Origin of the sequence: Prosthecobacter sp. (assembly GCF_044222565.1) — a bacterium.
Classification (GTDB): domain Bacteria; phylum Verrucomicrobiota; class Verrucomicrobiia; order Verrucomicrobiales; family Verrucomicrobiaceae; genus Prosthecobacter.
On record NZ_JBGANA010000011.1, the window covers coordinates 1 to 115,343 of the forward strand.

Consider the following 115,343-nt stretch of genomic DNA (forward strand, 5'->3'; position numbering starts at 1 on the left):
GGCTGGATCGCCAAGAGCGCTCAAGAACTTCAGGAACGCCTGATCGCATCTGTGCAATCTCTCTTTGAGCAACCTGCCATCCTCCAGTCCCAGTGCCGCCCAAAGACCAGTTTATGACAATCTTTTCGAGAACCGGTCTAAGCTCGAGCGTGAGCCTGACAACGTGTCTGGAGCCTTTTACGTTGTTAAGGACCGGTGCATTCTTTGCTCTCTCCCTCCTGAGACCGCGCCACAGAACATCACTTGGGATGCAGCATTTCAGAATGCCGGTTGCACTGGTTGTGCGAACCATTGCCGAGTGGAGCGCCAGCCGCAGACGCCGCACGAGGTGGCACTTATGATCACAGCTGCATGTTCCTCTTGTGTCGAGGCTATCCGTTACTGCGGCTCAGACCCTGCGATTCTAGGGCAATTTCGCGAGAAGGGAATGGAGAGGTTGTGTGATGCGCTCTGACGTGTTGACCCACCGATTCGATAGAGAACGGCTCTGCAGGTCGCATCAGGACTCTTTACTCCCCAGCCACCTCATCCCCCAGCCGCTTGTCCGGCACGAGGTAGCCCTGCACATAATCCCGCACCGCTTCGGCCAGTGGCGTGATCTCAGTCATAAACCCTGAGCCTCGCAGTTTGGTGATGTCGGCGCAGGTGTAGTATTGGTACTTGGACTGGAGGTGCTCGGGCATGTCGATGAACTCGATGTTGGGGGCTTTTCCGAGGGCGGTAAAAATGGCGGTGGCGAGTTCGATCCAGGTGTGGGCTTTGCCGGAGCCGAGGTTGAAGAGGCCGCCGGCGGACGGAGTCTCGGCGAGGTGGAGGGTCATGCGGATGGCGTCTTTGACGTAGAGGAAGTCGCGCATCTGCTCGCCGTCCTTGTAGTCGGGGCGGTGGGATTTGAAGAGCTGGACTTTGCCGGTGGCGAGGATCTGGCCGCAGGCTTTGTGCACGAGGCTGCGCATGTCGGCCTTGTGGTCTTCATTGGGGCCATAGACGTTGAAGTACTTGAGGCCGACGATGTTGGGCAGCCAGCCTTCGCGCCGGGCGTGGAGGTCGAAGAGGTGCTTGGAGTAGCCGTACATGTTCAGCGGGCGCAGGGCGTGGAGGTCGGGCATCTGGTCGTCCATGCCGTGGGCGCCGTCTCCGTAGGTGGCGGCGGAGGAGGCATAGACAAAGCGGGTCTGATTGGCGAGCGACCACTGGCAGAGCTGCTTGGTGAACTCGTAGTTGTTCCGCATGAGGTAGTCGGCGTCCCGCTCGGTGGTGGCGGAGCAGGCGCCGAGGTGGAGGATGTGGTCAAAGCGGCCGAGTTTGCTAGGGCTGTGGATTACGGCCTGGAGGAGGTCGTTGCCGTCGATGTAGTCGGCGAACTTGAGGGGGACGAGGTTTTTCCACTTCTCGTCGGTGCTGAGGCGGTCGCAGACGACGATGTTTTCGCAGCCGCGGCGGTTGAGCTCCCAGACGAGGGCGCTGCCGATGAATCCGGCCCCGCCGGTGATGAGGATGCGACTTTCCGTGTTTTTCATGAGCCCGTCTGGTAACGGGGGAAATGAAGGGATTCAAGCCGGAGCTTGGGTCAGCTCCCGAACAGGGCGCTTTCAGAGTTTGGGGTGGCTCCTCCCTGTGGGAGGGATGGGCAGGCGGATCCGCGGGAAAGGCTTAGGCTGCCATGACTTCCGTTTCCGGAGAGGTGGAGAGCGTGGGGAGTTGCTCGCGCCAGAGGGCTGGATGCAGGAATGTGCCGCGGGGATCGCGGTCCCACTCGCCCTCCCAGCCGATGACGGTCTCCATGACGATGGGATTGGGGCACTGGATGGCGGGGTAGAGCCACTGCTGATCTCCAACGACCAGCTTGGGGATCAATGCTTCACCGTGGTATTCGATCTCCCAGCCGAGGAGGAGAGGTTCTTCATCGGTAAAGCCGGCCAATCCTTTAGGATGCTCGACCCAGCCAACGAGGCCGCTTCGGTTCAGGGCGTCCCAAACTTCACGCATTTCCAAGTCCACGCGCACAGCGAAGCCGCTGGTTTTGGCGTGGCCACCATTGACTGGATCGCGACTGACGAGGCCGAACAGAATGCTGGTGGGGCAATTTTCTGGAACGATATCCACCTGAAACCCAAAGCGAATGGGGTGATCCGGCAGCAGGAGGCTGCCGTAGCTTTGGAGCTGGAAACCTTCGAAGGCTGGATCAGCAGCAGCGGTAGCAATGAGCGATTCCATAGAGTTCTAAAAATTTCGGTAAAGTTTATTATATTTACTCTATTTTATTGAAATTTCAAACAGATTATTGAATAAGATGGGAATTGTCATCGGAAATCTTTAAAACTCGCTAGGGGGTAAGCGGGAGGGATGCCACGTGCATCGGGAATTATGACTCATTTTATGGCCTTGTAGCGGATTCCTGACCGCGATGCTATTGACGACGCTGCCGACCTTGTTACCAAGTAGAGCTTGTGGCACCTGCTTCATCGATCAACTGCGTGGAAACCGATCTGACGGCCGATTTTCGCGCTCAATTTCTCCTCAGCTTCCAGCACATGCTGCTGGCCCGGGTGCTGGAGGAGAAGCTTGGAGCCCTTTACCGTGCGGGTGGGAGGATCGTCGGCGGGGTGTATCTGGGCAAAGGCCAGGAGGCATTCAGTGCGGCTCTGGGCGTGCAACTGCAGAAGGGGAAGGACATCTACGGCCCCCTGATCCGCGACCAGGCGGGACGCATCGCTTATGGAGAGCCGATCATGGACTGCGTGCGCACTTATCTAGGAACCGTCACTGGCCCCATGCGTGGGCGTGATGGGAACATCCACCGTGGACGGCCGAAGGAAGGGCTGCTGGCGATGATCAGCCACTTGGGCAGTCTGCTTTCGGTGGTGGCGGGAGGATTGTTTGCCCGGCGTCTTGCCGGAAACCTGGGAGACAGCGTGGGGGCGACCAGCATCGGCGATGGGGGGACCTCCACGGGAGCCTTTCATGAGGGGCTGAACATGGCGGCGGTGGAAAAGCTGCCGATCATCATCAGTGTGGCGAACAACCAGTACGCCTACTCCACGCCAAACACCCGCCAGTATGCCTGTGAAAACCTGGTGGACCGCGCGGCGGGCTACGGCATTGAAGGCATGACGGTGGATGCCACAGACCTGGCCTCATGCCTGAAGGCCTTCCGAACTGCAGTGGCCAATGCAAGGGCCGGGGGCGGGCCGCAGATGATCGTGGGCACCCTGCTGCGCCTCGCGGGGCATGGGGAGCACGATGACGCCTCCTACATCCCGGAAACGAAGCGCCAGGGAGGCGCTGCGCGCGACTGCCTCCAGGTGGCGGAAGATTTTGCCCGAGATCATGGCTGGCTGTCCTCCTCCGACCTGCGCGAACTCAATGATGAGGTGCGCCGCAACGTGGATCAAACCGTTTCCAAAGTGTCCAAAGAATCCGCTCCAGATCCCTTCAAAGAAAACTGGCAGGCCCTTTCCTGCGCCGAGCTCGTGGAGGGACAGCACGAGGCATGAGCATCACCTATCTCGAAGCCATTCGTGAGGCTCAGTATGAGGCTCTGCGCAACGATCCCTCCGTCTTTCTGTATGGACAGGACATCGCCACATTCGGCGGTGCGTTCAAGGCCACCAAGAATCTGAGCAAGGAGTTTCCAAACCGTGTGTTTGACGCCCCCATCAGCGAGGACGCCATGGTGGGCATGGCAGTGGGGGCGGCGGTGGAAGGCGCGCGGCCCATCGTGGAGATGCAGTTTGCCGACTTTTCCTCCGTGGGGTTCAACCAGATCGTCAATCAGGCTGCCACACTCTTCTGGCGCACCAATGTGCCGTGCCCGATCACCATTCGCATGCCTTCCGGCGGCACCGCTGGCAGCGGGCCGTTTCACAGCCAGTCGATGGAGGCCATCTACGCGCACTATCCCGGCCTGGTGATCGTGACGCCCGCGACTGTGGAGGATGCGTACTGGATGCTGCTGGACAGTGTGACGCTGGATGATCCGGTGGTCTTCTGCGAGCATAAATTCCTCTACTACCATCTGAAGGCGGAAAGCATCGGCGACCGCGAACTGCCGATTGGCAAGGCACGCATCGCGCGGCCTGGACGGCATGCGACGATCGTGACGTACAGCGCCATGGTGCATGAGGCGCTGCGTGCCGCCGAGGAGCTGCAGATGGACGGATATCAAATCGAAGTCGTCGATCTGCGATCAGTGAAACCGATGGATACGGACACGATCCTCGCGTCCGTGGCGCGCACCGGGCGTCTGCTGGCGCTCGGAGAGGCCTTCCCCTGGGGAGGCGTCACCGCGGAGATCATCGCCCGCGTCACCACGGATGGATTTCACCTGCTGGATGCACCGCCGATGCGGCTGAATTCCAAAGACACGCCGATCCCGTACCATCCGAATCTGTGGAAGGCCCACCGCCCGACCACCTCCGCCATCGCTGCCGCGCTACGCCGTTTGCTGCGTAATTAATTGAGCACCCTTCTTTTCTTCCTCTAGCTTTCGTCATGCGTACCATTCCCATCTTGATGCCCCAGCTTGGCGAGTCCATCGCCGAAGCCACCATCATTCGCATTTTGGTGGAGCCTGGCCGTGCGGTGGAGGGAGGCTGCGATCTCTTCGAAGTGGAGACAAACAAGGCCACCATGGCCGTTACTGCGCCCTGCGCGGGAGTGGTGGGGCAGATCGTGGCCACCACGCAGACGAGCTACGCCGTGGGCTCGACTCTGGCGGCGTTTGAGATCACTCCGGAGAATGCCCAGCTGCTGGGTCTCTCGGATGAAAACGAGCCTGCTGCCGCGGAGCCGTGCGCGAACCGCGACCGCCCGGCGGAGGTGGAGAATCTGCATTTTAAGATCAGCGACAATGACGTCATCTCCACGCGTCAGCCCACGGTGGAGCCCGTCGTCGGCGGACTGCCGGTGCCGGCGGGAGCCACGGGTGCCAGCTACATCTCCCCGCGCATGCGTGCGCGCATGCTGGAGCTGGGACTGAATGCTTCAGACCTGGCAGGCGTGCCCGGAACTGGTGCGGGCGGCCGTGTGACGGTGGAGGACTTCGAGTCCTTCCTGCGCGGACTGGAGCAGCACCGCATGACGCCGGCCTCGCCCATGCGCATTGCGGTGGCAGATTCCATGCGCCGCAGCTGGACGCGCCCGCTGGCCACGGTGGGCAGCCCCATCATGCTGGACGCCATGCTGGCGCATCGCAAAAAGGCTGATCCCAAGCCCGGACCTGCGCTCTATGTCATTCGCGCCCTGGCGCTGGCACTGGCTGAAAACACCGCCTTTGCCGGACGTCTGGTGGGGAACCGCATCGTGCATCCGCTGGCCATCGACATCGGTTTCGCGGTGGAAGTGGATGACGGCGTCATGGTGCCGACGCTGCGCGAGGTGGAGAAGACTCCGCTGGTGAAGCTGGTGCCCACGTACAACAAGCTGGTGGAGCAGGCCCGTGCGCGCAGGCTGCCGAATGATGTGAAGCGTCCGGGCATCGCCACGGTGACAAATTTTGGAACCTTTGGCATCGTGTGGGCCACGCCCATTCCGCTGCCGGAGCAGAACCTCGTGCTGGGCCTCGGAGCCGGCAGCAAGGTGCCGCGCTGGAGCGAGGAGGTGAAGCAGTTCATCCCCGTGACGGAGGCGGAACTGACGCTGAGTTTTGACCATCGCGTGCTGGATGGCGGCGGTGCTGGCCGCCTGCTGAAACGCGTGGCCGAACTGCTGCAGAAACCGGAGCTGCTTTGACGAAGACTGGAGCGCGGGTGCTCCAGCCTGCCTCTAATCTTGATTGATCGAAGCGCCATGCACGACAAACCCACGCTGCGCCAAAACATGCGCGAACGCCTGCGCGGCATGGACGAAGGAACGCGGCATGAAGCGAGTGCACGCATTGCGGCCCATCTTGAGCATCTGGCCGCCACGTGGGCAGCGGGAACGACCGTGGCGCTGTTTGGGGGGCTGAAAAATGAGCCAGAGCTGGTGACGGGGCTGCTGCCCGCCCTGCATGCGCTGGGCATTCGCACCTGCTTCTTCCAGATTGAACATCAGGCGCTGCAGCCACGGCTGGTGAGCAGCATGGAGGATCTGCACCGCGGCCAGATGAACGTGTGGGAGCCGAAGCCGCACTGCCCGGTGGTGGATGTGGCTGCGCTGGATTTCATTCTTGTGCCCGGTCTTGCCTTCACGCGCGATGGGAAGAGGCTGGGGCGTGGTGGTGGCTACTATGACCGGCTGCTCGCTCATCCAAACTGCCGTGCGGAGCGCATTGCGATTGCCTTTGAAGTGCAGCTCGTGGAGCACATCACCACTGAGTTTCATGATCAGCACATTCATCAGATCATCACGGAATCCGGCTTGATCCAGGCTGCCGCTGCTGATTAGTGCGCGTTCGCTCTTTCCTCCTCCATGAAGCTCATCCTCGAAATCGTCAGCTCCGGCACCGCCTACCTGGAGAAGCGCAAGATCGAGGAAGCGCGGCTGAACATGGAGCATCTGCTGGCGCATGTGCTGGGCTGCCGGCGGCTGGACCTGTATCTGCGCTTTGGTGAGAGCGTGCCGGAGCCGGAACTGGTGAAGCTGCGCGAGCTCCTGAAGCGGCGCGGGGAAGGGGAGCCGCTGCAGCACCTGCTGGGCAGCGTGGAGTTTTGCGGGCATGAATTTGTGAGCGATCATCGCGCTCTTGTTCCGCGTCCGGAGACAGAGACGCTGGTGGAGATGGTGCAGAAGAAATTTGGCACCGCGCCCGCGCGTGTGCTGGACATGGCCACGGGCTCAGGGTGCATCGGTATCAGCCTCGCGAAAGAGTGGCCGCTGAGCGAGGTGGTGCTGGCAGACATCAGCGAAGACGCGCTGGACCTCGCACGGCTCAACGCCTCGCGACTGAGTGCGAATGTGAAGCTCCTGCGCAGCGATCTGTTTGAAAAGATCACGGGCAGCTTTGACGTCATCGTCGCAAACTTGCCATACATCCCCAGCGCTGAGATCCCGACGCTGAGCGCTGAGGTGAAGCGGGATCCCATTCTCGCGCTGGATGGCGGGCCGGACGGGCTGCGTATCGTGGAACGGTTTCTGAAGGACGCGCTGCCGCATCTGAACACAGGCGGGCTGATTGCGCTGGAAGTGGGGCATGATCAAGGCGCACCGGTGGCTGCGAGATGCACGGAGCTGGGGTATCTGCATGCGAGCACCGCGGCGGATCTGGCGGGGATTCACCGGTTTGTGTTTGCTGTGGCGCCGGAAAGGGTGGTGGTTCAGGAGACTGAAGCTGTGGACGTGACGGAGTGAATGGCTGAAGCGCCTTTTACTTGCGCTGAAATCCGAGCTTCATGAGCAGCGTGGAAACCACTTCGAGCGCATAGGCATAGCCCTCCGGCCTCTTGCTGCCGCGTGGACCAGCCACATTGAGGCTGCGGAGATCCCTGGTGGTGACAAAACGCAGGGCCATCTCGGCGGCCCGCTCTGCGCTGATTTCTGCACCGTCGATCAGATGGTAAGGACGGTGCAGCTTGATGCAGCGGGCCACGGTCAGTTCGGTGCCACCTTCGAGTTCTTCAAAATAAAGAATCAGAGTGCCATCGGCATCGCAGAGGTTTTGAATGGTGCGCTCTTTGTAGCCGCCTTCCTTCAATGCCTTCACGGGATAGTGCGCTGGAATGGGGCCGTCCTCATCGTGCCGTCCTGCAGGCACCCAGCCGCCGCAGGGCACACCAAAAGCCAGTGCTGCATCCAGCGCTGCGCGGTCCACGCCTGTTTGGGCGCCTGAGATGATTTTGAACCGTGGCTTCTTCATTTGCTTCTCACGCTCTCATTGCGTTTCATCAATCTGCAGCATAGAAAACTCACAGTTCTCCCATCCCACCCCGCTTGATCCAAGCATTCAGCGGCTCGAACTGATTTACTTCGATCGTAATGCCGCAGCCGAAGGGGGCGGTGTTGACGGTGCTGAGGTCGAGGGTGCCGTTTTGGATGTGCAGGCTGGCGAAGCCCTGAGGGTGGCGGTGGTAGAGGCTGGTATGATTTTGAAGGATGGCTTCCTGAGTGCCTGCCGAGTGCATGCTGAGGCCGCGGAAGTAGTGGTGGCCGTTGCGCTCGACGTGGGTGACGCCGAGGAGGGCCATGACGCTGAGGTCTTGGAGCAGGGCGACGGGGCCTACGTTGGCGAGGTCTTCGCCGCTGAGGATGGGGCCGCCGGGAATGGTGGCGGCGCGCTTTTTGAGCAGGGCGGCATTGGCGAGGCCTTTGACGATGCCTTTGCAGTTTTTGTGACTGGTGCCTCGATAGCCAAGATCGAGGGCACGAGGGAGATCGGCGAGGGAGCCGTCGCTTTCATCGATGATCATGCCGGGGCCTTCATTCCATGAGCGGAGGGTGGTGCCGACGTCATTGTGCAGGGCCTGGGAGCGGTGCAGGGGCTGCTCGATGAGGAGCAGGCTTTGGAAGAGAGGAGCGAGCGCGGGATCGGCGCGGAGGGTGGCGTAGAATTCGCGGAAGGAGGCGAGGTCGTAGAACTGCTCGTTGCCATCGAGCGTGGCGTGGAAGCCCGAGGGACAGTTCGTGTCGATGATGTGGGTGATCTCGCGCAGGCGTGGGATGTCGATCTCGGGCTTGCCGCAGACTTTGATCTTGAAATAACGCAGGCCGTAAGCGCGGATGGTCTCCTCCAGCGTGTAGGGCAGGCCGTCTTCGGGGCTGCCTTCGGCAGAACTGAGGGCATCGCCAAGGCCGACGGTGTGGCGTGCGTGGACGTGGGAGAGCGGCGCAGGTGCGATGACATCGGCGACGCGCATGTCGCGCAGTTCTTCGCGCACGGCACCGAGATCGATGCCGAGAATGTCTGAGCGAAGGACGGAGTGCAGAGGCTGGCCTAGAGCTTTGCAGAGGCCATCGAGCACGGCACGCTCGATGAGGCTGACGCCGAGATTGGCGAGGAGAGACGGGCACTCTTTGACCTTCGCCCAGCTGCTTTGCTCGGCGTAGAGATTCTGCCACCAGGTGAAAAATCCAGTGGGCTTTTCGGCAGCGAGGCGCGCGATGCGTGAGGCGTTTTGAATGACGGCGATCATCTCGGCGAGATCGATCTCGAAGAGCGTGTCGGGGTTCTTGGTGAACCACTTGGGCGGCAGGCCTTCACTGGCGAGTCCGCTGAAGGCTTTGCCATCGACGACCAGATTCGCCGTGACGAAGAGGTGCGGCAGGGCGTTCATGCTGGCGATGCCGTACTTGAACGGAAAGCGCGTGTGCATGGGCAGCACGTGGAAAGAAAAGGACTCGAGAGTGAAGGTCATGGCGGGCGGGAAGAACCGAAGGTCAAGATGCGCTTCGCGCAGTCAAGGACTCAAGGCTTAGAACTGGGTGGCTTGACTCCGTGATCTATTCAGTTACTCGTCGGCATGAACTGGACGAAAGCACGCTGGATCCTGGCAGGGATCGTACTCCTGGTGAGTGTGTGGCTTATGTCTGCGGGGTTGAAAGCGGGTGGCATTGGGGCGGCGTTTCCGGTGATCGGGAGTGCGCTGCTGTTTGTGACCTTTATCATTATGATCGCACCGGATACCGCGGTGAAGATTTCAGAGTGGATCGCGCGGCCGTTTGCGGCGCTGTTTTTTCCTGATGATGAGTTTGAGAAGCCGCCGCTGTCGTATGTGCTGGCTCGGAAGTACAGCCAGGAGCGGAAGGTGGATGCGGCCTTGCAGGAGTATGAGAGGATCCTGTATTTTTATCCGCAGGAACGGGATGCTTATCTGGAAGTGATCGAACTCGCGCAGCGGGTGGGGGATGTGGAGCTGCGGGAGAAGTATGAGACGCTATTGAGGGAGCGGTTTGGGGAAGGGGGCAGTCAAGAGGTCGAGGAGTCAAGTGGTGGTCAAGAGACAGCATCTATGTAGGCCTAGCTCTCAATTCGGTTTGAGTGTGGACTTGTTTCCACGATGGGATCGAAAGTTTGACACTCGCGCAACGACATCGTTCACCAACTGCCTAGTTCCTTTGTCAGACTACACGGACGCGATGGATCTTTAAAGGAAGCCCTCGACCATCGTGAAATTGATTGGATTGAGATTACGGAGGCTGCGAGCCGGGCCCCGAGGAATGGGACGCAGCTGATTCTGACAATAAACAGTGGTTCGAGTGGTGCGCAGAAGCCAGGGAGGAGGTAACGATTATTTTCGGTCCATGGCACGATTCTGATCGATAATGAGCTAATGGGCAAAGTTCGAAGGTGCTTCAAACGCGGAGCGGGAGGATCGAGGACGAATTCGAGTAGGAGCCAAGCACAGGACGACTCCGCCTGGGCGGAGCGTCTTGATCGCTTGACCGCTTCTTGACGTTTTGACACGCTGAGAGGCGAGCTGAAGCTCTGGACTACTTTCCGATCTACACCAACGCCGCAGGCGTCTGCTCTTCCATTTCCTCGATGGCAGTCAGGCGTGCCTGTTCTTCGTCGAGGTCTTCGTTCACGGGAATGGAGTCGTCGGAGGCATCTGCATCGTATTCGGACTTTTTGTTGCGCTTGTTTGGCGCTTCGAGGGCGAGTTCCTGGGCGGATTTTTCCAGGGTGCGGGTGTCTTCCGTGGTCATGCGGACGCCGACTGGCTTGCTGACGCCGAACTCCTGCATGGTCACGCCGTAGATCACGTCGGCGCGGCTCATGGTGCGCTTGTTGTGAGTGACGATGATGAACTGGGAGTTGTCGATGAAGCTGTCCAACATCTTGAGGAATCGGCCGATGTTGGTTTCATCGAGAGGAGCATCAAGCTCATCGAGCACGCAGAAGGGGCTGGGCTTGACCTGGTAGATGGAGAAGAGCAGGGCGACGGCGGTCATGCTGCGCTCGCCACCAGAAAGGAGGCTGATGGTCTGCAGCTTTTTGCCGGGGGGCTTGGCGATGATTTCGATGCCGGACTCGAGCGGGTCGTTTTCATCGACAAGCATGAGGTCGGCTTTGGCGGCGGGGCCGAAGAGTTCGCGGAAGTTGTTGTTAAAGAAGCCGCGCACCTGCTCAAACGTTTCCACAAACATGGTCTTCGTGGTGTCGTTGATCTTGGCGATGACCTGCAGCAGTTCGTCCTTGGATTTGACGAGGTCGTTGTGCTGGGTGTCGAGGAAGTTGTGGCGCTCTTCGAGTTCTTCGAACTCCTGGATGGCGTCGAGGTTCACGGGGCCGATGCCTTCGAGCTTCTGGCGCAGTTCATACACGACCTCCATGACAAAGGCCCAGTCTGGCTGTGCTTCTTCGCCGGGAATGACGACTTCGTCGATGTCCACGGCGTCGTCATCGCGATTGGAGACGGCGCGAATCTGCGGAGCTTCCTCTGCCTCCTCGGCGGGTTCTTCGGGGTCTTCGCTGGAGGCTTCCACGCCTTCGCCGGAGGTTTGAGTCTCCGTTGCGCTGGCTGCGCCTTTCTTGCCACGGTTGCGGTTCTTCTTCTGCTCTTCGATGGTGACCATCAGCACGTGGTAGTCCGGCTCGAAGGCTTCGATGTGGAAGCTGTAGCGCTCCTGCACCTGGTTGATGAGATTTTCGAGGCGGAGATCCACGCGGGTGAGCGTGACTTCGGCGCGGTTGCGTGATTCGTTGAGGCCGTTGAAGCTCTGGCGGAGCTGCGTGAGCTGGGCTTCGAGCTGGCTGACCTGCTCAAACAATCCGGCGCGTTCTTCGGTCTTGGACTGCAGGTGCTCTTCGATGGCGCCGATGGTGTCCTTCTGGGATTCGATCTGCTCCTGGAAGCGGGCGTTTTCAGCCTCGCTCTGCTGGATGCGCATGCGCCAGGTGTTCATCTCCTCGGCGAAGCGGTTGATGCCGGCCTGAAGCTCCTGCAAACGCATGGCGAGCGGGGCCTTCTGGCGCTCGATGGAGGTCAAAGCGCTTTGCTCAAGGGCAAGGGCGGTGCGCAGTTCATTGAGGCGCTCGCTGGACTCCAGCTCGCGGCGGAGGAAGGACTCCATTTCGAGTTCGAGCTCGGCTTCGCGGATGCGGGAGGTTTCGAGCTGCTCCTGCGCGATGGCCACGGCCTCGCGGAGCTGAGTGATCTGGCTTTCGGAGCCGCTGATGCGCTCCTGGATCTGGTTCTGGTCCCACTCGACGCTTTCGAGCTTGGCGGTGGCCTGCTGCAGGGCGCGCTGGACGACGCTGATCTTGCCCTGGAACTGGGAGAAGCCTTCACGTGCCCGCTGGGACTGCTCGCGCAGGGAGACTTCCTCGCGCTGCATTTCCTCGAGCTGCGCGGTGATGTTGTTCACCGCGTCTTCCTTTTCCATGTACTGGTATTCGAGGGCTTCCACTTCGGTGCGAAGCTGGCGGACCTCGGCCTCGCGACGCAGCGTGGACGAGCCTTCCTCCTTGGAGGCACCGCCGGTGATGATGCCGTCATGCGTGATGAATTCGCCGCGCATGGTGGCGATGGCGAGATGGGGCATCTCGCGCTTCATGCGGAGAGCCGTGTGGAGATCGTCCACGACGACGACGTTATGCAGAAGGTGGTCGAGCAGGCCCTGCACGCCGGTCTTCACGCGCACTTTGTCCGTGGCCCAGGCGATGGCGCCCGCGGGCAGGAGTTCGCGATCGGCGGCACTGCGGAGATTGCAGAAATCATGCGGCACCAAAGCGGCGCGGCCCATCTTGTGGTCGGTGAGGCGGTCGATGATCTGCGCGGCGAGTTCGCTCTCGGTGAGAAGCACGGCCTGCAGATGGTCTTTGAGCGCGGCTTCGATGGGGGTGATGAATTCGGGCTCGACTTCGATGCTGGAGGCGAGGAGGCCGCGAACGCCGACGGAATAGACTTCGGGGTTGTCGAGGCCGCTGATGACCTTCTGCGTGCCGGCGGAGAGGCCTTCGCCTTTTTGAAGAAGCTGCTCGATGATTTCGAGGCGCGACTTCCGCTGGGTGAGATTGCGCTGGAGGTCGTTCAGCTCGTTGTTCATCGCGTCGCGCTGACGGCGGCGCTCGATCATCTCGCGGGCGCAGTCCTTGGCTTTTTCGTCGAGCTGATTGCGCGTCTCTTCCAGCTCCTGAATGTTGCGCTGCAGTTCGTCGAATTCGATCTGGCTGGTCTCGCGTGCCTGCTGCGCGGTCATGCGATCATGCGCGAGGGACTCATGGCGCTGGCGATCGCCGGAGATCTGGCTGCTCAGGGATTGCGCACGGGCTTCGCTGGAAGCGATCTGGCCTTCAAACTGGCGGATGGATTCGCGGATGGCGCGGCGGTCGCTTTCGAGACGGTTGCGCTCCGGCAGGATGCTCTGGTGCTGGCTGGCGTGCTCGTTCATGGCGAGCTGGCGCGTCTGGATGTTGTCGGTGATGGCGAGCAGCTGCTCGTCGGCATTGGCGAGATCGCGGCGGGCCTGATCGAGCAGTTCCTCGTTGTTGGCGATCTGCTCTTCGTTCTGGCGGATGCGGCCTTCGAGTTCCTCGCTGCGCTCGCGGTTGAAGCCGAGGCGGCTCTGCGCGCTCTGCATCTGGGAGCGGAGCTCCTGCGCCTGCTGGCGTGCCTGGCTGATCTGAGACTCGAGAGCGTGATAGGCCTCGCGGGTCTGCGCGGCTTCGGTCTCGGCGACCTGGAGCTTGCCCTGAAGCTGCTCGATCTGCTGCGCCATCATGCGCACGGTGTTTTCGGCCTCGGATTTTTCTCCGGCAAATTCGGTGTACTGTTTGTGCGCGAGGTGGGTGTCCAGCAGGCGTGTGTCTTCGAGCAGGGTCTGGTAGCGGCGTGCCTTGGCGGCCTGGCGCTGGAGAGTGCCCATCTGGCGTTTCACTTCGGCGATGATGTCGGCGACGCGGAGGAGGTTGGCCTCGGTGTATTCCAGCTTGCGCAGGGCTTCGCGCTTCTGTGATTTGAACTTGGTGATGCCGGCGGCTTCTTCGAAAACGGTACGACGGTCTTCGGGCTTGGAGCTGAGAAGCATGTCGATCTGGCCCTGCGCCATGATGGAGTAAGCGGCGCGGCCAATTCCGGTGCCGGCGATGAGATCGTGGATGTCTTTGAGGCGGCAGATGGTGTTGTTCAGGCGGTATTCGCTGCGGCCATCGCGGAACACACGGCGGGTGAGCGCGACTTCGTTGAAGTCCACGTTCAGGGACTGTTCGCAATCGGCCATCGTCAGCGTCACTTCAGCGAGGCCAACGGGCTTGCGTTTGTCGGTGCCATTGAAGATGACGTCGGCCATTTCATCGCCACGCAGCGCTTTGGCGGAGGTTTCACCCAGTACCCAGCGGATAGCATCGACGACGTTCGACTTGCCGCAGCCGTTCGGGCCCACGATGCCGGTGACGCCTTTGTGGAACTCGAAGTGAGTCTTGTCAGCGAAGGATTTGAAGCCGTGAAGGGTGAGGCTTTTGAGGTACATGGCGGTGGAAAGGCGGAGATGGAAAGGCGGGTGAAGAAATCCGAAGGACGAATGACTTCGCGGTGAGTACTGAGGTGGACTGAACCATTCCGCGTCGGAAGGCAGCAAGAGTGAAGGTGTTTTTCCACCTTATCTTGGGGTTTGTTAAGACATCTTAAACAAGATGTGGGATTTTTCAGAGCGCTTTTGCTGTGAATAATCGTAGCGGCTGTGAACAAGTTTTCAAGGGGCTTGAAAAGTAGCCTTGTTGCTGTGCAACAAGAGTGGGGTGGCGAGGCCGCGGTTTTTCTTGGTGCTAGCGGACGCTGGTGCTTGCCGGGAGGTTGCTTGTTCCGCAGGGACAAGTCTACTCTCTAATACACCGCCTTGCGGTGAAACAGAAAGCTCTCCGCCAGCAGCAGCGCGAGCGCGAGCCAGATCAAACGCTTGGGCCAGGTGCTGAAGGCGGAGGCGGTGATGATGGGGGCGGCGCGTTGAATGGAATGGGCGCTGGTGGTCGCCAGGGCGGGAAGATTCGTCTCGGCATCGGAGATCAGGGCGCAGGTGCCAGTGCGGTCCCCGGTTTCCCAGCTGCCGATGCGGTTGAGGGCGAGGAGGCCGTGGGCGGGGTCGTCAGATACCTCGGAGAAGAATTCGCCGTTCCAGGCGTGCCATTGCACGAGGCTGTCGGTGTGGAGCATTTCGCCGGTGTGCAGGGTGCGCAGGTCGGCGAGGGCGTCGCTGTTTTCGGCGCACCAGTAGAGGGCATTGCCGAGGATGAGAGGAAAGGAGGGAAGGAGGGCGAGCTGCTCGGACTGCGATGGGGAGAAAGCGGTGACAACGAGGCGCTGGCCGTTCGATTCTCCTGCGGCGAGCACGGGCTCGCTTCCGGTGATCCACAGCGGCTCGATGGAAGTGGGGAGATCGAGCACGGTGGTCTGCGTGACGGCGATGCGTGCGCTGCTGGCGCGGAAGAGCACGGGGTGGTCTGGCTGCACGGAGCGCACGGCATCATGCGGAATGCTGCTGATGGAGCGGGTGCGCAGCGGGCCGGAGCTGCCCTGCGGTGTGAGGGCGATGACAGGGCGGTCTGCAGGCCAGTCCTTGGGCAGCCAGTGCTCGAAGACATAGACGTCCGGCTTCTCTTTGGGCGGCCATGCGGAGGGATCTCCTTTGCGCATTTCGATGCGCCCAGTTTCGATGAGGGATGAAAGGGCAAGCGCGGTGAAGGGGTCGGGCTTGTCGGCGAAATAGGCAACGCTGAGGGGTTTGGTTTTCGGCAGCGGGGCGGCGAGGGCATCGTCCCAGCCGAAGCAGTCGCCGGCGGCTTTCACGCGGACTTCCAACTGCTGGCCGCGCACGCCTTCCAGCGGAAGGATGACAGCGGTGGATTCACCAGCAGCGAGGTCCATCTCGCGCAACTGGGCAATGCGACCGGCGATGGAGATTTCGAGTGTGGCGGTGGTTTTGCCGGGGTTGCTGGCAGCGGCGCTGACTTTGACAAAGGCTTCGTAGCGATCGCGTGCGAGCGGGCTGTGGCGGATCTGGAATCCAGTGATGCCGACATTCACCGGCGCGGGCAGGGCCACGGGGATCCAGTCGATGGCGGTGCCGGTAGGGGCCGGAGCATCGGTGGCGAGCCAGATGCGGGAGTGCGATTCGAGATCGGCCAGACGCTGCGCGACGATCATGACGGCCTCCGGTTTGCCCTCGATGGGCAGGGGCGTGAGTTCTTCGAGAAGGCGCAGGCATTCGCGGTGATTGCGGCTGCGGGAGAGCAGCACGCGGGAGCGTGAATCAAAGGCGATGAGAGATACCACGGCCTGGTCTGGCAGTGCGCGGATGCGTTCTTTCACGCGCTGCTTGGCCACGTCGAGACGTGTCTGGCCCTGGAGATCCTTGGCAGACATGGAGGCGGAGCAGTCCACCACCATGACCACGGCGCTGACGGAGTCGGCGGAGATGTTACCGCTGGGCCGCGCGAGTGCGAAGATGGCGAAGAAGAGGACGAGCAGCGTGAGAAGCAGCGAAAGCCATTTTTTGATGCGCCTCAGCCAGGCGGACTCCTGATGCTCCCGTGCGAGCGATTTGAAGAAGAGCAGCGTGGACACCGGCACCCGCTTCGCCTGCCGGCGGAACAACCACAGCACCAGCGGGATCAGCGCGAGCCAGAGGAGGTGCAGGTAGCTGGGGGAGAGGAAGCGCATTGGCGGGGATCAGAATGACGAATGAGTAAATCCGAATCACGAAACAATGTCCAAGCCTGAATGTCGAAAGTGGCGTGGCTGGCAGGTCGTCCTCGTCCTCTTACTCGAACTCGTCCTCGATCATGGCGTATTCGCTGGGTGCTGCGGTATGGAAGAACTGAAAACTGAAAACTGAGAACTGAAAATGGTAAAATGCACTGAGCTTGCGCGTGGTGAAGGAGCGGGTTGGAAATTCATCCCCTACTTCCTCAGCTCATCCAGCGCCTGCTTCAGGTGTCCTTCGTGCACATCCTTGCTGACGTAGGCTTCGCCAATCTTCCGCAGCAGCACGAAGCGGATCTTGCCGTTTTCGTATTTCTTGTCGGTGCGGGTGATGCGCATGATCTCCTCGGTGTCGAGATCGTCGGGAAGGCGGATGGGGAGGTCGCAGAGGCGGAGCAGGGCGAGGATGCGCTCGTAGTCGTCGCTGGTGAGATCGCTGACCTGCATGGAGAGCCATGCGGCGGCGCGCAGGCCGAGGCTGATGGCCTCGCCGTGCAGCAGCCTGCCGTAGCCGGCGGCGGCCTCGATGGCATGGCCGAGGGTGTGGCCAAAATTGAGCAAAGCGCGGGTGCCGATGGTTTCGTATTCATCGGCCTCGACGATCACCGCTTTGATGGAGATGTTGCGCCGGATGAGGGCCACGATGTCGCCTTTGCCTGCGGCGATGTCTTCGATGGCCTTGAACATGGAGGCATCGCGGATGCAGGCGTGCTTGATGATCTCGGCGAAGCCCTCGTTCCACTCGCGTGTGGGCAGGGAGTTTAGCGTGTCCAGGTCTGCGATGACGTGAACGGGCTGGTGAAAGCAGCCGACCATGTTTTTGGCGTTCGGCAGGTTCACGCCGGTCTTGCCACCCACGGAGCTGTCCACCTGGGAGAGCACGGTGGTGGGCACCTGCACGTAGGGGATGCCGCGCTGATACACGGAGGCGCAGAAGCCCGCGAGATCGCCAATGACACCGCCGCCGAGGGCGACGACGAAGCTCTTGCGGTCCAGGCCAAAGCGCACCATCTCGCTGAGCACGGACTCGCTCCAGGAGAGGGACTTCGAGGACTCGCCGGCGGGCACGGTGATGAGGTTTGGCTTTTTGCCCACGGCACGCAGGCTCTGCATCACCGTCTCGGCATAGAGCGGGCCGACATTGGAGTCCGTCACCACGGCGCAGGTGCTGCGGTCGGGCATCTTCTTGTTGATTTCCTCACCGAGAGTTTTGAGCAAATCGCGCCCGACCTGAACGAGGTAACTGCGCGGACCTAGATTGACGAAGACGGGGCGGGCGGGCTGGACGGGCGGAGGCATGGAAAAAGTTCGAGAAGAGAAGTAAGCGCGTACTGTGCCGTGGGAAGGGAATCGAGGCAAATCGTTTGGAAGCAGCGTTCGCGCCTAAACCAGGTGATCTGACGTTTGGCGTAATGGCGCGTGGACTGCTGAATGGCGGCGATGGTGTCTGCTAGGGAGACCTGCCCATCAAGGAGAGCGCGCACTTCGCGCACGCCGATGGCCTTTTCTGCGGTAGGGGAGAGATGCTGCAGCGCGGCGACCTCCTCGATTAATCCGGCATCGAACATTGTCAGCGTACGTTGATTGATGCGTTCATACAGCGCGGCGCGGTCCCACTCAAGGATGACGCCATTGACCTGCGGCTCGGCCTGCTCAAACGAGCGGCGCAGGCCGGACTGGGGGCGTCCAGTGAGCAGGCAGATCTCGAGTGCGCGCTCGACGTAGCGCGGGTTGCGCAAATTGACGGTGGTGGCGGCTTCGGGATCGCGCTGAATGAGCCACACGATTTTCTCGCCGGGGCTGAGGTGCTTGAAGCGCTCGCGTATTTGTGGCGATGCTGCGGGCAGGGGAGAGAGGCCGTGGGTAAGAGCCTTGATGTACAGGCCGGAGCCGCCGACGACGATGGGCACACGGCCGCGCGCGGCGATCTCATGGATCACTGGAAGTGCCAGGGCGTGGTAGCGTGCGGCATCGCAGGCCTCGGAAAGGGGGATCACGCCATAAAGATGGTGCGGCAGGCGTGCCAGGTCCGCCGGCGCAGGTTTCGCCGTGAGGATGTCCATGCCCGCGTAGAGCTGAAAGGCGTCTGCATTGACGATCTCGCCCCCGACGTGCTCCGCCAGGGCGATGGCCAGAGCGGATTTGCCCGAGGCCGTGGGCCCGGTGATGAAGAAGGTGCTGGCTGGGAGCATGCAGGGGGCGCAGTGTCCTGCGCCTCAGAATTTGCTTTCGATCTTCCGGCCCACGTGCTCGATGCCCTGGCCGGTTTTGTAAATGGCAGCGACAATGAGGAAAGAGGCGATGATTTTCATGATGGTGGAAAGTAGTGCAGAGGGCGCGAAGGCTCAAGCGGGGAGGGCGGGAAAAGCGAATCCTTCTTCGCTCACTCTTCCTCATCATACCATGGCAGGTTCTGCACACGCAGCGCCCAGTCTTCGTGCAAAGGGGAGCCGTAGGGCGCATGGGGCAGCGGCACGCCGCCTGCTTCCAGGCGCACGTCCTGCTCGTCGAGGTAGGCCAGCAGGTCATGCGTCGCGGCTTCGGCGGTGGAGATCATGATGGCGCGGATGGCATCGCGGATGTCCTCGGGGAGGGAGTCGAATTTTCCGGCATGCTCGCGCGGCCACTCTCCGGCGCTGAAGGCCTGGAGGCGGTAGGTCAGCGTTCCTCGGCGGGAGATCAGGCCATCGATGAAGGCTTTGTAGGCGGTCAGTTCGGAGGGAGTGCTCATGTGGGGCTGTGTGCTTTATTCAGGACACCATGTCGTGGCAGCGATGGCAGGGTTCACCTTTATTCCAAAGCAACCTTCTGCAGGCCTGTTGGGCTGGCTTCAGCGCCTTGGTTGCCGGTTGCCCACCCTATATTCTTGCTGTGGCAACCGGCAACCAACGGCGGCGGGGAGCAGCATCAGCAACCCGTGCGATGGATGGCGTGAAAACGCCCGCGTGCTGCGCTGGCGGAGGAGAGGGATCATCCTGATCCCTCCACGTTTTCGCGTCGTCCACGGCCCTTAAGTTGCGAAGCTCCGGACGTTTTCAGCCATGCGGGGTTCTGGGCGGGGGCGGTGTGCTGGCGGTGCAGGATGATCCCCTCCTGCTGGGCTGCTCGTTGGCCTGCTGGATTGGAAAACATGGCAACTTGGGCATTACTTTAAGTTGCCACGGTGCGTTCATCGCAGGCCCTGAAAACTGCGCCTGCCTGCCCTGCGTTGCCTCTGTTTTCCTTCTGTTTCCACTGTGAGCATGGCTGTTTGGGGGAAAGTTGCCGAGTTTCCACGCCTAAGCACGGCAACTTGGCAACTTTGGCCCTCAGGGCTGCATGTCACCCAGGGGTGGCTTCATTCTTGGCTGCCGCTGAGTTTCTTGATCTCAGCGAAGGCGTGGGCCAGGGCTCCTGCTTTAGCAGGCATACAGAGTCTGTAATAATCTTCGGACTAAATTCTGTCGGCAATATTAATCCCGAAGTGACTGGGCCTGCCATTCATCATGCAGGGCGGCGAGGGACTGGATCTCAGTGTGCATGGGGGCAGGGACGCCAGAGATGGAAGGAGATGCCACGGGAAAGGCGGGGAAAGTTGGGTGGCTGTGGCAGGTGGGGGAGACGATGTTGTATATGTTTCTCCACACCCCTGCTGGTTGCCGGTTGCCACAGCGAAAATATAGGGTGGGCAACCGGCAACCGAGGCGCTGAGGCTGGTTCGGGGGCGTGCTGAAAGTGGCTTTGGAGCGAAGTGAACGCCACCAGAGGCGCATGGAGTCGGAGGGCTGCTGGTGTTGCTGATGTTTCTCCTGAACTGGCAGACCACACGGATGTTGCCCCGGTGCATTCGTTTGGTCTTCGCCTTGAGGTGCTCCCAGCGGGTGGGTGTTGGTGGGAACCACGGCAACTTGCGGACGAGAAAAAGTTGCCGCAGAGGGGGGCGCTTGAGGGTAAAAAAATGTTATTTATTGCTGCTTATTACCATGAAATGCCACGTGGTGCGCTTCGTTGCGCAGGTTCCATAGCGTGTGGCGAGGCGAGTTGCCGAGTTGCCGTGCTTAGGCGTGGAAACTCGGCAACTTCGGACAGCGGGGCGGTATGACGCTCCACCGCGGCCCTGAATTGAGGGAGGAGGACAGCCTGCGGAGCGCCGTGATCGAGATGAACAGGCTTTTCTCACGGCGGCACCGTAAACGTCCCGCCGCAGGTGGTGGCGATCTGATTCAGCAGGGAAGGGGCGTCGTTGCCGGGGATGGATTCTTCGCCGATGCTGATGGTGTGGATGCGCACTTTGAACTGGGCGAAGATGCGCTGGGCGTAGTCGAGCACCTGGAGCGGGGTGCCATCGCTGGGCTGGCCGTCGCTGAGGAAGTAAATGGCGTCGATGCCGCCCTCCGGGAGCATGCGGGTGAGGGCGTGGTTGAGCACTTCGCACATGGGGGTGCCGCCGCCTGCCTGAATGCGCTCCACAAACTGTACGGCCTGCCGGTGGTTCTTTTCGTCGTTCACCGCCATGCCTTTGGCGGGAAAACAGGAGTCCACCTGGGAGCCGAAGGTGAGAATGCCGTAGCGCAGCCCGGCGGGCTTGTTCTGCAGGGCGGTGAGGAGGTTCTGCATCTGCGCCTTGAGCCTGCCGATGCGGTCGTCCCGCGTCATGCTGCCGCTGACGTCCAAGATGAAGAGGGCGCCTTTGCTGCGGATTTCCAGGCCATAAAAGGAGGCCATGTTGTTTATCACGACATCACCATCCAGCGGCTTGAGCAGCTTCTGGGTTTTGAGGAATTCGGCGTAGTCGCTGCGGGCGAGCATCTTCCACGGGATGTTGGCACCCTGCTCGGCGATCCAGGCTTTCCACTTGTCCGGGTCGTCGGCGAAGTCCTGGCCGGTGAGCTGATACAGCGAGCAGTGGACGGCCTCGCCGATGGTTTCGTCATTCAGCCGGGGCACGAGGGCTTCCAGCGCTGCGGGGCTGCGCATGCCGCCCAGGGCCTCGGCTGCGCAGGCGCGAATGACGTGCGGCGTGGCGGGGTCCAGCAACTCCGCCACGCGGGCCACGACGACGTCTGGATTGTCCTGGAAGCCACCCAGGGCGCGTGCTGCCAGGGCGATGCGGCCGGGGTCCTTCACGCTGGAAAGCGGAGCCTTGGCCTGGCTCAGGATGTTCCAGAAGTAGGTGCGGGCCTCCCTCAGGTGAATGCCTGAAAAGAACATCAGCTCGTCGTCGTCGCAGCTGGGGTGTTTCACCAGCCAGTCCACCAGGGCTTTGCGTCCGTCTCCCGCAGGCCAGGTGGCGACGATCTCGGCCAGGCGCAGCTTGATGCCGATGCCGGTGCGCTTGTCACTGATGAGGGAAAGAACAGCCTCCCCGGCCTGTTTGTGCGCGTGCAGATCCTTCAGCGGCGCCAGTGCTTCCTGAATGCCGTTGCGGGCGTTTTTGACGATGCCCTTCAGCAGCGCGCCCGGGTCCTCCGCCGCATGCAGGCATGGTGCCGCCAGAGCGAGCGCCATGCAGCATGAAACGAGCGTACGCATCTGCCGGGAAGGGCGGGTTATTTGGCCTCGGTCTTGGGCTTGCCCACTTTGGCTTCCAGCTTGCTCAGCAGTTCCGGGTCATAGCCCACGAAGCGCGCGGCCTCCTTGCCATCGCTGTCCAGAAGCACGATGGTGGGGTAGCCGTTGACGTTGTATTTTTTTCCGAGTTCCTTGTTCTGCGCTTCCGTTTTCTTGGGCAGGGAAGTGTTTTTGGGGAAGTCCAGCTCCACCAGGACGAGATTGGCCTTGGCGAATTTTTTGAAGGCGGGCTTGGAGAAGACATCGGCGTCCAGCTTCATGCAGTAGCCGCACCAGTCGGACCCGGTGAAGTCCAGCAGGACCATTTTTTTGGTCTCTTTGGCCTTGGCGAGAGATTTTTCAAAGTCGTCGTCCCAGCCAGTCTTGGCGGGCAGGGAAGTGGCAATGAGGAGGAGGCTCAGTGCGGAGAGCAGCCATGTTTTCATAGGGATTAAGATGGGGTGGATATGGGAACGGCGCAGTATGAGCTTTCCAGACAGGCCGCCAAGCCTAAACTTCGTGGCGAAGAAGCTGCGGACGGCGTAAAAAAGCCGATTCTTTCCAAAAGAAGGCAAATAGTCTTTGACAGTGATCCCTACCCCCTTACTATCGACTCACTTTTTCGGAAAAAACCGGGGTGTACTGTCTCCTGACGCCAGTCTTGGAGGCTTTTCATATCCCGGTTTTCTTGTCGAAAGAGGAGGAGGTTTCTCACGAAGCCGCCGCCGGTTACGCTGTTATAGCTCAGTGGTAGAGCACGTCCTTGGTAAGGACGAGGTCGAGGGTTCAAGTCCCTCTAACAGCTCCAGCGGCAGTACGTGGGGATCTTCGAAACACGACAAACGAACCAGTCCCAAGCGCACCCCCTCAACTAACTCCACCCATGGCTAAAGAAGCATTCCAACGCAACAAGCCGCACGTCAACATCGGCACGATTGGCCACGTTGACCACGGCAAGACCACCCTGACCGCCGCCATCACGACCGTCCTTTCCAAGAAGGGCTTCGCTCAGGCACGTGCATATGACCAGATCGACGCAGCTCCTGAAGAAAAGGAACGCGGCATCACGATCAACACCGCCCACGTGGAGTATGAGACCGACAAGCGCCACTACGCGCACGTTGACTGCCCCGGACACGCTGACTATGTGAAGAACATGATCACCGGCGCCGCCCAGATGGACGGTGGCATCCTCGTCGTTTCCGCCGCTGACGGCCCAATGCCCCAGACCCGTGAGCACATCCTGCTCGCCCGTCAGGTCGGCGTTCCCGCCCTCGTGGTGTTCATGAACAAGGTGGACATGGTGGACGATCCAGAACTCCTCGACCTCGTGGAGATGGAAGTTCGCGACCTCCTTTCCAAGTACGACTTCCCAGGCGACGACATCCCGATCGTCAAGGGTTCCGCCCTCAAGGCCCTCGAAGGCGACGCTGAGCACGAAGCCAACATCCTGAAGCTCATGGACGCTGTCGACAGCTACATCCCGCTTCCAGAGCGTCCGATCGACAAGGACTTCCTCATGCCCGTTGAAGACGTGTTCGCGATCGAAGGTCGTGGTACCGTCTGCACCGGCCGTGTCGAGCGTGGCATCATCAAGAAGATGTCCGAAGTCGAAATCGTCGGCATCCGCCCAACCGTCAAGACCACCGTCACCGACATCGAAATGTTCCGCAAGCTGCTCGACGAAGGTCGTGCAGGCGACAACGTCGGCCTTCTGCTTCGCGGCACGAAGAAGAACGACATCGAGCGCGGTCAGGTCATCGCCAAGGTGGGTTCCGTGACTCCTCACAAGAAGTTCACCGCCGAGGTGTACGTTCTTTCCAAGGACGAAGGCGGCCGCCACACCCCCTTCTTCAACAACTACCGCCCGCAGTTCTACTTCCGCACCACGGACGTGACCGGCAGCGTGAAGCTTCCAGAAGGCGTGGAAATGGTGATGCCTGGTGACAACGTCTCGATCGAAGTCGAGCTGATCACCCCGATCGCCATGGAAAAGACCATCCGCTTCGCCATCCGTGAAGGTGGCAAGACCGTGGGTGCTGGCCGCGTCGCCAACATCCTCGACTAGTCCGCTTTGTTCGTTTGTCTCGAATCCCCGCCGGGTCTGGCGCACAGGCCCGGCGGTGATTTCGTCTCCCAGCCAAGCCGGGAGATAAAAGAGGCGGCGGACTTGCCAAAGTTAATTCATCCGTTATCCATTCCGGGAAGCTTTTCTTCGCTTACACAGGTCAGTAGCTCAATTGGTAGAGTAGCGGTCTCCAAAACCGTCGGTTGGGGGTTCGAGTCCCTCCTGGCCTGCCAGCGAAAATCCCGGAAACATCCGCAGAAAACGAAACGCTTCACATGAGTCGCATCCGCAAATACATCAGCGAGGTCACCCTGGAACTCAAGAAGGCCACGTGGCCATGGGACCCCAAGGAGAAGGGCTTTGCCAAATACCGCGAACTGAATGAATCCACAGTGGTGGTCTTCATCGCGATGATCCTCCTCGGAGGCTTCGTGGCAGCGTTTGACATCAGTTTCAAGTGGGCCTTTGAGGCCGCGCAGAAGCTGGGCATGTAATTTTCGTTTTCCCCCAACCCCTTTTTTCCGAATCCTTATGGGAGCCATCCCCTCACCCCGCGACCAGTGGTTCGTCATCCACGTCCGCTCCGGCCTTGAACAGAAGGTCCGTGACAGCATGCTCCGCCGCATAGAGAAAGAGGAGATGGGGGATTATGTTTACCAGGTCCTCGTTCCGATGGAGCGCGTGGCCGAAGTGAAAAAGGGCAAGCGTTCCGAAAGCAACCGCAAGTTCTTCCCCGGCTACGTCATCGCCAACTGCCACCTCCTTGACGAACACAACCGTCTGGTGGACAAGACCTGGTATTTTGTGAAGGAAACCGACGGCGTACTCAACTTTGCCGGCACCAAGGATCACCCCATCCCGATGCGTGCCAAGGAAGTGGAGGCCATGCTGGCCCAGGTCGGAGACAAGTCCGAAGGCGCCGTGCCCAAGATCGCCTTCAGCCTCGGTGACACGGTGCGTGTGGCCGACGGTCCCTTCGAGAGCCAGAACGGCATCGTCGAAGAGATCGATCCGGAACGCGGCGTGCTGCGCGTCTCGGTCAATATTTTCGGACGCTCCACCCCGGTCGATCTCGAATACTGGCAGGTCGAGAAGGCGTAAGCCGCCCCGCCACCGCCCCCCTGAATCTCAACACAAGCAAGCAAGGAACCCAAAGACATGGCCAAGGAAATCATCAAACTCATCAAGCTCCAGATCAAAGCTGGTGCCGCCAACCCCGCACCGCCCATCGGCCCTGCTCTCGGTCAGGCCGGTGTGAACATCATGGCCTTCTGCAAGGAGTTCAACGCCGCCACTTCGAAGGCTGGTGGTGACGTCCTGCCGACCGTGATCACGGTGTACAAGGACAAGAGCTTCACCTTCATCACGAAGCAGCCCCCTGCCTCCAACATTCTCAAGAAGGTGGCGAACATCGCCAGCGGCTCCAAGGAAGCCAACAAGGTCAAGGTGGCCAAAATCACCAAGGCCCAGCTGCTGGAAGCCACCAAGCTGAAGATCGCCGACCTCAACACCCCCAATCTCGAGATGGCCTCCCGCATCATGGCAGGCACCGCCCGTCAGATGGGCATCGACATCATCGACTAATCCCCCAACCCAAGCAGGAGAACGTCACAGTTCGCCACCACTGCACACCCACCATGCAAAAGAGAAGCAAACGTTACAAGAAAGCAGCCGAGATGGTTCCGGCAGGCAAGGCATTCACGCTTGAAGAAGCGGCCGAACTCCTGCGCAAACTCCCTGGCACCAAGTTCAACCAGACCGTCACCCTGTCTTTCCGCATGGGTGTGGATCCGAAGAAGAGCGACCAGATGGTCCGCGGTACCTGCCCCCTGCCTCACGGCTCCGGCAAGACGGTGCGCGTGGCTGTGTTCGCCCAGGGTTCCGCCGCTGACGCCGCCAAGGCCGCCGGTGCTGACATCGTTGGCAACGAAGACCTCATCGCCAAGGTGAAGGACGGCTTCCTCGACTTCGACGTCGCCATCGCCACTCCGGCCGCGATGAATGAAGTGCGCAAACTCGGTAAACAGCTCGGACCTCGTGGCTTGATGCCCAATCCTCGTACGGGTACCGTCACCGAAGACACCGCAGCCGCGGTCAAGGCAGTCAAGGCCGGCCGTGCTGACTTCAAGCTCGACAAGAACGGCAACATCGCCTCCTCCGTCGGCAAGGCCTCCTTCGAAGTGGCCCAGATCGCTGAAAACGCCACCTCGCTGATCGAAGCCGTGGTGCGCGCCAAGCCCGCCTCCGCCCGTGGCCGCTACGTGGAGACCATCACCCTCGCCGCCACCATGTCGCCTGCGCTCCGCATCGATGTGTCGAAGTACGTCAAACTCTAATTTATAGAAGCACTGTATCATGAAAGAACTCAAAACATTGCTCATTGATGACCTTCTGAAGCGGGTCAATGCCTCCCCCTACCTGTTCGTGGTGGACTACACCGGCCTGAAGGTCGACAAGTTCGCCGAGCTGCGCAAGCGCCTCAGCGTGGTCGGATCTGAGATTCACGTCTTCAAAAACAACCTGGTGAAGAAGGCTGCTGAAAAGGCCGGCTATCCTGGTGAACTTGGCGACCACCTCACCGGCCAGAGCGCCTTCGTGACGGGTGCCAAGGACGTCTTCGGCGCGGCCAAGATTCTCAAGAATTTCCAGGCCGAGTTCGAAAAGCCGGTGATGAAAGTTGGCGTCCTCGACGGCAACCTTCTGGACACCGCCGCCATCAAGGTCCTTGCCGATCTGCCTTCCCGTGAAGTGCTGCTCGCCCAGCTCCTCGGTGTGCTCCAGGCTCCGGCTTCCGCCCTCGCCCGCGTGCTCAAGGCCAAGGCCGACAAGGAAGGCGCTCCTGCTGAAGAAGCCGCCCCGGCTGCCGCTGAAGCTGCTGCTCCTGCTGAACAACCCGCGTAAAACCCCATTTGATTAGATGGCCCGTCACACGGCCTGAATACCCCAACACCCAATGGTTCCTCGCCGGAGCAAAAGCTTTTGCTCTTAATTTATCCGCAGCTGCGGACCGCGGCGATACCGACAAAATACTATGGCTGACCTGAATAAAATCGTTGAAGAACTGAGCACGCTTACCGTCCTGGAAGTTGCCGAACTTGTGAAATCCCTCGAAACGAAGTGGGGCGTTAGCGCCGCTGCTCCTGTTGCTGCTGCAAGCAGCTCTGGTGGTCCTGCCGCACCTGCCGCAGAAGAAAAGACCGAGTTCGATGTCATCCTGACCGACGCCGGCTCCAACAAGATCGGCGTCATCAAAGAAGTCCGCGGCGTTGTTCCCGGCCTTGGCCTTGCAGAAGCGAAGAAGCTTGTCGAAAGCGCTCCGCAGACCCTCAAGGAAGGCGTCAAGAAGGAAGAAGCCGAAGAGATCAAGAAGAAGATGGAGGCCGCTGGCGCCAAAGTCACGATCAAGTAGTCTCTGGTTCCTCCTGCTCTTTGCCGCGTGGCGCCTGCGTTCATCCGCAGCGCCGCGCGGTCAGGAGCCTCAAGTTAGTGTTAGTTTCAATCCCCCGTTCGTTTCGATCCATCGCATGCCCGCTACCGCCCGTGATTCCCGCCTGAACCTCCGCAGCAAGAGCTACGGTTCCGGGACACCTCGCGAAGTGGGGCATGCTTCATTCCATTTTCATGGCCAGAATCCCGGCTCACCCCTGGATTCCGGCTGCTTCGTTTTCGCGACAAGCGTATGCATTGCCGGGCTGGCCGCCTGACTTTGCTGCATTTGTTGCTTCGCGGAACTCACTCTTCCGCATCCCGTGCCACCGCCCATCGCCCCCTAACCGCCTCATCACTGCCTTATGTCCCAGCGCACCAACTTTGGCAAAATCCACGAAGTCGCCGAGCCGCCAAATCTCATCGAGATCCAGCTCCGCTCATACGAGGAATTTCTCCAGAAAAACATCCTGCCCTCGAAGCGCAAGGACCTCGGTCTCCAGGCCGTGTTCCGGGAAGTCTTCCCGATCACCAGCTATGATGAAAAAATGACGCTGGATTTCGTCATGTACGAAATCGGCGAGCCAAAGCTCAGCTCTCTCGAAGCCATCCACGAGGCCGAGACCTACAGCGCCCCCCTTTACGTGACCTATGAGCTCAAAGACGAGCAGGGTGCGAAGCAGGAACGTGTGTACATGGGTGAAATCCCCCTCATGACGGTGCGCGGCACCTTCGTCATCAATGGCGCCGAGCGTGTGGTCGTCTCCCAGCTCCACCGCTCCCCCGGCATCTGCTTTGAAACCAGCCAGCACCTCAACGGCCGCTGGCTCCATGGCTTCCGCATCATCCCTGACCGCGGCACCTGGCTGGAAGTGCAGTTCGACACGAACGACCTCCTCTACGTCTATCTGGACCGCCGCCGCCGCCGCCGCAAGTTCCTGGCCACCACGCTCCTGCGCGTGATCGGCTTCCCAGGCGATGAGGACATCCTCAAGCTCTTCTACGAAATCCAGGACCTCAAGCTCAAGGACAGCATCTCCGAAGAAGAGATCGCCACGAAGATCCTCTTCAAGGACATCCTCGACGGCGAGCTCATCGTGGCCCGTGCCTACGAGCCGCTGACTTCCGGTGTGGTGCGCCAGCTTATGCAGCTGGGCCACAAGTCCATCAAGGTCGTCACCGCCTCCCCGGACGATCTCCTCATCACCTCCCTGCGCAAAGACACCGCCAAGGATGAAGACGAGGCCCTCAAGGAAATCTACCGCCGTCTGCGTCCGGGAGATCCGCCCACCACGCCAAATGCACGCGCGCTGGTGAAGCGCCTGTTCTTTGATCCCAAGCGTTATGACCTCACTCGCGTGGGCCGCTACAAGATCAACCAGAAGCTCGGCCTCAAGATCGACACTGAAATGCGCATCCTCACCGCCGAGGACGTCATTTCCGCTCTGCGCTACCTCTTCCACCTGCGTGAAGGCCAGGGCATCCTCGATGATATCGACCATCTCGGCAGCCGCCGTGTGCGCGCCGTGGGCGAACTCCTCGCCAACCAGTGCCGCGTGGGCCTGTCCCGCACCGAGCGTCTGGTGAAGGAGCGCATGACCCTGTTTGACGTGAACATGGACACCATGACTCCCGCCAAGCTCGTCAATCCGAAGGCGCTTTCCGCCGTCGTGCGTGACTTCTTCGGCCGCAGCCAGCTTTCCCAGTTCATGGACCAGATCAACCCTCTGGCTGAGCTGACTCACAAGCGCCGTCTGTCCGCACTCGGGCCTGGCGGTCTGAACCGTGACCGTGCCGGCTTCGAAGTGCGTGACGTTCATCCGTCCCACTACGGCCGTATCTGCCCGATTGAGACTCCTGAAGGTCCGAACATCGGTCTGATCAACTCCCTCGGCTCCTATGCCCGCATCAACGAATTCGGCTTCATTGAGACGCCGTACCGCCCGGTGAAGGACGGCGCTGTGGCCGACAAGATCGACTACCTCACCGCTGATCAGGAAGAGAAGCACTACATTGCCCAGTCGAACAATCCGATCGACGAAAACGGCCGCTTCAAAGGCGCCAAGGTGACCGTGCGTTACCGCGGCGACTTCATCGAAGTCGAGCCCGCCATGGTCACGCTCATGGACGTGTCTCCCAAGCAGCTCGTCTCCGTGGCTGCCGCGCTGATTCCGTTCCTCGAGCACGATGACGCCAACCGCGCTCTGATGGGTTCAAACATGCAGCGCCAGGGCGTGCCTCTCCTCGAAGGTGAGTCTCCGCTCGTCGGCACCGGCATGGAAGGCAAGGCCGCCCGCGACTCCCGCTCCGTGATCGTTGCAGACGCCAACGGCACCGTCGCTGCCGCGACTGCCGACGTCATCATCGTTTCCAAGGATGGCAACCTCCCCGTCAAGGACGACAAGTTCCTGGAGAATCCGCTCAAGTCTGTTCAGACAGACGAAGAGAAGGGCATCCACGTTTATCCGCTGCGCAAGTTTGGCCGCTCCAACGCCGGCACCTGCATCAACCAGAAGCCTCTGGTGAAGCGCGGTCAGAAGATCAAGAAGGGCGATGTCATCGCCGACGGTCCTTGCACAGACCAGGGCGAGCTTGCCATCGGCAAGAACATGCTCGTGGCCTTCATGCCATGGAACGGTTACAACTTCGAAGACGCCATCACCATCAGCCGCCGCGTGGTCAAGGAGGACATCTACACCTCCATCCACATCGAAGACTTCGAAGTCATCGCACGTGACACCAAGCTCGGGCCTGAAGAAATCACACGAGACATCCCGAACGTCGGTGATGAAGCGCTGAAGAACCTCGACGCCCAGGGCGTCGTGCGCATCGGTGCTGAAGTGAAGCCCGGGGACATCCTCGTCGGCAAGATCACTCCGAAGTCCGAAACCGAACTCGCCCCTGAAGAGCGCCTCCTGCGCGCCATCTTCGGTGAGAAGGCCGCTGACGTGAAGGACACCTCCCTGCGCGTGCCTTCCGGCTGCACCGGCATCATCATGGACGTCCGCATCGCCCAGCGCGGCGCGGGTTCTGACTCCGAGAAGGAGAAGCTCTCCCCCTCCGAGTACAAGAAGCACATCAAGCAGATCGAAGAAGACTATCGTGCGAAGAAGGAAGACCTGACCGAGCAGCTCACCGAGCGCCTGTCCGACATCCTTCTCAACGAGAAGATCCCGCTCGACATCGTGAACGGTCAGACTGGCGAGCCTCTCGTGGGCGCGAACAAGAAGATCACCAAGACGATGCTGCGCCACGTGGCCGAAAGCTACGACACCATCGAAATCGACCCGAGCCCGATCCGTAACAAGATCTTCGACATCATCCAGACCTTTGAACAGAAGTTCAGCGATGCCGACATGGAACGTGAGCGCAACCTCGACAAGATCGAGTCCAGCGAAGACACCGCCGACAGCGGCGTGGTCAAGCAGGTGCGCGTCTTCCTGGCCTCCAAGCGCAAGCTTTCGGTGGGTGACAAGATGGCCGGCCGCCACGGCAACAAGGGCATCGTCGCCAACATCGTCCCTGAAGAAGACATGCCGTTCCTCGAAAACGGCTGCCCGGTGGACATCGTGCTCAATCCTCTCGGCGTGCCTTCCCGAATGAACGTCGGTCAGGTGCTTGAAACCCACCTCGGCCTCGCCGCCAAGGCTCTGGGCATGAAGATCGCCACCCCGGTGTTCGACGGTATTCCTGAGACCAAGATCATGGAGTACATCAAGGACGCCAAGAAGGTCCCTGGTTACGAATGGATGGGCCTCAACGGCAAGTCGAAGCTCTTCGACGGCCGCACAGGTGACTCCTTCAGCCTCGATGTCGTCGTCGGCTATATCTACATGCTGAAGCTGAACCACCTTGTCGCCGACAAGATCCACGCCCGTGCGGTCGGACCTTACTCGCTCGTCACGCAGCAGCCTCTGGGTGGTAAAGCCCAATACGGCGGCCAGCGCTTCGGGGAAATGGAAGTGTGGGCGCTCGAAGCCTACGGCGCCGCCTTCACGCTGCAGGAACTCCTCACCGTCAAGTCTGACGATGTGCAGGGCCGCACGCGCATCTATGAGCAGATCGTCAAAGGTGACCACGCCCTGGAAGCCGGCACGCCTGAGTCCTTCAACGTGCTCATCAAGGAAATGCAATCCCTCGGTCTGGACGTCAAGGTGCACAAACGCGCCGGCGCCAATGCCGACGCGGAAGCTCTCGACGGCTTCGTCTCCACGGTGGGTGCCTAACCTGCCTTCCCCTAGAAACCCAGCGCATAAACCTGCCACCCATCTCCACACATCATGAATGCTGACGCGAGCTTGAAAGAAATCTTCGGGGAACCTCAACACGGCGAGGAGTTCGACTATGTGTCGATCTGCATCGCCTCGGCGGACCGCACCCGCTCCTGGTCCTCCGGCGAAGTTAAGAATCCAGAAACCATCAACTACCGTACGTTCAAGCCGGAAAAGGGCGGCCTTTTCTGCGAGCGTATCTTTGGACCCACCCGTGACTGGGAGTGCGCCTGCGGCAAGTACAAGCGCATCAAGCACAAGGGCGTCGTCTGCGACCGCTGCGGCGTCGAAGTGACTCTCTCCCGCGTTCGTCGCGAGCGCATGGGCCACATCGAGCTCGCTGTGCCGGTGACGCACATCTGGTTCTACAAGTGCATGCCTTCCCGCATCGGCCTCATGCTCGACATGACCGCCCGTTCGCTGGAGCGCGTGATCTACTATGAAGACTACATGGTCATCGATCCAGGCAGCACGCCGCTTCAGCGCGGCCAGCTCCTGACCGAAGTGGACCTTCGTGAAGCTGAAGAGCAGTACGGTGCGGACGCCTTCCGCGTTGGCATGGGCGCCCAGGCCATCCGCGACATCTTCGCCCAGATCAATCTGGCCGAAGTGACCAAGGAACTCGAAGAGGCGATGACCAAGACGCGCTCCAAGCAGATCCGCAAGAAGCTCGCCAAGCGTCTCAAGCTCTGCCAGGGCTTTGCCGAAAGCCACAGCCGTCCCGAATGGATGATCCTGGAAGTGCTTCCGGTCATCCCGCCAGACCTGCGTCCTCTCGTTCCTCTCGAAGGCGGCCGCTTTGCCACCTCCGACTTGAACGACCTGTATCGTCGCGTCATCAACCGCAACAACCGACTCAAGAACCTCCTTCAGCTCCGCACGCCGGATGTCATCATCCGCAACGAAAAGCGCATGCTGCAGGAAGCTGTGGACGCCCTGTTCGACAACGGCCGCCATGGCCGCCCTGTGACCGGCGCAGGCAATCGTCCGCTGAAGTCCATGTCCGACATGCTCAAGGGCAAGTCCGGCCGCTTCCGTCAGAACCTTCTCGGCAAGCGCGTCGACTACTCCGGCCGTTCTGTCATCGTTATCGGTCCTGACCTCAACCTGAACCAGTGCGGTCTTCCCAAGAAGATGGCGCTCGTGCTGTTCGAACCCTTCATCATCCGCCGTCTCAAGGAGATGGGCCTGGTGCACACCGTGCGCTCTGCGAAGAAGATGATCGAACGCCGCACGCCGGAAGTGTGGGACATTTTGGACGAAGTGACCAAGGGACACCCGGTTCTCCTGAACCGCGCTCCGACGCTGCACCGTCTTTCCATCCAGGCTTTCGAACCGAAGCTCATCGAAGGTGAGGCCATCCGCGTGCATCCCCTCGTTTGTACGGCCTACAACGCCGACTTCGACGGTGACCAGATGGCCGTGCACGTGCCGCTTTCCATCGAAGCTCAGATGGAGGCCCGCCTGCTCATGCTTGCGCCGAACAACCTGTTCAGCCCTGCCAGCGGCAAGCCGGTGATGAACCCCTCCCAGGACATTCCCCTGGGCTGCTACTTCCTCACCTACCTGCGCGAGTTCCCAAGCCACGAGAAAGCCAAGAAGGGCGATGTGGAAGGCCGCGTGCCTCTCTTCAACGACGCTTCCGAAGTCGAGTTCGCCATCTCTGAAGGCGGCCTGACCGTGAATGACAAGGTCCGTTTCCGCAATCCTGACTACAACCATGGCGGGCCGAAACGTCCGTATGGAGATCCTACCAAGGCGGTGATCGACACCACTGCGGGCCGTATTCTCTTCAATGAGATCTGGCCTGAAGGCCTCGGCTTCATCAACACCACCGTCGGCAAGAAGCAGGTGTCTGACATCATCTGGCGCTGCTTCCAGACCTTTGGCCAGAAGGAAACCGTTTACGCGCTGGACCGCCTCAAGCAGCTCGGCTTCCGCGAAGCGACGCGTTCCGGCTGCTCCATCGGCATCACGGACATGGTCATTCCGACCGCCAAGGCCGGTGGCCTTGAGAACGCCTACAAGCAGATCGAAGAAATCGAGAAGCAGTACCGCCGTGGTATTATCACCAATGGTGAGCGCTATCAGAAGATCATCGACATCTGGACGCAGGTGGGTGAAATCGTCGCTGACGAGCTCTTCCGCACGCTGGAATACAACGAGGGCAAAAAGCACCACAATCCGCTCTACGTCATGGTGAACTCGGGCGCCCGAGGCAACCGTACGCAGATCAAGCAGCTTGCCGGCATGCGCGGTCTGATGGCCAAGCCTTCCGGTGAGATCATCGAGCGTCCGATCACCTCGAACTTCCGTGAAGGTCTGAGCGTGCTCGAATACTTCATCTCCACCCACGGTGCTCGTAAGGGTCTGGCAGACACCGCCCTTAAGACCGCTGACTCCGGTTACATGACCCGCAAGCTTGTGGACGTGTCCCAGGACGTCATCGTCACTGAGGAAGACTGCGGCACCGTCAACGGCATCACGCTGTCCTCCATCTACCAGGGCGACGAAGAAATCGTCGATCTCAAGACCCGCGTCTATGGTCGCGTGTCCTGCGAAACGATCCACGATCCCGTGGACAAGAGCGTCATCATCAAGGCCGGCCAGCTCGCTTCTGAGAAGGAAGCCGCCCACCTTGCGAAGATCGGTGTGGAGAAGCTCAAGATCCGCTCCGTGCTCACTTGCGAAAGCAAGCGCGGCTGCTGCTCGAAGTGCTACGGCCTGCATCTGGCCACGCACCGCATGGCACGCATCGGCGAGGCCGTCGGCATCGTCGCCGCGCAGTCCATCGGCGAGCCCGGAACGCAGCTCACCATGCGTACGTTCCACGTGGGTGGTGCCGCCACCAGCCACTTCAAGCAGCCCTTCATCAACGTCAAAAACGCTGGTACCGTCAAATACACCGACATGCGTGCGGTGCAGACCACGGAAGGCACCTGGATCGCCCTCACCAAGAATGGCGTGCTCTCCATCCATGACGACGACGGTCGCGAACTCGAAAGCCACAAGCTGGTCACGGGTGCCGTCATCGCCGTCGAAGACGGTGGCAAGGTCAAGAAGGGCCAGCAGGTCGTCACCTGGGATCCGTATAACGTGCCAATTATCACCGAGAAGGCTGGTAAGCTGGAGTTCCGCGACATGATCTCGGGCATCACCATCACCAAGGAAGTCAACCAGAGCACCGGCAACGAAGAAACCGTTGTGATCGAGCACAAGGAAGACCTCCACCCGCAGGTGGTCGTGGTGAATCCGAAGACCCACGAAGTCCTCGCCAGCTACACCATTCCAGCCGGCGCTCACTTGAGCGTGAAGAACAACGAGAAGGTCGAAGCTGGTACCACCATCGCCAAGACGCCTCGCAAGGCCTCCAAGACGAAGGACATCACCGGTGGTCTTCCCCGTGTGGCCGAACTCTTCGAAGCCCGCAAGCCGAAGGACGCGTGCGAAATCGCCCGTATCGACGGTGTGGTTGAAATCGGCGGCCTGGTCCGTGGCAAGCGCCGCGTGATCGTGACCGACGGCAAGACCGGCCAGCAGGAAGAACATCTCATCCCCCGCAGCAAGCACATCTTGCTCTTCAACGGCGACCACGTCAGCAAAGGCGACCAGATCACTGAAGGTCCAGTCGTTCCGCATGACCTCCTGGAAATCCTTGGCCCGCAGGCTCTTCGTGAGCACCTGGTCAATGAAGTGCAGGAAGTGTACCGTGCGCAGGGTGTGGAAATCAACGACAAGCACGTTGAGATCATCATCCGTCAGATGCTGCGCAAGGTGAAGGTCACCGACACGGGCGACACCGAGTTCCTCTGGGGCGACCAGATCGACCGCGGCGAGTTCGAGAAGGAAAACGCCCGCGTGTCCGAAGAGGGTGGCAAGCCTGCGGAAGCAGAGCCTGTGCTCCTCGGCATCACGAAGGCCTCCATCGAAACCGAGTCCTTCATCTCGGCCGCTTCCTTCCAGGACACCACCCGTGTGCTCACCGAAGCCGCCACCCTTGCCAAGTCCGACCTCCTGCGCGGCTTCAAGGAAAACGTCATCATGGGCCATCTCATCCCGGCCGGCACCGGCTTCATCAGCAACCGCAACTTCGAACTCCACGAAACCGAGCGCCCTGCGCTTCCCGCCGTGGACGAAGACGCTGCGTAAGCCAGAGCCTTCGAAGCAAACACTCACCCGCCTCCTTCGGTGCAAGCCGTCGGAGGCGGTTTTGCGTACAGCGCTGAGGGGTTTCTTTAGTCCCGGTTCAGGCATCCGCCTCAGGGCATCGAGGCGAATATTAGTTTAGTAAACTTAACCATTCCTCGCCATGAACACCATCTTAATCCGAGCCGGCTGGAACATCCTCAAGGGCAAGCTCAAGCAGAATGTGGCCTTGCTCACCGGTGACGATCTGGAATTCAAAGAAGGCAAGACGGAAGAATTCCTCGGCCGCATCCAAAAGAAGACCGGCGAGAAGCGCGCCGCGATCAAGCGGGCCAAACGCGAGTGCGAGGAACTGCGGCTGCAGATTGGGCTGCCTTTCAGGAGTTGTCATTGAGCACGGGGAGTGGACCTCTGGGCGTAGGTTGGGCGTGTTTGTCGTCCAAGGCGTTATGATGCTTCGTCGGTTACTCCGACAAAACCGCCCGACTGCGAGGACTGCCGTACGCCGCAGTGCTTGCGGCACGCTGAAAGACGGAAAAAAATTAATGCTCTAACTCCACCCCTCACCTCGGCACAATGCCAAGATAATTCCGCACCGTGCTCCAGCCGGGATCAGCGTGCTCCACGCCATCGGCGGTGCGGTAATAAAGCGCTGAGGAGTGGCCGCCGTCGAGATTGAGGGCGCGGTGGATGTGGAAGCCGTCGGGGAAAGGGGCGGCGGCGAGAGCGTCGGCGAGTTCGCCGAGGCTGGTGCTTTGGGCGATGCCGAGGATCCAGCGGTGTCCGCCATCGTTGGCGATGAAGGTGCGGGTGGTCTGCTTGCTGCGTTCGAGGCTTGGCACGGCCCGTCCGCCATCCACGAGGCGCGGACCGGCCTGCAGGAGGTGCTGTGCATTGCTGGCATCCTGCACTTCGGCATTCCAGAGAAGCTGGGGCTGATGATGCACGACGATGGCACCGGAGAGCAGCTTGTTCGTCTGCCAGGCGCCGGTCTTATGACCTTCTGCAATCATGAGGCCCATGGGGGTGAACTGCGGGGTGAAGAAACCGCCATTGACGCCCGCTGCGGCATTCACACTGCGCATGCGTTCGCTGATTTTTCCGCCACCGGACCAGTCCTGGGGCTGGTCGATCACCTGCAGGGAGTAGCTGCGGCTGTCGAAAAGGACGAACTGCAGAGCGATGGAGCGTCCGCCCAGATGGATGGTTTGCACGACCAGCGAAGCACCGCCGATGAGGGGCTTTCCGGCGCTGCTCGTTGCAGGTGGCCCGAGGGCTGCGGGAGCGGTTGCGGGCACTTCATCCCACGAAGGGTATCGTGGCGCGAGATCGTGCGGCGTGTCCTGTGGAGCATCTTGTGCGGGAGGGGGCGGGTGCGCGCAACTGGCGAGCAAGAGTGCCGCAATGAACGCAGGAAGGCGCAGGCGCATCAGGCCAGGGAGGCGAGTTGTTCCTTCATGGCTTCCAAAGCGCGGGCGCGATGGCTGAGCTGGTTCTTGGTTTCGGCGGACAGAACACCGAAGGAGTCGCTGAAGCCCTCAGGAACAAACAGCGCATCGTAGCCAAAACCACCTGCGCCTTGCTCCTCCGTGAGGAGATGGCCTTCCACGCTGGCCTGCGTGATGTGCAGCACTGCGCCGTCGCGGGCGAGCACCATGCAGCACTGGAAGCGGCCGGAGAAGGGAGCGGTTTGCTCCAGCTTGCTGAGTTCTGCTTTGAGTTTCGCGCGATTGTCCGCGGCATTGGCCGTTTCTCCGGCATAGCGTGCGCTGCGCACACCAGGATGGCCGCCCAGCGCATCCACTTCGAGACCGGAGTCATCCGCCAGCACCAGCATGCCGGGCACGCCACGGCTGCCGCTCACGGCTTTGATGATGGCGTTGGCTTCAAAGGTGTCTCCGGTTTCTTCATCGAGCGTCACACCGGGATGGGCACGCAGATCCTGAACCTGCCACGCTTCGCCGAGAATGGCGGCGACTTCTTCAGTCTTGTGGGCGTTGGAGGTGGCGAAGACGAGTTTTGGAACCATCTATGACTTATGATTTACGATTTATGATTTGGGAAGTCTGATTTCGAAGGCGGCTTGGCCGTCTGGGAAATCATCAATCACAAATCGTAAATCATAAATGGATCGCTTCACCGCATCAGCGGCTCCAGCAGTCTTTCTTCCGTGATCAGACCTGCGGGCTGCTGGCGTTCATCGAGCACGACTGCGAGGCGACGGCCGGATTTGCGCAGGCGCTGAAGGGTCTGCATGGCTGGGAGGCTGGCGGGAATGGCATCCAGCGTGCGCATGTGGTGGCGGACGAGGCGGTCCGGGGGAAGAATGGCTGGGAGGTCGGTGGTGTCCAGCAGGCCGATGAAGCTTCCATTGTCTCCCAGCACGGGGAGCAGGGTGCAGTTCTGCTCGCGGGCCACGATGAGCGCGGTGCTCAGCGGGATCTCCGCGGCGAGGGCGACGCTGCGCGCCAGCGGCTGCATCACATCCGCGGTGCGCAGCTTCTTGTAGTCGAGCACGCGTTCAATGAGGTGCGTGGCATTGGGGGAGAGCTGGTGCTGCCGGGCCAGTTCCTGCGCCAGAGCTTTGAGGTCGTCGCGGCCACGAGTCTGGCGTGCCTCGCTGGGCACCTCGCTGGCATCGGTCGTTTGTTTCCGCGCCATCATGCGGAACAGCGGACGCGCCAGACCCACCAGATGAACGAGAGGAGAAACGCTGCGCAAAGAGCGGAAGGGGTAGCTGCGAAAAATTTTCTTCGGCATGACCTCCAGGCCGATGAGAAACACCGGCAGCGCCAGGGAGAATGCCAGCACATAGCCCCACAGGCTGGCATGGCGGATGACGGGAAAGGCCACCAGCAAAAACGCGGTCAGATTGGTGAGGTGATTGGCCACGGTGATGCAGCCGATGAGCGCATCGCGGTCCTCCAGCAGGGGCAGCAGCCCACGGGCACGGCGGTCTCCGCCGCTGGCGGCGTGGCGCACACGCACACGGCTCACCGCCATGACCGCGCTCTCCAATCCGGAGAGCATGAAGGAGAGGGCGAGGCAGAGAATGAGCAGGAGCCAGGTCATGCGGAAGGGGAGATTCAGACGTCAGCGGCGTCCGCGGTGGGCTTGGGTTTGAGGCGCAGTTCGACCTCCTGAATGCGGGCGCGCACGATACGGCGCACCTTGATGTCAGCATCGTCAATGGAGATGCGCTCGCCGGGCTTCGGCACGTGGCCGAGCTGATTGAAGACCAGGCCGCCGATGGTGTCGATGCCGTCGGCGTGGAGCTCCACGCCCAGCTCCTCCCGGATGTGATCCAGCCGCGTGCCGCCATCGAGCAGGAACCGGCCGTTGCCCAGATCCCGGATTTCCGTGGTCTCACCGTGCCATGGTGCGGCCTCATACAGCAGCCAGTCGGCGATCTCACGGCGGGTGATCATGCCTTCCAGACCCCCGTATTCATCGGCAATGAGCACCGGCTGTTCGCCGCCCTGCAGGTGGTGCTCCAGCGCTTCGAGCACGGGCATGGTTTCCGGTACAAAGGCGGGCGTGCGCATGAGGGTGCGCCACTCGGGGCGGTTGGCCAGCTTCCAGGCGGCGGTGTCCAGCACGCCTTCCACGGAGTCGGGCGTCTCACCATACACGATGACAAAGCGGCTCGCGGATTTTTCCAAAATGGCGGTGATCTTCTGCGGCGGATCCTCGCTGCTCATGAGGGCCAGGTCCACGCGCGGGATCATGCAGTCGCGCACGGTGAGGGCCTCAATGTCCAGTGCTTCGTGGATCATGGCGCTTTCATCGTTGTCCAGCAGGCCCTGCTCCTGCCGCATTTCCACCAGCGTCTCAAATTCATCCCGCGTCACAGGCATGCGCGCCTTGATGTGGCGGGTGACGAATTTCTGCAGCAGCAGGTCGGTGGTGCGGTCGACAAGGGTGGCCAGGGGGTCAAGAACGTTGCGCAGCGGATGCAGCAGACGCAGGCTGCCGAGCAGAACCACGGAGGGATTGCGGGCGGCGAAAAATTTTGGGGCCATGTCTCCTAGCAGGACGGTTGCCAAGAATATCACGGATGAAGTGAGCCACGCATTCCACCCCAGCGCGCGCAGCGGACCGGTGACAATCCACAGACCCAGCGCCGCGAGGGCGAGGTTCAGCGCGGCGGAGAGCAGCAGGGTGTGGTGCAGCTGCGCAAAGGGATTGGCCGTGATGGCGCGCAGCTTTCTGGCCACCGCCCCCTCGCCGGCGGCGAGCAGCTGCGCCTCCATGTCCCGCGCGCTGTGGATGGCCGTTTCCGTGGCGGAAATGACCGCGAGCAGCAGGAGCAGTGCGAGGTAGAGAAGGGAGGCAACAAACAGGGACATCGAGGGAGACAGCTCAGTGAGGGAGGTGCAGAGCCGGGGGTCAAGGTGAATTACATACCACCATGCAGGTTCGTTCTTGCCAAAAGCGGCCCGGACTGATAGCAACGCCTCCACAACCATGCGCTCCCTCCTCCTTGCCATCCTCGTTTGTGCAGTCACCAGCCTGCAGGCCGCCGACAAGCTGAAAGTCCTCATTGTGGACGGTCAGAACAACCACAAGTGGGACATCACCACGCCGGTGCTGCGTAATGCCCTGGAGAGCAGCGGCGCCTTTACCGTGGACGTCAGCACCACACCGCCGAAGGGCTCTCCCAAAGAGGCCTGGTATGCGTGGAAGCCCATGTTCAGCGACTACGCGGCGGTGGTGAGCAACTACAATGGCGAACCCTGGCCGCAGAATGTGCGCGATGCCTTTGTGAAATATGTGGCGGATGGCGGTGGCTTTGTATCGGTGCATGCGGCGAACAATTCCTTTCCAGACTGGAAGGAATACAACGACATGATCGGCGTGGGCGGCTGGGGTGGTCGCAATGAAAAGTCCGGCCCCTGGCTGTATGTGAAGGACGGCAAGCTCTTCCGTGACACCGTGGCGGGAAACGGCGGCGCCCACGGAGCGCAGCATGAGTTTGTGGTGGAGACGCGCAATCCGGATCATCCGATCACCAAGGGACTGCCCACGCGCTGGATGCACGCCAAGGACGAGCTGTACAGCAAGCTGCGCGGCCCGGCGGAGAACGTGGACATCCTGACCTCCTCCGTGTCCGACCTCACGGCTGTGAGTGAGCCGAACAACATGGTGCTCAACTATCAAAAGGGCCGCGTGTTTCACACCACGCTGGGCCACGCGGACTACTCCATGCTGGATCGCGGCTTCTACACCATCCTGCAACGCGGCACCGAGTGGGCGGCCACCGGCAAGGTGGAGCTCACCGCGGCAGTGCCGGCGGATTTCCCCACGGAAGCAGCGGTCAGCGTGGTGAAACTGGAGGGCTACCCCAAGCAGGAAGCGCCTAAGCCGAAGAAGCCGTAATGCCGAGTTCACGGTTACAGGTTTAAAGTTTCAAGTGTTGAGCTTGAGGAGGACCGGCGGGCTGATGGCGGTTCGTCATGCTGTCGTATACAGACATAATTACTGGAACTAAAGAGGTGTGATATAACAAGATCACCGTAATTTTTTTCTTCCAGGAAGGTCAAGAAGGGCTTATTATCAAGAGATTAAGGCCGGAGCACGGTCGCCATCTTGTCACCACCAGCGCATGCCGCCCATTGCCCAACAGGAACGCTATTCAGTTCGCAAGAACGACTTCGCGCCTTTGATCGAATGCGATGAACTGCTGCGCGAACTCATCGCCCAAGGTGGTCCGCTGCCGGGTGACTATGCGCACATGAACCGCACCCTGCGGCATCTGGGAGACGCGGTGCGCTCCGGTGTGATCGCCAGGGATGATGTGCTTGCTTACGCTCAAGACGTTACAAATCGCTACCTCGAAGGCACCATGCAGGCGCGGGCGCTGGGGAAAAAATACGGCTACAGCGGTGACTTCGAAATCATCGAGGCCATCTACACCATGCAGACTGCCCAGGAGCCGCACCTGCGCCGCTGGGACCTGTATTTCCACTCTCAGGCCGCACCGAATGCCGTGCGCAACCGCAAGGCCTACTTCCACCAGCTGCTGCACTCCCATTCCGCTGGTCGTACCAAGGCGCCGCTGAATGTTCTGAACGTGGCCAGCGGCCCGGCCCGCGACGTACGCGAGTGGGTGCTGGACAACCCGGAGCGCGAGGTGTTCTTCGACTGCGTGGATGCGGAGATCCATGCCATCGAGCGGGCTAAAAAGCTCTGTGAACCCTTTTCAAAACGCGTGGAGTTTTACCACCGCAATGTGCTGCGTTTCCTGCCTGCCAAGGGCTACGAACTGGTGTGGTCCGCCGGCCTGTTTGACTACCTCACGGACCGCACCTTTGTCTTCCTGCTCAAAGCTCTCATGGCCGTGACCAAGCGCGGTGGTGAAGTCGTGGTTGGCAATTTCTCCACCCACAACCCCAGCCGCGACTACATGGAGCTGCTGGGAGACTGGGTGCTGCAGCACCGCACGCAGGACCACCTGCGCGAACTTGCCCTGCAAGCCGGCGCCTCGGCAGATTCCATCGAGGTGATGTGGGAGCCTGAGGGCGTGAATCTGTTTCTGCACATCCGGCGGTAGGGGTGTGGATGGGATGACCAGAGGGTCAAGATCCGTGATGAGTCCACCGGTTTGGATTCCCTCACTGGAAATTGTTAGGCGCTTTCTTCGCTGACAGATTCAATGCCTTGTCGAGCTGTGAGGCGAAAACTGTTTGATTTCGGGCACCAAGAAAATGCGGATTTCGGAGTTTCAAAACTGGCAGGTTATTCGCCAGAGCCACAGGGAAAATGCGATCCCAAGGCTCGTTACCAAATTCGTCCAAACAAGGCTGCCCAAGAGTGGGATTTGCGTCAGTACACTGAACCCATTTTGCGCCGGTATGTTCGATGATCACCTTTCCAAGGTATTGCCCTATAAGCTGCGCCAATTGCTCCAGATCGGAAAGGCCGGGAGGGATGCCTTTCTGATTCAATTCCCAATAGATCTTTTCAAGAGCAACCAACGACTCCCTAGAGCCGTCGATTGACACAGCGTATCCTAGATTATCCAAGAGGAAGGTCAGGTTTGCCGCAGATGCAGACACGTCTTTGACGTAGTTCTGAAACCAGCATTTCATTTTTGGAGAGACCTTTGCCATATTTTCCGTTTTCATCGGTGGGATATGACAATTGTTCAAGGTGGATACTCAGCCGCAGATCTGTCCACAGGTAGCCGAAGCAGAGTTCACCGCAAAAAGATGCAGTCACCTCTTCGGTCTTCTTCTCACGGCCGCTTCATCGAGGTCATGTGGGAGCCTGAGGGCGTGAATCTGTTTCTGCACATCCGGCGGTAGGGGCGGCAGTAGCCAAAGCCGCAGGGGATCTCAAGACTTGAGATTTTTCGTCTTCTCTTCCTCCTCGTCCGCTTCTTCAACCTCGCGTTCAAGGCGCTCTTCCTCGGCTTGTTGAACCTCAAGGAGTTCTTCCTCGGCCTCATCAGCACCTTCTTCGACCAAGAGTTCGTCGACCTCGGCTTCGTCTTCGGCAGCTTGAGGGACGACGCGATAGCCGGACTCCTGAGCAGGGGCGTCCCAGGTTTCGAGTTCGGCCAGGCGAGGGGAAACAATCTCCGGCGGCAAGGGCAGATTTCCCAGCGGGTCTTCGGTGACCGCGGGCGGCGGAGTTTCAATGTTTAACGCGGTGGCGGGCCGGTTCGCCGCAGGTGCGGACGAGGTGGCCGCAGAATTCTCTGAACGGGATGAGGGAGAGGTTTTCATGTGTGAGTCCTTTTCAAAGGCATCGCGGCGAAGGCCCCCCGTGCGTTTGTCTTTTTTGCCGTGCCAGGCATGAACGGCACCCCCTTGAGAAGGGGAAGTTTTGTCATCATGGCCCATAATGCTTCGTCAACGTCGTGGCAAAGGAGCCTGCCGTACGGGAAGCGTCGATATTCTGTCGGCTCCGGATGAGCGGACTTGCTGCAGTGTCATGGCAGGCCTGCCCAGAGGCAGCGTGCTTCAATCAATACTCGGCACGTGATCTCGTGGCGGAGCGCCCACCGGAGCCGGCAAGATACCAGCGCTCCCAGCCCGGACGCTCACGCGTGTCGCGTTGATTTTGGGAGTGCCTGACGACGGGCTTTTGCCGGGGTGGATTGGGCTGCATCGGAGGGATAAGGGCTTTCAAAACAAGGGTCAGCAGAACGAACAAGACAAACCAGGCGATCACACCGCGCGTGCGGCAGCGCTCCAGCAGAGCGCGTGTTTTGGCATTGTAAGCGGGGCGGTTGCCGCCTTCCGCGGTGCGTCTTGTGCGATCCACGGATGGCAGCAGCAAGCAGGCAAGGGGACTGAAGCATGCGGGAACCATCGTGTAGATGAGTGGCACCCATTTTGACCCATCGCCTTCAGGCGGATACTCAATGCCACGGGCTGCAAGCACGCTGGCGGCTGCGTTAAGGACATGCCCCGGCCAGATGGCGCTGAAGTCCAGAAGCTTGATCAGCTGCTCGTTGCTGCGCTGTGCGAGGTAGGCCATGCCGTCCTCCAGAGCTTCCGAATCCTCAAGAGGCCCGAGCCTGGAACCCGCGGCTACCCGAGCCTGGGCGGCATCCTGCGACCGGACGATTACTTGCAGCCCCTCATACCATTCTCCGAAGAAGCGCCGCAGCTCGTCTGTTTTGGAGGCGCGATACACCCCTTCGAAAGGGATGCCCAGTTCGCTCAAAGTTTCGCGGATGAACTGCCCGTCCTCCTCGGAACGGATTTCACCGATGGCGACCGCATGGTTAGCATGTTCGTCTTCCCGATTGGAGCCATCATGATCAGCCATTGCCTGCGCCCATATCCGGCGTGCTTTGAATGGCAAGGCAAGAGTGGCTGGGATTGCGCCCAGGCGTGGCAACATTTCACGCGCCAAATGTTGCCGTCTTTTTCGCCGTTTTCGCTGGTGGACTGCGCTTCGTTGCGCAGTGGTGCGTTCTTCTGCGTTTGCCTTCCTCTTCAAAAACGGAGGAAAGGCGAAATGTTGCATGTTGCACCGCCTAAGCACGGCAACATGGCAACATTTTGGCCGGAGGGTGGGCTGAATCTCTGGAGGAGGGGGACCATCCTGGTCCCCTGGTTCGAGGGGGGGGAACGCGGGAGCGTTGTGGGATCAAGATGATCCCACTCATGCCGGAGGCGCTGGGACTGCGAAGGGGGGAAGAAGCCATGGGCATGAATGAATGTGTGTGGATCTATATATAACGATCAATGCTGCCCTGTCCGCATGGCCTGCCAGGCGCTCGAGACATCCTTCCTTTCCACACTCCAGGGACGGCGCCCCTTTTTAGCGCCCGCGACGCTACAGACCCGAAACTTCGGAGCGTTTGCGCGAGGTTCCGCGCATTCGCGAACGCGACAACGTTTTGGACTGCGTGCGGCAAGTGGCGCGACGCCGCTTTCGAGGCGGTCTGGGGTGTGCAAGAGGCCCGGAGCTTGCGCCGCCTGACCTACTCGCCCCCGCATCCATGGCAACATTTCAGCGCTCAAAATGTTGCCATCTTTGGCCGCCTTTGGCCGGGTTTTCTTCGCTTTAATGCCATGAAATGCTGCTTTATGCCACTATATGCGCACGCAGGAGGCGGTATTTGGGGAAATGTTGCCATGTTGCCGTGCTTAGGCGGTGCAACATGCAACATTTTCGCGCCACCTCGGGCAGGCGTTACGGCGGCGTCAAGGGTGCGGCAAAAAGATGCCTGATGCCGTGCTTAGGTGTGGCATCAGGCATCCAATCCGGCGGGCGACGGCTCACGCGGGCTGGGCTGGACTGGCACCCACGCACCTGAACCCCACTCCAGATACTCCGTGCCTCGAAACTGCTTTTTGTAGTCATACAAACTCGGCTCGCGGGTGGCGTAGCCGGGGTAAAGCCAGCGGAGGCCGAATTGTTTGCAGTGCTGGATCTCCAGAAGGAAGGTGTAGATGCCGAGGCTGCGCTTCGAGTACTCGGGCTCAAAGAAAGCGTACACGCTGGAGGCGGCGTTCTGACCCACATCGAAGAAACTGGCGGCGATGAGGCGGGGGCCGTCGAAGACGCGGAGCATGTGGCATGCACAGGGGCCTCGGGCGGGGTCGGGGCCGAGGAAGGTTTCGAGGGTGTCGGGGATGTTGTGGGTGAAGCGCTGCTTGTGGCGCTGGAAGAGGGCGCGGAGGCTGCCGTCGAGCGCGGCGGGGGAGATCTCTGTGCGGAGGTCGATGTTCCTGTTCAACACGCGGCGCTGGCTTTTGGTGAAGGTGCAGGACGCGAGATCGATGCGCAGCGGCGTGATGGTCTGCAGCCCGCCGCCGGCCGCCTCCTGCAGGCTGTAGCGGAAGAAATGCCTGCCGAAGTGCCTCCAGCCTGCTGCCCAGATCTGGTCCATGACTTCCGCGGGAACGGAATCGCAAATGAATGCATCGTCGAGGACTGGCGTCATAGGAGGGTCTTATTAATCCATTCACGCTGATTGACAATCCCGCGCGTGCCCGCACACTCCGTGAACGGCAGCCCCTACGCCCATGAACCTCCTGCAACGCATCGAACGCGTTTTCTTCTGGCTCTCCGCAGCCTCTTCCGACAACCTCGACGCCTGCCCTGCCTGGGAACGGCGTAAATACGTGGCCTTTGGCGCCACCGTGCTGGTGCCCTCCACCTTTGCCATCATCGCCTGTGCGTATGCGCTGAGCACGCTGACGGACAACTGGTATGTCATCGTGCCCGTGTCGCTGGTATGGGCCTTCATCATCCTCACGGTGGATCGCGCACTGCTGGCCACGTACCGTGCGTATCAGGGCTTCTTCCGCAAGATTTCCCAGTTCTCCCTGCGCATGGTGGTGGCGGCGCTGATGGGGATCACGATTTCGCATCCGCTGACGCTGCTCCTGTTTAAAGACACGATCTCCTCGGTCATTGAAAAGAACCGGCAGAATGAGATTGAAGCGGCGCGTGAGGCCTCGAAGCAGCAGAAGGTCGCCGTGGAGGCGCGCCTGGTGCCGCTGGAGGAGGAGATCGCCAAGCAGCGTGAGAACTGGAACGCGACCTTCAACGCCAAGTTCCTCGACGACAACGGCAAGCCCATCGAGAAGCCGCTGACGGACGACGAGAAAGCGGCCAAGGCAGCTCGCGAGGCCAAGATTGCCGAAGCAGTGGCACCGGGCAAAGAGCGCCTGGAAAAGCTGGACACCGAGATGGCTACGCTGAGCAAGGATTACCAAAAGATCGCGGAAGAGCTGAACCACTGGCAGTCGGAGTTCGAGCGCGAGGTGAACGGCCAGCGCAGCGGCATCATCGGCCTGGGGCCGCGTGCCAAGAGCATTCAGGAAGACCAGCTCACCTGGCGGCGTGCCGAGTCCGCCCGCCTGAGCGGGGTGCTCGACACCATGACCAAAACACGCGTGTCCGTGGTGGCGGAAATCAAAGCTGCCGAGGACGGCGTGAACGCTGCGCTGGATGCGAAGGCTGCCGAGGATGCCGCACGCGACAAAGCAGAGCGGGACCGGGTGGCCGCGCTGAAGCAGAAGGTGCAGACGGAGCAGGCGGACCAGTTTGTGGGCCAGCAGAACGCCATCCGCGAGACGCTGAAGGCGCAGATCGATGCACTGCTGCTGCAGCAGAAAAACATGAACGAGGAGATCGGACAGCTCATGAAGGACGAAGAAACCCGGATCAGCAAAATCCGCGAGGAGCCGCGCCGTGACATCCTCAAGCAGACCCTGGCGCTGCATGAGCTGTTCAATCAGGGGGCTGAGGGCGGCACCTTTGCACGGGTGGCCTATCTGGTGCTGACGCTGCTCTTCATGCTGGTGGACACCATTCCGCTGATCATGAAATTCTTCTCCAAGCCCGGCCCCTATGACACGATGGTGGACCGCGAGGAGATGGGCTTCGAAGGCGAGCGCAAGGCCTTCATGGAAGGCTTCAGCCTGCAGATGAAGGAGCTGGCCGGCAGCAAGATGCTGAACCTGACGCGGAACAAAACGCTGGAGCGCTCTTTGATCACCAGCGTGGATGGCGCGCGTTCAGCCAAGGAGTTCCTGGTGTATCTGATGGACCTGGAGCGCGAATTTGAAGAGCGCAGCCGCGTGGCACGCGAACTGGCTGCGAAGAGCGGCGTGAGCCACACGGCCGAGGCGATCGAGGAAATGTCCCGCAACTTCTACGCGGACCTGCGTGAGCGCATGGAGAAGTTCTTCCATGACGACGACCGCCGCCACACCCCGGCGACGGGCAGGGCGTGAACAACCTCAACGCACAGGCGGAGATGAAAATCTTCCGGCATTCTCCGGTCGTGCATGTGATCTGCGCTGCTTTCCCAAATCTGGACGGCCTCGTATTTCTCAGCCCGGTGGAGGGTTACTTTTTCGGACGCTTGTGCGTGGAGGAGTCGCGGATCAAAAGCTCGGAGTTTTTGACCGTTCCCAGCGCGTGACCCTGGCCTGCTTTCACCTCCTTGAATGCCTGTTCCGGTGTGTCAGCGGCAACTTCAATGAGGGTTTGCTTGGTCTCTACCTGTTCGACAGTGATGATGGATGACATGACTTTGAAGGTGGTTCGCCCTGAGATCGCGTTTAACCACCCAATCGCGTGCGTGCATCCAAAGGATTTTGGAGATCTGGAGGGCCCCGCTTCTTCGGGTCGCCCCAAACTCAGCGGTCCCTTCCCCATACCCGTCGTCCTGGAGTCGGTGTTTGTAATCTTTGGCGCTACGTGAGAGTAAAGGCGTTTTGCGGCTCTCCCTTTTAAATTCGAGCGTATAAAGCTGCGATGTCCGCACCCATTTCAAGCTCCCTTTCAGACCTTGCGATGCTGGGGCAGACTCTAAAAGCAAACAGCGAGCGGATCGTGGCGGAAAGCGCCGCCGTGTTTGCCAGTGCGGGCCGGGAGCGCGCACATCCTTTTCCATTGGATGCCGTGCCGGGCGGTCTCCCCTTGTTGTTGAGTGAATTGATGGCGCTCCTTCCTCAGGCGATTGCGGAGGGAGATGTCACGCTGTCCGCCGGCGCGGAAAAACTGGAAGTCCTGGCAGAACTGCGGCTGGATGTGGTCATCAAAGCTCTGGAAGGTGTCAGCGAAGTGGTGGTGATGGAGCTCAAACGGTTGGAGGGATCTGTGGCGAAGGGCTTTTTGGACGAGGCCTGCCGGGAAACCAGACTCTTTTTCGACCTCAAGATCGCGCATTACTGCCAGAAGTTTGTGGCCGCTCAGGGGACGGAGCTCACCTTGCACACCAGGCAGCTCGATGAAGCGAGCGAGAGGCTGGCCGCGGATGGTGCCGGCGCCGATGCAGCGGCGCACTCACGGGTGCAACTGCTGCAGGGGGTGATTCACGAGCTGCGCAACACCCTGCAGTCAGTCGTTCTTCACGCGACTTCTGTGGTGGATTTCCCACGAGAAGCCGGAGTGGCGGAGGTCATGCAACGGCTGACGGCGAACGGCATCCGTCTGCAGGAGCTGCTGGACCGGCTCGGGCTCTACGCGTCTCTCCTCGCGGGTGAATGGTCCAACCGCATGGAGTCCGTGGATGTGGGCGTATTTCTTCAGGACCTGGAAGTGCGGCACCGTGGCCTGGCCAGAACCGCCAGCACCCGCCTGACGTGCCGGCAGACCAGCGGCCCCTCCCAGATCATCACCGACGCCGGCAAGCTCAGCCTCATCGCCGACAATCTGGTGACCAATGCCGTTCATGCAGCCAAGGGCGGACTCGTCCAGGTGGAAATGTCAGAAGGGGGAACCGGGCGCATGCTGCTGACGGTGACGGACAACGGCCATGGAATTCGCCTGACGGAAGCCCGGCACCTCTTTCGGGTGATCCACCACGTGGAGGGATCCAAATTCTCAGGACTCAAGCTTGGGCTGCTGGCCTCACGGCATCTGGCGCATCTGCTGGGTGGAGAGCTCACGTTTGAATCTGAGGAGGGCAGGGGAGCGACGTTTCAGGTCTCCTTTCCTCGTGTGCTCCGCTGATCGGCAGCGGGGCGGGGCCGATTCCTTGGAGCAAGAGGCGGCGGATCCGGCCCGTATGTTGCTATGTGAAAGTCATGCCTGCCATGCCCCCATTCAGCCGTCGCGAGATGCTGCGAAGCTCCTGCGCGGGTTTTGGCTATCTGGCCCTGCAAGGAGTGCTGGGACTGGAGTCTGCAAAAGCAGCGGTGATCGATCCGCTGGCACCGAAGCAGCCGCATTTTCCCGCCAGGGCCAAGCGAGTCATCTTTTTGCTGATGAAGGGCGGCCCTTCGCAGGTGGACACGTTTGATCCGAAGCCGCTCCTGGAGCGTGACAACGGCAAGCCGCCGCCCTTTGCGCTGCCGCGCGTGAAATTCGCAGAGACGGGCAACCTGCTGAAGTCGCCGTGGAAATTCCGTCACTATGGCCAGAGCGGCCTTCCGGTGAGCGATCTCTTTCCGCACGTGGCCAAGCATGTGGATGACCTGTGCATCATCCGCTCCATGCACGGCACCAATCCCGCGCATGGTGGCGCCTTGCTAAAACTGCACACCGGCAGCGACACCTTTGTGCGCCCGAGCCTTGGCTCGTGGGTCAGCTATGGGCTGGGCACGGAGAATTCCGACCTGCCCGCTTTCGTCACCATCTGCCCGACGCTGGCGCATGGCGGCGTGAACAACTGGGGGTCTGCCTTTCTGCCAGCGCACTGCCAGGGCACGCCGCTGGGAAATGCCAGCATCCCCGCGGACCAGGCGGTGGTGCGGCACATTCACAACAAGTCCCTGTCTCCCGAGATGCAGCGCGCCCAGCTGGATCTGGTGTCGCAGTTGAACCACGATCATCTGGGGATGGCGGGTGCGAATGCGGCGCTGGAGGCACGCATTAATTCCTTTGAACTGGCCTACCGCATGCAGTCCACCATGCCGGAGCTGCAGGACATCTCCGGCGAGACGGAGGCCACGCGCAAGATGTACGGCCTCGACGATCCAGTGACCGCAAACTTCGGCCGCCAGTGCCTCATGGCGCGGCGGTTTGCCGAAAGCGGTGTGCGCTTTGTGCAGGTGACGCACAGCGATGGTTTCGTGCAGTGGGACCAGCACAGCGATCTGCTGAAAGGCCACACCAAGAACGCGGCCGAGGTGGACAAACCCATTGCCGGACTGCTGGCAGATTTGAAATCACGCGGCCTGCTGGATGACACGCTGGTGGTTTGGGGCGGTGAGTTTGGCCGCACACCCGTGGCGCAGGGCACCGACGGACGCGACCACAATCCGCATGGCTTCACCATGTGGCTGGCCGGTGGCGGCAGCAAGCCGGGCACCGCTTATGGCGCCACGGACGACTACGGCTACTACGCCGCCGTGGACAAGGTGCACATCCACGATCTGCACGCCACCATCCTGCACCTGCTGGGCCTGGATCACCTGAAGCTGACCTACCGCTACGCCGGGCGTCCGGTTGCAGCGCAAACGGAACTCCCAGACCCGTTGCGGCGCAACGGGTCAACTTCGGGGGGCGGCCTTACTGAATGAAGAAGAACTGACGCGTGTTCAGCACGGTCCAGAGAACATCGCCGCGGTCGGTGCCGTCGGCGTTGTCCACGATGGGCTTGAGGAGCTCTTTCTCTTCGGTGGAGGCTTTGCGGCTGAGCAGGCTGAGATACACCGTGTCGATGACTGCCTCAGGGCTTTCCTGCCTGGCGCGGTCCATCGCGCGGGCGATGACCGTGTAGCGGTTCATCAGATTGTTGAAGAGTTTGCCGTTCAGCAATGTGAGCGCCTGGCTGACGCTGGCTTCGTCATTGGAATTTTCCACCAGCTCGCGGTCGCTCTGGCCGAACTCGCGCAGGAAGTGGCCGTTGGGTGCGGGGCTGCGCAGATCCGCGGCACGCAGCATGTAGCTGTCGCGGAAGTTTTCCCAGGCGACGAGGGAGGCCTTTTCATTCTTGTCGTCCACCTCAAAGCGCTCTGAGTCTGCGGCGAGGCGGGCCTTCGCCAGCTCGGTGAGCTTGGCGCGGCGCTGCTTGGCCAGGATGGCGAGCGCTTCATCCATGCTGAGGTCCTCACCGTTTTTCTTGAGCTTGATCGCGGCGGCGACTTCCTTGGCGAAGTCTGCATCTTTGGTAAATTCGTCCAGCTTGCCTTCGCGGGCGAGTTCGGCAAAGCGCTTGAATCCGGCGTCATACACCACGGCGTCCACGGCTTCGTCGATGTGCTTGCGCTGGTTCTTGATGAGCTCCCGAGCCTTGCGGATGGCGGCTTCGTCCTTGGCCTTGGTGGCCGCCTCCATGCTTTCCTGCGCGGCGCGCACTTCAGCGGCCAGTTCCTTCTGCTTCTGCGCCACTTTGATGGTGCAGGCCTGAAGCTCCTTGGGCGAGAGGCTGTTCAGCGCACGGTCGAGCCATTCGATGCGGCGCAGTGCGATCTCGCCATCCACCTTGGTGGCGATGCTGGGCTGGTCTGCGCTGGGCTTGTAGAGGGCCACCATGCTGTCCCAGATCTGTTCGGCGCTCATGCGGCGCAGGAGTGGGCCGGGGAAGTTGTAGATCTCGCCGAGTTCGACGTCCTTCGTGTAGGCTTCGCGCTGGTAGGCCTGGGAATTCAGAATGCTGCGCAGAACGACCTTCATGTCGTAATTGGCAGCCTTCATTGTTTCTTCAAGGAAGGTCATGAGCTGCGGATTGCTCGGCACGGTGCTGTCCGTGATCTCGTCAACGGGTTCGATGATGCCCTGGCCCATGAGCTTCTTCCACAGGCGGTTCGCGATGACGGTGGTGAAGCGTGGATTGTCCTTGCTGGTCATCCAGGTGGCATAAGAGGCGACCGGTTTGACGCCGTCCTTCACGATTTTTCCATCCTTGCTGAAGGAGGCGGGGATGACGGGTTCCACCTTTTGCTTGGGCTTGGCATCGGTGTACTGGTAATCATGCGGCAGCACGAGGGGCTTTTTGTCCGTCTGATCCAGCACGGTGTTGTAGCGCAGCGGGCGGAGGATTTCGGTCATGGCGCGGCCCACGTCCTTGCGCTCAATGCCTTTGGGCAGGTCAAATTTGGAAACGCTGCCGCCGTAGCGGTTGCTCTTGTTTTTCGGGGCGCCGCCACCGTAGATCGCCTGGGCCAGCAGCGGATTGGTCAGGCCATTGCTGCCGGTCATGCCGTAGGTGTGGGCCGCCATCTCATAGTAGTCCATCTGCGTCCACTTGTCGAAAGGGTGGTTGTGGCACTGGGCGCAGACCATGCTGGTGCCGAGAAAGATCTGGGTGGTCACCGCCATGTTGTCGAGCGGCATGTTGTAGTCGCGGATGTAGAATCCGATGGCGCCATCCTCGTAGCTCTTTCCGCTTGCGGTGACGACCTCGCGCACCATCTGATCGTAAGGCTTGTTCTCCCGCAGGCTGTCCTTCAGCCACTTGGAGTAGCCATAAAAGGCGGGCAGGCTCTGTCCGCCGCCGACCATCTGGCTTTTCATGCGCAGGATGTCGGCCCAGTAGTTGTAGAAATTCTGGACGTAGCCGTCGCTGGCAAGGAGCTTGTCGATCAGCCTGGCCCGCTTGTCGGCATCGGTGTTCTTGAGAAATTCGGTGGTTTCCGCCAGGGTGGGGATGCGGCCCGCGACGTCGAGATACACGCGGCGGACGAAAACTTCATCGCTGGCGGGTTTGTTGGGCTGGATTTTCTCCTTGGCCAGCTTGGCGTTGACGAGTTCGTCAATCTTGGCGGCGGTGGCCTGGAGGTCGGGCGCGGCGTGAACCATCAGGGCCGAGGCGGCGAACGATGCGAAAAGGACGCGAAGGGGATTCAACTTCATGGGATTACAAGGGGGTAAGCGCGATAACGACACGCCGGAAGCGGTCTTTCCGAAGAAGTGAAAAGGAAATGGCGCGGTGCACCACCCCAAAAAAGCGCATTGAAACAATGATAAGCCGATTTTAGCTTTGACAATCGATGCTCCTTTCCGACAGAATCACTTATTATCTATGAAATTGCTCCTGCCCCTAGTTCTCCTCTCGACCCTCGCCTCCTGCACCAGCATGAAGGAAAATCTGGCGAACAATCCCCGCCCGACTTCCGTGCTGCCCTGCCGTGACGCGGGTCTTGTGAACAAAGGACTGGGCTACGCCAGCCAGGGAGTGGGTTTTGGCACCAATCACGTGGTGGATGTGGTGGATGACGGAACCAACTTCGTCGGCAAAGTCGGAGATCAGCAGGCGCGTGATTACACCAACATCGCTGAAAATGCCGTGTTCCGCACCGATGACATTGCTTTCCGCGAAACCAACCGCTACACCGACTACGTGATGGACACTGTGGACGACGGTGCCACCTTTGGTGTGCGTGTGATCCGCCGCTGGCCCGGAGTGGCCACGGGCATCATGCAGCGTGGCATGATTTCCACCAAGCGCGTGTATCAGTCCGCTCTTTACACCTACGGGGAAACAGTGAGCCGCGGCCTCTTTGGCGCTGTTGACATCATCACTCCGCCTGAGCCCAAGTCCTACATGGTGGGCAGCCTGAACGACCTCAACGCTGGCTACATGCTTCCAGGATCCGGCAGGCACTGCAAGCTGCCGATGCTGCCACCGGAGCCTGAGCAGGAAGTGACATACGGCAAAAATCCAAAAAACCCTGTCACGATGTCCAAGTAAATCGTCTCGATTTTCCACACGGGAGCGGCTGCAAGGTCGCTCCCGTTTTTGTTTTTAAGCTTCGCCATGGCGCTGCACACCCTGTTCTTCGACGCCGCCGGCACCCTGATCCGGCCTGCAAAGCCAGTAGGAACCACATATGCAGAGGTGGCCAGACGCCATGGCATCTCCGTGGCGCCCGATGTGCTGATGCAGGCATTCCGCCTTGCTTGGAAGGAGACGTCCTCACCGCTTCACCCCGAAGGGCAGTCCTCCGCCGATGATGACCGCAGCTGGTGGCTTGCTCTGGTGAGAATGGTTTTTAGCCGTGTGCTCGGCGCGCCTGTCCCGGAGGCTGTACTGGAAGATCTTTTCAGCGAACTCTACGAGCTCTACGCCCAGCCCCAGGCGTGGACGGTGTTTGACGATGTGGTGCCCGCGCTGAACGATCTGGCCCGCGATCACCGGTTGCTGGTACTTTCCAACTTTGACCGCCGCCTCCGGAGCATACTGGGAGGGCATGATCTTCTGCGCTGGTTTGAGCACGTCATCATATCCAGCGAGGTCGGTGCGGCCAAGCCGCATCCGCGCATGTTCCAGGCAGCGCTGGCCGCGAGCGGCTGTCTTCCCCAGGAGGCGCTGCACATCGGAGATGACGCCATCTGCGACGTAGCTGGGGCGCAGGACAGCGGAATCCACGCCTTTCAGGTGATTCGGCCTGAGTCTGGAATGACGGGACTGGTGCAGAAAGTCCGCTCTGGGGCATATTCCGGCTTGCGCAGCGCCTAGATGTGAATACATACCCGCCCCCGTTTCGGGAATGCGCAGGTAGCTCAGCGGTAGAGCAGTTGGCTTTTAACCAATTGGTCGAGGGTTCGATCCCCTCCCTGCGTACCATTCTCATAATGAATGGTTTATGAGCGAATAAGGCAACAATAAGCCTTTAAGGGAACAGAATCCGCTATTGTTTGAAGTGTTCCATCTTTATCGGAATGCTTCTATATGAGTGGGGGCCTGTTGTTGGGCAAAGCGCGAGTTCCGTCAGATCTTATCAATCCAATGGCTCCCCAGCTCTCTCTGTGATATGGTAGCCAAGATGGACAAGCCGACATCAGCATCCCAGCAGAAGATGCAAAGCGTGCAGGATGAAATCTCCTCGCAGATAAGAGTGACGGGGGAGCAAGCACTGGCCCAAGCTCTGCGATTCCACGGTGACCGCCCAATTCGTCCACGGCAATGTTTCGTTGGGAGGAAAAAAGCGGCAAGCACAGCTAACCCAGCTCTGGCGCCCACAATTCCCCATAACGCATGAAACCCGTTATTACGTCCATGCCAGCCAATATGCCCCAGCAGACGGCAACAAGCGTGCAGCCTCCAACCCGCTTGACCAAGGAGCAAGCCTACGCGCAGGCGGTGCGCAACGGTTCCCCAATGCGCCCCAATCCCTTCTATCGTGGGCCAAAGAAAACGGATGGCCCATCTCCGTCTTCAACTACCAAAGATGTATGAAAGCGGCAGTTTGACCAGCCAATATCCTTTGCTGGCATCAGTAGCCGACAGGCGTACATGCGCCTTGATTGGGTAAGACCGGAAAAAGGAGAAGGGCTACGCTAGAACGCACCCAGCCCGACGCCCCCAAGCTCAACGGTCTCTGGCCCTCGCCAGGGGGAATTCCACCGCAAAGATGACATACCCTCCCCACAGTTAAAGCTCACCGCACGGAAGTACTCGCCAGCGCAGCAGCCACGCCCTCGCCGAAGCCAAGTGTGCATTCTGAAACCCTCTCTACCAAAGCAGGGAGCCGAAGCCCTGTCGGTACACAAAAGTTCCCAATGCAAGATCATGGCCGCTGTTCATGGCAATCACGACATCCCGGAAAAAAGCCAGGGTTTATCCCATGACGCCGGGCGGCTTCATCCAGCTCCGACAGCCAGTGGGACAGTTGAATACCCTTGTAGAACGAAAACTTCCACGATCAGGTTCTGAGGAGGGCTTCCTTCACCCAGGGATTTCTCGACCAGCGGGAAAGATCGAGGCAAAGGCTGATCGAGCTTTTCATGCAAACTCCCGCTTGTTGAAAACGCTGGGAGAAAAACCATGTTATTTCGATAATTGTAAGCTTGGAGGAGTGTGTTGCATCGAGGAGGAATGAGATCGTGGGTTTATGGCAATGGGACCGGGCCAAGCTGGGTTCGCCCGTGCAATACCAGAACACACTCCTTGACTGCCTCCGCTATTTTCGGAGGAGTCGCGTGAGGTTGTGTTTTTTCTCAGTGTAGCTTGGAGGGAAGGTTGACACCGCAAAGCCTGGTGAGTTGATCCAATGCTTTGAGGCGGATGGCGAGCATGGGGGCAGTAACCGGATTCGTGACAAGGAAGGGTTCCCCGCTGACGTCGTCCACGATCTCAATGGGCCGGTATGGCTCCACTATCGTTGACTCCAGCCGGGTGGCGATGAGTTCGCGCATGACCCGGGCGATGTCCTCAACACGGTCCTGATTGAGAAGGGGCGGGAGGCGCTGATGAAAACGGGGTTTTTCGAAAGTATAGATCTCCGGAGAACTCCAACGTTAACATCGGGAATCAAAGATCTGGACGTTACGGTGCTGGAAAAATAAACGATCGGGTGCAGTCCGTTCCGCTGGCTCGCCGGCTGGCAAACTTCACGGTGCGGCGAATGTCTCGATGTAGGCGGATTTGCGCTGCTCCTCCAGCCAGTATTTGAGCGCCTCTTCTTTTTTCTGCTGGCTTACCGTTTCCAGCAGGCGCTGGCGCACCTTTTCGAATGGCGGAGGAGCCTTGGGCTCTTCATCCTTGATCCATAGCAGCACCAGATGATTTTCCAGTTCGATCACCGGGCTGACGTCGTGGGCTTTCATGGCCTTGAGCGCCTCCTGCAATGAGACCGGCAGATCGCCTGGATCGACCGTCCCGCGAAAGCCGCCGTTGCTGGCGTTGGCATCCTGCGAGTAAGTTTTGGCGAGCTGTTCGAAGCTGCCGCCTTTGACGACCTTCTCACGGATCTCCCGAGCCAGCTTGCGCTGATCTTCGGCAGATCCAGCTCCTTCGTTTTTTGGCAGTGTGATGGCGTTCAGCTGAATGGTGCGCCCGCCGCTCGTCACAATCTCTTTTTCGTATGCCGCCTTCAGCTCCTCCTCAGTGGGCGCCTTGGCATTGCCGTGGATCTGGTTCTTCATGAATGCAAATATCATCCCGTCCCGGTTGACTTCTCTGAAGCGCTCCAGCGTCATGCCCGCCGCCTCCAGCTCCTTTGCAAAGGCCGCTTTGTCCCCTCGGAAACTCTGGCGGATCACCGCGTTTACACTTTCATCAACGATCTCCGGTTTGACCGTGCCGCCGGTCTTATGGAAGGATTGTACCATCAGCGCCCGGTCGATCAGTGAATCGACCATCGAGGTTTGCAGCCTGGCCAGCTGCACTTCCAGTTCCTTCGGCTGAGATGCCAGAGTGCTGCGCAGGGTCTCCTCCGACAGTTTCATCAGGGTCGCGACGTCCTTCCTCAAGATGTCCTCCCCATTGACGCGAGCGGCGATGACCGCGGGATCGGCGGGCTTGAGTCCAGGTGTTTGATTGAGTTTGTCCTTGAGTTTGGGTTCCATTTGTTGCACCCACCACTCTTTGGCCAGCGGCCACAGCAGGTCCGCAGGGACGCTCTCAGGTTTGGCGCGCAGCAGGGCCAGGGCATCACGCAGCGTCTTCTCCACCTCCGGGTTGCCAAAGAAGGTGACGGCTTGTTTGATGAGCAGATCTGACTGGTGGTCGTCCAAAGTGCGCAGTTTCACGAGCAGGCTGCCGGCGCCGTCACTGAGGCGGGAGGTGGAGTGAAACAAAAGGCGCCAGTCCTTTTCAAAATGTCCGACGCTGAGCTTTTGCGCAGCCATGCGGCGGAACAGCAGGGACTGGGGCATCCCCATCTTCTGCAGCCAGGCTTCCGCCAGCAGGCACCCGAGAGGCCCTATTTCCGGACTGCTGGCGATGCGGTTCATCATCGCCTGGGTATGCTCGGTGCGTCCGGCCTGCGCGTAAAATGCCTCGCGTCCCAAGCTCCACAGCCAGGTGTCATGCGGCAGCACGTCCGTCAGCAGAAACCAGGTTTCCGCCATCATCATGACAATGGAGCGGTCCTTCTCCAGGCGCTCCGGATTTACGGGAATGACGAAACGATTGTCCGAAACCTCGGTGTTCATTGATTTGAGCAGCGGCACGGCGGTGTCTCCCATCAGGTCCAGCAGCAAGGCTCCGCTTTCTATGTTCTCCGTGCTGACCAATCCTTTGGCGGCCTCGATCAGGTCCGGGAACATCAGAAGCAGCTGGGCCCAGTCCTTGAAGCCGGCCTGTTTGCCGCCTTTTTCGGCGGGAGCGCGGCTCACCTTTGCTTTCGCGTCCTGCCAGGATGCTTTGCCTGGGCGTATCACCGCCACCTGCCGTGGGAGCGTTTCTGTTTTCCCGTCAGTCGGGAAGAGCCAGTGCCTGAGCTGCTGCCTGTCCAAATCCCAGCACAATTTCACGCCGCTGTAATCGACTTCCAGGTATTCTCCCTCTTTGTCCTTCTTTCGGCTGGTCTGGCACCGGGTGTCTATCATCATGCGAAAGATTTCAGTCGGAGAGATGACCATGGTCAGCTTCACCGGCTGCCCGCTGTTTGACACGGAGCTGTAGCCGCCCGCGAAGCTGAATGTGCCTCCGGCCTCTCCCTCCGCATCCAGTTCGGTCCCCAGCAGAATGCTCAGGCTCAGAGTCATGGCGTTCAGGGACGACTGCCAGCGCAGCGGCGTCTGCCCATCCTCAAACACTGCGGTGAGCGCCCCGTCCGCAAGGGAGACGACGGAGCGCTTGAAGCGGGCCCCCGGAGCCTCGAAATTCTGGTTCCACACAAAGCCCTGCCGCGGTGCCCAAGTCAGCGTGAAGGGTTCTTTGCTGTCTGGTTCCAGCCCGGCGGAAGTTTCGATGAAGCTGCTCACTTCAAAGTTGCCTTCCCGCTGGTCAGCCATCGAAATCCACTCGGCGAATTTTCCCATTTCTATCTGGTCTGCGGACAGAGACTGGTCCAGCGGCAGCGCACCGGGAAGCTCTTCGACTCCGAGCCGCATTTCAAGCCCACCGTTCTGCAGGTTGATCAGCAGCATCTTCCAGCGCGTAAAGCGCATGGATCTCGCGAGCCGGTCCTCCACCTGTTCTCTGAGCTCTCCCCGTGCCTCATTGCCTTCGGCTATGCCCAGAAAACGCAGGATCTCCTCGCGCTTGAACTGTTTGTTTCCCTTCACGACGATCTTTTTCAAAACCTCCTTGGCTCCCTCCTGGATCTTTACCAGCGTGTCCACCTTGCCGGTGTCGGCGTGGCGGGTGTGGCTGATTTCCAGCTTTTGCGGGATAATGCCACGCAGGCGCAAAGCAGATGTGATCGAGGCGTTGATGCTGTCTTCGGAATTTTTGCCAAACGAGGCATGACTTCCCTGCTTCCAAGCCGTTGAAAAAACCGTCCGGCTGCTGGCCGGCTGCGGCTTTACGCCCAATAGACTCTCATCCGAAAGCAGATCGCCGGAATTCGATTTCAACATTTTTCTGGTGGACTCGATCGTTTCAGTCAGCCTTCGGCCAAACGTTTCCTGCGGAGCCTTCTCCTGAACGAGCTGCTGCAGAAACGCCTCTGCATCAATCGAGCTCAGACCTGTGATCTTCAGCGTGTCCCAATGGTAACGCCTCCCCTCGGTGATCCGCACCCGTACCACATCCTTCGCCGGATCATGCATGGCTTCGATCCTGGCATCTGGAAAGCCTTCGTTGCCATAGCCGCGCAGCAGGCATTCCTGCACAGCCTTGAGAAAGTCTTCAAACCTGCCCGCCGGATGCGCCGCCAGAATGAAGTCGGAACTGCTCATGAGGCCCCGCTTCAGCAGCGAGGCGCTGAAGGAGGCATTGCCTTCAAACACCAGCCGGTCCTCCTGTGAATAGCGGCCCACGAAGCGCGGCTGCAGCGGCCGTCCTGCCTCACGCGCCAGCTTTTCCAGGGCTTCCTGGATTTGAATGACGGAGACATGGTCTTCACCATAAGCTTTCGTCAAAACGGCGCTGGACGCCTGCAGCAGCGGTTCGGCCTCAGATGCTTTTCCCATGCCGGCCAGAGCAAGTCCGAGCCTTCGATCCAAGTCCGCCATGAGCAATGGATCGGCCTTGGGTTGCGTCCCGATCGATATGACTTCGATTCCTTGTTTGCCACTGGTGAAATGATTCAGCACCCCGCTGGCCATCACCGTGCGCCACTGGCGCAGTGCGGCGATTTCCTGCTCAGGCATCGCGGCCTCATGGCAGGCCTCCGCCAGTGCCTCCAGCAGCACCGCATACAGCGGGTTCTTCTGGTAAGCCGGCGCCGCCATGACCTGCAGCCCTTCCTGCAGCAGCGGCACCGCCTCCTCGGGTTTGCCCGTTTCCGCGAGCACCAGCCCGAGCCTGCCCCGCTGAAAGGACAGCACCTGCGGATAGCTACCCTTCAGCTCGGCTTCGGTCAGCGCCACATGTTCACGGAGCAGCGGTTCAGCCTTCGCATCGATACGCGTCGGCTTGATCTGTATGAGCGGCTTGGTCAGTCCCATCAGTTCCACGCTGCGCCGTGCTTTCTGGAGGTCCCGGTTCTTCTCCAGATCATAGAGGCGTTTTGCCAGTGCCTCATGGCCGTTGATTTCGGCCGCCTGCGCCGCGGTCACGCCGCTGAGTAGAAAGTGGTCCGGGCTGGCCCCGCCTTTCAGCAGTTCATCGACGATCTCCCGGCGTCCGGCGAATGCAGCCAGCGACAGCACGGTATTGCCAAAAGAGTCCTCGGCTTCAAGGTTCGCACCATGAGCCAGCAGCCAGCGGAACGAAAGCAGCTGGTTCGAATTGACGGCCAGATGCAGCGGCGAGGCACCCTTTTCATCCGGGGCGTTCACGTCCGCCCCGGCGTCGAGAAACAACTGGGCGAGGTTCACATGCCCGTTGTCCACGGCATAGTGCAGCGCGGTCATGCCCACTCCTGGCACCTGCTGCTTCGCCCCGCGCTGCAGCAGCAGTTTCACGGCTTTTTCCGAACCCTCAAAGGCAGCCCACAGGATGGGGGTGCGCCCGTCGGCATCCGCCGCCTCGATCACCGCGCCCCGTTCCAGCAGCAGCTGCATGATGTCCGGTGCATTTCCTTTTGACGCGATATGGAGCGGCGTCAGCGACCTGGTGCTGCGTGCATTCACGTCAGCACCGGCATCCAGCAGCAGGCGCACGCATCTCAAAAAATCTTCCTCCGTCGCGGTGACCTGCGTCTTGCCCGCAAAACCGACGTTGTTTTGAAAAGTGGAAGGATTTTCGCGCGCGCGTTTCCGCATCTCCATGCCCCAGCTCGCCTGATGCAATGCCGTGGTGCCGTCGTTGTCGTCTCCGCTCTTTCTCAGGCGTGCATCCACCTTGGCGCCGCGCTGCAGGAGGAGCTCCACCATCTTCGCCTTGCCTGGCATGGCCGCCAGGATCAATGGTGTGTTGCTTTCCCTGTCCGTATCTTCGAGGGGAAGTCCTTTTTCCAGGAGCAAGGCGGCTGTCTGTACATCGTTCGTGCCTGCCGCGATGCAGAGCGCATTGCTGCCTGGTGAATTCAGCGCCTTCACATTGGCACCGCGCTCCACAAGCAGCTTCACCACTTCATGGTGTTCATTTTCCACCGCGCTCAGCAGCGGCGTATAGCCCGCCTTGTCCGTTGTTTCAATCTTTGCACCTGCATCGATCAGCGCCTTGACGGCACTGAGCCTTCCCTGCCATGCCGCCAGGTTCAAGGGGGTCATGCCCATGGCTCCATTCTTGGTCTCCAGATCCAGTCCGCGTTTCAGCAGCAGGTCCAGCACCGGCTTCGCATCGCGCCGGCTTACGATGTCATTAATGGCATTGCTTTGCGCATGGAGCATTTTCATCGCCGGCATCTGCCGCATTTCCTGACTTAACGCGTTCCATCCTTTGGCGGAGGTGGACCTGGCATGTTCTCCGCCGCTGGCTCCGAGGATGTGCACGAGTGAGTAGCCGTCTGGATCCCTGGCCGTCACATCCGCGCCGTGGTCCATCAGGAGCCTGAGCAGTTCCACATCCAAAATGCCCACGGCTTCAGCCATCGGCTTCATGGCGATGCTGTCCTTCAACTTTGCCATCAAACCCGTCTTTCCCACACTCTCTTCGGTTTTGCCGTTCACGTCTGCCCCGTGCTCCAGCAATGCCTCCACGATACGCCTGCCCTCCTGCGGGTGAATTGCGGCCGCATGTGCCGCCTGGAGCATCGCTGGCATGCCTGAGACTGCATTGGGGTTCGCCTTATTCTGCAGCAGCAGCTCCACCACCTCGGCATTGCCTCCGATAATAGCGTGGTTCAGCGGTGTCATGCCCCCGGCGTCGTGCTCATTCACCGCCTGGCCTTCTTGAATAAACCGCTTCACCGCTGACACTTCGCCAAGCCGTGCGGCCTCATGCAGACTGCGTGAGACCGGGCGCATGCCGTACCAGACGAGACTCGCGACCACCGCCGCCAGAATCACGCTGGCGACGATCAGATCGCGGCCGCTTACACTTTTTCTCGCGCGGGGAAGTGGAGTCGCGGTGGATTCACTCACGGTTGAGATCGTGCTCAGGTGCTCCACGGCATTGCGCAGTTCGCTGGCACGCTGGTAGCGGCGCGCAGGCTCATTCTCGAGCGCACGCAGCACCGGTTCATCCACCTCCGGGCTCAGTCCACACTCTGAAGGCTTCGGGAAATTTCCCTTCGGCAGCTCGCCTGTGAGCATTTCATAAAAGACCACGCCGAGCGAATACAGGTCCGCCCGCTGGTCCACTCCCTCCGGCTGCTCGCGCTGTTCAGGCGCCATGTACAGCGGCGTGCCCAGTGCATCTCCCTCCATTGTCAGCCGCTCATCCGGAGGACGCGGCCCCATCAGCTTGGCAACGCCAAAATCGGCGATCTTCACCCGCCCGTCTTCGCTCACCAGAATGTTGGAGGGCTTGATGTCGCGATGCACCACGCCCTGCGCATGCGCGTAGTCGAGCGCGTCGCACACCTGCTGCACGATCTTCACCGCCTCCTCCGGAGCGATGCGTCCCGCATGGATGCGCTGCGCGAGATCCGTACCCGCGACAAACTCCATCAGCAGATGGCACATGCCCTCGCGCACTCCGAAGTCATACACTCGCACAATCCCCGGGTGGCTCAGCTTTGCCAATGCCCGTGCCTCCTGCGCAAAACGCTCGCGGAAATGCGGATCAGCATCCAGTTGCAGCGGCAGTATTTTCAATGCCACCAGACGGTCCATGCGGGGCTGACGGGCTTTGTACACCACGCCCATGCCGCCATGGCCGATCAGCTCCATGATTTCCAGGTCTGGAAACAGTGGCGCGATGTCCTGCGGATCCGGTGGCAGAAAGTGGGCGCCGCCGTGCGCCGTGCTCAGCACTCCGCGAATGAGCAGGCAGCGCGGGCACAAGCCATCAGCCGCCTGTTGGGGGATCGGCGCATGACACAGGGGGCAGTGAGGAGTCGGCTTCATGGAATATCAGGTCTTTCCGGCTACATCCGGCCTGGGACGCGGCTGGTTACAGGCGAAGATTGAAAATCTGCAGCGTGCCCTGCTTCAGCTCGTGCTCATGCCGAAGACCTTGAACAGATGCACGATCTCCTCATTCACTTCGCGGGGTGAGTCCACCGTGAGGGAGATCTCCTCGTGCAGGATGCGGCGGTAACGCTGCCGCATGCGAAACACCGCCACCTTCACAGCGCCCTCATTCATGCCCAATGTGGCGGCGGTCTGTGCCAGCGTGCCCGCGTCCCCATCGGCGGAAAGCCGGTCTTTCAGGGCGTCAAACACACGCACTCTCCCGGCGGATTCATATTCCAGGCGCAGCTTTTTGAGCACTGTGTCCAGCAGGGTCAGCGCCCACTGCCGTTCAAACAGCAGCTCGGGTGTCACCTCCGTGGCAGGATCCACCACGCACGTCTGCTCCGCCTCGTCCGCATTGAGCGCCACATGTGTCGTGCCGCCGCCACGTTTCAAAGCAGTGGCCCGCTCATGCTCATTGGCCGCAAATCGCTTCACCGCCACGAGCAAAAAGGTGCGCAGCCGTCCCTTGCTCTCCTCCACATTGGAGAAAGATTCCCGCTCCAGCAGCATCGCAAAAAATCCCTGCGTGAGATCCTCGGCGTCATGAGGGGCATTGCCCTGCCGGCGCAGGAAGGCATAGACCGGCTTCCAGTACGTTTTGCACAGTTCCGCCAGTGCATCCGCCGCCTGCGGGTCCCCGCTCGCTCGCGCACGCATCACGACACTCCAGCGTGTGGCGGGAAACATGCCTGCTGGCCCGGCGGTCATCTTTGCTGAAGGCCTCAGATTAATGGTTGAATCATTCATGCAGTGGGCGGTCATTTCTTAAAATGGGAGGCTAAAGGTTTTCCCAGCAGAACGCGATCCTCATTTTTTGCTTTCTGCCGCCGATGTTGCGGCATAGCTCGCAATCAGTTTGGCCACTCCATATTGCCCGGCCAGACTCGCATTCTCCGCCGCCGTGAGGCCTCCGCCATCACGCGCCAGGGGATTGGCGCCGTGCTCACACAGCAGGCGCGCCGCGTCCAGCTTTCCCATCACAGCGGCCTCGTGCAGCGGCGTGAAGCGGCGGATGTCCCGCGCATCCACTTCAGCCCCGTGCGCCAGCAGCAGTTTCATGATCTCCACATGCCCTCCGCCTGCCGCCAGGTGCAGCGGCGTGGCCAGCCTTGTATTCGGCCTTTTCACATCAGCCTTATGTTTCAGAAGCAAAGCAGCCGACTCCACATGCCCGGCCCGTGCGGCCTTGTGCAGGGCGGATTCCAGCTCGACAAGCGCGTTTGCCCGGGATCCTTTTTCAAACAGGACGCGCATGGCTGCCGTCGCATTGGTTTCAGCGGCGAGCATCAGCGGCGTCAGCCCTTCGGGTGGCAGGAAATAATTCACATCCATCCCGCGCTCGATCAGCAGATCCGCAGCCAGGGCCTGATTCGCCGCCGCCGCATGATGCAGCACTGAAAGCTTCGCATCATCCAGATCATTCATCGGTGCTCCGAGGTCCAGCAGCATGCGCACTGTGTCCGCGCAGCGCTGTTGCGTGTGTCCGTCGTCCTGCCAGACGACCCGCCATGGCATTGGGGTCGTTTTCGCCTGCCTCCACCACCCCGCTCCCGCCGCCAGATGCAGTGGCCTCATTTCCAGGCATGGCGCCGGTTCTGTCTCGCCTCGCTGCAGCTTCACGCCTTGCTGGATCAGCCACCGCACCATGTCTGGCTGGAGGCAGGCCGCAGCCCAGTCGAGCGGCCGCCATCCATTCTCATCAGCCTCGTTCAAATTTGCGCCATGCGCGTTCAGCCACTGCGCTGATTTAACCGCTCCGCGGCCTGCCGCGAGGTGCAGCGCGGTTATTTTTCCGCGCAGCATCGTGTCGTGCTTCACACCGGCCAGATGCAGCGCCTCCATCATGTCTGAGCGATCCTGGGCCGCGGCCAGGAGGATCGGCGTCCAGCCATCAGCATCGGCGGCCTCGAGCTGCTCCTTGTTCTGAATGAGTTTGGCGAGCGTGGAAATGTCCCCGCGCAGCACCGCAGCATGTGTCTGAGTCTGACCTGGTTTCAGCGCCGCCTTCACCTCCGGTTTTTCCACCGTGCTCTTCTTTGCGACCGCCACGCGCCTGGGCCTGTAGGGCGCGTCCAGTTCATCCCGTTTTGCCATGGACCACCATGCCGCGGTGGCACCCAGGATGATCACGGGGACTGCCAGCATCATGAATGTCAGACGTCTGTGCCGGTTTTGCTGGTTCTCTTCGGCAGCCCGCGCCAGGGCCGCATGCATTTCATCGGCGGATTGAAATCTTTCCCGGGGTTCTGCCGCCATGGCCTGCATCACCGCCGCGTCCACCTCCGGACTCGTGCCCGCGGAGCGTGATGGCAGAGGGAAGCGCCCTTCTGGCAGTCTGCCCGTGAGCATTTCGTAAAGTACCACGCCGAGGGCGTAGAGATCTGCGCGTTCATCCACCGCCCACGAGTCGCGTCGTTGTTCCGGTGGCATGTAATGGGGAGTGCCCAGCAAAGTCGCTGCACCCGTCAGATCCATGGACGGGGATTCCAGCAGCTTCGCCAGCCCAAAGTCGGCCAGCTTTGCCTGGCCGTGCCGTCCCATGAGAATGTTTGCGGGTTTGATGTCCCGGTGCACCACGCCTGCGGCATGGGCATGCAGCAGTGCTTCGGCCACCTGCATTGCCACATCGAGCGCCTGACGTGGCGGCAGCGGCCCATGTGACAGGAGGTGCGCCAGATCCTCCCCCTCCATAAACTCCATCACCAGATAAAACCAGCCTCCACGCTCGCCGACATCAAACAAGGCCACGATGTGTTGATCATTCAGCCGCGCCAGCGCCAGCGCCTCCCGTTCAAAACGCTCGCGCCGTGCCTGGGTGGCTCCTTCCGCATGAACCAGCTTCAAGGCCACGCGCCGGTCCAGTGCACATTGCCTTGCCTCATACACGATCCCCATTCCGCCCCGTCCCAGCGGTTTGCCAATCTCCAGTTCAGGAAACAACAGTCCCAGCTCCGCGGCAGTCGGCGGCATCACTCCGGGCTTATGGTGTTCGGGCATCATCACAGGCTACATCCGCATCTCAAAGAAATGGTAACACCACGGGTCGGAAGATTTTGCATTCCTTTTCGTTTTCGCTCAGCGGGGAGCATGCGCGTTGAAACGTCCACGCCATCGCCGCGGTGGGGGCTGGTGGCGGGCTTTCAGGGCTCTGCGTGTGCTGCTTTTCACCTGAGGGGCTCTTCAGGGTGGTGGCGGTGAAACTTAGGGCGCCGCAAGGGCGTTAACGGCTGCGCATGAAAAACACCCTCGCTGCCGCGCATCTTTTGTTGTTTGCCTCCACCGGCTGGTCTGCGGACTGGAATCAATGGCGCGGGCCGGATCGCAATGGGATTTCCCAGGACACGAGTCCGATCGCGAACAGCTTTCCGAGCGCGGGACTGAAAAAGGTCTGGGAGAGCGAATTTATTCCCAGCAACGAATATGGGGGCCACGGCAGCCCCGTGGTGAGCGGGGAGCGGGTGTTCATCAGCGTGGTGTGGCACGAGCGTGTGCCCTCGGAGTCGCGTGAGATTGACACCGAGGTCATGCAGTCGCTGAACTACCGTGGCACCTCTCCGGAGCTGGAGAAGAAACTGGAGGAGACCCGACTGAATCTGCCCAAGCTGCGGGGCGAGAAGTTTGACGAATGGGTCGTGCAATGGCGCAAGGACAACCTGAGCGAGAAGGAGGACATCACGCTCGGCTCCTGGGTGACGAGCCGTTTCAAAGCCGGCAAGAATGCGATCGCTTTGGAATGGCTGGGCAAGATGAACAGCCGACAGGGCAAACCCTTCGCCAGTGCGGCGGAGTTCAGCAAGTGGCTGGATGACGAAGGCTTTCCTCCCGAGGTGAAGGAGAAGATGATCGCGCTGGTGCCGAACACGGTGAAGGTCGCGCAGGATGTGATCCTCTGCCTGGACCTGGCTACGGGCAAGCAGATCTGGAAATACTCGCAGCCTGGCAAGCCCAGCGGCCGCCAGTCCTCCAGCACCTGTGCGGTGGTGGATGGCAAGGTGTATGCGGCATGCAGTTCGGAGCTGCTGTGCGTGAATGAGGCGGATGGCAAGCGCCTATGGTCGGCAGCTCTTTCCACCAAGGGGCCTGCGGCCTCCCCGCTCATCGTCGGTGACCGCGTGTACATGGCCGCCGGGGTGGCCTGTGCCTTTTCAAAGGCTGATGGCAAGCTGCTGTGGGAACAAAAGGAGGCCAAAGGTGTGATCGCCAGCCCGACATGGTGGGCGCCCGCCAGCGGCAAGCCAGTGCTCGTCATCAATGGCAGCAACGCGCTCTATGGCCTTGATCCCGAAAACGGAGCGGTGAAGTGGAAGGCCGAAGGCGGGAGCCAGAGCACGCCGGTGGCGAGCGGGGACTGGCTGGTGCTTTACAGCGGCACGCAGGGGGTGGGATTGCGCGCCTACAAGATGCAGGCGGATGGCACCCCAAAAGCAGCGTGGTCCCATTTCTGGGTGACCCTGCGCTATACCGGAAGCCCGATCATCCATGAGGGCAATGTGTACCACTGCTGCGGTGGGAAGCATCAGTGCGTCGATCTTGAAACGGGTGCGGTGAAATGGGTGGTGAACGAGGTGAACAGCACCATCACCTCCCCGCTGCTCGCGGATGGCAAGCTGCTCGTCTATGAAAACAACGGCACGCATGTGCGCATGGTGAAGGCAACCAACGCCGCTTACGAGCAGCTCGGCCGTGCCAAGACGGACGCCATGGGCTGCTCCTCCCCCGCGATTGCCAACGGCCGGCTGCTGGTGCGGCAGAAGGACAAGCTCGTCTGCTTTGACCTTCGGCCGGAGAATTGAAAGCGGCTGCAGTGAGTCCGGACCGGCATGCGCTCTTATGGTATGACGTGGTAGCCCATAGGATGCGCCGGACCATCTGCTCAGTCACAAGGCTCACGGAGTGACGACCCTGACGCGGAAGAAGCGAGCCTCCTGGCCGTTCACCTGGGCGGGAAAGGGGACGGTCACGGCTTCGATTTCACCGTCGTTGCCGATGGGGGTGGGAATGTCGGTGGCTGTATTCCAGGAGGTGAAATCGGCGCTGAACTCGACCGTGTAGGTGAGGCCTGCGCCGATGTAGTCCATGCGCCGGCCAAAGACAGCCAGGCGTGTGTTGCCAGAAATCAGCACAGCGGGCGTGCCACGCTTGGTGAGCGTTCCTCCCACGACGCTGACGGTGCCTGCGGAGTTTTGGGTGGGATCTCCGCCGAAGGCCCATTCGAGCAGGTTCGGGATGCCGTCACCATCGCTGTCCTGCAGCGCGCCGGAAGCACCGTTAACGATGCCGCTGGCCACCACCCAGTCCTGGAAGGGGGTGCGGCGTGTGACGGTGAGCGTGTAAGTCATGGTGGTAAGGCCATCCTGCGCAGTCACAAGAATGGAAATCACATTGCTGCCGATGTTCAGGGGGATGGTCATGCCGGCGGAACCATTGAGAGCGAGGCTGGCATGCGCCTCCGCCACCACGGGCGAGAGAGTGATGCTGGAGGTGGCGTTCGAAACCTCGGCAGCGTAGCTGGTGGTCCCGGAAGTGAATGCTGGCGACAGAGTGCCGCCTGCGAAGCTCAGCGATGCAAGGCTGGCGTTGATGCTGAGGGTGGAGAAGATGAGGTCCCCACCATTGGTGGTTCCCCGCGAGCTGGTGGCAGCAGCCTGGAAGTGATAAGTGGTGCCGGGGGCGAGACCCGTGAGCGTGGTGGTCATGTTTTGCGGCACGACATCGTGATCGCCGTTGAGCGCGAAAGTCACATTGCTGCCGTAGCTCGTGTCTCCTCCATATTTGAACAAAGCGGTGCTCGTGCTGCCGTTGGGATTGACCACGGCGTTCAGCGTGGCGGTGGTGGCGCCCACCTGGGTGGCGGAAAGGGTGGTGACGCCTGGCGCGGTTGGATTGATGAGGGAATGACTTATGTCTGAGGACTGCCAGGCGCTGTCTCCCTGCTGAAAGGCGATGACGCAGACCGTTCCCGCGGAGTTCACCGTGAGCTGATCTCCCACGAGAGTGGCGGGTCCGCTGACAATGTAGCTGGAGGGAATGGCGCTGGCGGTCGTCGTGCTGAGGGTGATGGTGTTGCCGACGGTCACACTGGAGGGCGCGGTGAATGTCTGGCTCTGGAGCGAACCCAAGTTTGGCACCGCGAGATTTGGCACCCAGAGATTGCGGCCCGCGAAGGCGCTCTGTCCGGAGGAGTTCTGGCCAGCGGTCCAGAGCGTGCGGTCGATTGCAAAAATCAGGCTGTGGGTGGCAAGAGACTGCACCGGGAGCGAACTCCAAAGGCTGCCCGTGCCTACACGAGTCGGGGTGGTGTTGGTGTTGAGCGTGGCATTGCCAAACTGTCCCAAGGCATTGCTGCCCCAGGCGAACAGGCCGCCGTCAGTCGTTGTGGCCAGGGAGTGTGTCAGCCCTGCGCCGACACTGGCCCAGTTGGTGGCGGAGCCGATCTGCACCGGAGAGGTGCGCTGCGTGGTGGTGCCATCACCCAGTTGACTGGAGCTGTTCAAGCCCCAAGCCCAGAGTGTGCGGTTGGATTTGAGCGCGAGGACATGGGTGTTGCCAGTGGCGAGCGCGGTCCAGTCCGTGGCAGTGCCGACCTGCGTGGGACGAACGACGGTGGTCGTTGTGCCGTTGCCGAGCTGGCCGTTGAAATTGCTGCCCCAGGTGAAGAGAGAGCCGTCAGTCTTCAAGCCGGCCGCGAAGGTGGTCGAGGAACTGGCAGAGCCGGCAACCATGCGCCAGTTTGTGTCCGTGCCGATCTGAATGGGGAAGTTGCGCTGCGTGGTGGTGCCATCGCCCAGCTGGTTGGAGGAGTTGGAACCCCAGGCCCAGAGCGTGCCATTGGTTTTGATCGCGAAGGTGGAATTGTTGGCGTCGAAGATGTAGCTCCAGTCCGCATCGGTGCCTATCTGCACGAGGATGCTGCGGGAGGTCGTGGTGCCATCCCCCAGCTGACCGCTGCCATTGCTGCCGCAGGCCCAGAGCGTGCGATCACTGCGAATGGCGTGCATGGAGTTGTTGGCGGAAGACACACTCAGCCAGGTGCTGCCCGCACCCATCTGCAAAGGCACGGGGTGCTGACTGGAATCCGTCGCGCCGAGAGCCAGCTGCCCCGAGCTGTTTCCACCGAGGCCCCAGAGGCTTCCGTCCTGTTTGATAAAGTAGGAGTTGTTGGTGCTGCCCACGGCCGTGCTGACCGCGCCGAGCTGCGAAGAAAGAGGCAGGAGCGAGCGCATGACCACGCCATGTATGTTGTTGGCGTTGGATCCCCAGCAGTAAACCGCACCGTCCGTGGTGGTGCCATACGACGCTCCCAGTCCGCCGGCGAGGGCCGCCCAGGTGGACAAGCTGCCGACCTGGAGAGGTGTATTGGCGCGTGCGGTGAGGTCTGCAAAGCCCTGGCCGAGCTGCCCGAGGTTGTTGCCGCCCCAGGTCCACAGAGTTCCATTGGTCTTTCTCACCAAACACTGCACGCCGCCACCTGCGAGCGTGGCGCCGGACCAGTCCGTGGTGACACCGATCACCACCGGGGCGGAGCGCTGAGTCAGGGTGTTGTCCCCCACCTGCCCGCTCGAGTTGAGGCCCCAGGAATTGAGCGTGCCGGTGGTCATCGTGGCAAAGCCGCCATTGCTGGTAGCCGCGACGCTTTGCCAGGTGGTCGCGCTGCCGATTTGCACCGGAGAGAGGCGTGTGGTGGCGGAGCTGTCGCCGAGCTGGTTGCTGGTGTTGAGACCCCAGGCCCAGAGCTTGCCGAGCGTGTCGATGGCAAAAGTGAAGTCGCTGCCTGCGCTGAGCGTCTGGCCGCTGATGGACCAGGTGGAGGCCGAGCCTACGCGGGTGGGCGTGGAGTAAGTGGTGGTCAGCGTGCTGCTCTGGCCCACCTGGCCGTTGGCGTTGGCCCCCCAGGCCCAGAGTGTGCCGTCGTTTGCCACGGCCACGCTGTGGCTGGCTCCGGCCGCCACGAGAGACCAGACCTTGGTCACACCGAGCTGAGCCAGCGTGCCGATTTGAACGGGGCTGGTGCGCTGCGTCAGCGATGAGTCGCCGACCTGCCCGCTGGTGTTCAGACCCCAGGCATACATCGTGCCGTCACTGCGCAGCGCCACCACATGGGAGGTGCCGCAGCTTACGCCGGACCAGTTCGTCGCAGTGCCGATCTGAACGGGTGTTCGCCGCGAGGTGGTGGTGGTGTCGCCCAATTGTCCGTTGGAGTTGATCCCCCAGGCCCAAAGTGTGCCGTCACTGCGGATGCCGAGAGTGAAGTCATTCGCCTTGCTGCTGCTGATCTGCACAAAGCCCGCTGCGGTCTGAACGATGAAGGACTGGTACACCGGCAGAGCTGCACCGATGCTGCCGCCGTTCCCTGCCTGGGTGGCTTTGATGGTGACGACTCCTGCGGTACCTGTCAGGGTGACCGTATTGCCCGACAACGTCGCCGCGGAAGAGCCTGCCACGATTTGATAGGTGACGGCCAGTCCGCTGGTGGAAGTGGCGCCGAGATTGAACGCCGCGTCCGTCGTGCGCTTCAGACCCACGGTTGGGAAAGCGATGACCTGGGGAGTCGCTGTCAGCGTGATGTCATTGCCATCTCCTCCGGCATACGTGATCTGGAACAGATAAGACTGCGCATTGAATGTCGCCGTCACACCGCTGCCTTCTGGAAGGCTGGCAAAAGTGCCGTTGACCGGGCTGCTGCCGGTGTTGTTGACGAGCTTCAAGACGGTTCCGTTTGTCGGAGCAAACCCGAGACTCACCGTCAATGGCAGACCGCCTGCATTGAAGTTGTCGATGGTCACCGGCACGTCCGCTGCGGAATTGAAGGTGGCTGTGTTTGCGGTGGAGAATGAACGATCCGGCCCTGGGAACGTTCCGTCCGGTGTGACTGCCACCATGCGGTAGTGATAGGTCAGGAATGGCTGCACGAGGATGCCGGAGGTCCTGACCGCTGGAATGTTTCCTGCGCTGAACGATTGCGATCCGGTGGTGGTGCCATAGCCGGATGTGAGGCCGTATTCGAAACAGGTGGTGCCGGAATATTCTTCTCCAACGATGGAGCCATTCAGGGTCGCGCTGCCGGCCAGCACGTTGGTGGCGGGCAGAGCCAGCGCGGCGGGCGTGGGATGAACTCGGAAAATGCCGGAGCTGGTCTGCCCGTAGAGGTATCCGTCCGTGGCATTCAGCAAACCGTTTGCCGAAGTGATGCCATCGGCCCGTCCGGTAAAGGAGTACAGGTGCTGCACACTGCCATCCGTGCCGACGCGGAAAAGAGTCCCCTGGTTGTAAAGGCCACCACTGGTTGTCACACCATAGAAATGTCCGTCAGGTCCGGTGAAGAGACCATTGCTGGGAGCCGAGCCAGGCAGAGCACCTGAGGTCCCCGTAAAGCTTGCCAGATTGGTGAACACGCCGGCCAGAGTGACTTTAAAAATGGTCCCGAGGCTGGAGGTGCCGCCACTGGTGGTCACACCATAGAGTGCATTGTCAGGTCCCTGGACAAGCGCCCCGGCCGGAGAGGAGCCCAGCACGCCACCAATGGCATTGTTGAAGCTGACGAGGCTGGTAAAAACTCCTGCGGGCGTGAGCTTGAACACGGTGCCAAGCCCGCCGCCGCTGCCACCGGTCGTGGTAGTGCCATAGTAGTTGCCGTCATTGGCCAGCAGAAGCGGACCTTGAGGACTGGAGCCGAGCACGGATCCCGTGGTGCCGGTGAAAACCGCCACCGGCGTCATCGCTCCAAGCGAAGTGATTTTGAAAACTTCACCAACATTGGCAGTGCTGCCACCCGTGCTGGTGGTACCCCAGTAGTTGCCGTCTGAACCGAGGATCAGAGCCGCCTGTGGACTGGAGCCCGGCGCCGCACCGGATGTTCCTGTGAAGTTCAGCAGGGTGGTGACCACTCCGTCCTGGCTCGCTTTAAAAACACTTCCCGCATTCGTGGCGCCACCGGCGGAGCTGGTGCCGTAAAAATTGCCGTCGCTGCCGAGCAGCAGTCCACCGCGGGAGGTGATGGCGCTGGTGCCGGAGGTGGGTGGAAGCTGGGCAAGAATGCGTGGCGCGCCGTCAATGGATGCAGTGAAGTACGTTCCGTAACCCAATGCCGTCCCGCCGCCTGTGGTGGTGCCAAAGAAGGTGCCTTCGCTGCCCTGGGCCAGTTTGCTGATGACCGGCGGAGAGCTCAGATTCACCAGCGTGGTCAGCAGGCCGGCGGTGGAAACTTTGAAGATGGTGCCCTGGTTGAACTGGCCGCCGCCGCTGGTGGTGCCGTAGAGCGTTCCATCCACTCCACGGGCCAGCGCACCCTGCGGTCCCGTGCCCGGAGCGGTGCCCGTGGTGCCGGTGAAATTGACCAGGGTGGTGAGCACACCTGCCGGAGTCATCATGAAGAAAGTGCCGTTGCCGCCCGCGGTGCCGCCGGCAGTTGTGGTGCCATAAAAGTTCCCGTCGCTCATCTGCACCAGCGCACCTTTGGGGCTTGAGCCCAAGGCCGGAGCCACAGTGCCGGAGAACTGCACCAGGGAGGTGAATGTGCCTGTGGGTGTGCAGACAAAGACGGTGCCAAAATTCAGCGTGCCACCCGTGGTCGTGGTGCCGTAGAGGTTGCCGTCCACACCCTGGATGAGAGTGCAGTTGGGGCCCGCGCCGGGCGCGGCTCCCGAGGTGCCGGTGAAGTTCACCAAGGTGGTCAGCACGCCTGCGGGCGTCATCTTGAAGATGGTGCCATTGACGCCAGTGCCGCCGTTGTTTGTGACTCCGTAGAAGTTGCCGTCGTTTGCCAGCAGCAGCCCGCGCGCGCTGCCTCCCAAATAAGCACCCGAGGTGCCGGTGAAATTGACGAGAGTCGTGAACACGCCTGCCGGTGTCATCATGAAGACGGTGCCATTTCCACCCCCTGTGCCGCCGCCAGTGGTGGTGCCATAGAAGTTGCCATCCAGGCCAAGCGTCAATTTGGAGACAGTTCCTGAACCAAGAGCTACGCCGGAAGTGCCGGTAAAGTTTACCAGCGTCGTGCGCGTGCCATCCGGCGTTATCATGAAAATGGTGCCGCTGTTGGTGGTGCCGCCAGAATTGGTGGTGCCGTAGAGATTGCCATTGGGGCCCTGGACCAGCGCTCCTTGGGGAGAGTTTCCATCGACTCCGCTGTTGGCCGTGCCGTAGAAGTCAGACAGCGTTGTCATGGTGCCGCCTTGGGACATCTTGAAGGCCGTGCCCAGATTGATCGATCCACCGGTGCTTGCCACGCCATAGAAGTAGCCGTCATTGGCAAGCGTGAGACCGCTCTGCGGTGAGGTGCCGGCCACCACGTAATGGAAGATGGGTTCGACGATGGCCTTTGGCTGCGGGGATGGAGTGGTGATGACCTGATCGTCGCCGTACGTGGTGCCAAATCCGTTTTGAGCCACGAGGCGGATGTGAAACTCCGTCCCGGGTGTGATCCCTTCGCCAATGGTGACGGACACAGGCAGTGTGGCAATGCCGCTGGAGAGGTTTTGCGGTCCGTCCGGCTCAGTTTCCGGATCGAGGGTGATCGGCACACTCTCCATCACCTGCGGCACGGTGAAGTCATCGTAGTCGGTGCTCTCGCCATACTCGAACCAGTAGTTGGTCAGGCTGCCAAGAGGATTGATGTAACCGTCCACGGTAATGCCGTTTTGCGCGGTGCCCGTCCATGAACCGGTGATCACAATCGGCGGCCCCTGGGTGGCGAAGGTCTGATCTGGCGAGTAATAAGTGCCCTGCGCCGTGATGGTGACCAGCCGGTAGTGGTAGATCTGTCCGGGAATCAGACCGCTCAGTGTCGCATTCACATCCACAGGCGAGGCGCTGGCGGGCAGATTCTGCATGGCAGATTGTGTGCCGTAGTTTGTCCCCAGGCCCCACTCGAAATAGGCGGACGCCGAGTCGTTGTTGGGGATCACACTTGCGGTGAGAGTGGCGCTCGTGCTGGAACTGACGGCTGCATCCGGCAGGTCCTGGACAGCAGGCTGCTGATGCACACGATAGATGGCTCCTGCATTGGCGCCATACAGGTAGCCGTCCGCACCGAGCACGAGGCGGTAGTCCAGCGAAAGGTTGCTTGAGGTCGTGGCCACCCCGCCGTCAGCGCCCGAGCCAAAAGCGTACAAGGTCTGCACCATGCCGCTGGGATGAAAACGATAGACCGTGCCCATGGAATAGGCCCCCGTCCCACCTGTGGTGCCATAGAACCAGCCGTCTGGCGCCTGCAGCAGCATGGAGGAAGGTGAGGAGCCCGGCATCGTGCCCGTGGCACCTGTGAATGCCGCCAGCGAGGTGAAGACACCTCCTTTGGTGCAGGTGTAGATGGTTCCCGAACTGCTGGCACCGCCACCTGTGGTGGTGCCGTACAAAATGCCGTCCGTGCCGAAGACGAGATTTGAGGCGGGCGTGGCACCGGGGGCCGCACCTGCAGTGCCGGTGAAGTTTACCAAAGTCGTCAGCACGCCGGCTGGCGTCAGAGAATAAACCGTGCCGGAGCCCCCTGTGCCGCCGCTGGTGGTGGTGCCGTACAGATTGCCATCACTGCCCACCACAAGGTTGGTGTTCGGGCTGGTGCCCAGAGCTGCTCCTGTGGTGCTGGTGAAGCTGATCAGCGACGTCACGGAGCCGGTGGATACATTGATGCGGAAGATCGTGCCAAAACCTCCTGTGCCACCGCTCGAAGTCGTGCCGTAGAGATTGCCATCCGGCGCTAGCACCAGGCGTGTCTGCGGCCCGCTTCCGGGCAAAGCGCCCGTGGTGCCGGTGAAAACTCCGAGTGCAGTGTAAGTCCCTCCAGGGGTCACCTTGAAAACAACACCGAAACTGTTGGTGCCGCCGCTTGAGGTGACGCCGTAATAGTTTCCGTCGCCACCAGGAGTAAGGTGCGCACTCGGGGATGTGCCTGGCACGGTGCCTGTCGTCCCGCTGAACGTGTCCAGCGTGGTGAGTGTGCCGGAAGTTGTAAGTTTGAACAGGGTGCCGTTCGTGCTGATGACACCCGTGGGATTGGTGCCGTACAAGTTGTTGTCCGTTCCGACAATGAGGGTGTTCGGGTTGGTCGCGCCAGAAGTGCCGGAAAAACTGGTCAGGGTGGTGAGGGTTGACGGGATCACGAATTTAACCACGCTGCCGTACTGGTTGGTGCCGCCCTGCGTTGTTGTGGCGTAGAGGTTGTTGTCGCTGTGTCTGACGAGATTGCGATAGACCGGCGGCATGAGCTGAAAAGATGACAGCATGCTGAAAGTGTTGGTGCCGGGGACAAGCTTGAACACGCCGCCCTTGGTGGCTCCGATGTTTGACACATTGCCGGAGAGGGTGCCGTAGAAGTTGCCGTCCGTGCTTGCCAGCGTCATGCCGCCGAGCGGGCTGGAAGGACCGTCTGTGGTGGCAAGGGTCTTGATGTTGGTGAACACCCCCGCCGTCGTGATGCTGAAGAGAGAGCCGTAAGTTGTACCCGCTGAAGCCGTGCCGTAGAGCGTCACGCCATCCGCGGCGAAGGCCAGCGGCGCGGCGCAAGTGCCGCCGATGACTGCGCCGGTGGATCCTGTGAAATTTTGCAGGGTGGTCAGCACGCCTGCCGTGGTGCATTTAAAGATGGTGCCATTGGAGCTCGCGCCGCTGGTGGATGTGGTGCCATAGAGCGTGCCGTCAGAGCCTTGCACCAGCGCGCCGAGGGGAGTGCTGCCCAATGCGCCGCCGGAGGTGCCGGTGAATGCAACCAAAGTGGTGAAGGTGCCGCCGGTGGTCATCTTAAACAGGGTGCCAAAGCCGCCTGCGCCGCCGCTGCCGGTTACACCGTAGAGATTGCCATCACTGCCCTGAATCATGGCCGCCTGGCAGTTCGAACCGAGCACCGTTCCGGTGGTGCCGGTGAAGTTGTTCAGCACGGTAATAACTCCGGCTGGCGTGACGCGAAACAGGGTGCCGCTGCCGGAAGTGCCCGAAGCCGTGGTGGAGCCGTAAAAATTTCCATCGGCAGCCTGCACCAGGCCCGCCTTGGGGACGGAGCCCGTGTTTGGACTGACAGAGCTCAGGCTTACCAGCGTTGTCAGCACGCCCGCGGGTGTCATTTTGAAAATGGTGCCCAGGTTGCTGGCTCCGCCTGCCGTGGTGGTGCCGTAGAAGTTGCCATCGCTGCCAAGGCAGAGTCCTGCCTGCGGCGCGGCGCCATTCACGCCGTAGAAGTTCACCAAGGTGGTGACCACCCCTGCGGTGGTGATCTTGAACACAGAGCCCTGGTTGTTGAGGCCTCCTGTCTGACAGGTGCCGTAAAGCGCACCATCGGCTCCGAGCACCAGCGGGCTGAGGGGCTTGTTGCCGAGGATGTTCGCCTTGGAAGTGAGGGGTTCCACCACATTCACAATGCCCACGGTGATGGAGACCGTGGCTGCCGGACTGGTGGCGATCCCATTGTTCACCGTGAAGGCGAATGAATCTGCCCCCGTATAGCCGGCGGCAGGAGTGTAGGTGAGATTGGGGGCGGTGCCTGAGAGCGTGCCATGGGTGGGAGAGGACGTGGTCGCGAACGTGAGCGGCAGCGGAGGAATGTTGGGATCGGTGCCCGTCAGCGTGATCGCAGTCGGAGTGTCCGGGGCAACGGTGACAGATTTTGGGGTCGCTACCGGCGCACCCGCCGCAATGGTCAGGCTGACGGTGGCCGGGGAACTGGTGATGCCATAGAGATTCGACGCGGTGAAGGTGAAGCTGTCTGATCCTGAATAACCCAGCGCAGACGTGTAACTCACGTTCGGAGGCGTGCCAGAGAGCGTGCCGTGGGAAGGAGGATTCGCGATGCCAAAACTTAGCGGCGCCCCGGTGGGGGAGTTTGTATCCGTGCCCGCGAGGGTGAGGGACTGGGTGGCGCCGAACGCCATCGATTTGCTCTGCGCGGTCGCAGTGGGGGCGGTTCGGCTCACGTTGCCCAGAATGTCCACGTCATCGATGTTCCAGCCCGAGTATGGCAGTGCGCCTGCCGCCACCTGATAGCCCCAGCGCACAAAGACGGTGGCCTGATGGTCGGCCACGGCGGAGATGTCATACGTCACCGGCCGCCAGCTGGAATCTGTAACCGCGCCGGTGTCATTGGTGTAAACCTGGGTCCACGTGGAGCCGTTATTCGAGACTTCGACGGTGGCAAAGGCAAGAGGCTGCACGTCCGTGTTCAGCCAGCGTTGGAACTTCAGCTTGGTCTGGGTGGATGTGCTGCAGTTGAAGGCGGTGGAGGTCAGATAAAACGGTCCGCCCGGAGTGGTGGAGTAGTTGCCGGAAAGATTGACTCCATACACGTTCGCGCCGGTGCTGCCTGCTGTGGGATCTGCAAATCCATTCGGCGGCCCGCCGCTGCCTGTGGGCGTGCCGTAGGACCACTCGCCCTGCGTGCTCCAGCCTGGATTGGAGCTCAGCGTCTGGGAGCTCACCTTCGCCTGCACAAGCAAAGATGCGGAGCGCGTGGTGTTGCCGTTGCCGTTGCTGGTATTGGTGAAGGTGATGGTGTCGCTGTAGGCTCCGGCTGAGAGCGCATTCGCGGAAGTTGTATTGATGGACGCGGTGACGATGGAGCTTGAACCGGCGGTGACAGTGCCGCTGGAGGATGAGAGAGTCAGCCAGGTGGCAGCCTTTGCCGCGGTCCAGCTCATGGAGGCAGTGCCAGGATTCTGGATGGTGAATATCGCGCTGGAAGGCGCAAACGTCCCGCCGGCGGCGCCCGTGGATGCGAGCGAGCCCGCAGTCACGGACATGGCCGGTGTGCCCGCTACAGACAGTGACACAGATCGTGTCGTGCTGCCGTCTCCTGTCAGGGTGTTGGTAAAAGTGACCGTGTCCGAATAGCCGCCCGTGGCAAGAGAGTTGGCGCTGGTATTGACCGTCAGTGTGACCGTTGCCGTGCCACCGCCTGGGATGGTGCCGCTCGTGGGAGAAATCGTCAGCCATGATTGGGTGATGGCAGCCGACCAGGTCACACTGGTGTTGCCCGTGTTGGTGAGGGTGTATGCGTTTGAAGAGGGAGTGAACGGACCGCCCGCACCTCCTGTCGGAGTGAAAGTCGCTGTGGGTGTCACCGAAATCACCGCCGTGTCGTCATCAATGACGATGAGATTGGCAAATCCGGACTGATAACCCGCGGCTGCAGCCGATATGCCGATCGCCTGATTGCTGGAGAGGACCGAATCATTGCCAGGAGTGATCAAAAACGAAGCCGTGGTTGCTCCCGCCAGCACGGTGATGGAAGATGGCACCGTAACCTTGGAGGGGTTTGCAGATGTCAGCGTGACATCAATGTTTGTCGCGGCGGGCGTTGGCAGGGTCACGACCCCCGTTCCGGTGGTTCCGTTCTCAGTGACGCTGACAGGCAAAGCAATGGTGATGGGATTGTACGAAAGCGAAACCGGGTCCGAGCTGATCCCGTTCGCCACCACCACGACGTCATAAGTCCCGCCTGGCACGTTGGACGGCACGAAGAATTCGGTCGTCACCGGCAGTGCGCCCGTCACCACGCCGTTGTTGTTCCAGTTGAAGCTGCGCGCGTAATAAACCGATGAGCCGGAGGTCAGCCGCACGATGGGGTAGTTCGTGGCGTTCTGATTGTCATCACCGTAGGACGATCCTTCCGACCAGCCGTTTAACTGGGTGCCCACGATGTGGAAAGTGCCGTCCGCATTCTGCGACAGCGATGTGATCACAGGCTTGCCCGCCGTGACCGGTGTACCGTCCGGTGTGTAGCGATAGATGGTGGAGGAAAAATTGGAATACAAACAGGTGCCGTCCGGAAGGATCAGCATGGTGCCATAATAGGACGCATGGTTCTGCGAGCCGCCCGGGATTGGCGCAGCCGTCCAGGTGTTGGTGATGTAGTCGTACTCGTAGAATGCGGTGGGAGAAGGGAAGTGCTGGGCTGAGGTCGGGACGGGAGAGACAGCGGCGAGCACTTTTCCGTTGGGCAGCATCGCGCAAGGCGCATCAGGCGTGCCCTGTGAGCCGGGGATGTCCGCAGCGACCGTCCACGACCCGTTCGCGGTGGAACCCGAAGGCGTGTAGATGGCGCAATGCCCGAGCGAGCCGATGAAGAGGGCTTTTCCATTGGGCAGCATCATCGCCCCACCTGTTTCCGAGCCATAGGGATCGTAGAGGGAGACCGGCACCGTGGCATCCGCGATCCATGTGTTCAACGCCGGGATGTACCGCTCAGAGTTGGTGGAATTGATGTCCACCATCAGCTCGCTCTGGTCCGGCAGGCGAACCCAGGCCGACTCATTGTTGCTGCCGAGACAGGTCGGACCTGCCGTCCACGTGTTGGTGGCAGGATCGTAGATTTTGGTCGTTCGTGCCGCCGCCACCACGGCGTTCAGCACGCGCCCGTCTGGAATCATGGCAGAATTCGCATCGCTGAAGCGCACCCCGGGAAGCGGAGCCATGAGCCATTGATTGGTCAGAGGATTGTACACTTCCGCCGCGGAGCCGCCGGTGCCGTACTCGCCTCCCGCCACATACACCCGGCCGTCCTTCAGCACCTGGGAGGAGAAATACAGGCGGGAATTGTACATCGCTTTCAGCGTGGTCCATGTGCCTGAGGCGTAACTTCCCTGGGCATTCGGCGTCAGCTTGGCAATCGCAATCCCATTGTTGTTAAAAATGAGCAGTGAGCCGTCCGACTGAAGAATCATCAGGCCCACGGTGAATGGGGCTGTGGGCAGGGTGGACCATGTCCCGACGCCGCTGGCCTGGAATGGCAGAACGCACGGCAGAAGCGCCGCCAGGTACAAAAACTGCCGGATTAACCAGTGAAAACAGCGGCCCGTGAAGGCGAGGGAGGGCAATGGGTCGGAATTCATGGTTTAAATGAATTCCGGAGGCTACCATTAGGCCTCAGGCACACTCAATCCTTAAATCGATCTTTCATGCTTTGTGAAAAAGCGCCTCGGCGACTTTGCCGCCCGCCGCTACCTAAGCGAAGGACTCGGGAGCCCGGTTTCCGGACCTGGAGTCTCGCATCAAAGCACACTCAACAGCGGACCATCCGCACCGCAGGCGCGCAATCGGTCACGAGCACTGCCTTGACGGATCATGGCCAGACCGATCGTCTTGCCCGTCTGAGGATGCTGGGTGGCGCTGGTCACTTTTCCGACAGCCTTGTCATTCCAAAGCTCATCACCCATGCTGACAGTAGCTTCGGTTTCGAAGGCGACCATCTCGCGCGGCATTTTGCCGGTGGTTTTGATGCGTGAGAGCACCTCCTGGCCGATGTAGCAGCCTTTGGAAAAATCCATCGCTTTGCCCTCAAGACCGGCTTCAGGAGGAAAGGTCTCGGCGTTCAGTTCGTAAGGCCAGCGCGGAACCTTCTGCAGGATGCGCCAGGTTTCGAGGTCGGCTTCGGTGAGGAGGGGCCGGGAGTCAAACGTGGGAGCAGGAGCAGCGGAGGGCAGCCAGAGGTCCATTCCCGCCTGGCCATAGCGTGTGGAATGGAGAAAGTGCTGCGGGCAAGCATCACCTCCCCAGACATGCCACAACTGCCATTCTTCGGTCACATCGGTCAGTTCCACGTCATCGGCCACAATGTAGCGCTCCAGGCGCATGCCCAGGGGCTCGCGGAGGTCAGGTTCGGCGTCGAGGAAGAGGGCGTCTTCGTGCGCATGAACGAAGACATCGCCGGCGATGCGGCCTTTCGCGTCCGTCACGCAGGCGTAAAGGGTTTCGGCATTTTTCGCCCGGCGCATGTCGTTGGTCACCTGACCGTTCAGGTAGCGTACGCGGTCAGCGCCAGTGAGCCTGAACTTGGCACGGGAGGAAAGATTCACGGCGGCTCCGTGAGTGGTGATCTGCTGAAAAAACTCGGCTGTCATGCCTCATGAATGGACAGGCCCAGCGGCATCGCAAGCAGGCAAAGTCCATGGATTGGATTGACGCACAACGGAGAGCGCGGCAGAATCCGGCATGCGCGCGCTACTCCTGTTTCTCTCCACTGTTTTTCTTCTCAGTGTTGTTCAGGAGGCTGCGGCGCAGGCACCGGCGGCCACCGCACCGGCCGCAAAGATCCGGGTCGTTACTCGAAATCTTGAGCCGTTCTCCTTCGAGAAAGAAGGACGCCGCGTGGGCTATGCGGCGGAACTTTGGGAGCAGTTAGCGCGTGAGACCAAGCTCGATTACGAGGTCAAGGTGGTGAACAACGCGGCGGAGATCATTGATGCTCTGAAGAACAAAACGGCGGATGTGGGTGTTGGTGCCATCAGCGTCACATCCACGCGCGAAGAGGTCATCGACTTCTCACAGCCTTTCTACGAGTCCGGCCTGCAGGTGCTCGTCTCAGGTGGCGGCGGCAGCTTTGCGGACAACATCATGGCTCTCATCGGCAATCTGTTTAACATTGAGCTGATCGGCGCCTTTGCCTTGCTGATGGTGACGATGTTCATCATTTCCCACCTGGTGTGGCGCTACGAGCACAAGATCAACGGAGACATGTGGCCGGAAGACTACAAGAAGGGCATGTGGGAGTCCTTTTGGTGGACGATCAGCACGCTGCTCGTGGGTGGTGCGGACAACAAAGGCCCGGTGGGGGTGGGAGGCCGTATCGTCGCCATCGTGTGGATGCTGCTGAGCATTGTGCTGGTCTCCCTGCTCACGGCCTCTTTTACCACCACCCTGACCATCAACACACTCAAGGGAGACATCAATGGCCCGGGCGACCTGCCGGGACGGAAGGTGGCCACCGTGAAGGCCAGCACCACGGAAACCTGGCTCAACAACCGTGGAGCCAAGGTGGTGCCGATGGAAACGGTGACAGACTGCGTGCTGGCGCTCAAAAAAGGCGATGTGGTCGCCGTGGTCTATGATGCACCCGTGCTGCAATACGAAGCCGGCAAGCTCAACGACGAGAAACTGCAGATGGTGGGACCGGTGTTTGACCGGCAAAACTACGCCTTCGCGCTGCAGCAGGACAGCCCGCTGCGTGAGAGACTGAACCAGGCGCTGCTGAAACTCTCAGAGCAGGGAGTGGGCAACGAACTGCGCAAAAAGTACTTCGGAGATGACAAATAGAACGGAGAGGATTGCGCTTTAGCCATGGCAGAGACTTTTCCGAAACCTCCAGGAATCCTGGCCACGATCTTCGCGGTATTCCGGCAAAACCGCCTGCCGTGCCTGGTGCTCAACGCGTTTGCCCTGGCTCTGGTGGTCAGCTACTACCAAGTGCCGGCGCTGGCGGGTTTTTGGGAGGCGCTGGGTGAGTTTAAGACACACTGGGCCTTCGCCTTCTCCTGCGCCTCCACCATGTTTGCCGCGGCGATCATGCCCATGGGCATTCAGCGCCTCATGGGGACGCTGCCGCGGGAAGGAAACGGAAAACGCCTGCTGCTTCTGATGCTGTTCTGGGGCTACCGGGGCATGGAGATTGATCTCTTTTACCACTTTCAAACCTGGATGTTTGGCGATAGGCAGGATGCCCTGACGCTGGTGAAAAAGGTGCTGGTGGATCAGTTCATCATGAGTCCCCTCTGGTTTGTACCCACTTATGTCATCGCTCTGCGCTGGGTGGAGCTGGGAGGCTCGTGGAAGCGTACGCGGCCGACTTTGGACCGAGAGTTTTGGACGCGCACCTGCCCCACCGTGCTGGTCACCAACTGGCTGGTGTGGATCCCCGCGCTGGCGCTGGTTTACAGCCTTCCTGCTGCCCTGCAGTTTCCACTGTTCTCCGTGGTCATGTGCTTCTTCATCCTGGTGGTGACGGTGATGACGCAGAGGAAGGAGACGGAGAAAGCGAACGGCTGAGCACGGCAGTCGTCAGTTCTTTTCAAAGAACCAGTCTTCGTGTTCGGCTAACCATCTTTCATGTTGGAGAAAACCTGGGCGTCGATCTCCGAGACATCAGCCGATGTCACTCCCTATGTTTAGACGGTCTTTCCAGGATGGGACTTCAGCAGTTCCACCAGCCGGAGGAGTTCGTCTTCGCTGATGTCCACGAAGGAGTCGAGCGAGCGGATGGCGGCGATGACGTCTTCGTGGGTGGCTGGGGAAGCATCGGGTGGCGCGATGTGCGGCTGTTTGCGGAGGGCATTGGGGTAGCGCCGCCAGCGGAAAGGGTAGTTCATGAGCACCGCCAGAGACACCATGACGATCGCGTTGGTGAGCACGGGGAAGAGCACAAAGCCAAACCCAAGATCACGAATGGCACTGCCGCCCATCACGGCGGCAAAGGCGGTGGCGCCACCTGGCGGATGAATGCATTTGAGCTGCTGCATGGCTCCGATGGACAGACCGACGGCACAGGCTGCGGCTAGTGCAGGGGAATGAATATACTCTGCGCAAACGACTCCGATGAGCGCCGAAATCCCATGCCCGGCGATGACCGGCCAGGGCTGTGAAAGCGGACCGTGCGGCACGCCAAAAAGCAGCACGGCACTGGCTCCCATGGAGGTGATCAAGGCTGCCGCGCCTCCATTGGGAAGCGTCCAAGAAGTCATGAAGACCAAGGCCAGGATGGCAAGGCCGCCGCCGAAAGTGGAGACGGCTTTTTCGGTGGTGCTGACTTCGATCAACTCGATGCCGAGCCATTGGCGCAGGTTGGGCAGGGGCACGTGCGGAGAGCGGTTTTATTTGGCAATTCGGTCGGCAAAGTTCGAGTCGAAGAACTCGGCGAGATAGCAGGGTGGACTGGCAGGACGCGTGGTTTCAGCATTCATGCTCTTTGTTTTGACCCGCGGAGCCGGTGCTCGCGCGTCTGCCTTCTTGCGTTCATTCGCAGCGGTGGATGCGCGCCGTTTCATCGGGCAGGATGAGGAGTGGAAAACAGGGCATTGAGCCAGCGCTGACGATTCCACCACAGGCCGGCGATCAAAGCTCCCACTGTGTAGGCGAGCACATCGCGGGGATCGCCGCTGCCACGGGTGATTTTGGGGATGAACCATTCGAAGAGCAGAGACCAGAATGCGAGATGCCCGATGATTTCTCCAAGGCGCGGCGGGGCATCATCCGCGCGCAGTCCCAGGCGGCGGTGGAGCCAGAGCACGGGCGGCAGGCAGCAGGGGATGAGCCACAGGTCATTGAAATGAAACATCATGAAACCCGGCGGCATGACCGGTTTGATGACACAGCGGTTGAGTCCGTAGGCCAGGCAGGCGATGAGGAACGCCGCATCGCGGAAGTAGCGGAAGCGCGGCATTTCAGCAGAGGTAGTAGATGAGACCTGCGGAGCCGGCGGCGATGAGGAGCTTGAGCAGCAGAGATTTAAGAAGGAAAAGCATGAGGTGATGGGGCGGGGAGATGCTGGCCCATCATCCCTTTCGTGCATGCAGCCGCTTCAGGATGCCGCCGAATACAGACGCACGGTAGGATGTCAGGCAGGGGTGGGCTGGCATGAGAACGATTTAATATCGTTTCACGATATATGTCAACGCGATGGCCCCGAAAATGCTCTTCAAGCGGCCATGCCAGCCACCACCCGCAAACGCATTTCCAAGTCCCAATACGAGAACCTCGCGGCCTTTCGTTACGCTTTGAGGAAGTTTCTACGCTTCAGCGAGGATGCTGCAGTGGCGGCAGGGCTAACACCGCAGCAGCACCAGGCTCTTCTAGCCATCAAGGGTTTCCCCGGCCGCGATCACGTGACGGTGGGAGAGCTGGCGGAGCGCCTGCAGATCAAACACCACAGCGCCGTGGGTCTCATCGACCGGCTGGTGCTGGAGGAACTGGTGGAGCGCGAAACCTCAGCCGAGGACCGGCGGCGGGTGGACATACGCCTCACCGAACGCGGAGAAGGCATGCTGGAAGAACTGGCAGCACTGCACCGGGAGCAGTTGAAGCGCATCGGGCCGGAGCTGAGCAGTCTTCTGCAGCGGCTGGGGCAGGGGGAGGCATAGGTTTAAGGGGCATAATGAGGCTGACAAGGTTCCGGATTTATGATTAATCTCAGCGGATGGAGAGCAAAGCATCGCTCAATATGCCTAGAGTGTCGGCGCGTTGGGTCACTCCCTTTTGGCTGGATCTGTTTTTTGTTTCTGTTGCGGGTCGCCTTGCGATCGAGGTGAATTCAAATCGCCCGGAAACGGCATTGGTGATGTTGCAGAGGGAGCCAGTGAGCTGGCTAGTCTCTCAATCAATCCTCTACTCAGTGCATCTCATGGGAGCCTACATTCTCCTGCCGGCCTTTCTCAGGCACGATTATCCGAAGGCGACCCTCTTGTTGGGGGCGTTGCTTGCGTGGTTTCTGATCTTGATGCCGATGTCAGGCCATCGGTACTGAGAGTGTCAACGTTCTCTCCGGAGCGGAGAGATGCGTTTTCCAGCTACTTCCAAAACTTCTCCACCGCCGTCACCAATCCCGGGATGCTGTTCTCCTTCGCTTCCACATCGACCTTCAGCCCGCGGGCCTCGATGGCGGCGCTGGTGATGGGGCCGATGCTGGCGATCTTGATGTCCTTGGGGAGATCGACTTTGAGATTGAGGAAGTGCTCCACGGTGGAGGCACTGGTGAAGGTGATCATGTCCGCGCCCTCTTCTTTGAGGCGGGCGAGGGCTTCGAGGTTGTCTTCCGTCTCGGCAATGGTGCGGTAGGCTTCGGCTTCATCGACGATGGCGCCCATGCCGCTGAGTTCATTGGCGATGACTTCACGCGTTTCCTGCGCACGCACCCAGAGCACCTTCACGTTTTCCATGTCCTGGTGGTCTTTGAAGGCTTTGACGAGGCCTTCAGCCACGTAGTTGCCTTTGTCGGGCAGGAGGTCCACGGCGAGGTGGCGGGCCTTCACCTTTTCCGCTGTGCCGGGTCCGATGCAGGCGATGCGCACGCCGCCGATGCTGCGGGCGTCGTTGTAGAGCTTGTCAAACATGGTGAAGAAAGCATCTACGCCGTTCGGGCTGGTGAAGATGATCCAGTCGTAGGTGTGGCAGTCCTGCACGAGCTCGCCAAAGGAGAGCTGGTCTTCCACAGGTGCGATGCGGATGGTGGGCAGCTCGATGACATCCGCGCCGAGTTGCGCGAGCTGTTTGCTGAGCGTGCTGGCCTGGGCCCGGGTGCGGGTGACGACGATCTTTTTGCCAAACAGCGGACGTTCTTCAAACCAGTTGAGCTGCGGTCGCTCGGTCACCACGTCTCCCACGACGGCCACGGCGGGAGCCTTGAAGCCTGCGGCCTTCACTTTGGCGGCGATGTCTGCGAGCGTGCCCACGAGCGTCTGCTGGTGGGTGTGCGTGGCCCAGCGCACGAGGGCGACGGGCGTTTCGGGATTGGCGCCGTGCTTCAAAAATTCACGCGTGATCTCCTCGATGCGCTCCACGCCCATGAGGAAGACCTTGGTGCCGTCTGCCTGCGCGATCTTGGCATAGTTGAGAGACGTGTCCGGCTTGGTAGGGTCTTCATGGCCGGTGAAGATGGTGAGCTGGGAGGCATGCGAGCGGTGCGTGACCGGGATGCCTGCATACGCCGGACCGGCGATGGCGGAGGTGATGCCAGGAACGATCTCAAATTTCACGCCTGCCTCGCGCAGCTCGGCGGCTTCTTCGGCGCCACGGCCAAAGAGCACCGGATCTCCGCCCTTCAGGCGCGTGACGATCTTGCCCTCGGTGGTGAGCTTGACGATGAGCTTGTTGATCTCCTCCTGGGAGAGGGTGTGGTCTCCCGCCTTCTTGCCGACGTAGATGCTGGCGGCGCCGTCCTTGGCGTAGCGGAGGTGTTCGGGGTTGCAGAGGTAGTCGTAAACGAGCACGTCCGCGGCCTCAATGCATTCCTTCCCTTTGAGCGTGAGGAGTCCGGGATCGCCGGGACCGGCGCCGACGAGGTAACAGATGCCAGGGGTGATTTTCTTGGTGGCCATGGTGGGAAGGGGGCGCACAAGGTGTCGAAACCAAAGCCGACCGCAAGGATAGATGAGCGTTTCCCATTTACTGATGGAATCATGCAGTTAATTCGCTAAGAATGTCAACTGTGCCTTCCATCCTCCTAAACCTGCCTCCAGCCTGCGATCCTGCCGAACCGGTGCTGCTGGCAATCTCAGGGGGGCGGGATTCGGTGGCGCTGCTGCACCTGCTGCTGGATGCGGGATTCAAACAGCTCATCCTCTGCCATTTGAACCACGGCCTGCGTGGCAAGGAGTCGATCGATGACGCGGCGTTTGTGCGGCGTCTGGCCAAAAAGCACGCGCTGAAATGCGAGATCGAGACGGAGGATGTCGCGGCGCTGGCGGAGAAGCGGCGCCTTTCCACGGAGACAGCCGCGCGTGAGGCCAGGTACGCTTTTTTGCTCCGTATGGCGGAGAAGTACGACGTGTGGGTGGTGCTGCTGGCACACCATGCGGATGACCAGGCGGAGACGATTGTGGCAAACCTGTGCCGCGGCAGCGGACTGGCCGGTCTGGCGGGCATGCACGCGGTGCAGCGCATGGACTCGGGACTGCATCTGGTGCGGCCTCTTCTTCATGCACGGCGCAGTGAGATCGACTCCTACCTCAAGTCGAAACGGTGCAAATACCGCGAGGACTCCAGCAACACCTCCCCCAAGCACCGCCGCAACCGCGTGCGGCATGAGGCGCTGCCGCTTCTGAATGACATTTTTTCCCGCGATGTGGTGCCCCAGGTGCTGCGGCTGGGCTCGCTGGCGGAGCAGGACGATGACGCGCTGCAGCGTCAGGCCATGGCGTTTCTAATCGCTGAGGGGCGTGTGCAGGAGGATCGCTCGCTGGTGATCTCTCCCGAGCTGCTGGCGCTGCATCCTGCAGTGTCTTCACGCGTCATCGGCACTTGGCTGCGGGAGGCCTGGGAGCTGCCGGGCATTGATCATGACGTCATCGATGCCGCGCTGGGCATGCTGGCGCCGGATGGTGTGGCGAAGGTGAATCTGCCGGGAGACAAGCACCTGCGGCGGAAAGCAAAGAGGCTGTGGGTGGAGTAGGAAAGTAGTCCTGAGCTTTAGCTCGTTCTGGATTTCTGGGACGAAGCACGTTCTCCAGAACGAACTGAAGTTCTCAACTACTTTGGCTTCACCCCTCCAGCGTGTGCACAAACAATCCGCTGCGCAGCTTCGGCTCAAACCAGGTGCTCTTCGGCGGCATGATCTGGCCGACGTCTGAGATGGCCATGAGCTGATCCACGGTGGTGGGATACATGGAGAAGGCCACGGTGTGCTCCTTGCCGTTCACGAGTTTCTCCAGCTCCGCGGTGCCGCGGATGCCGCCGATGAAGTCGATGCGCTTGCTGGTGCGGGGATCGTCGATGCCGAGGATGGGCTTGAGCAGGCGGTCCTGCAGGATGCTGACATCGAGCTGGTCGATCGGGCTGGCGTCCTTGGCTGGCTCCCAGTTGAGTTCATACCACTGGTCCTTGAGGTACATGCAGCACTGGCCGGGCCGGGTGGGGGACTTGAGCGTGGTGGGCTTGAGGGTGAAGATCTCGCCGACTTTCTTGAGGAACTCCTCGCGGTCCATGCAGTTGAGATCCTTCACGGCGCGGTTGTAGGGCAGGATTTTGAGCTCGTTGCCGGGGAAGAGCACGCTGAGGAACCAGTTGTAGTTTTCCTCGCCGGTATGGTTCGGATTGGCCTCGCGGCGCAGCTTGCTCACGCGGAATGCGCTGGCGGCGCGGTGGTGGCCGTCTGCCACGTAGGCACAGGGCACCTGGCTTTCAAAAAGGCCGGTCAAGGAGACGCAAAGGCCCAGCGAGAGGCGCCAGAGCTGATGCCGCACGCCATCGGGCGCGGTGAAATCATTGATGGGCTTCTCTGTTTTCATGAAGCTCTCAATCAGCGCGCTGATGCCCGGGCGCTGACGGTAGGTGAGGAAGATGGGGCCGGTGTTGGCATTGAGCGCATCGACCAGATTGGTGCGGTCGTCTTCTTTGTCCTGACGGGTCTTTTCGTGCTTCTTGATGATGTCCTTCTCGTAATCTTCGGTGTGGCAGACGGTGACCAGGCCGGTCTGGCTGTGGCCGGAGATGACCTGACGGTAGAGATACATGCAGGGCTTGGCCTCACGGACGAGGATGCCATCCTTCTGCAGGCGGTCGAAGTTCTCGCGGGCCTTGGCGTAAACAGGAGCGGAATAGGGGTCGATTTCGGGGTCGAGGTCGATTTCTGCGCGGTCCACATGCAGGAGGCTGAAGGGCTTGCCCTTGGCCAGGGCGGCGGCTTCCTCACGGTTCACCACGTCATAGGGGACGGCGGCGACTTCGGGGGCGTTTTTCTGGGTGGGGACGAGACCTTTGAATGAGCGGATGCGCATGGGGCGGGATAGAGCGCGGGGGGGCGCTTGTCAAATCCCCACTCTTGGGTGGAATTGTTTCACAATTCCGAAGTAAAAGCGCCCGCCCATGTTCGCGGTTCATGAGGCTGGAAAAAATACCCATCACGTGCTAAGAACAACCTGTGGACGATGATCTCGTGTTTTCGGAAAGCGAAAAGCCGCGCTATCTGCTGCCTGAAGGCTGCAAGGATTTGTATGATGTGATCCGGCGGCAGGAGGAGGATGCGGCGAAGCAAAAGCAGAGGGATGACATTTCGGAGGCGCTGGAAAAGCTTGCCGGCAAGCTTTCCAGCAAGGCGGTGGAAGATACCATGGGCTTGCCCGATACGCTCGGTCCCTGCACCTTGGAAAACATGCCCGGTACTGCGGATATGAATCTCCTCCCCACCAGCATCACGGTGCCAGATCCAGTGACGGTGGGCGCTCTGGCTGAGCTGCTTCACGTCAAGTGGTTCAGGCTCGTCTCTGTGCTGATCAAGCTGAAGATTTTTGTCTCGGCGGACTCCGTCATCAGCTTTCCCATGGCCTGCAGGGTTTGCAGTCATTTTGGGGTGGAGGTGAAGAGTGCGTGAGTTGTTTAGAAAGATGACGCCGCGCTGAAGCATTAGCCCAGGCTGACTGAGAGATGCGGGCTTGAGGATAGTGGACACCTGGTGTATCGATTCAATATGATCTCTCTGTCTGTCAGCGAAGCCGGGCGGCATTTTGCCGAACTGTTGCACCGTGTGCAGCATGAGGGCGAATGGGCGCTTCTGACGGACGGCGGCATGCCGGTGGTACGAATGATGCCCGCGAATCGTGTGCCCAAAGGTGCCGAACTTGCGCTTATTTGGGAAGGTCGCCCCCGGCTCGGGGACGAAGAGGCCGCAAGATTCGAATCTGATATTGCTGAGGCTCGAGCTGCTCTTCCACCGGTGCACGTGCCATGGGACTGATTTTAGACACGTCGGTCATCATCGCTGACGAACGCGGGCGCCTTAACCTTCCTGCTCTATTCCGCGCCAAGGCAGGAGAGGAGTTTTTTATTTCCTCCATCACTGTGTCCGAGCTTCTCCATGGCGTTGAGCGGGCAAATACGGCGGAGCGTCGTGAGAAAAGATCGAATTACGTGGAAGGCCTGCTGCAAAGTCTGCCTATCATTGAATTTGATCTGAGGGTGGCCAGAAGGCATGCACGGATCTGGGCAGAACTTGAAGTGGCCCGGAAGATGATAGGACCGCACGATCTTATCATCGCTGCCACTGCATTGGAGCATGGGCACTCGCTGGCGACTTTGAACGGGGCTGAATTTTCTCATGTGCCGCAGCTTTTGCTGGAGGACTTGACCTCGTTTGTGGTCCCTCATTCCTGATTTTACTGCCAGTATCCCTTATCTCGCCTCCTGCGCAGCAAAGTTGTCCAGTTGCGCCGCAACTGGCTCAGGGAGCACTCCAGTTGCGGCGCAACTGGACAACTTTCACCCGGCCTTTTCTTTCTCCTTCGCCTCATGATTCTCCCGCGCCACTTTGCGGGCCGCAGAAACCACGTGCGTGCAGGCTTCGATGCAGAGCAGCGGCACGGCATTCGGGGCGTGATTGGGCTGCGTTTTACGGGTGGCGGGGCCGCTCATCGGCTGGGTGGCATTCAGCGGCCAGAGGATGCGGCGGAGGCATTTTTCGTTCGCGCAGGTCTTGCCGATGAGGGCGTGGGCCTGATCGTCCGTGATGGTGTTGACGAAGCGGTACATCCCGGTCTGCCTGCCGAGCACCTCGCGCAGAGGCACGGCGGCGAGCTTTTCTTGTTCAAGGGCACGCGCCATGCCGAGCGCGGCGGGATAGAAGAAATCGAGCGCGAGACGCAGTTCGTCGAGGTCGGCGAGATCGAGACGCCAGCCGCGATTCAGCGTAGGCGCGGTATGCAGGGGACGGAAGGCGCCGCTGGCGTCGTAACGGGCGATGAAGAGGGCGTCGTGTGCTTCGTGGTGGACCTGAAGGTTGCCGAGGCCGCGATCCGCCACGTGGCAGAGCGAGTAAGAAGCATCGGCGTTTGTGGCAATGGAGATCTCGCCAATCTCATCGAGGCCCTCATTGAGCCAGTAGGCGAGGGAGGATTTGATCTCGTCATTGGCCATGGCGGGCTTGTCGCTCACGCCGTGCTTTTCATCGAAGTCGTGGACTTGGTCGAGAATGACATCGGCCATGAGCGGCTCGGTGCCGATGGCGCCGCTGTAGTAGATGTGGCGGCCCTGGAGCTGGTGCGGGTTGTGGTGGAAGACGCCGCTCTCGCTCAGAGCCTCGCCCACTTCCTCGCGCATGCCGAGGAGCACGGGGATGTCCTGAAAGCTGTGCAGGCCGTCGGCGATGAAGAAGGGGACGACGACAACGTTTGGCGCGGTGGTGAGAGTGGCCCAATCCTTCACAAAGGGCGCCTCCTCCATGTAAGCATCGATGACTTCGGCAAAGCCATAGTGCCCGGCGCGGATGAGCGCCACCTGGTCCTGAATGGCCTTGGTGGAGTTCTCATTGAGGCTGGTGCCGTGGCCGACGATGACGAGGCTGGTCTGCTCACGTGGCACATGCGGGGCGACTTCATTGGCACGCTGGATGAGCAGGCGCGTCATGTTGGGGTGGATGCCCACGGGATCGCAGTAGCGGATGGTTTTGCCATCGCGCTGCGTGGTGGGGCCGTCGAGGCGGAGTTCGCGCGGGAGCACCTGCTGGCAGAAGTAGCCTTCGCTGATAAAATTGGGGACGATGTAAATGACCTCGCTGTCCACCATCTCGTACACCTCGCGCATGTTTGGCTCTTCTTTCCAGAAGCAGCAGGCGACCTCGCGGAAGAGGCCGCGGCGGCGGATGGAGTCGGCATGCAGATGCGTCGGCGCGCTGGAGTCCGGGTTCGTGGTGGAACCGTGACCGACGATGATGAGGGCGGCGTGTTTGTGGGAGATCAAAGCGAGGAGCGGGGGAGATTTATGATTTACGATTTATGATTTACGATTTGAGAGAGAAAGCGTGGAGAGATGGAGTGGTGGGTCACTACGTCAGCGGCGTCGGAATGGAAACCATTCGTCATTCCGTCATTCGGCATTTTTTGCTTACCCATGCCGGAACCGCACGTCCTTGATCTTGGCATCGGGCAGCTTCTCCTGCAGTTTTTTGAGGATTTTCACCTTCTCCTGCATGAGCGCATGGTGGGCGGTGGGCTGGAGGAGGCGGACGGTGAGGATGCCGCGCTCAAAGGTGTCAGGGCGGGTGAGTTTGAAAAGAAAGACGCCGACGATCTCCTCCCAGGCGGCGAGGATGTCCTCCAGCTTCACGCGGTTGGCCATCCCGGCCTTCGCCATGATCTGCGTGGCCAGGTCTCCCACCCGCAGCGTGGGCAGGTCCATCAGCGGCCCGTCCTCCACGCCGCGCCAGGCGGCGATGAGGTTGTGGCGCCTGCGCATGGCGGCGGTGGGCTTGCGGTAGTCCATGGGCTGCATGCTAGACGAGACGGCAATCGGCGCATGCTAAATCACAAATTTCAAATCTGGCATTCCTTTGCTGCGTTGTTAATGGTGACAGCTCCCCCCCAACCCCCTCCTCGATTTTCCAGCCATGTCCGCCGTCGCCGCCGCCGCCCCCACTGCCTCAGTCCCCACCGAGCATACCGACCCCGTGAACGCCCAGATCCTGGCCGTGAGCGAGGACCGCATCAAAGGTTTCACTCCCACGCCGTTTCAGGACATCGCGCAGCTGAGCGGACTGCCGCTGGAGACGGTGGTGGAGCGCATCCAGGCGATGCTGAAGGCCGGGGTCATCCGCCGCGTGCGTCAGACCCTGCTGGCCAACAAGCTCGCTGAGGGCGCTCTCGTTGCCTGGAAAGTGCCGCCGGAAAAGCTGGAGGCCGCCTTTGAATTCCTCTTCAAGCAGGACCCCTTCAGCGGCCACGTGGTGCTGCGCTCCACCGACCGCGAGGTGAGCGGCAGCGACTACCGCCTGTGGACCACCCTGAAAGTGCCGCAGGGCTATGACATCAACCAGCATTGCGATGTGCTGGCCCGCCTCATTGGCGCGGAAAGCTACTACACCATGGAGGCCCACGGCATCTTCGCCCTCGGCGTCGGTCATGTGCGCCGCAAGACCCTGGAGCCCGGCGAGCGTGCCGATGAACCCGCCAAGATGATGACCACCAACATCGCCGAACTCGATGCGGAAGAGTGGAACGTGCTGCTGCACCTGAAGGGCGATCTCAGCATCGATGAAGTCGGCCCCAATCCGTGGGAAGGCCGCGCCAAGGCTGCCGGTGTCTCGTTTGAAAAATTCTGCGAAGTGGCCAAGCGCCTCGACAAAAAAGGCGTCATCGGCCGCTTCTCTACCTTCCTGGAGCACGTCAAGCCCAGCGCTGCAGGCGTGCGCGTCACGCGCTTCAATGCACTCTTCCACTGGAAAGTGCCGAAGGGCATGGAAGAACGCGCCGGTGGCGAAGTGGGCCGCCACACCATCATGACGCATGCCTACTGGCGTGAAGGCGGCGAGCGTTTTGCCAACGTGAACATCATGGGCGTCATCCACGGCACCGACAAAGAGATGGTGCTGGCCCACAAGGCCGCCATTGATAATCACCTCGCCGAAGCCGGCATCCCTCTGGAGTACACCAACGTCTTCTGGGGCGGCCGCAGTGAGATCAAGCCCAGCGAGATCTCACCGATCGTGTTCAAGGAATGGCACGCGAAGTACAAGGATGTGGCGGGGCCGGTGGTGTAGTTCGGGCCGTCTTTACGAATGGAGTCGCCTGCTGCAGCGCATGCTCAGGCGACCTTTTCATTGGTGCACCAGTAGGTCTGTTTGTGTCCCTTGGCCTCGAAGCTTGCGGCCAAGGACTGGGCCTGTTGCTCAGTGAGATTGGCTTCCACCAAGAATTTGTTGCCGGAGTCGTCCTGTCTCCAGACAGACCAACTGGGGAAATCACTGCCTCGGACCGCTGCCCACCAGCCAAATTCGTCGTGTCCCCACTGAACTCCCAAACGAGAAGCCACTGTGCGCAGTAGCTCCGTCTCCGTCGCATGGGGGCCGGCGTCGAGCAGTTCCGCCGCTGCGGAATCTCCGTTTGCGCTTCTGACTTGGACCGGGAGAATTCCCACCGGGCAGCAGGGTCCGCCTGGTTCTCCACGCCGATGAAAGGTCTTTGGTTGATTCATGCGTGCCGGTGTAAAGATTCGTTCTGTCGGTCACGGGTTGGCTATCCATTCGGCGCAAGCTCACCAAACCGATACGAAGCCGTGACGCCCCCGTCCATGAGGAAGTCACTGCCGGTGATGAAGGCGCCGTCTGGGCCCATCAGCAGCGCGCCCACGGCTCCCACCTCATCCGGCGTGCCGGCGCGGCCGACGGCGCTGAGTTCGATCATGCGCCGGTAGCCTGCGCCGCGCGGGCCTGACAGTTCGTCCTTGGCCAGAGGGGTGATGATGATGCCGGGGCTGATCGTGTTGACGCGCGCACCGCGTTTGCCCCAGCGCACGGCCTCGGCCATCACGCGCAGCGAGTTGCCGCGTTTGGAGAGCTGGTAGGCATGCAGCGAATCTTTGACCTGATCTGGCTGGAGCATGGGCAGGGCCAGCAACTCGTCCGTGGGTGTCGTCGCCAGCGCTTTGTCTTCCTCAGGAGTCAGCGCGGGAAGGCGGTGGCCGGACTGCGAGGCGATGACGATGCCTGCTCCGCCCTGCGCGATGATGCTGCCAAACTCCTCCAGCACGAGAGCGGTGCCATACAGATCGACTTTGAGGATGGTGGCTGGTGATGCCTGTGAGGGAGACACGCCGGCGGCATGAATGATGCCGGTGACGGTGCCGAGTGACTGGGCGGTCTCTGCCAGTGCGTGGACCGACTCGCGTGAAGAAACATCCACCACCGCAGTGCTCACTTCGAATCCCGCCTCGCTGAGGACTTTCGCCGCTGCATCGGCGTTTTCTTTTCGGACATCTGCGAGAAGGACGTGCTTGCCTGCGCTGACGCGTCTCGCGATGGCCTGACCGATGGATCCGGCCCCGATGACGATAATGATTTGGGTCATGATAAAATCCTCTCTGGGATTAAACGAAGCTGAATGGCGAACGCAAGCCCAGCGAGATCTCACCGATCGTGTTCAAGGAATGGCACGCGAAGTACAAGGATGTGGCGGGGCCGGTGGTCTAAGCGGTGACGCTGCGTTTGATCTCATGAGATGAACCATGCGTGTGCGCGCATGGTATGGGGTTGTTTCACGGGCTGAACATGAAGAGCTTTTAATCTGCTTTCACACAGGAGTGCGGATTGATTCATGGCAGGTGATCCATGAAACAAATTCTCTTTTTTTCCGTCCTGCTCCTCTGCGCTGAATGGCCCGCTGCCGCTGAGAATCCCAATGCGGCTGCGGACTTTACCATCAACACCACGGTCCTCGCGCAGAGCCCTGACCGCTATGGCACAAACATCGCGATCAATGGCTTTCCCGATTACAACAACAAGGCCATGGACCCCGGCTTTGAGCCGTTCGTGCTGCGCAAGATGGGCACGGCCACGGGCGGTGGTGCGGACTACCTGATCAATGCGGCGAATGCCACGACCACCGTGTATGATCTGCTGGGAGACGGCTTCTTTGACGGTGCAGGCATCCGGGTGTATCGCATCGTGGGCGGACAGGTGACACTGCTGCGCACGGGGACCGTGGCGCAATACATCGGCGGCTTTAACCGGCTGATCAGCAACCGGCTTACCACCACGACCTTTCATGATGGCGGGCTGGTCGCGGGAAAGACGTACTACTACACGGTGCGGGCCTACGATTCGTCGGGCAACACCTCGGGAAACTCCAATGTGCAAAGCATCGTGGCGCAGGCAGGCGCTGGCGTGGCGGATACGGTGACGGGCACGGTCACGCAGACAATCACGGACTCCACGGCCCCTGCGGCACCCACGGGGCTGGTAGCCACCGCCAATGCCAATGGCACGGTGACGCTGACCTGGAACGCGAACAGCGAGCCTGATCTCTACGGCTACTGGGTTTACCGCGCGGAGTCGGATCCGGCGCTGCACAATCGCATCTACCTCAGCGGCAGCGGCGCCGCGCTGGCCGCTGGCGATGTTTACATCATCGACTCCAACCCCGACAACGTGCCGATGAACAAGATCAGCCCGCGGGTGCAGAGCTTTTTCAATGGCAATGACACCTGGCGCGAGGTCGGCACAGGGGTGACCAAGATGCGCGACAGCAGCACGACCTGCCCGGAAAATGGAGGCAGGACAAGCATGAAGCTCAGCAGCACGGGGACTGGCGAGGCAAGCGTGCGGCAGTTCCGACTGGCCACGCCGGATGGCTTCTACGGTGCACTGGCCCCCAGCACGACGTATCGTGCCGAGGTTTGGCTGAAGCAGCAGGGCGTGCCCGGTGCTGCTGTGACCTTCCGGCTTACGGGCGCCTACAGCAGCGTCTCCAACACCTGGACGGGCATCACCGGCACCTGGCAAAAGTACACCTGCCAGTTCACCACTTCGGACACGTATCCGATCCAAAGCCAGGGCACCTCGGAGATCGTGCTGGCCTTCACCGGACCGGGCGATGTGTGGATGGACAACTTCTATCTCTATGACCCGACGAAGCCAAAGTTTGAGCTGCGTGCGGAGGCCAGGCAGCAGTTGGTGGATTTCTCGCCGGGCTGGATCCGCTCCCACACCGGCCACACAGATGCGACGTGGGGATCGACGATGGAGGACTGGACGAATGAAGATGCGCTGGCGCAGAATCAGTTTGCGAACGGTGGCGGACGCACGCGCCCGGAGCAGCCCTACCATCTGCCCTTCATGCTGCAGCTGGCGAAGGACAGCGGTGCCAATCCCTGGCTCATCGTGGGCAGCTACATGAGCGAGCAGGAGTGGGCAAACTTCATGGAATATCTCGCCGGTCCGGCGGGCACGCCGTATGGCGACAAGCGCATCGCGCAGCGCGGCGGCAACACCACGCCGTGGACCGCTGAGTTTCCGCGTCTGCGCATCGAGTATGGCAACGAGATGTGGAACCCGACCTTTGAGTGGGGCCTGGGCGGTGTGGCGAACGGCCAGTTTGCCGAATACTTTTTCAATCAGGCGCGGCAAAGCCCCTACTATGCCGCGATCGCGGGAAAGGTGGACTTTGTGCTGGATGGCCAGCTGGTGTCCGCAGCCACGAATGGCTACGCCGCCTCCGGCATGCAGGTGGCACCTGCGGCAGGCGCACCGGGACGCCTGGCCACGTATGCCAATCTGGCGATGTACATCGGCGGCTGGGATGCCAACATCATCATCGGCGGCGGGCAGGTGACTCCCGAGGGCTTTGCCGACTACCTCATGTATTCGGGCACGTATGGGAAGTACTGGTTTGATCAGCAGGCGCAGACGCGGGACACGATCACCGCGCAGGGGCGGCCCTACAAGCTGGGCAACTACGAGTGCGGCCCCGGCTACGGCCTGCCCAGCGGGGGCAATCAATACAACGCGGTCTCAGAGGCGTATGGCAAGTCTCTCGCCGCTGGCGTGGCCACGCTGGACTGCTTTCTCTATGGCACCAGCAAGCGTGTGGATCCGCAGTGCTACTTCACACTGCAGACAGGCACCAACTGGGCCTCCCACGCCTACCTCAACAACGGCAACTACCCCTATACGAGCTGGCTGGCGCTGCAGATGAGAAACCGCTATGCCAGCGGCGACATGGTGGCGACTTCGATCAATACGGTGCCCACGCATGACCAGCCCGCGTGGATCAATTCGACCAACGGCGGCGTGGCGGCACCCGCTGCGCCCGGCACGCCGCTCACGGCATGCTACGCCTTTCGCGATGGTGCCAAATACTCCGTCTTTGTGCTCTCACGCAAGTACAGCGGCGACACGCCCGTGACGCTGCGCCTGCCCTTTAATGCCATCTCCAGCGCCACGCTCTACAAGCTCACCGGCGCGCCCGATGCACGCAATGACCAGGGAGTGTACAGCGTCCAGGAGCAGCAGCAGGTCGTGGGCGATTTTGCGCAAAACTACACCTTCACCCTGCCCGCGAGCTCCGCGTATCTCTATGTCTTTAATGGCGCGAGCACCGTGGCTGAGACAAACCCGGCCTGCACCATCACGCAGGCGCTGGCGCAGGCTGATCCCACTTCCACGCAGAGCATCTCTTTCAATGTGCACTTCAGCCAGCCGGTCACCGGCTTCACCGCGAGTGATGTCATCGCGGGTGGCACCGCTGGCGCATCCATCGTGACAGTGACCGAGATCGCGCCCAATCTGGGGACGGACTTTCAGGTGGATGTCACCGGCATGACCAACAGCGGCACCGTGACCATCGATGTGCCGGCCAATGCCGCTTTCAATGCCAGCGCGCAGGGCAACACGGCTGCGTCAGTCATCGACAACAGTGTGCAGTTTAACCTGACGCCCTTCGTCGCGTATGATGATTTCAATCTAGCGCCAGCCAGCGCACCAGCAGCACCCTTCCTGAATGCCGTCAGCACCGGTGCGGGCTTTGCCGCAGCCTGGCAGCTCACGAACTACAACGCCGCCACGTATGGGGACGGCTACAAGCTCGCCACCACCACGCCGCTCTCCTATCTCAATCTCCGCCGCACTGGCAGCTACGCCGCAGGCGGCAAGAGCTTTGATGTGGCCGCGCGCCAGCTGGATGTGGACAGCACCTTCGCGTTTTACAAGATCAGCGGCAGCTCGCCCTCGGCCATCGGGCGCAGCGGCACCACGCTGTGGATGAGCGCGCTGTTTCGCAAAGACACCGCCGACAGCAACCGCCTGCTGCTCTTCACCATGCCCACCACCAGCAATATCAGCGTGGGCGGCAGCAATCTCGGATTCGGCTTCTGCGGAGACATCCCGGCAGTGTCCATGGTCGGCAGCACGCGCTACTGGTCGCTGCAGGTGCGCAATGCCGGCAACAACGGCTTTGACTGCGTGCGGAGCAGTGTGCCTGTCGTCTCCGGCCAGAGCGCGCTGCTGGTGCTGAGGTGCTCGTTTGGCGCCACGGATTCCTTTGATCTCTTTGTCAATCCAGCCTCCCTGGGCGGTGCCGCGCCAGCCAGCGCCGATGCCAGCTGGGCCACCACCGGAGCCACCAACATCAGCATGGCCATGCTGGGCTACAGCGGAGGCACCACGGGAACGAATCAGTCTGGCATCGACGAGATCCGCTTCGGGCAAAGCTTTGCGGAGGTGACCCCGGCCTTCACCCCGAGCGAGTCATGGCGCATGACCCATTTTGGCGCAGCCGCAGCCACTGGCAGCGCCGCCGACTTGGCTGATCCCGACAACGACGGTGTGCCCAATCTCCTGGAGTATGCGCTGGGCTCCCTGCCGATGAACGCCAGCGTGCGCAATGCCCCGCTGCCCGCCACCACGGCGGTCAGCGGGCAGGACTACCTCACGCTCAGCGTGCCCTGGAACATCGCTGCCACGGATGTGACCTTTGCCGTCGAAGTCTCCGGCGATCTCATCACGTGGAATTCCGGCCCCGCCTACACCACGATCGTCAGCACCGGCAGCAACCTCGTCGTTCGCGACAACACACCCATGACCGCTGCGGCAAAGCGCTTCATACGCCTGAGGCTCTCCCGCTGATGGGCGCTCGTTTCTTCCATGCTGGCTGAGGCTGCGGGTATGAATGAAAAGGGCAGAGTTAGCGGTGCGTTGCGGGACCAAGATGGTCCCGCTCCTGCCAGAGCTTTGCCGCGCGGACGCCTTGGAGGAGAGGGATCATCTTGATCCCTCAACGCTGCGCGATCACCCGGCCTCTTGTGTTTGTGCAAGCTCCTGCTGGACAGGCCGAGACCTGTTTTCAACTGTCTGTGGTGTAAACGTCGCCAGACCGCGCCCGCGTTTTCCTTGTCGTGGGTTAGGAAATACTTGTCACGTTCAGCGTTTTCACGTTTTCTTTCAAGGCATGGAAGACACATCGCAAGACCCACAGGAAGCCTGCGAGCTGCTGCGCACCACGAGTCCGGAGGAGTTGAAAGCGGCCAGTGAACTGCTGAAGAAAGCAGGCATCCCACACCGGCTGGCGGGCACGAAGGCGGGTTTTGACATCATGGAAGTCGGGCGCGCCGGAGGCCCTTCAGACAAGCTGATCCTGGTGCCGCGTGAAGTGCTCTCAAGAGCCTCCGCTTTGATGGAAGACTCCTATGCGGAGACGCCGCTGCCAGACGGGCATTTCCTGCACGACGCCTCCGACGATGAAATTCTGGAAATCCTCGCAGCGCCGGAGGAGTGGAGTTTTTTTGACCTGGCTCACGCACGCAGGATCGCGCGGGAGCGCAAGCTTTCAGTGGGCGCTATCGAGCAGAAAAAAGCGGTGCATGTGGATGAAGTGAGAGAGGGCAAGCCTGCGCCGAAGATGCTGCTTCGCCTGGGGTGGATTTTGGCCCTGGTGGGCAGCGGCATTGGCATCATCCTCGGCATCGGCATCGCTGTCAGCAAGGAGAAGACGCCGTATGGTGTGTTTTACAAATATGACAGCGCATCGCGAAAGAGCGGAGCAAACATGGCCCAGGCTGGGGCGACCATGAGCCTTCTTGTTCTTTTGCTGCTTGTGATCCTTTCCCGTTTGTTCCCGTGACCGCGGCTGAGTTCACTTTCCCGCCTTCTGGCTTTTGACCGGCGTCAGCACATTCTTTCCAGCATCAAATCGGTAAACATCCTCGTGTCTGACGAGCAGCACGATACTGCCATCCGGGTTCCAGCGGTCGGGGATGGCATCCTCGGGTGTGGGCACAAGAACCAGCTTTGAGTCGTCGGTGATGCGGAAGACGGTACTCGTGTTTCCTCTGTCCCGGTAGAGTTTGGCGTCGATGATCAAAAGCCGGCTGTTCTTTGGATTCCATTCGAGCGTTGGACTGCCAAATCCGGGATTGATGTAGTCCTCGCCGAATTCGTTGTCATCGGCTATCACCTTGGCTTTCGTTTTCGCATTTCGCAAAACGTAGTGTGTGTCATCGAGCTTGGTGTCCTTGATGGCCACCAGCTCAAACACACCATCAGGTGACTTCTCCAGCAAGCTTTCCACCTCCGCTGCTTGCAGGCGTGTGATGAACAGGAGCGTGGCGAGCAGGAGGGCGAATGCTTTCATGGCGGGCAGAGTTTTCTTCTACTTGATGAAGGGAAAGGAGGATGAAGCAGACGCATTCATCAGAACGGGGACGTAGCGACGGAGCTCGCCTTCAAAGGCTGGCCTGAAGCGGATCTGAAAGCTTCCAACGGAATCCTTGACGTGCAGGAGCCAGCCTTTGATGAGCCAGCCGTCGAGGTGCTCGATACGCGTGACGCTGCTCCAAGGCAGGAGAAAGGGCGTGTGAAAGGCGCTGAAGATCAGCACGGCCCGCAGGTAGAGGCCGCCTTCCGTGGCGACGCCGCTGACGACGCTGCTGTAGCGTGCGCCGGAGAAACTGGCATACGGCGACACATACGTCGTGCCTGGCGGGCGCGTGGGGCAGGGGTAGGCCCTGGCAAAACGCACCCAGCCAGTGCGCGAAATGATGAACGTGATCAGCAGCCACATGCCGATGAAGAAGAAGGGAAAGGCCAGGAGAATCCAGGCGTCCTCCGGGCTGGCTGGCTGGGATGCTACAACGACGTTGCATGGAAGGATCATGGGAGGCTGAAGTCGGCTCTGCTGTGCGGTGGGGGTGGCACGTTTTTTAACATGGACGCGTCATGGTTGTTTCAAGCTTTGGGCGGACCGCCCTGCTTCCTCCGCCCATAAAACAAGGTCCCGAGAAAGCCGAGTCCGGCCAGTGAAGTAACTCCACCGGCCACCACCACACCTTTTTTGGTGACATGCTCAAAGGTCGGAGGCAGCCCGCCCCTGCTGGAGCCGGGGCGCCCGACATCCACCTCAGTGGGCTGGGCGATCATGGTCGTGCCGGTGAGCACGAGGCAGAGTCCAAGAATGAGGATGCCGTATTCAAAACCCGTGAAGCGTGGCATGCGCCATCTTCTTCGAAGCCGATGCTCGACGCAAGCGTGGAGAAGACCTGCCGCGTCAGCATGGGGCGCAGGCCGCGGACCCGCCTCACTGGCGTGCCTGCAAAAGGACGAACACCGCAACACAGTAGGCCAGGATGCCGAGGGGTGGGAGAAACAGGCCAATCGTGATCCTGGCCCAGGGCGGCAGCTCGCTGCGCAGCACCGATATCGTGCCACCTGCGGCCAAGCCACCACAGAGTCCTCCGAGCAGGCCTCCAACGAAGATCAGGACCAGCGGCAGGTACGCCCAGACGACCCACAGTGCCGGCAATGGTGGCATGACCTCGATGTCCTGGCCGGCGAAATGGACTTTCGGTGTGAACATGTCGAACCCCGTCTTGATTTTGAGTTCGAGCGTCGAGCCATCGGCCAGCGGCACCGGAATGGAGGCCTTCGCTCTCTTGAGCGGCACACCATCCTTCAAGATCTGGACGCCTGAAAAGAATCCGCCGGTGCGGAGGCTCAGATTGAGATTGGGGTGACCTGGCAGCTGGAAGGGATAGTCCATGGCAGTGAGAGAGGGCTGGGGTGAAAAATCATGCCGCGCGGCGGCAGGGAAGCTCGAAGAAGTATGGGGCGCTGTGAGTGCGGGCTCAAGCGCAGAATGGGCGGGGGCACCAAAAATGCCATGAAATGACAGGCTGTTGCATGAACCGCCATTTCAGGAACTGCTCATGACGCATTCAAACACGCCCAGATAAACGAATCTTGCCAGAATGGCGGCCATCGCGATCGCGCACAGGAGGGAGAGGATCTTTTGCGCGGGCTTCGGCTCCGAGATGCTGAGGCTAAGGTGCAGAAAGACTCCGAGCAGCGCCGCAGGATAGACCAGCAAAGACCATGGGAAGGTGATAAGGCTGATCACCCTTCCTTCAGGCCCTCTGAACTTCATGCTGCCTCTGGGAATGCCGTCATCGCCAAAGTATTCGTGACGCCAGGAGGCGATGCGCGCGCCCCAGTCAAACACGTCTTCGGTGAGATACCAGAAGACCAGGGAATAGGCGGTGAGCAGTAACACCAAGGCCCTGAAAAAAGTAAAGCTGCGCGGGCTTTCTGGGTTGAAGTACAGCGGCCCTGAGTCGCGCGGGTCCGTGGAGAGCGGTGGCTGGTAGGGATTCATGGGATTCGGGCGCTTTCGGAAATAGACTGGCCGTGCAGAGCGATCCTTTCCTTCATAGATGAGCGTTTTCCACCGTAAAAGCCGGTGAGGCAAACCTGCCCAATGCTAGGGCACTGCGAGGTCAGGGGATGCTCGTGCGATGATGTCCTCCACCACTTCACTTTTGGCATTCGCATACGCGTTCATGTCCGTCCAGTCTTCCTGCGCCAGACTGCGTTTGACGGACTCGTAGTGAAGCCGGTCTTCGGGATGAGTGCGCAGCCAGTTTCGGAAAATCAAATGGCGCGTCAATTCCACGCAGCCGGTGGAGAAAAGGTGGACGTGTACGTCCAGCTCCGGCGTGCGAAACATCCGGTGCTCGTGCCAGTCCGGCTCACGCACACGGAGGACGTAACCGGACGCGACGAGTGCCTCCAGGTAGGACGATTCATCCGCGGAGTCCGCGACGACGACAACGATGTCGATGATGGGTTTCGCCGCCAGTCCCGGAACGGAGGTGGAGCCCACGTGCTCGATCGTGAGCGCCTTCGGACCCAGTGCCTGCGAGAGAACGGCGGCATGACGCTCAAATTTGGCAGGCCAGTCCGGATCATAATCCACAATGACGATCTGCCGCTTTTCGATTCCGCCGATCAGCACTTCGCTCATAAAGGTGTTTCGTTTAAAGCCGAGCCTTGCGCAAGTTCATGCTTGGCTCCGGGCACGTGGATCTAGTTCATCGCCACGCCTCACAGCGGGTGATCTCCTGGAGGCTCCCGCTCCACAGGCCCATGTGTCCGGTCATCTTCGCATCGAATGTTCCCTCGATGAGCACATACTTTTGTTTAAGCCCCGGCTTGATGCTGCTGGCGTCCACCCAGAGGCCGTTTTTGGTGATGCTGTGCTTGAAGTCGTCTTCGTGCAGGTAAATGGCGTCGCCCTCGAACTCCACGTTGAGAAAGCCAATGACCCGCACACGGACTCCATCATAGGCCTTGGGATTGGCGATGAGCTGAATGAGAGAGACCGATTGGGAATCGGCGGCCATGGCGCGGGGCAGGGCCAGTGCGCCGAGAGAGAGAAGGAGCAGGAGAAAGGTGAAGGTGCGTGTTTTCATGGTCGGGCTGGCTAAGGGTGGGGACAGGGACGTATGCGCGCCAGCTTTTCCACTCACAAATTCACAAACGCTCCGTCCACACCAAGCTCCCGCACGCTTTGCCTCGGTCTCAGCTCCCACACGCAGCTGGCCACCACCTCATAGCCGCGTCGTTGCAGCGCCTGCACCAGCCAGCGGGGCAGCACCAGTTGATTGATCATGCAGCAGTCCCAGGGCTGCCGCCGACAAAGCGAGAGGAGGGCAGGGAAGATGCCAAAGCGGGCCAGCCGCACCTCGGGCCTGAGCCGTCGCAGGCTCTGTAAAACGGCGGTGCGATGGGAGGCGAAGGTGACATGCGACAAAGGCACCTGCAGTGCGATCGCCTCCATGACGCGGGTGAGATCTCCTTCGGTGTAGCCCCCCTTCAGATGCGCCACGAGGCCCATGCCCGGCGCCATCTCCGCCAGGCAGTCATTCAGATCCGCCTTCGGGCTCCACGCATGGTGCGCGCAGTGGAATCCGCCGCCCACACTGCGCACCACATCCAGCTCCACGCAGTCCATCCGCTGCCGCACCGCCAGCCGCACCCCCGCCGGCGCATTCTGCATGCCCCGGCCCATGCCTCCGCGATGGGCGATGGTTTTCATGGAGGTGTGAGGCATGACGCAGGCAATGACAGTCACGACGGCTTACCGTCAAGGATGGTCTGATAAGGAGTTCGGGGCCTGCTGCGCGGTGGAGAGTGCAACAACTGCCACAAATCCAACGGCAGGAGATACGCGAGCACCTAGGCCCTTAACCCCTGGCGCGATGGAGAATGTGCAACAACTGCCACAAATCCAACGGCAGGGGATACGCGGGCGCTTGCGGGTCGTCACTCCCAGTGGAACTCGTAGCTGACGAGCTTGCCCGTTTTGGAGTGCAGCTTGCAGCGGCCCAGCTCGACGAGGTGGGGCAGGATCTCGCCATAAAGGCGGGAGGCGGTGAGTGCGCCAGCCCTGCCGGGATTGGCGGCGAAGCGGCGGTTGAGCTGTGTCCTGGTGTACACTGCGCTGTGCCGCGCGGGCTCATGGAGGTGATCTCCCGCGATCTGCGCCATCACCCATTCGGCAGTGTCGTTGACGGCGGTGCGCCTGCCCACACCCTCCACGTACACGAGTGCATCCAGGCATGCGTTCTGGTGGGCCTCCGCCATGGCCAGCATGTCTTCGGTGATCAGCAGCGGGTTGATGCGGCTGTCCCGCTCCCTGGCCCAGCGGCAGGCCTGGAAGATGAGCGCCAGCTTCAGGCAGCGCACGGGGCTTTCATTCAGGCTGGAGCGCAGGCTTTCATCGCCATTGGTATATCCTGGTATGCTCCTGCAGCGCTCGCGGTTGCGCTTTTGCAGCATGATCCAGTAGTCCATGGCGCCGGGGGTCACACACTCCTTTCCCACACTGCCCTTGAGATGGCTCAGATTGTCAAAGAGGTCCGCCAGGCGGTCGAGTTCGCCATCGTGCAGGGACTCGGGCCACCAGATGTCCCGCGCCTGGTCGGTCGCCACATAAAAGCCAAAACGGCGGCGCAGGCCGCAGCCGGACTCGAGCTGCGAAAGCCTGGCCACCCCAAAGGTGCTGCCGATGCAGAAGCTCAGCGTGGCCTGCGGGATGGAGCGCTCGGCCTTGCCGTCCTCGTGGCCCTTGCTCTCGCGGCGGAAGTTCTGGTGCCATGGCGCGCCATCGTAGAGCTTCAGGTAACGGGCGGAGACCTCACGGCCGTAGGCGCTCGTTTCCCAGCTTCGCAGAATGGTGTTTCCTTCATCCTCAAACTGCAGCCGGTGCGGCTGGTTTTCAAAGGTGTCAAACAGCGCGGAGTCGCTGGCATTTCCCGCGATGATGTCGTCATTGGTGAGGATCTTGCGGGCGATCATTTCCGCCGGCGCGAAGGTGGTGCTCTTGCGCAGACCGGCGGGAGTGGCCACGTAGTTGTAAATCGTCAGCGGCTTCTCGGTGCCAAATCCCAGGGTGACGTGTGGCGTGAGAAGCCTGCCGCACAGCGCCAGCGCTGGCGCGATGATCAGTGCGTCTGGCAGCTCGGAGACACCCCGCACAAAGTTGCGATAGTCCGCGAGGATGGAATCCTCCGGGATGGGGTGCTCACGTGAGAACCCTGCTTTTGCCTGTGTGGTGTGGGTGGCGTGTTCCTCTTCTGCGTATTCCGAGACGGTGGCTGGCACGGTATTGGAGTGGGGTGGCGCACAGTCTGCGCCATTCCCAGGCAAAGGCCACTTCTTGCGCGTCGTCGCCTCATAGATCGCGATGTCTTCCGCCGTCGGAACAAACGGAGTGATCAGCTGTCTTTTTGGAGCCGCACTGGCCTCCGGCTTGTTTTGGGGCTGAGCGGCTGGTGGTGCCTGCGTATCCCCCGGCGTTGGATTTGTGGCATTTGTTGCAGTTGCCCCGCCGTGCCAGGCTGCGAGCGAGATGCCCGGCACAGGGCTGGGAGGGTAAGTGATGGCGGCCCTGCCGGTCCGGGTCCTGGCCGGTGGCTGGCTGCCGGGGATGCCGGTCTTGCTGGCGTGGGGTTCGTTCGTTGAGAAGAGGTCCTCGTTTTCGTTGTCGTACGGATTCGTGTCAGTGTCGTTCATGGTATTGAGTGGTAATAAGTGGTATTGGGATGAATCTGACGGCATGCGTGGGCGCAGAGGCGCGGGTAGGCGCGGCGGCGGGCCGCATGCGGGCGCAGGAGCTGCCGAGCGGAGGCGTCGCGGCGGCGGTGGTGGTTCGTTATTTGTGGTTGAACAAGACCGCCGGGCGTGGCTGCCGGGGTCTCCTGCTGGTTGCGAGGTCAGAGTTCTTCACTGCCTTCTCCGCTGTCCCTCCCGGACGGAACGCGTTCTTCACGGCGAATCATCCGGGGATGGCTACATGCCTTGGGTCGTTTTCGGCAGAGTCAACAACTTCCACAATTTCTGCGCCTGGAGGGGATTTCGCGCTATTTGGTCCAAGCATCACATTGAACGGCGAAGTTCATCGTTTAAGCGCCAACGGCGCGGCCTACCGGAGCCCAGGGCAACGCCCTGGGAAAAGGGCCGCAGCCCCGAATTCCCCAAGGTCGAGCCCTGAAAGGGCGGCCTAATTCATGTGGCGTCCGACATCACCATCGGCACGGGTCGTTTCAATCCCAGACATACCGTTCATCAAACGCAATTTTGTGTTTGGCGAGAAACTCGCGGTACTCTTCCTGAAACGTCTTCACTCGGTGATGCTCCTCCTGGTTGCGGACGTAGTTCGCCACCTTGGGCACATTGGATTCGCTCACGGAGAACGCGCCGTATCCCGCCTGCCATGCGAAGCCGGCCAGCGCCGGGTCCTGCGTCTTGATCCATTTGGAGGACGATTTTTTCACGTCCTCAACCACCTGGGCTAGAGAGACGGTGCGGCCCATGTTGAAGAGCAGGTGCACGTGATCGGCCACCGAGTTGATGAGCACCGCCGGGGAGTTCAGATTGGCCAGCACCGTGGCCATGTAGGCATGGAGGTCTGGGCGCACCGAGGAGGAGAGGCAGGGAACCCGTTCCTTGGTGGAGAAAATCAGGTGGATGTAGAGGTTCGCGAGCGATTGCGGCATGGGCTGTGTCCGTTGCGATTGCGGGTGGAGGCGTGGCAGGAATGGAATGGCAGGTGTTAGGCCGCCCCTTCAGGGCTCTCCCTTTCTAAAACAGGGAACTGGGGGCTGGCAAACCCAGGGCGTTGCCCTGGGCTGCGCTAGGCCGCACCTTTGGTGCTGAGAGGGCGGGGGCGATGCATACGAAGATCATTCAACACCCCGCGAAAGTGGTGGCTCCGATGCAGGCCTGCGCCTTGCATCTGCGCGACCGCACTCCAAAAGGGCTGTGCGCGATTGGAGTGAAGCATTTGTCGGAAATGGTTGATTTTCTTTTGCCTCTTTAGCAGCAGCTTTTTTTGCGTGCTTGATCGCGCTCTCAGGGCATGCTGAGTTTGCTTCTTTGCCTTATGCATGTTGTCTCACACGCACCCCACGCATGGTTCTTCCTTGAGGACGAGGGGGCGTACTATCTGGACGTGAACTGCAATATGTCGGCTGTGGGGTTCAGTGTCATCATCCAGCTGAATCAAGACGAGTACAGGGAGTATCATGCCCTTGGGACCGTTTACATCGAATATCTGGCTGCGAGAGTCGCGTACTGGTGGTCGGAATACAGTCCGAGAAATTGCATCGCGCTGGAGGCGGCGGTGCATGATGCAATCAATGCCTATTTGAAAAAGGGCGCCCGTGATGCTTAGCGGCCTGCTTTATCTAGGCTATTCCGACCCAGTAGATGAAAGTGATTGCGAGAAGCGGAATAATAGAAAGCGCTATCACACGCTTTCCGAACCGCTGCTCCTTGTGGACTGCGAGAACGCCGATCGGCAGGCAAATCATGTCAGTGATGAAGATCAAGACGAGCAAAATCCTGCCCCACAGTGGGACCGGATCGGGAAAGGTTCTCCATCCGTCGGTCGCCGCACCGCTGACGAATACAAGGAAAGAGACGAGTGATGCATTGCGGGCGTGTCGTATGTTCATTGCTTCTTGAGGTGAAGTGTCCGGCGTCTTTTTTCGCGTTTGGAATCCTTCACTTTGCAGGATAGAGCAGAGCATCGCGGAGCGAAACGATGGAGTCGTCTTCGTGGACACGCGGGAATGAGAGAGCGACGAAGTTCTTCCAGCGGTGGTGAAGCTGGTTATAAACGGTGCAGTCCCAGAGAAACTCGGGCGTGGCGTATCCAGGATGTGCGCATGCTTCCGAAACAAGCTGTTCGCTGATGCGGATGACATCAATGCCAGGGGCAAAACCCAGAAAGGCCAGCACAAGCTGTCCGAGCAGCAAGAAGGGCGACTCACCCGCAGACCACTCAGTCTTGACCACCCTCTGATGCAGTTCGGCAAACACAGGCGGCAGGAGTTGGAGCAGGTGTGAGTCCTGCAAGGCATGCGCGTCATCGAGCAGGCTGATGGCAAAGTAGTTTGCAGGCATGTTTTCGTCGGGACCTTTGGGGCCGGTGGTCATGGCAACCCCTACGGAGTTGGTGAAGGTGCGGAACCGACGAAAGCGCATTGGATCTGCTTCCAACTCTGGATCATGCCATCGGGTCAGACCGATGGTTTCGGTGATGTCGAAATGCGCAGTGGGCGGAGGTGATCCAGAAGCGAGGATCGCCGTGAACTCCCGCACATAGTCAGCATAGCCAGGGTCGCTGGGACAGTAGTCTGAAACAGCCTCGGGAGTCACGTGTTGTGACGCGTAGTCAAAGAGGGCACGACAGGCTGGTGTCATGGATGGCGCTTTCGGTGACTTGGCGAGTTGATGAGAAGTTGGGTGTCGTGGCCCACCAGGATGGACTCTGTGCTGGCGCTGATCCGCTGCAACGCAAAAACGCCATCCCCCTCGCAGGAGATGGCGTTTCCAAATCAGCTAAGCGCAGCCCTTACAGCCCCGCGATCGGGTACAGGTTGTCTTTGCACCACTGGCCGTTCTGCTTGGTGATGCCATCGGGGTCGTCGACGGCGCCGTGGGCTTCGTCTTCGCAGATGATCCAGCCGGAGTAATTGCGGGCGACGAGGAACTCGGTGATCTTGTGGAAGTCGAGCTTGCCGGTGCCCATCTGGGCCCAGGGCTCGGCGCCGTTGCCGGAGTAGTCCTTGTAATGGATGTGGTTGATGAGGTGCTGCCACTTGCTGAGCGTGGCGATGACGTCCATGCCGCCGCGGATGATGTGGCCGACGTCAGGGGTCCAGCCGGTGACTTTGGGGTCGAGGCTGCTGAGGACGACGTCGTAGTCTTCCTGGGTGCGGACGAGGGATGCGGGCGGGGAGTTCGGGTGGTAGGAGCAGACGAGGCCGGCATCGTGCGCGCGCTGGGAGACGGCGTTGACGTTTTTAGCCACGTTGAGGCGGCGCTTCTGCAGGTCCTTGGTGCGGCCGGAGGGCAGGGTGACGGTGCCGAGCATGGCGCCGGGGAAGTGCTTCAAATAGTCGATGGTGAAGTCGGCGGCTTCTTTTTCATTGGGGGCTTCGGTGTCGCCGTCCCAGGCGCAGACGAGGGCGAGGCCGCAGAGCTTCATGTTGTACTGCTGAAGGGTATCCTTCATCTTGATGGGATCGATCTGGGGGCCGAGCCAGTACTTGGAGCAGCCGAGCGCGCTCTGGGAGATTTCCAGCACCATCGGCTCGATGCCGGTGAAGCCTGCTTCTGAGGCGACCTTGATCATGTGGTCGAGCTTGTTGTCGTAGCCTTTGCCGGTCCCCTGCATGAACCAGGTGTAGACCTCGGAGCCGAATTGAATTTTGCCCATTGGATTGAGTGTGGTTGAACGTTTGCGTTTTGAAGAAATCACCCCGGGCCTTGTAGAAAAGCCGGAGGCGCGGCATTGGAGACGAGCGGGCGCGGGCTGTCCAGCGCCAAAGTGCGGCTCACGTGTTGGAGGAGGATCATCTTGAGCCTCTGCCGGAGGCGCGGGGCATGGAATCTTCCTCTTCGTCCTGCTCCTACTCCTCCTCCCGGTTCTGGGATTGGAACACCTAGGGCAGCGCTTCCGGGAGGAGGAGTAAGAGGAAGAGGAGGAGGAAGATGGGCTGAAGCGGAGCAGCGCGTGGGGCAGGGCGCGTGAGGGAGGAGGGCAATCCTTTTTCTCTACGGCTGTTCTGGCGGTGGCGGCAGTGCGTCGGGGATGATGGGCTTGTCGCGGTCGCGGATGTCACGCGCTATTTCCGTGACGACGTTGGTGCTCTCGCGCCGGCGGGTTTTGCTGAGCTTCAGCGGGATGCTGAGGGTGCCGCGTGCGGGTCCGCTGCGGCGCATCACCAGCACTTCGGCGGTCAGCGTGATGTCACGCTGCGTTCGGGCATCCACCTTGATGTAGGGGCCGAGCAGCAGGCTGGCGCGGGTTTGCGCGGCGGTTTTGGTGGGCTTGAACTCCGCTCTGCCCGCAAAGCCACGCGGCTCCATGGGCGCGTCCAGTTTTTCACCACCGGTCAGGCGCAGGCTCTTGATTTCAAACCACTGCTGGTCCCCGGGCTGGCCAAAGGCATGCAGGCGCATCTGGTAGGGGCCCACCTCTGCCACCATGGCCCCGCCCACCACCATGGCGCTGAGGGCGATGCCGGATTCCGTGCCTTTGGGGATGAATTCAGCCCGAAAGGCCGCCTCTCCCACCTTCGGTGCCGGCGCGGTGGCCTGATACTCCACACGGGTGGTGAAAACGTGCACGCAGGAGGGCAGAAACAGCAGGGCCAGAAGGGCGATCACAGGGCGCATGCCTGCCAGAGTGCCGTGCGTGGCCGGGCGATGCGAGCCGGAAATGGGGTGGGGCGGAAACTTCGGCAAAGGAAATGAGTTACGCTTGTTGACAATATTAACCATATTTAATATAATTGTAATAGAATGCCCTTCTCGCGTTTTCTCTCCCTGCTTGTAGCGTCGGCCCTTCTTTGTGGGTCGGCGAGGGCTCTGGACTGGAATGAGCCCTTCGATGGCGATCTCTCGGATGACGGCGCGGCTCCCACGCTGGTGGGTACGCTGACGCTGGGGCACAACATCTTCACGGGCACGATGGGCTCGCTCGGCGGCACCGGGCCGCTGGATGCGGACATCTGGAATTTCACGATTGATGCAGGGATGTCGCTCACGGGGATCAATCTGACGGGCTACTCCGCCACCAGCGGCAGCCTGCTCAATGAGTCGTTCATGGCCATCGCCAATGGCGGCTCCATCGAGACCTCCGATCCCTCGCTGCACCTGAGCAATTCTCTCTGGGGCTACGGAACGGACGGCTTTGGCAATACCTACACCGATCTCCTCGCCCTGCTGGATGCCGGGCCGCAGTTTGGCGGCATCGGTTTCGATGGTCCGCTGCCTTCCGGGAACTACACGTTCTGGATTCAGGAGGGCACGGATCAGATCAATTACACCATCGATTTTGTGACCTCGGCAGTGCCCGTGCCGGAGCCTGGGAGCGCGCTGCTGCTGGGGCTGGCGGGCCTGCTGCTGCTGCGCCGGCGGCGGTGAGCCGAAAGGGGAAGGGGAGAAGGTTTGCAAAGGGGCGTGCGAGCGTCTAAGGCGGTCCGCACATGATTCGGAATCTCTTGTTCGACTGGTCCGGCACGCTGGCGGACGACCTGCCCAATGTGCTGAAGGCCGTGAACGGCATGCTGCGCTCCGCCGGAGCCGTGGCGCTGACGCGTGAGGAGTTCAGGGCGCGCTTTCGGCTGCCCTACACGGAGTTTTTTGAAGAGGTGCTGCCCGGTGTGCCGCTGGAGCGCCTGCAGCAGCTCTACCTGGAGCATTTTCCCCATGTGCATGAAGGCGTGACGCTGCTGCCGCATGCGGCGGAGTTCATCCAGTACGCGGCCGCCACGGGCAGGCGCATGGTGGTGCTGAGCAGTGCGCCCCTGCCGCACGTCTCCGCCCAGGCGGAGGCGCTGGGGCTGCGGGATGCGTTTGAAATCCTGCGCTGCGGGGTCATCGACAAACGCTCGGAAATTCACACCCTGCTGGCGGAGCTGGACATGGCCGCCGGGGAGACCGCATTCATCGGCGACATGCGGCATGATATTGACGCGGGCAAAGCGGCGGGCGTGTTGAGCATCGCCACCTGCACCGGGTATGAGACCGCCGAGACTCTGCTGACGGCAGAGCCAGATCTGCTGGTGCGGGATCTCTCCCGCCTGCCCGCGCTGCTGGGAGACCTGAGCGGCAAAGACAGCGCGTATCCG

85 protein-coding genes and 3 tRNA genes (1 of these 88 running past the window's edge) are annotated in these 115,343 nt (G+C 60.7%); 41 read left to right on the forward strand and 47 right to left on the reverse strand.

The window, feature by feature from the left end; all coding sequences use genetic code 11:
- Positions 1–509 precede the first annotated feature (509 nt).
- Both rfaD and ACILSR_RS16930 read right to left on the reverse strand, forming a co-directional pair.
- The gene (gene rfaD / locus ACILSR_RS16925; RefSeq protein WP_395750975.1) at positions 510–1,520 is read right to left on the reverse strand and encodes an ADP-glyceromanno-heptose 6-epimerase; all 1,011 of its coding nucleotides are present in this window, start codon (positions 1,518–1,520) and stop codon (positions 510–512) included.
- 133 nt (positions 1,521–1,653) lie between these two features.
- Positions 1,654–2,217 carry a hypothetical protein gene (locus tag ACILSR_RS16930; protein ID WP_395750976.1) on the reverse strand — a complete coding sequence of 188 codons (564 nt, stop codon included), beginning with the start codon at positions 2,215–2,217 and terminating at the stop codon, positions 1,654–1,656.
- A 260-nt stretch (positions 2,218–2,477) separates the two neighbouring features.
- On the opposite strand from ACILSR_RS16930, the gene ACILSR_RS16935 reads away from it, so the two are divergent.
- From ACILSR_RS16935 to prmC, 5 genes are read left to right on the forward strand one after another with little or no spacing between them, the layout of a single operon-like run.
- Positions 2,478–3,497 (forward strand): thiamine pyrophosphate-dependent dehydrogenase E1 component subunit alpha, encoded by a 1,020-nt coding sequence (locus tag ACILSR_RS16935; RefSeq protein ID WP_395750977.1) that lies wholly within the window; start codon positions 2,478–2,480, stop codon positions 3,495–3,497.
- Positions 3,494–4,459, forward strand: coding sequence for an alpha-ketoacid dehydrogenase subunit beta (locus tag ACILSR_RS16940; RefSeq protein ID WP_395750978.1), 966 nt, complete (start codon positions 3,494–3,496; stop codon positions 4,457–4,459). The genes ACILSR_RS16935 and ACILSR_RS16940 overlap by 4 nt, the downstream gene beginning before the upstream one ends.
- A 35-nt stretch (positions 4,460–4,494) precedes the next feature.
- Positions 4,495–5,733, forward strand: a complete 1,239-nt coding sequence (locus ACILSR_RS16945) for a 2-oxo acid dehydrogenase subunit E2 (RefSeq protein ID WP_395750979.1) — start codon at positions 4,495–4,497, stop codon at positions 5,731–5,733.
- A gap of 57 nt (positions 5,734–5,790) precedes the next feature.
- Complete coding sequence (locus tag ACILSR_RS16950) at positions 5,791–6,369, forward strand: 5-formyltetrahydrofolate cyclo-ligase (RefSeq protein ID WP_395750980.1); 579 nt, start codon at positions 5,791–5,793, stop codon at positions 6,367–6,369.
- Positions 6,370–6,393: 24 nt separating this feature from the next.
- Positions 6,394–7,272 (forward strand): peptide chain release factor N(5)-glutamine methyltransferase, encoded by an 879-nt coding sequence (gene prmC / locus ACILSR_RS16955; RefSeq protein WP_395750981.1) that lies wholly within the window; start codon positions 6,394–6,396, stop codon positions 7,270–7,272.
- A gap of 16 nt (positions 7,273–7,288) precedes the next feature.
- On the opposite strand, the gene ACILSR_RS16960 is transcribed toward prmC, so the two are convergent.
- Positions 7,289–7,777, reverse strand: coding sequence for a YpsA SLOG family protein (locus ACILSR_RS16960; protein WP_395750982.1), 489 nt, complete (start codon positions 7,775–7,777; stop codon positions 7,289–7,291).
- Between the two features lie 49 nt (positions 7,778–7,826).
- Positions 7,827–9,272: a hypothetical protein gene (locus tag ACILSR_RS16965; protein ID WP_395750983.1), complete on the reverse strand. Its 1,446-nt coding sequence runs from the start codon at positions 9,270–9,272 to the stop codon at positions 7,827–7,829.
- A 105-nt stretch (positions 9,273–9,377) separates the two neighbouring features.
- Between ACILSR_RS16965 and ACILSR_RS16970 the strand changes: the two genes are divergently transcribed.
- Positions 9,378–9,872 (forward strand): hypothetical protein, encoded by a 495-nt coding sequence (locus ACILSR_RS16970; RefSeq protein ID WP_395750984.1) that lies wholly within the window; start codon positions 9,378–9,380, stop codon positions 9,870–9,872.
- Between the two features lie 487 nt (positions 9,873–10,359).
- Here the strand turns inward: ACILSR_RS16970 and smc are convergent, their stop codons facing one another.
- The 7 genes from smc to ACILSR_RS17005 form a co-directional block, all read right to left on the reverse strand.
- The gene (smc, locus tag ACILSR_RS16975) at positions 10,360–14,328 is read right to left on the reverse strand and encodes a chromosome segregation protein SMC (protein WP_395750985.1); all 3,969 of its coding nucleotides are present in this window, start codon (positions 14,326–14,328) and stop codon (positions 10,360–10,362) included.
- A gap of 353 nt (positions 14,329–14,681) precedes the next feature.
- On the reverse strand, positions 14,682–16,514 hold the full coding sequence (locus ACILSR_RS16980) for a BatA domain-containing protein (protein ID WP_395750986.1): 1,833 nt from the start codon (positions 16,512–16,514) through the stop codon (positions 14,682–14,684).
- Positions 16,515–16,754: 240 nt separating this feature from the next.
- Positions 16,755–17,855: a 3-dehydroquinate synthase gene (gene aroB / locus ACILSR_RS16985; RefSeq protein ID WP_395750987.1), complete on the reverse strand. Its 1,101-nt coding sequence runs from the start codon at positions 17,853–17,855 to the stop codon at positions 16,755–16,757.
- Positions 17,810–18,748, reverse strand: coding sequence for a tRNA (adenosine(37)-N6)-dimethylallyltransferase MiaA (gene miaA / locus ACILSR_RS16990; RefSeq protein ID WP_395750988.1), 939 nt, complete (start codon positions 18,746–18,748; stop codon positions 17,810–17,812). Before miaA ends, aroB begins: the two co-directional genes overlap by 46 nt.
- A 191-nt stretch (positions 18,749–18,939) precedes the next feature.
- Complete coding sequence (locus tag ACILSR_RS16995) at positions 18,940–19,287, reverse strand: DUF6547 family protein (RefSeq protein ID WP_395750989.1); 348 nt, start codon at positions 19,285–19,287, stop codon at positions 18,940–18,942.
- Positions 19,288–20,711: 1,424 nt separating this feature from the next.
- Complete coding sequence (locus tag ACILSR_RS17000; RefSeq protein ID WP_395750990.1) at positions 20,712–22,067, reverse strand: VWA domain-containing protein; 1,356 nt, start codon at positions 22,065–22,067, stop codon at positions 20,712–20,714.
- A gap of 17 nt (positions 22,068–22,084) precedes the next feature.
- On the reverse strand, positions 22,085–22,531 hold the full coding sequence (locus tag ACILSR_RS17005) for a thioredoxin family protein (protein ID WP_395750991.1): 447 nt from the start codon (positions 22,529–22,531) through the stop codon (positions 22,085–22,087).
- 287 nt (positions 22,532–22,818) lie between these two features.
- Between ACILSR_RS17005 and ACILSR_RS17010 the strand changes: the two genes are divergently transcribed.
- The 12 genes from ACILSR_RS17010 (at position 22,819) to ACILSR_RS17065 (ending at position 36,390) form a co-directional block, all read left to right on the forward strand.
- Positions 22,819–22,893 (forward strand) — tRNA-Thr (locus ACILSR_RS17010).
- Positions 22,894–22,968: 75 nt separating this feature from the next.
- Complete coding sequence (tuf, locus tag ACILSR_RS17015) at positions 22,969–24,153, forward strand: elongation factor Tu (protein ID WP_395750992.1); 1,185 nt, start codon at positions 22,969–22,971, stop codon at positions 24,151–24,153.
- 157 nt (positions 24,154–24,310) lie between these two features.
- Positions 24,311–24,386, forward strand: a tRNA-Trp gene (locus tag ACILSR_RS17020).
- A 42-nt stretch (positions 24,387–24,428) separates the two neighbouring features.
- On the forward strand, positions 24,429–24,647 hold the full coding sequence (locus ACILSR_RS17025) for a preprotein translocase subunit SecE (protein WP_395750993.1): 219 nt from the start codon (positions 24,429–24,431) through the stop codon (positions 24,645–24,647).
- Between the two features lie 37 nt (positions 24,648–24,684).
- On the forward strand, positions 24,685–25,254 hold the full coding sequence (nusG, locus tag ACILSR_RS17030) for a transcription termination/antitermination protein NusG (RefSeq protein ID WP_395750994.1): 570 nt from the start codon (positions 24,685–24,687) through the stop codon (positions 25,252–25,254).
- A gap of 57 nt (positions 25,255–25,311) precedes the next feature.
- Positions 25,312–25,737, forward strand: coding sequence for a 50S ribosomal protein L11 (gene rplK / locus ACILSR_RS17035; protein ID WP_395750995.1), 426 nt, complete (start codon positions 25,312–25,314; stop codon positions 25,735–25,737).
- Between the two features lie 53 nt (positions 25,738–25,790).
- Positions 25,791–26,489 (forward strand): 50S ribosomal protein L1, encoded by a 699-nt coding sequence (gene rplA / locus ACILSR_RS17040; protein ID WP_395750996.1) that lies wholly within the window; start codon positions 25,791–25,793, stop codon positions 26,487–26,489.
- 19 nt (positions 26,490–26,508) lie between these two features.
- Positions 26,509–27,054, forward strand: a complete 546-nt coding sequence (gene rplJ, locus ACILSR_RS17045; protein ID WP_395750997.1) for a 50S ribosomal protein L10 — start codon at positions 26,509–26,511, stop codon at positions 27,052–27,054.
- A 130-nt stretch (positions 27,055–27,184) separates the two neighbouring features.
- Complete coding sequence (gene rplL / locus ACILSR_RS17050; protein ID WP_395750998.1) at positions 27,185–27,562, forward strand: 50S ribosomal protein L7/L12; 378 nt, start codon at positions 27,185–27,187, stop codon at positions 27,560–27,562.
- 382 nt (positions 27,563–27,944) lie between these two features.
- A complete protein-coding gene (gene rpoB, locus ACILSR_RS17055; protein WP_395750999.1) occupies positions 27,945–31,805 on the forward strand; it encodes a DNA-directed RNA polymerase subunit beta in 3,861 nt (1,286 codons plus the stop codon).
- A 54-nt stretch (positions 31,806–31,859) separates the two neighbouring features.
- The gene (rpoC, locus tag ACILSR_RS17060) at positions 31,860–35,999 is read left to right on the forward strand and encodes a DNA-directed RNA polymerase subunit beta' (RefSeq protein WP_395751000.1); all 4,140 of its coding nucleotides are present in this window, start codon (positions 31,860–31,862) and stop codon (positions 35,997–35,999) included.
- Between the two features lie 160 nt (positions 36,000–36,159).
- Complete coding sequence (locus ACILSR_RS17065) at positions 36,160–36,390, forward strand: CsbD family protein (protein WP_395751001.1); 231 nt, start codon at positions 36,160–36,162, stop codon at positions 36,388–36,390.
- A 169-nt stretch (positions 36,391–36,559) separates the two neighbouring features.
- Here the strand turns inward: ACILSR_RS17065 and ACILSR_RS17070 are convergent, their stop codons facing one another.
- The 4 genes from ACILSR_RS17070 to ACILSR_RS17085 form a co-directional block, all read right to left on the reverse strand.
- The gene (locus tag ACILSR_RS17070) at positions 36,560–37,294 is read right to left on the reverse strand and encodes a phosphodiester glycosidase family protein (RefSeq protein WP_395751002.1); all 735 of its coding nucleotides are present in this window, start codon (positions 37,292–37,294) and stop codon (positions 36,560–36,562) included.
- A gap of 131 nt (positions 37,295–37,425) precedes the next feature.
- Positions 37,426–38,025 (reverse strand): non-canonical purine NTP pyrophosphatase, encoded by a 600-nt coding sequence (locus ACILSR_RS17075; RefSeq protein ID WP_395751003.1) that lies wholly within the window; start codon positions 38,023–38,025, stop codon positions 37,426–37,428.
- 107 nt (positions 38,026–38,132) lie between these two features.
- The gene (locus ACILSR_RS17080; RefSeq protein ID WP_395751004.1) at positions 38,133–39,068 is read right to left on the reverse strand and encodes a CNNM domain-containing protein; all 936 of its coding nucleotides are present in this window, start codon (positions 39,066–39,068) and stop codon (positions 38,133–38,135) included.
- A 14-nt stretch (positions 39,069–39,082) separates the two neighbouring features.
- The gene (locus ACILSR_RS17085) at positions 39,083–40,345 is read right to left on the reverse strand and encodes a CNNM domain-containing protein (RefSeq protein ID WP_395751005.1); all 1,263 of its coding nucleotides are present in this window, start codon (positions 40,343–40,345) and stop codon (positions 39,083–39,085) included.
- A gap of 118 nt (positions 40,346–40,463) precedes the next feature.
- Here ACILSR_RS17085 and ACILSR_RS17090 point away from each other — a divergent pair, with 118 nt between their 5' ends.
- A complete protein-coding gene (locus ACILSR_RS17090; protein ID WP_395751006.1) occupies positions 40,464–41,375 on the forward strand; it encodes a ThuA domain-containing protein in 912 nt (303 codons plus the stop codon).
- Positions 41,376–41,601: 226 nt separating this feature from the next.
- Entirely contained in the window at positions 41,602–42,549 is a 948-nt protein-coding gene (locus ACILSR_RS17095) for a class I SAM-dependent methyltransferase (protein ID WP_395751007.1), read from the forward strand.
- 61 nt (positions 42,550–42,610) lie between these two features.
- On the opposite strand, the gene ACILSR_RS17100 is transcribed toward ACILSR_RS17095, so the two are convergent.
- From ACILSR_RS17100 to ACILSR_RS17115, 4 genes are all read right to left on the reverse strand, one after another.
- Positions 42,611–43,123 carry a hypothetical protein gene (locus ACILSR_RS17100; protein WP_395751008.1) on the reverse strand — a complete coding sequence of 171 codons (513 nt, stop codon included), beginning with the start codon at positions 43,121–43,123 and terminating at the stop codon, positions 42,611–42,613.
- Between the two features lie 210 nt (positions 43,124–43,333).
- Complete coding sequence (locus tag ACILSR_RS17105) at positions 43,334–43,726, reverse strand: hypothetical protein (RefSeq protein WP_395751009.1); 393 nt, start codon at positions 43,724–43,726, stop codon at positions 43,334–43,336.
- A 241-nt stretch (positions 43,727–43,967) separates the two neighbouring features.
- Complete coding sequence (locus ACILSR_RS17110) at positions 43,968–44,777, reverse strand: hypothetical protein (RefSeq protein ID WP_395751010.1); 810 nt, start codon at positions 44,775–44,777, stop codon at positions 43,968–43,970.
- A 931-nt stretch (positions 44,778–45,708) separates the two neighbouring features.
- The gene (locus ACILSR_RS17115; protein ID WP_395751011.1) at positions 45,709–46,404 is read right to left on the reverse strand and encodes a GNAT family N-acetyltransferase; all 696 of its coding nucleotides are present in this window, start codon (positions 46,402–46,404) and stop codon (positions 45,709–45,711) included.
- Positions 46,405–46,486: 82 nt separating this feature from the next.
- Between ACILSR_RS17115 and ACILSR_RS17120 the strand changes: the two genes are divergently transcribed.
- Positions 46,487–48,205 (forward strand): DUF4407 domain-containing protein, encoded by a 1,719-nt coding sequence (locus tag ACILSR_RS17120; RefSeq protein WP_395751012.1) that lies wholly within the window; start codon positions 46,487–46,489, stop codon positions 48,203–48,205.
- A 115-nt stretch (positions 48,206–48,320) separates the two neighbouring features.
- Here the strand turns inward: ACILSR_RS17120 and ACILSR_RS17125 are convergent, their stop codons facing one another.
- On the reverse strand, positions 48,321–48,503 hold the full coding sequence (locus tag ACILSR_RS17125; protein WP_395751013.1) for a hypothetical protein: 183 nt from the start codon (positions 48,501–48,503) through the stop codon (positions 48,321–48,323).
- A 228-nt stretch (positions 48,504–48,731) separates the two neighbouring features.
- On the opposite strand from ACILSR_RS17125, the gene ACILSR_RS17130 reads away from it, so the two are divergent.
- Together ACILSR_RS17130 and ACILSR_RS17135 are read left to right on the forward strand one after the other, a co-directional pair.
- Positions 48,732–49,931, forward strand: a complete 1,200-nt coding sequence (locus ACILSR_RS17130) for a sensor histidine kinase (protein WP_395751014.1) — start codon at positions 48,732–48,734, stop codon at positions 49,929–49,931.
- An 83-nt stretch (positions 49,932–50,014) separates the two neighbouring features.
- Positions 50,015–51,442: a DUF1501 domain-containing protein gene (locus ACILSR_RS17135; RefSeq protein WP_395751015.1), complete on the forward strand. Its 1,428-nt coding sequence runs from the start codon at positions 50,015–50,017 to the stop codon at positions 51,440–51,442.
- On the opposite strand, the gene ACILSR_RS17140 is transcribed toward ACILSR_RS17135, so the two are convergent.
- Positions 51,432–53,717: a DUF1549 domain-containing protein gene (locus ACILSR_RS17140; protein WP_395751016.1), complete on the reverse strand. Its 2,286-nt coding sequence runs from the start codon at positions 53,715–53,717 to the stop codon at positions 51,432–51,434. The two genes, ACILSR_RS17135 and ACILSR_RS17140, sit on opposite strands and share 11 nt — an antisense overlap.
- A gap of 169 nt (positions 53,718–53,886) precedes the next feature.
- Here ACILSR_RS17140 and ACILSR_RS17145 point away from each other — a divergent pair, with 169 nt between their 5' ends.
- The 3 genes from ACILSR_RS17145 (at position 53,887) to ACILSR_RS17155 (ending at position 55,431) form a co-directional block, all read left to right on the forward strand.
- Entirely contained in the window at positions 53,887–54,555 is a 669-nt protein-coding gene (locus ACILSR_RS17145) for a hypothetical protein (protein ID WP_395751017.1), read from the forward strand.
- A 66-nt stretch (positions 54,556–54,621) separates the two neighbouring features.
- Positions 54,622–55,323 (forward strand): HAD-IA family hydrolase, encoded by a 702-nt coding sequence (locus ACILSR_RS17150; protein WP_395751018.1) that lies wholly within the window; start codon positions 54,622–54,624, stop codon positions 55,321–55,323.
- A gap of 33 nt (positions 55,324–55,356) precedes the next feature.
- Positions 55,357–55,431 (forward strand) — tRNA-Lys (locus ACILSR_RS17155).
- A 1,373-nt stretch (positions 55,432–56,804) separates the two neighbouring features.
- Here the strand turns inward: ACILSR_RS17155 and ACILSR_RS17160 are convergent.
- The 4 genes from ACILSR_RS17160 to ACILSR_RS17175 form a co-directional block, all read right to left on the reverse strand.
- Complete coding sequence (locus ACILSR_RS17160; RefSeq protein WP_395751019.1) at positions 56,805–57,002, reverse strand: hypothetical protein; 198 nt, start codon at positions 57,000–57,002, stop codon at positions 56,805–56,807.
- A 195-nt stretch (positions 57,003–57,197) separates the two neighbouring features.
- Positions 57,198–64,094, reverse strand: a complete 6,897-nt coding sequence (locus ACILSR_RS17165) for an ankyrin repeat domain-containing protein (RefSeq protein ID WP_395751020.1) — start codon at positions 64,092–64,094, stop codon at positions 57,198–57,200.
- Positions 64,095–64,178: 84 nt separating this feature from the next.
- Entirely contained in the window at positions 64,179–64,952 is a 774-nt protein-coding gene (locus ACILSR_RS17170) for an RNA polymerase sigma factor (protein WP_395751021.1), read from the reverse strand.
- Between the two features lie 60 nt (positions 64,953–65,012).
- Entirely contained in the window at positions 65,013–67,175 is a 2,163-nt protein-coding gene (locus ACILSR_RS17175; RefSeq protein ID WP_395751022.1) for a protein kinase domain-containing protein, read from the reverse strand.
- A gap of 263 nt (positions 67,176–67,438) precedes the next feature.
- Between ACILSR_RS17175 and ACILSR_RS17180 the strand changes: the two genes are divergently transcribed.
- Positions 67,439–68,998, forward strand: coding sequence for a PQQ-binding-like beta-propeller repeat protein (locus ACILSR_RS17180; RefSeq protein WP_395751023.1), 1,560 nt, complete (start codon positions 67,439–67,441; stop codon positions 68,996–68,998).
- 93 nt (positions 68,999–69,091) lie between these two features.
- Here ACILSR_RS17180 and ACILSR_RS17185 read toward each other — a convergent pair whose 3' ends face one another.
- Both ACILSR_RS17185 and ACILSR_RS17190 read right to left on the reverse strand, forming a co-directional pair.
- The gene (locus ACILSR_RS17185; RefSeq protein WP_395751024.1) at positions 69,092–82,018 is read right to left on the reverse strand and encodes a choice-of-anchor tandem repeat GloVer-containing protein; all 12,927 of its coding nucleotides are present in this window, start codon (positions 82,016–82,018) and stop codon (positions 69,092–69,094) included.
- Positions 82,019–82,177: 159 nt separating this feature from the next.
- Entirely contained in the window at positions 82,178–83,026 is an 849-nt protein-coding gene (locus ACILSR_RS17190; protein ID WP_395751025.1) for a YgfZ/GcvT domain-containing protein, read from the reverse strand.
- A gap of 91 nt (positions 83,027–83,117) precedes the next feature.
- Here ACILSR_RS17190 and ACILSR_RS17195 point away from each other — a divergent pair, with 91 nt between their 5' ends.
- Positions 83,118–84,218: a transporter substrate-binding domain-containing protein gene (locus tag ACILSR_RS17195; protein ID WP_395751026.1), complete on the forward strand. Its 1,101-nt coding sequence runs from the start codon at positions 83,118–83,120 to the stop codon at positions 84,216–84,218.
- A 24-nt stretch (positions 84,219–84,242) separates the two neighbouring features.
- Positions 84,243–84,947 carry a hypothetical protein gene (locus ACILSR_RS17200; protein ID WP_395751027.1) on the forward strand — a complete coding sequence of 235 codons (705 nt, stop codon included), beginning with the start codon at positions 84,243–84,245 and terminating at the stop codon, positions 84,945–84,947.
- 119 nt (positions 84,948–85,066) lie between these two features.
- On the opposite strand, the gene ACILSR_RS17205 is transcribed toward ACILSR_RS17200, so the two are convergent.
- The gene (locus ACILSR_RS17205) at positions 85,067–85,753 is read right to left on the reverse strand and encodes an HPP family protein (RefSeq protein WP_395751028.1); all 687 of its coding nucleotides are present in this window, start codon (positions 85,751–85,753) and stop codon (positions 85,067–85,069) included.
- A gap of 185 nt (positions 85,754–85,938) precedes the next feature.
- The gene (locus tag ACILSR_RS17210) at positions 85,939–86,337 is read right to left on the reverse strand and encodes a hypothetical protein (protein ID WP_395751029.1); all 399 of its coding nucleotides are present in this window, start codon (positions 86,335–86,337) and stop codon (positions 85,939–85,941) included.
- Positions 86,338–86,602: 265 nt separating this feature from the next.
- Between ACILSR_RS17210 and ACILSR_RS17215 the strand changes: the two genes are divergently transcribed.
- On the forward strand, positions 86,603–87,034 hold the full coding sequence (locus ACILSR_RS17215) for a MarR family winged helix-turn-helix transcriptional regulator (RefSeq protein WP_395751030.1): 432 nt from the start codon (positions 86,603–86,605) through the stop codon (positions 87,032–87,034).
- Between the two features lie 426 nt (positions 87,035–87,460).
- Here ACILSR_RS17215 and cobA read toward each other — a convergent pair whose 3' ends face one another.
- Complete coding sequence (cobA, locus tag ACILSR_RS17220; protein WP_395751031.1) at positions 87,461–88,987, reverse strand: uroporphyrinogen-III C-methyltransferase; 1,527 nt, start codon at positions 88,985–88,987, stop codon at positions 87,461–87,463.
- A 101-nt stretch (positions 88,988–89,088) separates the two neighbouring features.
- On the opposite strand from cobA, the gene tilS reads away from it, so the two are divergent.
- Positions 89,089–90,060, forward strand: a complete 972-nt coding sequence (tilS, locus tag ACILSR_RS17225) for a tRNA lysidine(34) synthetase TilS (RefSeq protein ID WP_395751032.1) — start codon at positions 89,089–89,091, stop codon at positions 90,058–90,060.
- 88 nt (positions 90,061–90,148) lie between these two features.
- Here the strand turns inward: tilS and ACILSR_RS17230 are convergent, their stop codons facing one another.
- Positions 90,149–91,384 carry a DUF1015 domain-containing protein gene (locus ACILSR_RS17230; protein ID WP_395751033.1) on the reverse strand — a complete coding sequence of 412 codons (1,236 nt, stop codon included), beginning with the start codon at positions 91,382–91,384 and terminating at the stop codon, positions 90,149–90,151.
- Positions 91,385–91,527: 143 nt separating this feature from the next.
- On the opposite strand from ACILSR_RS17230, the gene ACILSR_RS17235 reads away from it, so the two are divergent.
- From ACILSR_RS17235 to ACILSR_RS17245, 3 genes are all read left to right on the forward strand, one after another.
- Positions 91,528–91,977 carry a hypothetical protein gene (locus ACILSR_RS17235; RefSeq protein ID WP_395751034.1) on the forward strand — a complete coding sequence of 150 codons (450 nt, stop codon included), beginning with the start codon at positions 91,528–91,530 and terminating at the stop codon, positions 91,975–91,977.
- Positions 91,978–92,073: 96 nt separating this feature from the next.
- Positions 92,074–92,340 (forward strand): type II toxin-antitoxin system Phd/YefM family antitoxin, encoded by a 267-nt coding sequence (locus tag ACILSR_RS17240; RefSeq protein WP_395751035.1) that lies wholly within the window; start codon positions 92,074–92,076, stop codon positions 92,338–92,340.
- On the forward strand, positions 92,331–92,756 hold the full coding sequence (locus ACILSR_RS17245; protein WP_395751036.1) for a type II toxin-antitoxin system VapC family toxin: 426 nt from the start codon (positions 92,331–92,333) through the stop codon (positions 92,754–92,756). Before ACILSR_RS17240 ends, ACILSR_RS17245 begins: the two co-directional genes overlap by 10 nt.
- A 105-nt stretch (positions 92,757–92,861) precedes the next feature.
- Here ACILSR_RS17245 and ACILSR_RS17250 read toward each other — a convergent pair whose 3' ends face one another.
- Positions 92,862–94,337 carry a CbiX/SirB N-terminal domain-containing protein gene (locus tag ACILSR_RS17250; RefSeq protein ID WP_395751037.1) on the reverse strand — a complete coding sequence of 492 codons (1,476 nt, stop codon included), beginning with the start codon at positions 94,335–94,337 and terminating at the stop codon, positions 92,862–92,864.
- Between the two features lie 144 nt (positions 94,338–94,481).
- Positions 94,482–94,868, reverse strand: a complete 387-nt coding sequence (locus ACILSR_RS17255) for a DUF721 domain-containing protein (RefSeq protein WP_395751038.1) — start codon at positions 94,866–94,868, stop codon at positions 94,482–94,484.
- A 115-nt stretch (positions 94,869–94,983) separates the two neighbouring features.
- Between ACILSR_RS17255 and ACILSR_RS17260 the strand changes: the two genes are divergently transcribed.
- On the forward strand, positions 94,984–96,132 hold the full coding sequence (locus ACILSR_RS17260; RefSeq protein ID WP_395751039.1) for an Lrp/AsnC family transcriptional regulator: 1,149 nt from the start codon (positions 94,984–94,986) through the stop codon (positions 96,130–96,132).
- 475 nt (positions 96,133–96,607) lie between these two features.
- Here ACILSR_RS17260 and ACILSR_RS17265 read toward each other — a convergent pair whose 3' ends face one another.
- A complete protein-coding gene (locus ACILSR_RS17265; RefSeq protein ID WP_395751040.1) occupies positions 96,608–97,438 on the reverse strand; it encodes an SDR family oxidoreductase in 831 nt (276 codons plus the stop codon).
- Positions 97,439–97,698: 260 nt separating this feature from the next.
- Here ACILSR_RS17265 and ACILSR_RS17270 point away from each other — a divergent pair, with 260 nt between their 5' ends.
- Positions 97,699–101,991, forward strand: a complete 4,293-nt coding sequence (locus ACILSR_RS17270; RefSeq protein WP_395751041.1) for a hypothetical protein — start codon at positions 97,699–97,701, stop codon at positions 101,989–101,991.
- 322 nt (positions 101,992–102,313) lie between these two features.
- Positions 102,314–102,985, forward strand: a complete 672-nt coding sequence (locus tag ACILSR_RS17275) for a hypothetical protein (RefSeq protein WP_395751042.1) — start codon at positions 102,314–102,316, stop codon at positions 102,983–102,985.
- A gap of 12 nt (positions 102,986–102,997) precedes the next feature.
- Here ACILSR_RS17275 and ACILSR_RS17280 read toward each other — a convergent pair whose 3' ends face one another.
- The 10 genes from ACILSR_RS17280 to tnpA form a co-directional block, all read right to left on the reverse strand.
- Entirely contained in the window at positions 102,998–103,495 is a 498-nt protein-coding gene (locus ACILSR_RS17280; RefSeq protein WP_395751043.1) for a hypothetical protein, read from the reverse strand.
- Positions 103,496–103,513: 18 nt separating this feature from the next.
- A complete protein-coding gene (locus ACILSR_RS17285) occupies positions 103,514–104,017 on the reverse strand; it encodes a hypothetical protein (protein ID WP_395751044.1) in 504 nt (167 codons plus the stop codon).
- Between the two features lie 71 nt (positions 104,018–104,088).
- Positions 104,089–104,352, reverse strand: coding sequence for a hypothetical protein (locus tag ACILSR_RS17290; protein ID WP_395751045.1), 264 nt, complete (start codon positions 104,350–104,352; stop codon positions 104,089–104,091).
- An 85-nt stretch (positions 104,353–104,437) separates the two neighbouring features.
- Positions 104,438–104,899, reverse strand: a complete 462-nt coding sequence (locus tag ACILSR_RS17295; RefSeq protein ID WP_395751046.1) for a hypothetical protein — start codon at positions 104,897–104,899, stop codon at positions 104,438–104,440.
- Positions 104,900–105,052: 153 nt separating this feature from the next.
- Positions 105,053–105,511 carry a hypothetical protein gene (locus tag ACILSR_RS17300; protein WP_395751047.1) on the reverse strand — a complete coding sequence of 153 codons (459 nt, stop codon included), beginning with the start codon at positions 105,509–105,511 and terminating at the stop codon, positions 105,053–105,055.
- Between the two features lie 105 nt (positions 105,512–105,616).
- Positions 105,617–106,159: a GrpB family protein gene (locus tag ACILSR_RS17305; protein WP_395751048.1), complete on the reverse strand. Its 543-nt coding sequence runs from the start codon at positions 106,157–106,159 to the stop codon at positions 105,617–105,619.
- A gap of 67 nt (positions 106,160–106,226) precedes the next feature.
- Positions 106,227–106,607: a hypothetical protein gene (locus ACILSR_RS17310; protein WP_395751049.1), complete on the reverse strand. Its 381-nt coding sequence runs from the start codon at positions 106,605–106,607 to the stop codon at positions 106,227–106,229.
- A gap of 53 nt (positions 106,608–106,660) precedes the next feature.
- Positions 106,661–107,233 carry a glycerophosphodiester phosphodiesterase gene (locus tag ACILSR_RS17315; protein WP_395751050.1) on the reverse strand — a complete coding sequence of 191 codons (573 nt, stop codon included), beginning with the start codon at positions 107,231–107,233 and terminating at the stop codon, positions 106,661–106,663.
- A gap of 227 nt (positions 107,234–107,460) precedes the next feature.
- On the reverse strand, positions 107,461–109,212 hold the full coding sequence (locus tag ACILSR_RS17320; RefSeq protein WP_395751051.1) for a DUF3987 domain-containing protein: 1,752 nt from the start codon (positions 109,210–109,212) through the stop codon (positions 107,461–107,463).
- 530 nt (positions 109,213–109,742) lie between these two features.
- On the reverse strand, positions 109,743–110,195 hold the full coding sequence (tnpA, locus tag ACILSR_RS17325) for an IS200/IS605 family transposase (protein ID WP_395751052.1): 453 nt from the start codon (positions 110,193–110,195) through the stop codon (positions 109,743–109,745).
- Between the two features lie 362 nt (positions 110,196–110,557).
- Here tnpA and ACILSR_RS17330 point away from each other — a divergent pair, with 362 nt between their 5' ends.
- Both ACILSR_RS17330 and ACILSR_RS17335 read left to right on the forward strand, forming a co-directional pair.
- The gene (locus ACILSR_RS17330; protein ID WP_395751053.1) at positions 110,558–110,872 is read left to right on the forward strand and encodes a hypothetical protein; all 315 of its coding nucleotides are present in this window, start codon (positions 110,558–110,560) and stop codon (positions 110,870–110,872) included.
- Positions 110,865–111,128, forward strand: a complete 264-nt coding sequence (locus ACILSR_RS17335; RefSeq protein WP_395751054.1) for a hypothetical protein — start codon at positions 110,865–110,867, stop codon at positions 111,126–111,128. The genes ACILSR_RS17330 and ACILSR_RS17335 overlap by 8 nt, the downstream gene beginning before the upstream one ends.
- A gap of 76 nt (positions 111,129–111,204) precedes the next feature.
- On the opposite strand, the gene ACILSR_RS17340 is transcribed toward ACILSR_RS17335, so the two are convergent.
- The 3 genes from ACILSR_RS17340 to ACILSR_RS17350 all read right to left on the reverse strand — a co-directional run bounded on the left by ACILSR_RS17340 (position 111,205) and on the right by ACILSR_RS17350 (position 113,886).
- Positions 111,205–111,906, reverse strand: a complete 702-nt coding sequence (locus tag ACILSR_RS17340) for a hypothetical protein (RefSeq protein ID WP_395751055.1) — start codon at positions 111,904–111,906, stop codon at positions 111,205–111,207.
- Between the two features lie 151 nt (positions 111,907–112,057).
- Complete coding sequence (locus tag ACILSR_RS17345; RefSeq protein ID WP_395751056.1) at positions 112,058–112,924, reverse strand: sugar phosphate isomerase/epimerase family protein; 867 nt, start codon at positions 112,922–112,924, stop codon at positions 112,058–112,060.
- 338 nt (positions 112,925–113,262) lie between these two features.
- Positions 113,263–113,886: a hypothetical protein gene (locus ACILSR_RS17350; protein WP_395751057.1), complete on the reverse strand. Its 624-nt coding sequence runs from the start codon at positions 113,884–113,886 to the stop codon at positions 113,263–113,265.
- Between the two features lie 126 nt (positions 113,887–114,012).
- On the opposite strand from ACILSR_RS17350, the gene ACILSR_RS17355 reads away from it, so the two are divergent.
- Together ACILSR_RS17355 and ACILSR_RS17360 are read left to right on the forward strand one after the other, a co-directional pair.
- Positions 114,013–114,636, forward strand: coding sequence for a PEP-CTERM sorting domain-containing protein (locus tag ACILSR_RS17355; protein WP_395751058.1), 624 nt, complete (start codon positions 114,013–114,015; stop codon positions 114,634–114,636).
- A gap of 62 nt (positions 114,637–114,698) precedes the next feature.
- Positions 114,699–115,343, forward strand: the 5' portion of a protein-coding gene (locus tag ACILSR_RS17360) for an NUDIX domain-containing protein (RefSeq protein ID WP_395751059.1). It continues 408 nt past the right edge of the window; the window shows 645 of its 1,053 coding nt (coding positions 1–645); the start codon lies at positions 114,699–114,701; its stop codon lies beyond the right edge, outside the window.

Coding starts and splice junctions, on each gene's coding strand:
- ACILSR_RS17300 (WP_395751047.1), bottom strand. CDS start 105,511: ATGAATCCCTACCAGCCACCGCTCTCCACGGACCCGCGCGACTCAGGG.
- ACILSR_RS17320 (WP_395751051.1), bottom strand. CDS start 109,212: ATGAACGACACTGACACGAATCCGTACGACAACGAAAACGAGGACCTC.
- ACILSR_RS17120 (WP_395751012.1), top strand. CDS start 46,487: ATGAACCTCCTGCAACGCATCGAACGCGTTTTCTTCTGGCTCTCCGCA.
- ACILSR_RS17175 (WP_395751022.1), bottom strand. CDS start 67,175: ATGCCGCCGACTGCCGCGGAGCTGGGACTGTTGTTTCCTGAACTGGAG.
- ACILSR_RS17100 (WP_395751008.1), bottom strand. CDS start 43,123: ATGAAAACGGAAAATATGGCAAAGGTCTCTCCAAAAATGAAATGCTGG.
- ACILSR_RS17240 (WP_395751035.1), top strand. CDS start 92,074: ATGATCTCTCTGTCTGTCAGCGAAGCCGGGCGGCATTTTGCCGAACTG.
- ACILSR_RS17110 (WP_395751010.1), bottom strand. CDS start 44,777: ATGGCTGATCATGATGGCTCCAATCGGGAAGACGAACATGCTAACCAT.
- ACILSR_RS17355 (WP_395751058.1), top strand. CDS start 114,013: ATGCCCTTCTCGCGTTTTCTCTCCCTGCTTGTAGCGTCGGCCCTTCTT.
- ACILSR_RS17195 (WP_395751026.1), top strand. CDS start 83,118: ATGCGCGCGCTACTCCTGTTTCTCTCCACTGTTTTTCTTCTCAGTGTT.
- ACILSR_RS17190 (WP_395751025.1), bottom strand. CDS start 83,026: ATGACAGCCGAGTTTTTTCAGCAGATCACCACTCACGGAGCCGCCGTG.
- ACILSR_RS17160 (WP_395751019.1), bottom strand. CDS start 57,002: ATGCGCGAACTCATCGCCACCCGGCTGGAGTCAACGATAGTGGAGCCA.
- ACILSR_RS17310 (WP_395751049.1), bottom strand. CDS start 106,607: ATGAAAACACGCACCTTCACCTTTCTCCTGCTCCTTCTCTCTCTCGGC.
- ACILSR_RS17255 (WP_395751038.1), bottom strand. CDS start 94,868: ATGCAGCCCATGGACTACCGCAAGCCCACCGCCGCCATGCGCAGGCGC.
- ACILSR_RS16995 (WP_395750989.1), bottom strand. CDS start 19,287: ATGAGCACTCCCTCCGAACTGACCGCCTACAAAGCCTTCATCGATGGC.
- ACILSR_RS17130 (WP_395751014.1), top strand. CDS start 48,732: ATGTCCGCACCCATTTCAAGCTCCCTTTCAGACCTTGCGATGCTGGGG.
- miaA (WP_395750988.1), bottom strand. CDS start 18,748: ATGCTCCCAGCCAGCACCTTCTTCATCACCGGGCCCACGGCCTCGGGC.
- ACILSR_RS17305 (WP_395751048.1), bottom strand. CDS start 106,159: ATGAGCGAAGTGCTGATCGGCGGAATCGAAAAGCGGCAGATCGTCATT.
- ACILSR_RS17275 (WP_395751042.1), top strand. CDS start 102,314: ATGGAAGACACATCGCAAGACCCACAGGAAGCCTGCGAGCTGCTGCGC.
- ACILSR_RS17075 (WP_395751003.1), bottom strand. CDS start 38,025: ATGGTTCCAAAACTCGTCTTCGCCACCTCCAACGCCCACAAGACTGAA.
- ACILSR_RS17230 (WP_395751033.1), bottom strand. CDS start 91,384: ATGCGCATCCGCTCATTCAAAGGTCTCGTCCCCACCCAGAAAAACGCC.
- ACILSR_RS17105 (WP_395751009.1), bottom strand. CDS start 43,726: ATGAAAACCTCTCCCTCATCCCGTTCAGAGAATTCTGCGGCCACCTCG.
- ACILSR_RS17135 (WP_395751015.1), top strand. CDS start 50,015: ATGCCCCCATTCAGCCGTCGCGAGATGCTGCGAAGCTCCTGCGCGGGT.
- ACILSR_RS16970 (WP_395750984.1), top strand. CDS start 9,378: ATGAACTGGACGAAAGCACGCTGGATCCTGGCAGGGATCGTACTCCTG.
- ACILSR_RS17315 (WP_395751050.1), bottom strand. CDS start 107,233: ATGAAAACCATCGCCCATCGCGGAGGCATGGGCCGGGGCATGCAGAAT.
- ACILSR_RS17280 (WP_395751043.1), bottom strand. CDS start 103,495: ATGAAAGCATTCGCCCTCCTGCTCGCCACGCTCCTGTTCATCACACGC.
- ACILSR_RS17065 (WP_395751001.1), top strand. CDS start 36,160: ATGAACACCATCTTAATCCGAGCCGGCTGGAACATCCTCAAGGGCAAG.
- rplJ (WP_395750997.1), top strand. CDS start 26,509: ATGAAAGAACTCAAAACATTGCTCATTGATGACCTTCTGAAGCGGGTC.
- ACILSR_RS17200 (WP_395751027.1), top strand. CDS start 84,243: ATGGCAGAGACTTTTCCGAAACCTCCAGGAATCCTGGCCACGATCTTC.
- rfaD (WP_395750975.1), bottom strand. CDS start 1,520: ATGAAAAACACGGAAAGTCGCATCCTCATCACCGGCGGGGCCGGATTC.
- ACILSR_RS16960 (WP_395750982.1), bottom strand. CDS start 7,777: ATGAAGAAGCCACGGTTCAAAATCATCTCAGGCGCCCAAACAGGCGTG.
- ACILSR_RS17265 (WP_395751040.1), bottom strand. CDS start 97,438: ATGACCCAAATCATTATCGTCATCGGGGCCGGATCCATCGGTCAGGCC.
- ACILSR_RS16930 (WP_395750976.1), bottom strand. CDS start 2,217: ATGGAATCGCTCATTGCTACCGCTGCTGCTGATCCAGCCTTCGAAGGT.
- ACILSR_RS17080 (WP_395751004.1), bottom strand. CDS start 39,068: ATGACCTGGCTCCTGCTCATTCTCTGCCTCGCCCTCTCCTTCATGCTC.
- ACILSR_RS17140 (WP_395751016.1), bottom strand. CDS start 53,717: ATGAAGTTGAATCCCCTTCGCGTCCTTTTCGCATCGTTCGCCGCCTCG.
- ACILSR_RS16940 (WP_395750978.1), top strand. CDS start 3,494: ATGAGCATCACCTATCTCGAAGCCATTCGTGAGGCTCAGTATGAGGCT.
- ACILSR_RS17095 (WP_395751007.1), top strand. CDS start 41,602: ATGCCGCCCATTGCCCAACAGGAACGCTATTCAGTTCGCAAGAACGAC.
- ACILSR_RS17245 (WP_395751036.1), top strand. CDS start 92,331: ATGGGACTGATTTTAGACACGTCGGTCATCATCGCTGACGAACGCGGG.
- aroB (WP_395750987.1), bottom strand. CDS start 17,855: ATGCCTCCGCCCGTCCAGCCCGCCCGCCCCGTCTTCGTCAATCTAGGT.
- rplL (WP_395750998.1), top strand. CDS start 27,185: ATGGCTGACCTGAATAAAATCGTTGAAGAACTGAGCACGCTTACCGTC.
- ACILSR_RS17210 (WP_395751029.1), bottom strand. CDS start 86,337: ATGCCGCGCTTCCGCTACTTCCGCGATGCGGCGTTCCTCATCGCCTGC.
- ACILSR_RS17260 (WP_395751039.1), top strand. CDS start 94,984: ATGTCCGCCGTCGCCGCCGCCGCCCCCACTGCCTCAGTCCCCACCGAG.
- ACILSR_RS17345 (WP_395751056.1), bottom strand. CDS start 112,924: ATGGGCAAAATTCAATTCGGCTCCGAGGTCTACACCTGGTTCATGCAG.
- tuf (WP_395750992.1), top strand. CDS start 22,969: ATGGCTAAAGAAGCATTCCAACGCAACAAGCCGCACGTCAACATCGGC.
- ACILSR_RS17000 (WP_395750990.1), bottom strand. CDS start 22,067: ATGCGTACGCTCGTTTCATGCTGCATGGCGCTCGCTCTGGCGGCACCA.
- ACILSR_RS17185 (WP_395751024.1), bottom strand. CDS start 82,018: ATGAATTCCGACCCATTGCCCTCCCTCGCCTTCACGGGCCGCTGTTTT.
- ACILSR_RS17215 (WP_395751030.1), top strand. CDS start 86,603: ATGCCAGCCACCACCCGCAAACGCATTTCCAAGTCCCAATACGAGAAC.
- smc (WP_395750985.1), bottom strand. CDS start 14,328: ATGTACCTCAAAAGCCTCACCCTTCACGGCTTCAAATCCTTCGCTGAC.
- ACILSR_RS17145 (WP_395751017.1), top strand. CDS start 53,887: ATGAAATTGCTCCTGCCCCTAGTTCTCCTCTCGACCCTCGCCTCCTGC.
- ACILSR_RS16980 (WP_395750986.1), bottom strand. CDS start 16,514: ATGCGCTTCCTCTCCCCCAGCTACCTGCACCTCCTCTGGCTCGCGCTG.
- ACILSR_RS17165 (WP_395751020.1), bottom strand. CDS start 64,094: ATGAAGCCGACTCCTCACTGCCCCCTGTGTCATGCGCCGATCCCCCAA.
- ACILSR_RS17295 (WP_395751046.1), bottom strand. CDS start 104,899: ATGGACTATCCCTTCCAGCTGCCAGGTCACCCCAATCTCAATCTGAGC.
- ACILSR_RS17125 (WP_395751013.1), bottom strand. CDS start 48,503: ATGTCATCCATCATCACTGTCGAACAGGTAGAGACCAAGCAAACCCTC.
- ACILSR_RS16950 (WP_395750980.1), top strand. CDS start 5,791: ATGCACGACAAACCCACGCTGCGCCAAAACATGCGCGAACGCCTGCGC.
- rpoC (WP_395751000.1), top strand. CDS start 31,860: ATGAATGCTGACGCGAGCTTGAAAGAAATCTTCGGGGAACCTCAACAC.
- ACILSR_RS17170 (WP_395751021.1), bottom strand. CDS start 64,952: ATGAATGATTCAACCATTAATCTGAGGCCTTCAGCAAAGATGACCGCC.
- prmC (WP_395750981.1), top strand. CDS start 6,394: ATGAAGCTCATCCTCGAAATCGTCAGCTCCGGCACCGCCTACCTGGAG.
- tnpA (WP_395751052.1), bottom strand. CDS start 110,195: ATGCCGCAATCGCTCGCGAACCTCTACATCCACCTGATTTTCTCCACC.
- ACILSR_RS17270 (WP_395751041.1), top strand. CDS start 97,699: ATGAAACAAATTCTCTTTTTTTCCGTCCTGCTCCTCTGCGCTGAATGG.
- rplK (WP_395750995.1), top strand. CDS start 25,312: ATGGCCAAGGAAATCATCAAACTCATCAAGCTCCAGATCAAAGCTGGT.
- ACILSR_RS17285 (WP_395751044.1), bottom strand. CDS start 104,017: ATGATCCTTCCATGCAACGTCGTTGTAGCATCCCAGCCAGCCAGCCCG.
- ACILSR_RS16945 (WP_395750979.1), top strand. CDS start 4,495: ATGCGTACCATTCCCATCTTGATGCCCCAGCTTGGCGAGTCCATCGCC.
- ACILSR_RS17025 (WP_395750993.1), top strand. CDS start 24,429: ATGAGTCGCATCCGCAAATACATCAGCGAGGTCACCCTGGAACTCAAG.
- ACILSR_RS17335 (WP_395751054.1), top strand. CDS start 110,865: ATGCTTAGCGGCCTGCTTTATCTAGGCTATTCCGACCCAGTAGATGAA.
- ACILSR_RS17085 (WP_395751005.1), bottom strand. CDS start 40,345: ATGTCCCTGTTTGTTGCCTCCCTTCTCTACCTCGCACTGCTCCTGCTG.
- ACILSR_RS17090 (WP_395751006.1), top strand. CDS start 40,464: ATGCGCTCCCTCCTCCTTGCCATCCTCGTTTGTGCAGTCACCAGCCTG.
- ACILSR_RS17005 (WP_395750991.1), bottom strand. CDS start 22,531: ATGAAAACATGGCTGCTCTCCGCACTGAGCCTCCTCCTCATTGCCACT.
- nusG (WP_395750994.1), top strand. CDS start 24,685: ATGGGAGCCATCCCCTCACCCCGCGACCAGTGGTTCGTCATCCACGTC.
- ACILSR_RS17350 (WP_395751057.1), bottom strand. CDS start 113,886: ATGCGCCCTGTGATCGCCCTTCTGGCCCTGCTGTTTCTGCCCTCCTGC.
- ACILSR_RS16965 (WP_395750983.1), bottom strand. CDS start 9,272: ATGACCTTCACTCTCGAGTCCTTTTCTTTCCACGTGCTGCCCATGCAC.
- cobA (WP_395751031.1), bottom strand. CDS start 88,987: ATGGCCACCAAGAAAATCACCCCTGGCATCTGTTACCTCGTCGGCGCC.
- ACILSR_RS17115 (WP_395751011.1), bottom strand. CDS start 46,404: ATGACGCCAGTCCTCGACGATGCATTCATTTGCGATTCCGTTCCCGCG.
- ACILSR_RS17330 (WP_395751053.1), top strand. CDS start 110,558: ATGCTGAGTTTGCTTCTTTGCCTTATGCATGTTGTCTCACACGCACCC.
- rpoB (WP_395750999.1), top strand. CDS start 27,945: ATGTCCCAGCGCACCAACTTTGGCAAAATCCACGAAGTCGCCGAGCCG.
- tilS (WP_395751032.1), top strand. CDS start 89,089: ATGTCAACTGTGCCTTCCATCCTCCTAAACCTGCCTCCAGCCTGCGAT.
- ACILSR_RS17340 (WP_395751055.1), bottom strand. CDS start 111,906: ATGACACCAGCCTGTCGTGCCCTCTTTGACTACGCGTCACAACACGTG.
- ACILSR_RS17180 (WP_395751023.1), top strand. CDS start 67,439: ATGAAAAACACCCTCGCTGCCGCGCATCTTTTGTTGTTTGCCTCCACC.
- ACILSR_RS17290 (WP_395751045.1), bottom strand. CDS start 104,352: ATGCCACGCTTCACGGGTTTTGAATACGGCATCCTCATTCTTGGACTC.
- ACILSR_RS17150 (WP_395751018.1), top strand. CDS start 54,622: ATGGCGCTGCACACCCTGTTCTTCGACGCCGCCGGCACCCTGATCCGG.
- rplA (WP_395750996.1), top strand. CDS start 25,791: ATGCAAAAGAGAAGCAAACGTTACAAGAAAGCAGCCGAGATGGTTCCG.